Origin of the sequence: Kibdelosporangium philippinense (assembly GCF_021390435.2) — a bacterium.
In the GTDB taxonomy this organism is placed as follows: domain Bacteria; phylum Actinomycetota; class Actinomycetes; order Mycobacteriales; family Pseudonocardiaceae; genus Kibdelosporangium; species Kibdelosporangium philippinense.
In genome coordinates this window covers 1-112774 of record NZ_JAJVCN010000002.1, presented here as the reverse complement: position 1 = coordinate 112774, position 112774 = coordinate 1, and the positions used below count along the sequence as shown (strand labels likewise).

Here is a 112774-nt window from a genome sequence, read left to right as displayed (position 1 = left end):
TCAGTTAGCCAGTTCGGCGCTATCCAGTCACTCTCCCCTTCTCGTAACGTGCTGACGCGGTTGCGGAACGTATCGGCGGGCGCATCCGTCGAAGTAGTTCGCCCAGGGGAGAGGGGAACTCATGTCGAACGAAGGCTTCAAGATCGACCTTGACGAAGCCGAAATAACCGCTACCAGGACATTGCCAAGCGCGGTCGGACATCTGCGCCAACCGGTGCTGACATTGGCAGCCGACGAAAGCCTGAAAGGGGCAGGCAGTTTCGACGCCGCCGACCGTCTTGAACCGGCATATCACCATTGGGGTGACATACAGGCACGACGGTTGCGAGTCGCCTGCGATGTGCTGGAAGCCAATGCTTCGGCATTGCGTGAGATCATCAATCTCTACCGGCGTGCCGACGGGCGGCTCTGACCATGGGCGCTTGGAGATCGGACGACACGATTGTGCAGGTGACGGATCACCTGCAAGCAACATTCGTCTGGCTGAAGGAAGACGACGGCTGGTTCGGTACCGCCGAATTTCCGCGTGAGCACTACTACGCGGTCGATGTCGACACAAAGATCGTCCTGAGCCTCGACCCGGAGAAACTGGCGGACGAGTACGACCGACTGAGCGAAGTCGCATTGTCCATCGGCGCGAACTATCCGGCGGACGCCGATCTGAAGGAGAGCATCCGGCATCTCGCTGACTGGAAAGGCGAAGCCGCCGAAGCGTTCAAGCGACAGATCGACATGATGGAGACGTTCTGCCACGAACAGCAGCAGAGCGTGCTCCAAGGCATGCAGTGCCTCGCAGCGGCGTATGCGGTCGCCATCGAGACCAGGAACGTCTACTACAACCTTGTGATGGCCACCGAAGCGGCGGCCCGAAACGCGAAAGCCGAGGAGCAGAAGGAAGACACCAAGTTCCTTTGGGCGACCGTGTTCAACGTTGCCAGTGGTGTGCTTGACGCAAGCGCTGGCAACCTGCGGGGAACGACGATCGACACAGCGGTGCAGATCGGGAAGGACTACTCCCAGCGGGTCATCGAAGGCGACGATTCCGACCAGGTCATGGAGACCTATCGGCGCCAGGCGGATGAGCTGTTCCAGTCGTTCGGGATGTCGCTCGACCGGATTACGAAGACCCTTGGTGATCGGGCAGCTGATGCGGAGGCGCCATCTCCGATGCACGCACCGCTCCCACCGATCTGTGATGTCCGTGGGGATGCGTTCAAATACGAGTACTTCACGCACGACGTGCTGCGTAGCGGGCCTGTAGCGGAAATCGTGGCTGATGAACACCGGAAATATCTTGAGGAGAAGCGGGCCGAACGCGACAGCGAGATCGGCCGACGACTCGGCGGGAGACCAGTGTGAAGCAGATACTGATGGGAATCACGACACTGCTCCTGCTCGCTGCGTGTTCCGAACCGCCGCAAGCTGATCGCACAACTGCGACTCCCACGCCGACGAGAATCAGGCCTGGGATTCCTACGATCCCGCCGCCGATTCCGCGCCCACTGGACGCGAGCAAGTTCCGGGACCGGCCCTGTGACTTGTTCACCGATGAACAGGCGGCCGCTCTTGGCTATCCGTTGGAGAAACGGCCTGGCGTCGTGCCTGAGGAGTCCTACTGTGTGCGCGACTCATTGGCGGACGTGACCGTGGATTACTCCATCTGGTACCGCCACGACGGCACGGACCTGTTCGCGCTGGCTCACCGCAGGGAGACGGGAGAGTGGATCGGCGACGCCTCGGTCTCGATCACAGTGGAGGGACAGCCCGCGATCAAGCGGCCAGGAGCAGAGCACTGTGCTGTCCTCATTGGACTGTCCACGACCGAAAGTATCAAGATCTACTTCCAGGACAAGAAGGTGGATTTTTGTGACCGGGCCGTCCGCATCGCCGAGGACGTGGTCCGCAACGTGCGGGGATGACCCGGTCACGCAAGCCGCTTAGAGCGCGCCGCCTGCCGCGCGCGGGGCGCCGGAGTCGCTGCCGCCGTCGCCGACGGACTCACGGGCCATGAAGGTCTCGACGTCGAACAGGTTGCCGTTGCTCCGCTTGACCACGTTGAGCAGGGTCGACATCTGGGCGACCTCCTCAACCTGCTCCTTGAGGAACCACTGCATGAACTGCTCGCCCTTGTAGTCGTCCTCGTCGCGGGCGGCCTTGGCCAGTGCGATCACCTCGTCGGTGACCTGGCGCTCCTGCTTGAGGGCCAGCTCGACCAGCTCGGCCGCCTCGGCGAAGTCGTTGCGCACCTCGTCGAGACCGGGGATCGCCACCTTGACGTCGTTGTCCAGCAGGTACTGCACGATCATCATGGCGTGGTTACGCTCTTCCAGCGCCTGGTGGTAGAAGTGCTTGGCCAGCTGCGGGAGGTCCTGGTCGTCGAACCACACCGCCACCGCGATGTACTGCTGGGAAGCCGTGAACTCGTTTCGGATCTGCTGCTGCAGCAGCTTGTGGAACTTGCTGGTCATATTTCCACGGTAGCTCGGTCACCCATTAGGTATCAAATTATGTGGCGAAAACCAACCGATTGTGACGCTTTTTAGGAAAGCCTAACTAAAATTAAGACGCCCTATTTCAGGTTAGGCATTCCTAATTTCTCTACAGCGAGTCCCGGTTGATCGGGCACGACATGCAGCGCGGCCCACCCCGGCCCGATCCCAGCTCAGACCCACTGATGGCAAGCACCTCGATGCCCGCCTCCGCCAGTCTGGCATTGGTTTCGACGTTCCGCTCGTAAGCCACAACAACACCCGGAGCAAGCGCCAAGGTGTTGTTGCCGTCGTCCCATTGCTCACGTTCGGCGGTGACGGAGTCAAGGCCAGTATCGATGACCCGAAGACGCTCGATTCCCATTGCTTCAGCCGCGGCCGACAAGAAAGGCACAGGACCGGATGCAACAACTCCGCCAGACCCGTCGGACTGCATCGGATACGCGAGCAACGTGTCCCGCACAGCCGGGTACATGACGACCGCGTCCCGATCGACCATCGTGCACACAGTGTCGAGGTGCATGGTCGCGCGGTCCTGTGCAATCGGCACAGCGAGCACGGTGTGCGCGAGACCGTCGTTGAAAGCGGACCGTGCAAGGGATTCCGCGCCCGCGGGCGTCGTACGCTCGCCAACGCCAATAGCTAGCACGCCAGGCGCGAGCAGAAGAACGTCGCCGCCCTCGACCGGAGCCGAATGCGCGCCATAAGCGCGGCCAGACAACCGGAAACGCGGGTGGTACGCGTAAACCAGGTCCAGTACAGAGGTTTCCCTTACACGCGCAGGCATCGCGAGCGAGGCGATGGCGACCCGGTCGCCAATCCACACCGAAGAGTCGCGGCTGAACAGCAGGTTCGGCAGCGGATCGATGGCGAAGTCATAAGGCGAATGCATCCGCCGCACCAAGGAAGCCCCCTCGGCAACGGGCAATTCCTCGAAGGTCATCCCCGCGGTAAGCACATGCGCGAGAGTCTTAGCGTCCACACTGGACAGATGTGACCGCAGTGAATCCGCAAGCTCATAGCCAAGCCGCCGCTCGTCAACAGCGGTCAGCACGCCGGTCGTGCGAGCCCGACTGTCCTCCAACGCCTTGCCAAGGACATCGGCCAGCAACATCACTTCAACACCACGGCCCGCAAGAACTTCCGCGAACGCGTCGTGCTCCTCCTGCGCCCGGTCCACCCACGGGATACCGTCGAAGAGCAGTTTGTCGTTGTTGCGTGGGGTGAGCCGCTTGAGCTCGGCGCCCGGCCGGTGCAGCAGCACCGAACGAAGCGTGCCTACCTCGCTGTCAACGCGGGGCTGTGCCTGGACTTGCACGTCTGTGGTCACGAGAACCCAGCTTAGCGGCTGGATATGTAAATCGTCGTGCTCAGGCAGCATTTATGATCGAAACATGCGGTGAAGGAGGCATACAACAACGAATCGTTTCGTCTGTGGAGTGAACCATGCATCATTCGTTGCGCGCGAACGATGTCAACCCGTCCGACATAATTGGTCCGAGTCGGAACCGTGCGCCCGCCTCGCTCGTTGCCGAGATCGGAAGGCGTGCGGGGGCGACACAGCAGGTGAGTACGGCCGCACTGGAGTTCAGGTCGCGCTGTAAGTTCAGGTACGGTCGGGTTGGACTTCAGCGACGCCAATGTGGCCGGTCGGACTTCAGCCAAGCAGCCAAGCCGGTGCGGTAGCCACGCAAGCGAGCCGGTGCGGTCCGTCGGACTTCAGCCACGTCGGTGCGGTCCGTCAGCAAAGCCGGGTCGCTGAGCCCAGGAGTCGGTCGCTGAGTCCAGGGGTGTCGGGGAGCTGAGTCCATGCGCGGTGCCATGCTGGCGGTGACAGTGCTGCTGGTGGTCACAGGATGCGGCGGCGGTGACGAGCCACCAGCTGGCCCGAAGCTCACCGTCGGCATCCGGTTCGACCAGCCGGGGCTGGGCACCCGGGATCCAGACGGCGGCTACGCTGGGTTCGACGTCGACGTGGCCGAGTACGTGGCCGAGCGCCTGGGCGCGGACAAGCGCAACGTCACGTTCGTCGAGGCGCGCCCCACCGAGCGGGAAAACATGCTCGAGCAACAGAAAGCCGATATGGTCGTGGCGACGTACTCGATCACCGCGGACCGCAAGCAGCGCGTCGACTTCGCCGGGCCGTACTTCGTGGCTGGGCAGAGTCTGTTGGTACGTAAGACCAACTCGGACATCGACGGTCCGGAGTCCTTGAACGACAGCGATTGGCGGCTGTGCTCGGTGGCAGGTTCGACGCCCGCGCGACAGGTGCAAGCGTCCTACGCGCAAAGCGTCACCCTCGACCAGCGCGACTCCTACCCCGAGTGCATCGCCGCGTTGCTCAACGGCGACATCGACGCGGTCACCACCGACGACGTGATCCTGGCAGGCTATGCCGCGCAGTACCCGGACAAGCTCAAGGTCGTGGGTAAGCCGTTTTCCACCGAGCGGTACGGAATCGGGTTGCGGAAGGGCGACGGTCGCCGTGCCAAGGTGACCGACGCCCTGCGGGCCATGCTGGCTGACGGCAGCTGGGACCGGTTCGTCCGCGAAAACCTTGGCGGCTACCAAGCGGCAATCCGGCCGGAGATTGTGGACAGTCCGTAGCCTGGTCGTATGGGCATTCTCGACGGCAGAGTGGTCATCGTCACGGGTGCGGGCCGCGGTATCGGTCGTGCGGAAGCGCTGGAATGCGCCCGCCAAGGTGCCGCGGTCGTGCTGGCGGAATTCGATCCATCTCCCGCCTACGACGTGGCTGACGAGATCATCGCCGCTGGTGGGCGCGCGATCGTGGCGTCCGGTGATGTGGCGGAGACCGATTTCGTCGACCGGGTGGTCGCGTCCACTGTCGAGGAGTTCGGGCGCCTTGACGCGTTGGTGAACAACGCGGGCATTCTGCGGACCAACGAACTGGCCAACATGACCGACGAAGAGTGGGACTCGGTGATCCGGGTGCATCTGCGCGGCCATTTCGTACCGACGCGTGCGGTGTGCCGCTATTGGCGCGCAAGCGGGCGACCGGGCCGGATCGTGCACACGACATCGGTCGCCGGTCTGTTCGGGTTCTACGGTCAGGCGAACTACAGTGCCGCGAAAGCCGGAATCGCCGTGCTTACCGCGACTGTCGCGAGTGAAATGGCGCAGTACGGTGTCACGTCGAACGCGATCGCACCCATGGCGCTGACCCGGATGACCACGGACATCGTCGACGATGAACACCAGGCCAAGAACGGCGAATTCCTGTTCCTCGACGCCGACAACGTCGCGCCAATGGTGACCTACCTGTGTTCGGCGGACTCCGGGCACATCAGCGGCAAGGTGTTCGGCGTCCAAGGCGACAGCATCGAGATCTTCCAGCCGTTCACCTCCGCCGCCGAGATCAAGGCGGGCGGGCGTCGCTGGGACCCGGCCGAGTTGACCGACCGGGTCGGCGAGTTGTTCGAGGCGTCCGGAATTCCGGCGGGCCCGGAGAACGGCGTCGACAAAATGCGCTACAAAGCCTTGGGCTGAACGCACACCGTCCCGTCAGCCGGTGCCTCGCCGGTCAAGAAGAACCGGTCAACCGCCTGCCGCACACAAGGATCCGACCAATACGCCGCATGCCCCTCGCCCCGCGTGGTCACCAGCCGCGCATTGCCCAAAGTCCTGGATAGGGACACCGCCTGCTGATAGGGCGTCGCCGTGTCGCCGGTCGTGCCGACAACCACGATCGGCGTGGCGGTCCGTGCCGTGAACGGGCTGGTGAACCGGTCGTTCGGCTTGAGCGGCCATTGTGCGCACACCGGAGCGTTCGAGATCTCCATCGTGGCGGGCGGGGCGTAGGCCAGCATGCGCCCGACCGTGGGCGCCTGCCGCGCGGTCCGTTCGGCCACGATTCTTTCCGCATTCACGGCACGTTGGCGATGCATGGTCGAAACGGCATGCCCAGTGCGAAAAAAGACACGTTTTCCGGCACTTGTTCCCCTACGGCAGCCAGGAAACGCCGCGTAGCAGCGAATAGCCGACGAACGCGACCACGTCCAAAAGCGTGTGCGCGATGACCATCGGCCACAGCCGGTTCGTCTTCTGCCAGATCCGGCCGAACACCAGGCCCATCACGACATTTCCGACGAACCCGCCGAAGCCCTGATACAGGTGGTACGAACCGCGAAGAACCGACGACACAATCAATGACTTGTTCTCACCGAACCCGAGCTGGCGCAGCCGGGTGATCAGATAGCCGATCACCAGGACCTCCTCGGCCCATGCGTTGCCTGCCGCGGAGATCGTCAACGAGATCGGCCGCCACCATGTGTCGGTCAGTGTGGTCGGCACGACCTCAAGGCTGGCGCCGATCGCGTACGCCACCAGGTAAAGCCCGAGGCCAGGGATGCCGATCAGCGCGGCAAGACCGATGCCGCGCAGCGTGTCACCACCGATGAAGCGGCGGTCAAGGCCGACGTCGGCGAGCCTGCTTCCCGTGCGCCACAACAGAAACAGCCCCAGCACGCCCCACGCGAACAATTGGCCGGCGCTGAGCAACTGCTTGAGCAGGTCCAGCAGATCCAAGGTGGCCTGCGGGACGTTCAACGCCACGCTCTGGTTCGCCAGCGGTTCCGGGCGCAGCAGCGAGTCGATCAAACTCACCAGCGAGCGCAGACCGGACATGCCGAGCGTGACCGAGAAAACGATGATCAGCTCGATCACGATGGCCCGGCGCTCGGCCGGGTCGGTCATCAGCGCTTGGTCCCGGTGGGGCGCCAGCCAGGCACGGAGTCGATTCGCCACGTTCGCACGTTACCGTTAGGCCATGGCTCGACGGATCGCGACGAAAGACAAAGTGGACCGTGCGGCACTCATCGAGTTCCTCAGCACCAGGCATCACACGGTCCTGGTGACCAGGCGGGCCGACGGCAGCCCGCAGATGTCCCCGGTGTCCTGCGGGATCGACTCCGAGGGGCGCGTGGTGATCTCCACGTACCCGCGGCGGGCGAAAGCGGTCAACGCGCGCCGGGACCCGCGGGTGTCGCTATGCACGTTGTCCGACGACTGGGACGGCCCGTACGTCCAGCTCGACGGGCAGGCCGAGGTGCTCGACATGCCCGACGCGCTGGAACCGTTGGTCGAGTACTTCCGGTGCATTTCGGGCGAACACCCGGACTGGGACGAATACCGCGACGCCATGCGTAAGCAGGACAAGAGCCTGATCCGGGTGACGATCGAGCGCTGGGGCCCGATCTCGACCGGCGGCTTCCCGCCAGAACTGGCCGACTGACTTAGCTGAAGGCGGCGAGGCCGAAACTCGCCGCCTTCGCCAGCGCGGTCTCACCCGCCGCGCATTTCCCCTGCGGTCATCGGTCCAGCTGGGCCCGGATCTCCCCGGCTGGGAACGCTGAAGTGTGCACGTTGGCGTACGTCACGCCAGTGCGGAAAGCCGTCGCGAACTCGGCGAACTCACCTGCCGCGATTCCCTGAGCCGTCGGTCCGATCACGTCGGCGGCCCGCAGTGTGCCGCTGACGGTCGCTGGCGCGGCCGGGCACAGCTGCGTGCCGGGCGGGCCGTTGCCCGCGTTCGTGCAGAGGAAGGCCTGATCCCGCCTGCCTGGAACGCGTGGCCGAAGTGGATATGAGCTTGGGTGATGGTGCCTGACAGGTCGGCGTAGCTGAGCTGCCAGGAGATTTCCTGCGTCCGCTCGTTCAGCGTCGCCCGGAAGTGCCCGCTTCCGGTGGTGGACAACGCGAGCGGATGCTCGTTATGGCTGGATAGGTGTTCCCGTACGGAATGTCGTCCGCCGAATCCTTCGGCGTCTTGTGGCGCCGCTGCACTTGCCGTCGCTGACAACGCGACAACGGCTCCCACTGCGGCGGCGACTGCCAACAGACGCATTGGTCGATGCCTCCTCACCGTTGAAAGGGCCACGCCAGTCGGTAGCTACGCCCCGGGAGGGAGACTCGGTTCAGCTAATAGGACTTTCTCGTCTCTGCGAGGAACGGGCAGCCGACCAGGCGGCGTAGTTCGTTCGCCAGTTCGGTCGTGTTGGTGACCGGCTGCTCGAAAGCAAGTCGCACATCGTGGTCAGCGTCGATGGCCTCGACCCGCAGCCGCAGCCCGAACCGGTCAAGCCCAAGCGGCCGGATGTGCCCACCGCGCAAGTTGTCCGGCAGATGACGGCCGAGCAGGGCGACCACGTCAGTGTGCGCGACTTCCAAGTGCCGCAACCAATCGGCCTCATACGCGCAGAACGGATCCGGCGTCGCGGACGTGAAATCGTCCAGCCGCAACGAATGCGTGCCCTCGGCGTCGGCAAGGACGAGCGATGCGGGGATGAGCTGAAGCATCGTGGCGCCATGCCCGACATCGAGCAGACGCGGATCCGGGCGTTCCTCGGCGACCAGCATCGCCGCGCGCCTGGCCTCGTCATCCGACAGAGCCCGCACCCACCCGGTGAACCACAGCAGCCCACGCACCGGCTCACGCAACGGAACCGGAGCCGTGTCGGCCAGTTCGAGCATCGCCGCGAGCTCACCACGCGGCGCCGCCCATGCGGCCGCCACGAACGGATTGCTCTGCGCGATGAGCACACTGGCCACGCCATCAGCGTGAACATGGTGTGTCAGTGGCACGACTTTCCCTGCGCCTTCGGCGGACGGCATCAACGTGGCTTTGCCGCCGCGCGTCGCGATAGTGCGCGCACGCTCGGCCGGTGTGGGCGTCTCGGTCACTGTCACCTCCAACTTAGGGCAGCCTAACTTGGACGGCGGTTCTTGGGAAGTGGCCATCACCCGAACCGGGGGCGATCGCTGGTCAGTGACCTGAACTGCCCAGAATGAGCGGCACGATCGTCGTTCGCGCGGTCTCGGCGAGCCGGTCGGGATCATCAAGCGGCAGCACGCTGTTGGGTGTCAGCACGAACGACAGGGCCAATCGCGCCAGCAGTTCGGCAAGCTCGTCGACGTCAGCGATGATCGTCGCGCCGTCGGCACGCGCTCGTCTGATTTGTTCGGCGATGAATTGTCGGCCCATCGCCATCGGTGCGTCACCGTCGATGGTGAGTTTGGGAAGCACCTCGTCGGAGTCAGTGACCAACAGCCGGGCGAGCGGGTGTGCACGAAGGTGCCGGACAAATGTGAGGAAACCCGTGACAATCCGATCTTCAGGATCGGTGCGGGTGGCTACCTCACTGTCCACAGTGGCGATCAGCCGCCGAGCCTCTCGGGCGATCAGTGCGCTGAACAGCACATCACGGTTGCCGAACCGGCGAAACACAGTCGCCCGGCCGACACCGGCCCGTCGTGCGATGGCATCGATGGACGTACGCCGCAGCCCATGCTCGGTGATCTCGGCGCGTGTGCCGTCAAGGATCTGCTCGGCGACGTGGTCGAACTCCTCGTACTGGTCGATCAACCCGGCGAGGGGAGGTGTGTCGTTCACGGGCTTTCGGTCTTCTCCCATGCCTTGCGTGCGGTCGGCGTGTACCGAGCTGATCGTGGCAGCACCCGGAACGCCAGCCGGACGATCCGGGCGAGACGGCACAGTTTGCGCTCGTCCGCGGGTGACCAGGACAGGCCGAGGCGTTCGCGGACCTCGACCGGCAATGTGCCCACCGTGGCCAGCAGCAGCGTGCGGCTCGACAGGCACCGGAACACCGGACTGGTCAACGATTTGAGCGGCCACCACGGCGGTGGCGTCACGCGTCGCATCACCTCCAGCACGTCGTGTGCTGTGGAGTGGTCCACTAGGCGTTCGTCGAGGATGCGCTGGTAGTCCGAGCTGAACTTGGCCCACGTCGACGGCATGTCCCGGTCGCGTAGGCCCGTCCGGCGGCCGACTTCGCGGATCTCTGCCAGCAGCCGTTCGTGGTCGGCGGCCGGGATCGGCCGGTCGAAGTACCGCTCGGACATGACCACCACGGAGTCCAAAGTAGTGGCAAGCACCCACCAATAGGCCTCCGGCTCGAACGCGTGGTACTGACGACCCTCGTGATCGACCCCGCCGATGCCCTTGTGTGCTTGACGAATCCGCGCGCCGACTGCTGGACCGTCGGATGCGTACACCGTCTCGACGATCGGCGTGAGATCCGCAGCCGCCGCCACGGATCGCGCTGGAAGATCGAATGGTCCGCCACGCCCGCGCCGATGGTCGGGTGGCATACCTGAAGCAGCAGACCTCGGCCGATGACCAGGTAGAGCCGTTGGTCACCCAGGTAACGCCAGAGGACGCTGCTGCTGTCGAGCAGCGTCTCAGCACGATCACCTCGTGAGACTGTCATACTGAAACAGTATCAAAGTCTCTTCGGATGGCTGGCCTCCGCCGGCCCGGAAAACCGGTCGCGAACTGCGGATATGCTCGTCCCATGGTCTCCGGTGTGCAGATGCTTGCGTTCATGGGAGTCGTCCTGCTCGCCGCGATGGCGCCGGGGCCGGACTTCATCCTTGTCACCCGCCACGGCGCGGTGTCCGGCAGGCGCGCAGGCGTGGCAGCGGGTCTGGGGATCGCCAGCGGCGTGTTCGTCTGGGCGGTGGTCGCCGCGTTCGGCGTGGCAAGCCTGCTGGCCGCATCCGCGATCGCGTTCACCATCGTGAAACTGATCGGCGCGGTCTACCTGGCCTACCTCGGCATCAAGGCACTGATCGGCGTGTGGCGGCACGGCAAGCAGGCCACGGCCGAGGTCAAACTCGCGACGGTCCGCCCGCTCGTGGCATTCCGGCAGGGCCTGGTCACGAACCTGCTGAACCCCAAGTGCGCGGCCCTGTTCGTGGCCTTGATGCCCCAGTTCCTCTCCAACCACCCACACACTGGTGAAACCTTGCTGCTGTCGGGCCTCGCCGTGCTGGTCACGGGCGTGTGGTTCAGCGTGCTGGCGAACCTCGTCGGCCTGCTGAAGCGCTTCTTCACCTCGCCTAGGGTCCGTCGGGTACTCGACACGGTCACTGGCACGATCCTGGTCGCCTTCGGCATCAAGATCGCCCTGGATTGAGGTCGTGAGTGTTTTCGCCGGTCTGGTGTTTTAACGTTGTGAGGGCATGGTGGGCAGGGCCGTCGCGGAGCGGCGGCCCTGCTTTCGTTGCTGGGTTTAGGTTTTTGTCACTGGACGGACGATGCGATGCCGCGTCGCGGGGATGGATGTACGCCCTGTCGGGCGGCCCGGACCGGGCCGTGAAGGTTTTCGCGGTTTCGCCGGAGATCCCAGGCGCGGGTGAAGCCCACGAAACCCGCGTTTGACCCGTAGCGGGCTGAGCGGTCCCCGGCGTCGTTCCCAGGACAGTCGCTGATCGGCGATGAGCCCACGCGCCAGGACCAGGTGAACATAAGCCACAGCCACCAGCCAACTCCACCGCTCGGCTTGCTCGGGGCCACGCACTCGAGGGCGGGTCCAAGCCAGGTATTGCTTGAGGAACCGGAAGAGGTGCTCGATGCCGTAACGGCGCAGATACGCCCGCCACACCCGGTCAAGATCGAACGAGCCCTCAGGCCCGGTCCAGAACAACCACATCGGCGGGTACGCCGGGTCGGCCGAACACACCCAGACCACACTGCCCCGGGTCACCGGGCGGGAGTACCCGGGCCGGTAGCCAGGTTCCCGCAGTGCCGCCGATTCCGAGGCACGCGGGTGCATCCCATGCCACACCGACACACTCACCGCGGCCCGCCCAGGCTCGGCGGGCACCGCGAGGTATTCGTCCGGGTCACGCCAGCTACGGCGATCGGACAGTTTCATCTTTGGCCCGTGCACTCGCGGCCGCCCGATCGTGCCTGGTTCCCGCGGCGGCGGATCGGCCATCACCACCGCGTCCTTACGCAACCGGACCACGATCTGCACCCGCTCGCCGGTCAACCGGCCACCCAGATACACCGGGCTGTAGTCCCCGTCAGCACACACAATCGGAACCAGACCACCACCATCATCACCACCGTCCGGGTCCCGGTCGGCAGCCACCTGCTTCAGCAACGCCTCGATCTGCCCGACAGCAACCACATTGTGGTTCTCACCCACCGCGATACGCGCCACCGCCACCGGCGACGCCCACGACGAACCGCTCGTCCCGGTCGCGGCCAGCCACTGAAACCACCAGCCCGGAGTCACCACCCCGCTGCCACCGCCAACATCCTTGCCCGCGTCGTAGTTCAACGTCCGGTCCGGGCTGGTCGGCGCATCCGGACGCGGCCACTGCGAACAATCCAACGCGAACACCAGCCCCGAGGACCGATCCACCACACCCGCCAACACACCCGCCAACACCGCGGCGTCGATCCGGCCCCGATCCAACGCGGCATACACACTGCCATGCCCACGCCGCAACACCGGCTCCAAGCTTAGATACGGCAACGACTCCAACCGGCCCGGATGACACAACAACGCGTCCACCATCTCGAACAACACATCCGGCCACCTCGTGAACGACTCATACACCGCCCGGCGGAACCGCCGCAGCCGCCGGAGTTGGCCTACAAGGGATCCATCAGGCACACTGCCAGACACGGCCACCGCTTTCGTGATCAAAGTTCTGTGGAAGGAACCAAGATCATCGAGCGGTGGCCGCCTCCATGTCAAAGATCAACCACCCGGAACGTTAAAACACCAGGCCGGTTAGAACCGGCGAAAACACTCACGAGGTTGGTTCAGCGCCTTCTTGTTCGGCCCAGGTGGCGACGTCTTCGTTGCGGAGTGCGGTGGCTAGGAGGTCGGGGAAGGCGTCCGGGGTGCAGGCGAAGGAGGGGGCGCCGAGGGCGGAGAGGCGGGCGGCTAGTTCGTGGTCGTAGGAGGGTTTGCCGCTGTCGGACAGGGCGAGCAGGACTACGACTGTCACCCCGCTGGCGACCATTTCGCGGACGCGGCGTTGGAGTTCGGCTGCGACGCCGCCTTCGTAGAGGTCGCTGATCAGCACTACGACGGTGTCGGCGGGGCGGCGGATGTGTTGTTGGGCGTAGGCCACAGCACGGTTTATGTCTGTACCGCCGCCTAGTTGGGTGGAGAACAGGAGGTCGACGGGGTCGTCGAGGGTTTCTGTCATGTCGACGACTTCGGTGTCGAACACGATCAGGCGGGTGGTGACTGATCGCAGCGAGGCCAGGGTGGCGCCGAAAACGGCGGAGTAGACGACGGATTCGGCCATTGATCCGGATTGGTCGACGAGCAGGATCACGTCTTTCAACGCCGCGCTGCGGGATCTGCGGTGTGAGCCGAGCAGGCTTTCCACCACCAGTGTGCGTTGGGCTGGTTGGTAGTGGCGGAGGTTCGCGCGGATCGTGGCTGGCCAGTCCACATCGGACATTCGGGGGCGCCTGGTGCGCTTGGCGCGGTCGACGGCGCCGTTCACTGCCGCGACCAGGCGGTCGGCGAGTTTGCGTTCGATCTCCTCGACCACCTGGCGGACCACGGCCCGCGCGGTTTCCCTTGTGCGGGCGGGGATTGCGCTGGACAGCGAGACCAGGATGCCGACGAGGTTCACGTCCGGCTCGACTGAGGAGAGCAGCTCGGGTTCGAGCAAGAGTTTGGTCAAGCCGAGGCGCTCTACCGCGTCACGTTGCATGACTTGGACGACTGACTTGGGGAAGTACGTCCGGACGTCGCCGAGCCAGCGGTGCAGTTTGGGTGAACTGGCACCGAGACCGGCACCGCGTTTGCCGTCGCCTTCGCCGCCATACAGCGCGGTCAGGGCGCTGTCGCGGCGTGAGTCGTCGTCACCGAGGCCGGTCAACTGGTCAGCCTCGGGGCCGAGCAACAGACGCCACCGGCGCAGTCGTTCGTCGGTCATACTCCTGCCCTCTCATAAAGCGCGCGTACGAACGAGACGAGGCGTTCGGTGCGGTCCGGGTCGCCGTCATCGGCGACGAGTACGACGGGACCGCCGCCTTGGGCGACGCGTTCGGCAAGTGTGCGGCGTTCGGGTGCGGAGAAGCTGGAGATCGCGCGGCGCAACAGCGGCAACGCGTCTTCGAACGCTTCGTTGGGGAGCGCGGTCAGCCATTCGTCTACCAGGCCGAGCAGGCGTGGGTCGGCGGCGAGGCGGACTGCTGAGCCGCGTAAGAACCCGGCGACGAACGGTGTGCCTGTGCCGACGGCTGACACGGCTCGTTGCATTCGGATTGCGACGGCGTCGGTGTCTAGACGGTCGTCCTCCCACAGCAACCGTGTTGCTCGGCCGGTTGGCAGGGCGTGGGCTGGTGGGTCGGCGCGGACGAGTCGCTGCAGTGCTTCCCACCAGCCTGTGGTGTGTTCTTCGTCTGCTGCCAGGACAACGGCTTCATGGGCTTTGTCCATTGTCGACAAAGCGACTTCCGCTGTCTGGTCGTCGATTCCATGACAGGCCAGCGGGAGACCGGCCGAGCCACGCGCGAGCAAGCCGTGCATGGCGGCACGCAGCAACTCTGGGTCTGTGCCGCGTACGGATCCATATCGGACGGTCCCTGCCAACGCGGGCAACGCCTGCAACAACTCCAGGGCATCCGTGGCCGCCGCAGCGCAGCGGTCAAGCGCAACGCGCGCGGCTGTGACGGCGTTGACGAGCTCGCAAGCGACAGACTCGCGTAGCACCTCGGCGGCATCGGCGACCGTCTCGGCGGACTTTGCTTGTTCAAGCAGGACATGCTCGGCCGCGCCGGAAACTGTGGCGCCGTGGCGCGCGGCCGCGGCCACCGCGACCGAAAGGCCTGGATCCCAGCGGACTGTCCACGCTTCCGCGAACGTGCCGAGCGTGGTCGTCTCGTCGGGCTCGCCCCATCGAACATCGAGCACATGCAGTTGCCGAAGAAGCTGTGACCTGCCACGGTCGATGTCGCGCCGCAGGTCAAGCCGCATGTTCTTCTCGGCCGCACTCGCGGGCATTCTTAGCTTGCGCTGCAACCGTTCCAGGTCGGTGGCCAGCGGGGAGCGGGGAACGCCAGCGCCGACCTGACCAAGCTCCTCGCCGACCACGAGCTTTTCGTGCACGATCCGTAGCCCGACATCGTCACCGCCGCACAGCACGGCCAAAGCGGCCTCGCTGACCTCGGACAACCCCGGCGACGGACGCCCACGCAACGCGGCCAACGTGTCCGCGAGACGTACGGCCTCGACAGCGCTCGCGGTGGATGCGGGCAGACCCTCCTCGCGCAACACGTGCGACGTGCGCGCCATCCAACGCGGGATGGTGTCCTTTGTGTGCTCCCACAAGTGCGCGTACCACCCTGGTGACGCGACACCGGCGCCATAACCGGAAGTTGCGGCGAGACGGCCGTGGCTCCACGGCACCCAGCTGCCCGCGATCTTGCGTTTCGGCAGGCCTTTGAGCAGTTCCGCATCGGCCTTGGCCGCGGGCAACTGCTGCAAAGCTGGGACGTGCCAAGCACCGCACACCACGACTATCGGGCCGTCGTACTCGGTCAACGCCTTGCGCAGGACCTGGCGCATCCACGCTTCACGCTGCAGAGTCCGCTGGTCGACGGTGTCGGCGAACTCCTCACGCATCGCGGTCATCGCCTCGGCGACAGCCGCCGCGAGCTGCGTCGGCTCCGCGCTGGAGTGCTCGACGACGTCCTCCCACCAGCGTTCCGGGTCGTCGAACCCGGCCGCCTCGGCAAGCACGCCCAACGGGTCGACCACCACTCGGTCGGCGTCAGCGGGCGTTTTCTCGCGGGCAAGCGAGATCCCGGCGGGCAGGTCGGCGAACCGGACGTCGATGTTGTGCCGGGCACCCCACGTCAACGCCTGCCATTCCGGCGAGAAGCGGGCGAACGGCCAGAACGCCGCGTCCGACGGATCGGCCGCGTCGTGCAGCAGCAACGCCACGGGCGGGATCAGCTCGCCGACGTGCTCGATCAGCCCGTCCGCGTCGGGCGGACCTTCGACCAGCACGAGCTGCGGCCGCACGACGTCCAGCGCCGCACGGACCATGCGGGCTGAGCCCGGGCCGTGGTGCCGGATGCCCAGCAGGGTCACCCGGTCGGGGATCGGCTTCGTCACGCCGGGTCCAGCTCCCGGCATGCCCGGTAGAGGTCGCGCCATTCCTTGCGCTCCTTGACCACTGCTTCGAGGTATTCCTGCCAGGCCGCGGTGTCCGACACCCGGTCCTTGATCACCGCGCCGAGCAGGCCTGCCGCCAGCTCGTCGGCACCCAGACTGCCGTCGCCGAAGTGCGCAGCCAGCGCCATTCCACTGGTCACCACCGAGATCGCCTCGGCGGTCGACAGGCTGCCGCTCGGCTTCTTGAGCTGCGTACGGCCGTCGACCGTGGTTCCGCCACGCAGTTCCCGGAAGATCCGCACGACCCTGCGGACCTCGTCCAACGCGGGCGGCTCGGACGGAAGCTCCAGCGCACGGCCCAACTGCGCGGCCCGCTGACTGACGATCTCGACCTCAGCGTCCTCAGTGGCCGGTGGCGGCAGGACAACGGTGTTGAACCGCCGGGCAAGCGCGGAAGACATCTGGTTCACGCCACGGTCCCGGTCATTGGCCGTGCCGATCAACGTGAACCCGGGTACGGCCTGGAACTGCGTGTTCAGCTCCGGCACCGGAAGCGCCTTCTCGGACAGGATCGTGATCAACGAGTCCTGCACCTCGGCCGGCATCCGCGTCAGCTCTTCGACACGAGCGACAGCACCGGTCTGCATCGCGCGCAGTACCGGGCTCGGCACCAGCGCGGCCTCGCTCGGGCCTTCGGAGATCAGCCGCGCGTAGTTCCAGCCGTACCGGACTGCTTCCTCGCTAGTGCCAGCCGTGCCTTGCACGATGAGCGTCGAGTTACCACTGATCGCGGCAGCCAGGTGCTCGGACAACCACGACTTCGCGGTGCCTGGGACGCCCACAAGCAACAGCGCGCGGTCGGTCACGAGCGTGCCAACAGCGACTTCGACGAGGCGACGGTCGCCGACGTACTTGGGCGTGATGACAGTGCCGTCGGACAGCGTGCCGCCAAGGACGTAGCGCACGACCGCCTGCGGCGAGAGTTTCCACTGCGGCGGGCGTGGTTTTTCGTCATTCGCAGCGAGTGCGACGAGCTCGTCGGCGTACTGCGTTTCCGCGCTCGGACGCAGCACAGTCGGTGTACTCACGGGTTTTCGCTCCGTTCGATTTCTACATGAAGTTCGGTTCGCAGCCGCAGGACGAGTTCTTCGGCGCCGTGCACCGGCCAGCGGTTTGCGATCCGCGGCCAATGGTTGTGCAGCACGCGAAGATCGCCGCGGCGTAACAAGGCTTCGGGCGGGCGGCCGACGCGCCAGCCACGGTCGGCCAGTTCAGCGAAGCGCTCCAGCACGACCCTGGTCACGTCCGGGTGCCACGGCGAGGGGAGCAGGCCGCAGAAGTAGTCGAGTTCGTTGGCGTCCCAGGAACCCGCGAGCCTGATCAGCACCCGGCCGAGCATCTCCGACGGGAGTTTGTCCAACGTGTCCAGAAGCGCGGTCGAGCTGATGGTTGAGGCGAGGTCGGTCAGCCACGGCACGGGGTCATCTGCCGCCGCGAGGTTTTCCGCCACGCCTTGCAAAAGCGCGGTACCCCACGTGCTCAGCCGCAGCTTGCGTGGCGCCTTCGGGCCGAGCCAGTCGATCCAGAAATCCGGTGACACGCTCGCCGCGTCGGCTTTCAGCCGGGCGGCTCCGGTCCGGCGGACCGGCGAGTCACGCAGCTCCTCACGAGTCGGCTCCTGCTCATAGGGACCGTCCGGGTGCAGGTCGACGGTCTCTTCGAGCAAACCGGCCCGCAGCCGTTCTTCGGCCCGTTTGGACAGTGCGGAGCCCGGGATCTTCCTGAGCAGTGCGACAGCTTCCTCACGGACATTCGCCGACCGGTCGTCGAGCGCCCGTTCGAGGATCGGCTCATCCGCCGGGGAAAGGCTTTCCGACAACGCGGCGATGAGCAGCTTGCGGTCCTCGACCCGGCGCAGCTCGGCCCACTGCGCGCCGATGTACGCCCGGAACCGGTCGGGATCCTGCTTGCGCGCAAGAAGAAGACGTGTCTTGCGTTGGACCGGCGAGAGGTCGAGGGCCTCCTCGATGTCGATGGGCGAGTCCGTCCCGTCCTCGCCAGCGGCCCACGCCCAGCCGACGCGGCGACTTGCGAGCCAACGGCCACGCGAGCCGAGAGCAGGCAGAACCGCGTCGCGCACAACGGATCGAGCCGTCGCGGCCGCGAGAATGTCCGGCAGCTGGCGATACGGGACGACAAGGTTGCCCCGATCGAGCGCGAGGCAGCATTCCCGCAGCATCTCGTTGTCCTCGGTCGCCATGACCTGGCTGAAGATCGCCCCGACCCGGGCAGAGGCCTCCCGGCGGTTGTCCTTGGGCGCGGGCGCGATCGGTTCGGCCTCGCTCACGGGCGCGATCCGTCCACCCCGCCTGGCCAGGCCATAGGCCGCGCAATCGGCCAGCGCCCGCTCGGGATCCGTCGAGCCGATGATGATTTTCTGGGTGACTTCGGACCAGTTCACGCGACCACCTCCGGGGCGCCGCCGGGTTCGGCGACTGCGCCCAGGCGGAATGACCAGCCGTCCCACAAGCCGATGGCGTCAAAGGCCTGGCCGCCGTGGATGGCAAGGGCGCGATCGGCAGCGAGGTCGTCGACGACGGGCAAAGCGCGGCCGTCGACGTCGACGGCATACAGACCTTCGGCCAGTCGGATCTGCTTGCATGTCAGTGGATGCAGTCGTTGCCATGGATCTTGGCGGAGCAGAGGTTCCAGGCTTGCCAAGGCATCCGTCCATGTTGCGGACACGTCGATCGGCTGCGCGGCCGTCGAAGGATCGCGGTCGCCGACCGCCATCCGGCGAGGGGCGCCCGCTGGATAGGGGTGGAGATCGCCGGTGAATTCGCCCATGGGCAGTGCTGGGCCTGGGATCGCGCCACCTGCTGCGTGACGGACGACGGTTACCCATTCCCGCCGCGAGCGGCCCCACACCCATTGCCGGGTTGTGCGTACGCGGCCGTCGTCCTCGTCTTTGCGCAGCAGGACAACCCATGAGTCATGCCACCCGGGTTTGTCACGTACCTCTTGTTCGGTAACGGTGTAGCCGAGGCGCATTCTTATGACGTCGTTCAGTTCGGGTGGCGGGTTGGCCGCGAGGGTGGCGAGCAGGTGCAGGCTGCCTAGGCGGTCAGCTGCGCGTTCGGCCCAGTGTTGACCGCCGGAGAAGACCACGGATGCCAAGCCTTCCAACGCATTCGCCAGGCCAGGGGCTTGTGCGTCGACCATTCGCCGCATGATCGACTCCCACCAGGCACGATCCCTCCCGGCGAGTTCAGCGACTCCGCGTCGCGCGACGTCGGCCAGCCATTCGCGCAGCCCGGCCACGCCGCCCTGGACTGCGAGGTCACGTGCTTCAACGGTTTTGGCTCGTTGGGCGGCCCGCCGCTCGACCGCTTCCGGTGAATCGTCCAGCGGTTTCGGTGTTTTGCGCACTTCACGGCGGTGCTGCCATTCGCTGACCCACTCTGGCGGCGTCGCCGACGGCGCGCCGCCACGAGCGTGCATGACTTGGACCGCGACCGCGTGTTTGCAGGGGAACTTCCTTGATGGGCAGGAACATGTGGTCGCTCGGTCGCTGAGGTCGACGCACACCTGGTACGGCTTTTTGCCGCTTCCTTTGCACAGGCCCCACAGAGCGTGCTCGTCATGCCCGAGCTCGCTCCAGTTGCCAGGCGCGGCCAGCCGGGCCGCGCTGCCCGCGACCTGCTTGTCCGGCGCCATGGCAAGGACCGCGTCGACGTCCATCCCGCACGAACCCCCAAAGTCTTCTTCGATCTCGGGATGAGACTTTAGGGGCACCTACCGACAGTTTTGGTCCGCGCTGGTCAGCCTGTGATCATGCTGCCGGTCAGTGCGCGGATCAGCGCCACCGAGTCGTCCGGATCCAGCGCGACCGACTCCAGTTGCGTGAAGACCGTCCGTGCCTCGGTGACGTCTTCTTCCTCCTCACAGTGCAGTGTGCCGGTGACGTGCTCGACATAGAGGTATTCGGGGTCCTCCGGGTCCGGGAACGACAACAGGCAGAAAGGTCCTGGTAGAGCGTCGTGTGCGCCCAGATCGAGCGGGAGCACGCGAAGAGTGACGGTCGGCAGGTTCGCGACCTCCAAGAGGTGGTGCAGTTGTTCCCGCATGGCGCTGGGGCCGCCGACTTGGCGGAGCAAAGCGGCCTCGTCGACGATGGCGGTGTACGTGAGCGGATCGGATTCGGAGATGAGCCGCCGTTGCCGGAACAATCGGATGAGGGCGGCCTGTTCGAGATTCGTGTTGCCGCGAGTCGTGAATAGCGCGCGGATGTATCCGTCGGTCTGCAGCAGCCCCGGAATGACCTGCGCGGAGAACTCGTCGACATGGCTGGCCTCGGTTTCCACCCCGAGGTAACCACCGTTGTCCTGGACGCCGTACGCGGCGAACCACGGTTTTTGGGTGGATTTGCGGACGGCGTCGATGAGAGCGGGATCGAAGTGGTCGTACAGATCCATCATTGTGCGAATGAGGTGGACGTTGGCCTTGGTCTCACCGGTCTCGATGCGATGCAACGCGCTACGCGTCTTGTCCAAAGCCGCCGCAGCGGTGTCAAGCGTATGGCCGGACGCTTCCCGCATACGCTTGAGCTTTGCGCCGAGCCTCCTACGCACATATGGTGGGCGTTCTGGTTTTGCCATGTTTGGCATTTTTCAACATTGGCATCCAGTTTTGCTTTTCCCGGGCGCGTGTCTACCGGAAATGTGTGTCTCATGTGGACTTTGGCAACCAAGTATTTGCTTGGTAATTGCCGGAATCCGGATTTCATTAGCTCCAGTCAGGTCCGCGCTTTGACCAACTCCACGCGTAGCGCGGGTCTTCGCACGCTTCGGCGCCTTCGCCAAGTTCCAACGGCCGGAACGTGTCCACCATGACGGCCGTCTCGTCGAAGTAGTCAGCTCCTAGGGACGCCTCGACCGCGCCAGGTTGCGGACCGTGCGTGCATCCGGACGGGTGCAACGACAACGAGCCCAACCCGATTCCGGAACCCTTACGCGCCTCATAGTTCCCGCCGACGTAGAACATCAGCTCATCGGAGTCCACGTTGGCGTGGTTGTACGGAACCGGCACGGACAACGGGTGATAGTCCACTTTGCGCGGGCAGAAGGAACATACGACGAAGTTCGGGCCCTCGAAGGTCTGGTGCACGGGCGGAGGCTGGTGCAAGCGGCCGGTGATCGGCTCGAAGTCACGGATGTTGAACACCCACGGGTACAACGCGCCGTCCCAGCCGACCACGTCGAACGGGTGGTGCGCATAGGTAAACCGGGTCACGCCGGCGCGGTGCCGGACGAAAACGTCTACATCCTCACCGTCGACCAGCAACGGTTCGGTCGGGCCGCGCAGGTCGCGCTCGCAGTACGGCGAGTGCTCAAGGAACTGGCCCTTCGCGGAGAGATAACGCTTGGGCGGCCCGATGTGCCCGGTCGCCTCGAGGGCCAGCATCCGCAAGTCGTCACCAGGAACCACCCGATAGGTGCACGAAGTCGGGATGACCACGTAGTCACCGTCGCCCACGGTCAACGCGCCGTAGATCGTCTCGATCACGGCCGTCCCGGTCTGCACGTACAGCAGCTCGTCACCGGCGGCGTTGCGGTACAGCGGGGAGGCCTGGGTGGCCGCGACAAAACAGATCTTCACGTCCGCGTTGCCGAACAGCAGGCGCCGCCCGGTCACCGCGTCCACTTCCGCGGCGGAGTCCCATTTCAGGTCCTGTGAACGGAAGTGCCGGGGCTTGAGCGGCAGGTTGGGAGTGGTCGCCCGCTCATCGGGCACCTGGACCGCGTCGACGATCGCGGTGGGCAGATGCCGGTGGTAGAGCAGCGCCGAATCGCTGGAGAACCCTTCGACGCCCATCAGCTCTTCGGCGTAAAGCGAACCGTCCGGTGCGCGGAACTGGGTGTGCCTCTTTCGGGGTATCTCGCCCACGCTTCGGTAGTAAGGCATGTCCTCTCCCGTGTCCGAATAGCGGACATTTTTGTTCAGTTGCCGGTACGCTACTAGCGTGTCAGCCGTGTCAAGCGCAGTCGAACTCCCGCCGCCCGGCCCTCGAGGTGTTCCGCCCCTGCTCGCGAGGCTTGTCGACGACGCCGCCCTGTTCCCGCCAGGCAACGCGGCGATGCCCGACGCGATCGCCGCGCACCTGGCGATGCGGTCGTCGAACCGGGCCGCGGTCATGGGCCTTTTCCTGTGCCCGGCGTCCCGGTTGCCCGAGCTGATCACCGAGCTGATCAAGGCACGGCCGGTCAAGCCGGTCGCGTTGTCGCTGGTGATCGATACCGGCCTCGGTGGCGTGCCCAAGGCGCTGTCCATCGTCGAGTCGCGCACCGAGCTGCTCGCCCTGCGGATGGTCGAGATGCCGGCGCCCAACGACGTGGACGACCAGTGGCTCGAGCGGGTCTCCGAGTTCGTGCCGGAGGACGTCATCCGGGTGATCGAGCCGCGCCGCGGCGGCCCGGACTGGCTGGAGAGCATCCGCAAGGTCGCCGAGCACGGCAGCTGGCCCAAGCTGCGCTGCGGCGGGCTGAGCCAGCAGGCGTTCCCGACGGTCGACGAGATCTCCGACTTCCTGACCGTGGTCAGCACCGGCGGCGTGTCGTTCAAAGCAACGGCTGGTCTGCACAACGCCGTCCGGCACACTGATGAGGAGACCGGATTCACCCACCACGGCTTCCTCAACCTGCTGGTCGCCACGGCGCGGTCGCTGTCCGGCGGAGACGTCCGTGAGGCGCTGAACAGCACCGACTCGGACGCACTCGCCAAGGAGGCGGGCGAGCTGTCCGAGGCGGCTGCGCACGCGGTGCGCGGTGTCTTCGCGTCTTACGGTTCGTGCTCGCTGGCCGAGCCGGTCGCCGACTTGGAACAACTGGGGTTGCTGTGACGTGGGTGGAAGACGAGGCCTTCAGCGCCGACCAGCCGTTCGGTCCGCAGACGTTGCCATACGGCGTCGTCGACGGCCAGATCGCCGTGCGGGTGGGCGATCAGGCGCTGCCGCTGAGGCCTATCGCGTCTTCCTTCGGTGAGCACGCCGACCTGGTCGCCGCCGACACGTTGAACCCGCTGCTCGCGGCGGGCAGGCAGGCGTGGACGGACGTCCGGGCGCGGCTCGTCGAGCTCACCCAGGCATCGGCGGCGCCGCGTGGCGCGGCGCTGATACCTATAGATAACGCCGTTCTGCCGTTCCAGGTCGCCGACTACGTGGACTTCTTCTCCTCGAAGTACCACGCCGAGAACGCGGGCCGGATCTTCCGGCCGAACGACCCGCCGCTGCAGCCCAACTGGACTCATTTGCCGGTCGGGTACCACGGCCGCGCGGGCACCGTCGTCGTGTCCGGCACGCCTGTCATACGGCCACACGGTCAGCAGCGAGGGCCCGTGTTCGGACCGTCGGAGCGTCTGGACATCGAGGCCGAGGTCGGGTTCGTCTGCGGCGGTCCGGTGACCAGTCGCGTGTCCACGTCTGCCGCCGCGGACCACGTGTTCGGCGTCGTGCTGGTGAACGACTGGTCCGCGCGCGACATCCAGGGCTGGGAGTACGTGCCGCTCGGCCCGTTCCTTGGCAAGTCGTTCGCCACGTCGGTCTCGGCGTGGGTCACTCCGCTCGACGCGTTCTCGGCCGCGCGCGTGCACACGCCGCCGCGTACGCATGCAGTGCAGGAATACCTGGTCGAGGACCAGCCTTGGGGGCTTGACCTGCTGCTGCGGATCGACTGGAACGGCACGATCGTGTCCCGGCCGAAGTTCTCGGACATGTTCTATTCGTTCGCCCAGCAGCTGGCGCACATGACGGTGAACGGCGCGACCGTGCGGCCCGGCGACCTGTTCGCCTCGGGCACGGTGTCCGGGCCCGAACGCAACCAACTGGGCTGTTTCCTGGAGATGAGCTGGGGCGGGCGGGACAAGATCACGCTGGCAGGCGGCGAGCAGCGAACCTTCCTGGAGGATCACGACACCGTGCGGATCACCGCGAGCGCGCCGGGCCCGAACGGCTCGGTCGTTGGGCTCGCGGAGGTCGTCGGCACTGTGTTGCCCGCGTCATGACTTCGCCGGGCGTGCACGGCAAAGAGAGCTCCCTGACGCTGGATCGGGGGCTGGCGCTACTGCAGGCGGTCGCGGATTCGGAGTCCGAGGCGCCGACGATCAGCGACCTGGCGGCGGCGATCGGCGCCAGCCGGGCCGCTGTGTACCGCCTTTTGGTGCCGTTGCAGGCCCGTGGGCTCGTCCGGCGTGAAGGATCGCGGGTTCGGTTGGGTCTGGGGCTGTTGCGGCTCTCAGCGCGCGTTCTGCCCCAATTGCGGCACGCCGCGTTGCCCGCGTTGCGTGAGCTCGCTGAGTCAATCGGCGCGACCGCGCACCTGACGGTCGCCGACGGCGATGAGGCGCAGGCCGTCGCTGTGGTCGAGCCGTCGTGGACCGCGTATCACGTGGCCTACCGCGTGGGGACGCGGCATTCGTTGCGCAAGGGCGCTTCGGGCAAGGCCATCCTGTTGCCGTTCGACGGTCCGGAATGGGTTGCGACGGCAGGGGAGTTGCAAGCGGGCGCGTATGGCATCGCGGCTCCCGTACGCGGTGTGTCAGGGCTACGGGCCAGCGTTGGCGTGGTTACTTTTGAGCGTCTGCACGCGGAGGTCGTGGGACCTCAGGTTGTACGGACTGCCGCTGAGGTTGCCGCTGCGTTGCGATGACGGCAGGTATGGCCGCCGCTGAGATGACGGCCAGGGCCAGCCACAGCGGCACGGTCCCGAGCGCAAGCAGGCCGGTCAGCAGGCCAGGGCCGACTGCGACCGCTGAGCCCCACGTGAGCTGGAACAGGGCGCTGGCACGGCCTTGGGCCTCCTTGGGCGCCGCGTCGGCGGCAGCCGCCGTGGCCAGTGGGCTGAAGAGGGCTTCGGCCACGGACATCACCGAACTGGTGACGAGGAACATCGGCGTGGTCGGGAAGAACGCCAGTGCCGCGTAACTCGCCGCGAACAAGCCACCCGCGATGATCATGCCGCTGCGTCGCGAGAACCTTTCCGCGAGGCGCAGCACAGGTTCCTGGACCACGATGTACACGACCATGCCGGTCAGCATCGCCGCGCCCGCGACCCACGAAGGTTTGCCCAGCACGTTGATGATCACCACCGGCAAGACCGTGTATTTGCCGATACTGGCGATACAGAACAGGATCTGCGTCCCGCAGATCCCGAGATACCGGCGATCCCGCAGGACTGTGCGCCATCCAGAGCTCGCGGTTGCCTGCGGCACAGGGACTTTGATGCCGACCAAGAGCCCCGCGGCCAGCGCGAGCAGCGCCGCCGATGCGTAGTTCACGACGTTGTAGATGGTCGGATCGCTGACGTCAGGCATGATCCCGATCAGTGCGGCGCCGAGGCCCGACCCGGCGAAGCGGCCGATCGACTGCCTGCCAAGCAACCGTTCGACATCCCTCGGGGCCTTGCTGACGGCTTTCGCGAACGGCGCGTTGGCTGTCCAAAAGAGACGGTCACCCACGCTGACCACCGCGGCGACCGTGATGGCGGCCCATGCCGTGTCCGCGAACGGGTAGCAGGCGAACCCGAGTGGCCGGACCACATTGGAAGCGATCACCAGCTTGACCGGCCCGATCCGGTCGGTCAGCATGCCCGCGGGCGGGCCGACGCTCAACCCGATCAGCCCGCCGACCGTGAGGCTCATTCCCGCCGTGGTCGCGCTCAGATCCTGGGCGTTCACCAGGAACAGCAAGGCGAACGGCGGCCAGATGCCGGTCGCTGCCGCGTCGATGACGGACGCGATCGCGAACCGCGTGCGCACGGCGAACCTCCGCTCACGAAAAGCTCTGGACTGTCATGCGATGCGCGTCCAAACCAGATTGCTTCGAGAACGCCCGTCCAGCAGAATAGTCCAATCCACCAGGTGGGAGATCACATGAACGCGGGAGCCGTCGGACTGGACACACAGCCCAGCGCGACGACATACGACCTCGATGACCTTATTGCGAACGCGTGGCGTGGAAGAATTCGTGTCCCACACTTTCAGCGCGACTTTCGGTGGAGTACCCAAGATGTGATCAGGCTGTTCGACAGCATAGTGAAGGGTTATCCGATAGGAAGCTTGCTGCTGTGGGTTCGGAAATCTCCCGCCACTCGTCTCACACTGGGGCGACTTTCAATGGATGCGCCAGCTTTCGAAGAAAGTCTATGGGTGGTGGACGGTCAGCAGCGAATTACCAGTCTAGCGAATGCGTTGCACCCAGAAGGGCATTTGTATACTCCGTTTTCGATCTACTATGACTTCGCTGCGCGGAGTTTTGTGGCAAAGTCGAAGGCGCGCGAACCGCACCACATCGCACTTCCAATTCTGTTCGATCTCGAAAGATTGATCGAGTGGTTCGCGAACGAGGGTCGATCTAGTGCAGAGCACTTCAAGGAGGCGCAAAGGGTCGCCAAGGTCCTGCGAACCTACAAGGTTCCCGCCTACTTGGTCCGTCAGGACGACGAACAGGTTCTCACTGACATCTTTGATCGGATGAACAACTATGGAAAGCGGTTGAGTAGGGCGGAGATATTCACTGCTCTATTTGCGGGTCCTGAGGAAGGGGCTAAGGATCGTCTGTCATTGGACAGGATCGCCGACCGTATCGCGGAGAGAACTGGATTCGGCACTGTTGACACGGACACGATTCTGTCGGCGATACTCGCTCGCCGGGGCCCTGATCCAGCCCGAGATATTCGCAATGAGTTCGACAGCGTTGGGCGGCGGACAGCTCCCGAGTTCGAAGAGGACCGAGACACGGCTTACGAAAAGGGAGAAGAAGCGCTGGTTCGAGCGGTCGATTTTCTCCAGCGATACGTTGGTGTTCCGCATCTATCGCTACTTGTGTACCGGCCACTTCTGGTTGTGATGACTCGGTTTTTCGCACATTTCTCTGAACCGGAAGAAAACACACTGCGGCTCCTGCGTAGGCTCTATTGGCGTGTGGCGGCCTCCGGGCCAACGATATTCGGGGGCAGCTTCACTCAGTTCGATCGCATTCTCTCTGCCAGGATCAAGAAAGGCGATGAGTCTACGTCGATAGCAGGCATGATTGGGACTACGGCGGGGGTGCAACCAGTTCTGCCGAACGCGGATCGTTTTCGTACAAACGAAGCTGCGGCAAAGGTGGTTCTCAGCTCTTGGTGGTCGCGGCGACCACGGTCCTTCGTAACCGGTCAGCCGTTCGATGAACAAGATCTATCGACCCTGCTAGCTGATCAAACAACCGCGGCGACTGTTGCTTATCGAATTTTCCCGCGTGGCCTGACATCGCAACAGCGACTTCTGGCCGCCAATCGCCTATTCTTGCCTACGACGACGGATCCGGTCGATGAAATTCCCACGCTGCTGACTCGTCCGCCGCTCAGCCTTGACGAGGAAGTCTGGAATGCCGTTCTGGAGTCACACTGTCTCGACCATGCTACAGTTCAAAGGCTAGCGGAAGGAGATCGCGATGGCTTCCTCGCGATGCGTCAGGAGGTAGTTTCCGGGCAGCTGAGCAACTTTCTCAGTCGAATGGCCGAATGGAATTACGAGGACACGCCGTCCCTGGACTCGCTTGATCTCGATGAATTGGATGATCTGCCCGAATGACTAATCTCGCAGAAGTCTTTCACGCAGTACTCCTATATGGCAGGCGGATTGGGACCCTGTGCCAGCGTGGCGATTATACGCGCTTCGTGTTGAACGAATCGTATCTTGACGACCCAACCCGCCCAGTTCTCGGACTGCGGTTTGAAGAAAACTTGTACAAGCCGTATGCTGCGGCGCTTCGGTTGCCGACCTGGTTTTCCAACCTGCTACCAGAAGGTCCATTGAGGGTATGGGTCGCTGAAGCACGAAATGTATCACTCGATCGCGAGATGGAGCTGCTTGCCCAGGTGGGGCACGATCTCCCAGGTGCTGTACAGGTATTCAGCGCTGCCGGCCCCGACGAGTCGTGGGAATGGCCTGACAGTGCGAGTTGGAGTGACCGTGACGAGGGGAATGTTGATGTAGAGCCGACATCTCCGTGGAGATTTTCCCTGGCCGGTGTTGCGCTAAAATTTTCCATGCTTGCCAAGGGCGACAGACTGACAGTCCCAGCGGCGGGACAATTCGGTGACTGGTTGGTTAAGTTTCCAGATTATCGTTTCGCCAACGTTCCACGCAACGAGTATACGATGATGCGTCTGGCTGGGAAACTAGGCATTGAAGTCCCAGAGGTGCGGCTGCTTCATAGAGATGAACTCGATGGTCTGCCGTCTCAGATGTGGCCCAATTCCGAAGAGTGGGCGTACGCTGTCCGGCGATTCGACCGTCTGTACGACGATACTCGGACACATGTTCATATCGAAGACTTCGCGCAGGTTCGTGACAAGTATCCGCAGGAAAAGTATGAAGGAACATTTGAGACCGTGGCTGCCCTCGCCTATCGAGGGCGTGACCTGGCCTCCCTGCGGGAAATGGCCAGACGAGTCGCATTCAACGTATTGACTGGCAACGGTGACGCGCACCTCAAGAACTGGTCCTTGATCTATCCCGATCGTCGAATACCTCGATTGTCCCCTGCCTATGATCTCGTGTCGACGGTTGTTTACCGTGACCAGGCTGACGGTCCTGAAGACCTGGGGATGAAACTATCCGGATCCATGTCTTTTGACAAGGTCAGTGTGGCGTCTTTTCGTCGCCTGGAATCGCGTATTGACTCTCGTTTTGGTCGAACAGGCGCCAATTTGGCTGACGTTGCCGCCGATGTCGCGCAAAGAATAAATGGCGAGTGGTCTGGTGTTCGTGACGAGCTGGCGCATGACTCCTTTTTGAGTTCTCAGATTGGCGACTGGATTGTGTCAAGGATTCCGCACCTTCTTCGAAGGTAGCCCAAACTTGGGCAGTTGAGTACTATCTGCGGCTGTCGTACTAATCCTCGATGGCTGCTCCTGCCAGCGTAATCAGCGTGTCGCGGGAGATTCGCGATCCGTCCCACATGGTCGTCAGCCTGCTGATCCGGCCATGTTTGTCCAGCTCAAGCGCGGTGATGCCGCGTCTGACCGGTCCTTCGCCAGTCCACTCGTAACCGCCGTTGAGCACGTGTCGCACGCGCGCGTCATAATAAGGCAGATTCGCCTTGGCGAGGAACCGGAGCACGCTGATCTTGCCGACGAGCACGACGTGCGACGGCAGGTCCTCGAACACGATGTCCTCGGCGAGGTAGCCCGCGACGGCCCGGAGATCCCTGGCCCGCAACGCGTCGGTCAGGCCGCGGACCGCCCATTTGACCAGTGGTGACGCGTCGCCCGCCCGTGACTCCCCGAAGTCCGCGGGGAAGCTCTCCTCCGGCACCTTCAGTTTCTCGAATTGCGCGGTTCCGTAGTTCCGGCCGTTCCAGTAATCGACCCAGCGGACAATTTTCCCGTTTCGGACGTTGACCGCGCCCGCTGCCCTGATCTCACCGGGACCGAACATTCCAGGAGTGTCGGTGAAGAACACGATCGCGCCGCGTTCATCGCCGACGATCCGGGTCGCATACGACCGGGCGCCCGTCGGCCAACCGGGCATGAACTGGGTGAACCCGTCGTGCAGCTGCTGCCATGAGGTGAATCCCCAGCCGAGCGCGGCGTCGATGTAGGTGACGTTCGAGCGGGAGAAATAGCTCATCGTCCGCTCGACATCACGATTCGTTTTATCCCGGAAATAGGCGTTCAACAACGTGTCCCCGCTGGATGCTTGTGCCGTTCCGGCGGGCACGAGCGACGCAGCGGCCGCAGCCGCGCACAGGACATTTCGTCTGGTAGCCATAGCGCCATGGTCACCTGATCATGGCGAGGTCGCGCCGGTCCTATGGACGGGCCGTACCTAGCCGAAAGTACAGTGGCGGAGTGTTCGGAGCAGCGCTGCGGATCGTGCGGACCTCGCCAGACGACCTGCTGGAACGGCTGTCCGCGGAACTGGCTGAGGCCGTCCCACATCGTGCCGCTGTCTAGTTCGGCACACACTGCCCCACCACGCCGATCACGGCCGTCGGCGCGACGCCGACCGGTGCCGAGTTGATCGCCTTGCGCAGCTATGTCACCGCAGGTCAGCCGTGGCTGGGCATGGCCAGGGTGGCGGGCGCGTATCACCCGGTCCTCGCCTGTGCCAGTGACTACGTGCCCAGTGGTGCACTGCTTGTGTTGATACGACCGGATTCCGGGCCACTGGACGCGGACGCGATCATGCTCGCCCAGCAGCTGTGGGATCTGGCCGTGAGCTACCACTACCGAGCCGTCCAGAACACCGAGGCTGCCGTGCTGACCAGGTCGCGTGCTGTTGTGCGCGAACGCGAAGCGGCGGTCGGCGAGATGAGCGAGGCACGCTCGTCTGTCCTCACTGGACTGCTGGGTGTGTTGCGCAGCAAGTACATCGACGATGCCGCGGCGCGGTCGACGGCCACCGAGGTGGTGTTGAACGCGCTGCAGGAGTTGCGCACGGACGCCACGAGTCGCCGGATCGGTGGGGATGAGGAGCCGTTCGGACAAGCGTTCCAACGGCTCGCGGACTCGCTGCGGCCGCTGCTCAAACACAGTCAGGTGAAGCTCGAGCTCGATCCGCCCAAGGACGACGTGCTGCTCCGGTTCGATGTGGCGAACTCCGCCCGGGTCGCGGTTCGCGCGGTTGTGCTCGCGGTTCTTGGCCAGGACGACGTAAGCCGCGTTCGTGTGCGGTGGCGCGTGTCGGAGAACAAGCTCGTCGCGACCGTTCGGGACGATGGGCCTGGTGTGCTCGACGAGGACATCGACATCGGCGACATCGCGGGCCGCGTCCGCGCGCAGGGCGGGACTGTCGAGGTGGACCCGGTACCCGGGTGGGGGCTGACCGCCAAGGTGACCATGCCGCTCGCGGCTTCCTCGGCTGGGCCACTCACCGGGCTCAGCACGCGCGAGCAGGACGTGCTGGAACACCTGGCGATGGGGCAGCGCAACCGGGCGATCGCGCGGGCGCTGGCGATCAGCGAGTCCACGGTCAAGTTCCACGTGGCCAACATCCTGACCAAACTGTCGGTCGGGTCACGTACCGAGGCCGCGGCTGTGTTCCACGCCTCAGCCGGATAGGACTTTGGTCCCCCCAATAGGGGACAACCGAACCCAGCGAAAAATCTTCACCGCAAGCAAGATCATGGTGTGGACGTTCTGGACCTGGCTCGGTGGCAGTTCGGCATCACCACCGTGTACCACTTCTTGATGGTCCCGCTGACGATCGGACTCGCGGTCCTCGTCGCCGGGATGCAGACGGCGTGGGTGCGTACCGGTGACGTGAAGTACCTGAAGATGACCAAGTTCTGGGGCAAGTTGATGCTGGTCAACTTCGCCATGGGGGTGGTCACCGGGATCGTGCAGGAGTTCCAGTTCGGCATGACCTGGAGCGCGTACTCGCGGTTCGTCGGCGACGCGTTCGGCGCGCCGCTGGCGATGGAGGGGCTGCTCGCGTTCTTCGTCGAGTCCACGTTCCTCGGCCTGTGGATCTTCGGCTGGGACAAGCTGTCCAAAAAGGTCCATCTGGCGTGCGCCTGGGCGTTCTCGCTTGCCACGATCGCGTCGGCATACTTCATCCTCGCCGCCAACTCGTGGATGCAGCACCCGGTCGGGGTTGAACTGGTCGACGGGCGGCCGCGGTTGACGTCGATCTGGGCGCTGCTGACCAACAACACCGCACTGGCCGCGATCCCGCACACGATCGCTGGATGTTTCGCGGTGGCGGGTGCCTTCCTCGTCGGTGTCGCGATCTGGCACCTGACCCGGCGCAAGGAAGAACGCGCGGTGTGGCGGGCTTCGCTGAAGCTCGGCGGTGTTGTCGGGCTGGTCGCGTTCGCCGCGCTCGCGGTGACCGGCGACATCCAGGGCAAGCTGATGTTCCAGCAGCAGCCAATGAAGATGGCCGCCGCGGAAGCGTTGTGCCACACCGAACAGCCCGCCAGTTTCTCGATCTTCGCGTACGGCGACGTGGCCCGGCCGGACTGTGAGAACGTCAAGTCGATCACCGTGCCCGCGTTGCTGTCCTTCTTGGCGCACAACGACTTCACCAGCGAGGTCAAGGGCATCGAGGACCTGGCGAAGGAGTACAAGGCGAAGTACGGCGAGTTCTACCCGGTGGATCCCCAGTTGAGTGAACTGTCGGGTAAGCCGATCGACTACGTGCCGAACCTGCCGGTCACGTACTGGGGATTCCGCTTCATGATCGGCTTCGGCGCGCTGGCTGCTTTCGCGGCTGCCGCGGCATTGTGGCTGACGCGTGGTGGGCGGATGCCTGCGACACCGTGGTTCCGGCGGGCGGCATTGGCGGGAATCGCGACGCCGTTCATCGCCAACAGTTTCGGCTGGATCTTCACGGAAATGGGCCGTCAGCCGTTCGTGGTCGTACCGAATCCGACCGGGGTGGACGGAGTCTGGATGTTCACCGCGCGCGGTGTTTCCGGGCTGACCGTCGGAGAAGTGCTGACGTCATTGATCGTGTTGACTGTGGTTTACGCGGGACTGGCCGTGCTTGAGGTGTTCCTGCTGCGCCGATACGCGCGCGCCGGAATCGCCGGGGTGATGCCGCCAGACAAACCCACTGAGAAGAAGTCCGACGAACTCGCGTTCGCGTACTAGGAGTCTGCAATGGACCTGGCTCTCGTCTGGTTTCTGATCATCGCCTTCTTCTGGCTCGGCTATCTGTTCCTCGAAGGCTTCGACTTCGGTGTCGGAATGCTGCTGCCGGTGTTGTCGCGTGACGAAACCGAACGGCGCGTGATGGTGAACACCATCGGCCCGGTGTGGGACGGAAACGAGGTATGGCTGATTGTCGCGGTGGCGTCGACCTTCGCGGCATTCCCGGGCTGGTACGCGACTTTGCTGAGTTCGGCGTACCTGCCTTTGCTCGCGGTACTCGTTGGTTTGATCGGACGGGGTGTGGCCTTCGAGTACCGCGGCAAAGTGGATTCGGTGCGTTGGCGACGAAACTTCGACCGGGTGATCGTCGTCGGGTCCTGGCTGCCCGCGCTCGGTGTCGGCCTGTTGCTGTCGTGGAACGTGCTTGGGTTGCCCATTGACGCGGCCGGAAACCGGGTGGGGTCCGCGTTCGCGGCCTTCCAATGGGAAACCCTGCTCGGCGCGCTCGCGATCGTAGGTTTCTCGCTCGTGCATGGTGCTGTGTTCGTAGCGTTGAAAACCGATGGGGATATACGATCGCGAGCGCGCCGCCTCGCCCTGCGTATCGGCCCAGTGGCCCTGTTGCCGCTGCTCGGCCTGCTCCTGCTTGTGCAAATGCGCACCGGTTCCTCGTGGACCTGGCTGGTGGTTGGAATCGTGGTAATGGCTGCGATTCTTGCGCTGGTGTTCCTGTCCGCCGGGCGGGAAGGGCGCGCGTTCTCACTGATGGCTTTGGTGATCGTTGGTGCTGTGGTCGCGTTGTTCGGAGCGTTGTATCCGAACGTCATCCCGTCCACTGTGGACCCAGCATTCTCGTTGACGATCGAGGAAACGGCATCAAGCCCGTACACCCTGCAGGTGATGACCTGGATCGCCGGATTCGGCGCGCCAGCGGTACTGGTTTACCAGGGCTGGACGTATTGGGTGTTCCGTAAGCGCATAGGTACCGGGCACATCCCGCCGGTGCGTGTGCCATGAGCTCTCCCAGCCGGCGTAATCCCGCCCAGGACCGGTTGGGGAGGGGCCCGCTCGGCGCGTTGCCAGCATCAGCGCGCCGAGCTTTGGCCCTGTGTTTTGTCCTCGCTTTCCTGTCGGCATTGGCTTTGATCGCTCAGGCCTGGTCGCTTGCTTCTGTAGTGACTGGGCATGGTTTGCTCGCGGTGCTTCTTGGCTCTGTTGTCGCGCGGGCTTTGTTGAACTGGGCGACGCAGGTCGTCGCCGCCCGTGCGGCCGCTGGGGCGAAGGAGGAATTGCGGGCGCAGGTCCTGGATGGGTCTTTGGCGCGCGGTCCGGAGTGGATTTCCGGCCAGGGCGCGGCGTCTTTGACCGTCCTGGTGACCAAGGGTTTGGACGCGCTCGACGCTTATTTCACGGTGTACTTGCCTGCCTTGGTGACTGCGGCCGTTGTGCCGGTTTCGGTCGGCGCGGCGATTCTGTTCATCGACTGGCCAGCGGCTGTCGTGATCGCGGTGACGGTTCCGTTGGTGCCGGTGTTCGCGATTCTGATTGGCAAGCACACAGCCGTGAAGGTGGCCGAATCGGCGGACGCCACGGCTCGGTTGTCGGCGCATTTGCTTGAAATGATCCGGGCTTTGCCTGTGCTGACGGCATTCCGCCGGGCCTCGACTCAGGCTGAAGCTGTGCGACGGGTTTCCGAACAGCATCGCCAGGCCACCCTGGCGACTTTGCGGACCGCGTTCGCTTCTTCGTTGGCCCTTGAGCTGATCGCGACTTTGTCGGTCGCGGTGGTCGCGGTGATCATCGGAGTCCGGCTGGTTTCCGGCGACATGACGTTGCTCGTCGGGCTGTTCGTGCTGATCCTGGCGCCGGAGTGCTACTTCCCGCTGCGTGCGGCCGGTGCCGCGCACCACGCCAGCGAGGACGGCATCGAAGCTATTCGCCGGGTACAGGCGCTTTCCGGTGCCGAGCCCTCTTCATTGCAGTTCTCTTCTGGGCCGCTGGCGTCCGTGTCGGATTTGCGGGTGGTTCGGCGGGACGGGTTCGCGCCGGACGGACTGTCGTTCACGTTGCGCCCGGGCGAGATCGTCCGGCTTTCGCAGCCCAGTGGCGGCGGAAAGTCTACGACCATCGCCGCACTGCTCGGTTTTGTTCCGGCGTATTCCGGTTCTATCGAGGTCGGCGCTGCTGACCTGTCGTCGTGGCGCAGAATTGTTGCCTGGGTTCCGCAGCGTCCAGCTTTCGCGGGTGTCACGGTGCTTGAGGAACTTCGGCTCGCGGTGAGCGATCGCAATGTCCCGCCCACTGTGAACGAAATGCGCGCCGTCGCCGCTGCCGTGGCTGCTTCGCACCTGCTGGACCGCAAGATCATCGAACTGTCCACAGGGGAGCGTCAACGCGTCGCCGTCGCCCGGGCTTTGTTGCGCGTCAAGCGAGGCGCCCGGGTGCTGCTCTTGGACGAGCCAACCGCGCACCTCGATGCCGCGACCGCCAGCCAGGTGATGCGTGCCGTGTACGACGCCGCTAATGATGGTGTCGCTGTGCTGCTGGCGACCCACCGCGAGGTCAAGCTGACTGACGAGGCTGTGCCGGTCGCGGGCGTCCAGGTTTCGGAGTCAGGGACAACCAGCCGAGTCGGGCGCGTACGGATCACCCGGCGAGAACTGCTTGGCGCGTTGATCGGCGCTCTGGCTTTGGCCAGCGGGGTTGCCTTGACTGCGGTGTCAGCCTGGCTGATCGCACGCGCCGCTGAACAACCGCCAATCCTCACACTGACCGTTGCGATCGTGGGCGTACGGACTTTCGGATTGGCGCGTGCTGGGTTGCGTTACCTCGAACGCCTCGTGACTCACGATGCCGCCTTCCGTCGCGCGGCGGAGATGCGCGTGTCGCTATGGCAACGGTTGGTCTCGCTCGGCCCCGCACGCACCGCCGGTTTGGCGCGCGGCGAAGGTTTGCAACGACTCGTGGACGACGTGGACACCGTCCGCGACCTGACGCCGCGGGTGTTGGTGCCGCCGATCATCGCCGCGGTCGTGTGCACTGTGGCCGTTGGGGTTCAAGCCTTTCTGTCTCCCGTCGCAGGCCTTGTCCTTGCAGGCGCGGTGGTTCTCGGCGGTGTCGTCGCGCCGTTGCTCGCGCTTTTCTTGGAACGCCGCGCCACGACCGCGCTCGCCGAAGGCCGCCGCAGTGTCGCGTCCGGCGTCCTGGGCTTGCTGGAGGCAGCGCCAGAACTCATCGTTTTCGGTGCACAGCACCAAAAGCGCGCCGACCTGGCCCGAATCGACGCAGAGTTGGTCCGGCGAGCCCGGCGGCAAGCGTTCGGCGCAGGCGCGGCGCTCGCATTGATCACACTGGGAACCGGCTTGGCAGCAGCGTTCGGCGCCACCACAGGAAACCCGGTACTGGCCTTGCTCCCACTGGCATTGGCCGAAGTACTAGCCCTGCTCCCACCGGCACTCCAGAACAGAGACGCCCTCAGAGCCGCCTACACCCGCATCCAGACATCCCCCACCGACAAACAGGTATCCCCCACCACTCCCGGGGGGACGACCCCGAGGCCAGTCTATCCGGGTGGGGGGCCGGGGGAAGGGGTTTCGGCGGCCTGTGGACAACTTGTTCGAGGCAATGGTCCTTTCGCGCGGGAACCCGGGGCTGTTTCCCTCGACCGGGACGCCGCGGCTGTTTCCCTCGATGGTGTCGATGTCCGGTGGCCTGGGGCTGCCGAACCCAGCCTCAAAGACGTCACGCTCACGATCCCGGCGGGCAGTCACGTGGCTGTCGTCGGCCCCTCGGGCGCGGGCAAGTCGACCCTGCTCGCCGTCATGCTCGGCTTCCTCCAAGCCGAAAAAGGCACGGCCCAGGTGCCGAGCAACGTGGCCTGGTGCCCCCAAGAGCCACAGCTCGTCTCCACAACCATCCGCGAGAACCTCCGCGTAGCGGCCCCCGAAGCCAGCGACGAACTGCTCGAACAAGCCATGAAAGACGCGGGCCTCGGACACTGGGCAGGCCGCCTGGACAGCCTGGTGGGCATGGTCTCGGGCGGCGAAGCGGACCGCCTGGCCCTCGCCCGAGCCCTGCTCGCCGCGCCGCAAGCGGACTTGGTCATCCTCGACGAGCCGACGGCCCACCTTGACGTGCCCACGGCGAAAACCGTGCTCAGTGGCCTGGCCGAAAAGCTGAAAGGCCGCACGTTCGTGCACGTCACCCATCGGCCCGAAGAGGCGGCCGAAGCGGACATGGTGATCCGGGTCGACGCAGGCCGGGTGGCATAGCCTTGTTGACGATTATGGATCCGACATTGGCCGCGCGGGCCCTGACCGCGTCCACCGAGATCGCCACGGCTGTTCTGTCCGGCGAGGAGCCCGAGGCGGTGCTTGCCATGGTCGTCGAGGTCGCGGCCGAGCTGGCCGAGGCGGACCTTGGGCTGGTGATGGCGCGCGGGGAGGACGGGCGGCTCACGGTCGAGGCCGCGCACGGCAACTCCATCGTCGAAGACCCGGTTGGCCTGGTGCTGTCCACGCGGTCATCGGCGGCGAGGGTCGCGCGCAGCGGCATCCCGATGGTGGTCGACGACGTGACCACGGACCCGCGGACTTCACCCTTCGTACCCAAGGAGCTGTGGGGGTTCGGGCCGTTCGCGGCCGCGCCCTTCGGCACGAGGGAACGCAGGCTCGGCGCGCTGACGGTCTACCGCAAGAAGGGCGCGCAACCGTTTACGCCCCCGACGGTCGAAGTCCTGACGGCGTTCGCGGCCCAAGCGGGCCTAGTACTTGTGCTCGCTGAGGGATCGAACGCTCGGCAGCGAGTGGCGGTTCTCGAGGAGCGCGAGAAGATCGCGCGCAACCTGCACGACGTGATCGTGCAGCGGCTTTACGGCGCTGGGATGCAGCTGGACCTGCTCGTGCGCAGGCCGACCAAGCGGTTGGCCAAGGCGGATGCGGCGCGGCTAGCCGATGCCGTCGACCAGCTGGACGCGACCATCGCGGAGATCCGCGGCACGGTCCGAGCCCTGCTCAACCCCGACCCGACCGAGCCGATGGACCTCGCCGAGTCGGTCCGCTCCGAGGTCGCGACCGCCGGTGAGCTGCTCGGGTTCACGCCAAGGCTGGACATCATCGGCGAGCTCAAATCCGTCCCGGGCGAGGTGGCTGACCACACCAGAGCCGCGTTGCGGGAAGCGCTCTCCAATGTCGTACGGCACTCCGGTGCGAGCAGTGTCCGGGTCCAGCTCAAGGTCACTCCGTACGACCTGGAGCTGCACGTGATCGACAACGGCTGCGGCATCCCGCCGGGCGTGACCCAGCGCGGCCTCAACCACCTGCGGGAACGTGCCGAGCAAGCTGGCGGCGAATGTGACCTGAGGTCGAGCGCACGAACGGGCACGACCGTGACATGGAAGGTGCCGCTAGTGGCCCGTTGACCGGCGGGCGACCCAGGCCGCTGCCTGCGTGCGGCGTTCCATGCCGAGCTTGGCCAGTACCGAGGTCACGTAGTTCTTGACCGTCTTCTCGGCCAGGAACAGCCGCTCGGCGATCTGCCGGTTGGTCAGGCCTTCGCCGATCAGCTCAAGGACCTTGCGTTCACGGTCGGTCAACGTGTTCAGCTCGTCCGAATCCGCGGCCCGGCGCATACGGTCGAGCACACGCGCGGTCGTGACGGGATCGAGCAACGACCGTCCCGCAGCGACCTCATGCACCGCGTTCACCAAGTCATGCCCACGGACCTGCTTGAGCAAGTAACCCGAGGCGCCAGCCATGATCGCGCCAACCAGGGCCTCTTCGTCGTCGAACGCCGTGAGCACGAGACAACGCGGGCCCTCAGGCAACGAGCGAAGCGTCCGGCACAACTCGACGCCGTTGCCGTCAGGCAGACGCACGTCCACGATCGCCACGTCAGGCTTGCTGGCGGTGGCGCGTACGAGCGCTTCGCCGACCGTGCCCGCTTCGGCGACGACCTCGATGTCCTTTTCACCGTTGAGCAGGTCGCGCAGCCCTCGCCGGACGACTTCGTGGTCGTCGACGAGCAGCAACCGGACGGTCATACCTAGAGCTTACGGAGCCGAACCCGGCATACGTTGTGATCCGGTCCTTTTCGCAGCACCAAGGTCGCGCGCGGGCGCGTCGGCAGGATGTTCTGGGTCAGGTTCGGCTCGTTGATCCCGTTCCACAGCTGCATCGCCTCGCGCCGCGCCTCGTCGTCGCTCAGCGAGGCGTAGTGGTGGAAGTGCGACTCCGGGTTGGCGAACGCGGTGTGCCGCAGGGTCAGGAACCGCTCGACGTACCAGCGCGCCACGTCCTCGGTGTGCGCGTCGACGAAGATCGAGAAGTCGAACAGGTCCGCCACGGTCAGCCGTGGCCCCGGCTGCAGCACGTTCAGGCCTTCGACGATGAGGATGTCGGGCCGCCGGACTACCTGCTCCTCACCAGGCACGATGTCGTAGAGCAGGTGTGAGTAGACCGGCGCGCGAGCTTCGGGAGCGCCCGATTTGATCTCCGAGACGAACCGCAGCAGCGCTCTGCGGTCGTAGCTCTCCGGGAAACCCTTGCGGTGCATGATGCCGCGCCGGAGCAGCTCAGCACGCGGCCACAGAAACCCGTCTGTGGTGATGAGTTCGACCTTCGGGTGGTCCGGCCAACGTGCCAGCAGCGCTCGCAGCACACGGGCTGTGGTCGATTTGCCGACCGCGACACTGCCCGCGACGCCGATGATGAACGGCACCTTCTCGGATTCGCCGAGGAAGGTCGCGGTCGCGTCGGACAGCCGCTGGCGGGCCTGGACCTGCAGGTTGATCAGCCGGGACAACGGCAGGTAGACCTCGGCGACCTCGCTGAGGTCCACCGGATCGTTCAGACCGCGCAGCCGGGTCAGGTCCCCTGCCGACAGTGGCAGCGGCGTTGATTTGCGTAGCTCTCGCCACTGCTCCCGATGCAACTCCACATACGGGGTCAGGTCACGAACGCGCGCCATCGCGCCACTCCTCGCCGAAGCAGGGAAAACTCGTAGTTAACGGTAGGTGCTCACTGGCAAGCTCGCGCTGTGACGAAGTACACGCTCAGGCCACTGGCAGCCGCTGACCAGCCAAGGATCGTGCAACTGCTGACCGAAAGCTGGGGTGCGCCAAAGGTTGTGATTGGACACGGCCGGGTCGTCGACGCTTCGGCGCTGCCGGGGTTAGTCGCCTCACAGGACGGCGAGATCGTCGGTTTGCTCACATACCGCGTCGAAGGCAGGACCGCTGAGCTGGTCACCCTCAACGCCTATGTGGCCGAGGGCGGGATTGGGACCGCGATGCTCGAGGCGATGAAACCGATCGTCAAAGAGCTGGGTTGCGAGCGGATCATCCTGATGACGACCAACGACAACACCGACGCGATTCGCTTCTACCAACGACGTGGATTCCATATGCACGAGTTGCGTGCCGGGGCGATCGAGGCCGCGCGGGCGATCAAGCCGGAGATCCCGTTGACGGGCAACCACGGCATCCCGATCAGGGACGAACTCGAATTCGAACTACTGCTGTGAAAAGACTTCATCCCACGCCGCCAGCACCTGACGCGCGCATGTCTCCGGTGAGACGCCGCCCGTGCCGGTCCCCAGCCCCGGCAGCGCGACGGTGCGAATGACGTCGCGGATAAGCACACCTTCGTCGAGGAAACCGTCCCGCCATAACCGGAACGCGCCTCGCGCGGCGAGGTATGGATGGACCGTGTCCTCGGGCAGTAACTCACCAGGCTCACGCATGGTTGGCGCGCTGATCAGCCACGCGGGCATGGGCGCGCCCGTCGAGACGATCAACGCCTCACCCACAGGCAGTTCGCCACCGTGGTACGCCAGCACAGCGCTGCGCACTGTCTGTTCGATATTGGGGAACGCGTCCGCGTAGACCGCGTCGATCCCGCCACGCATCCAGCCGAACGAGTTCGCTGGGCTCACGACAGCCTGCACGGGCACGTCGAGTACGGAACCGTGGTGCACGCGTATGCCGTGGCGCTGGCGCGCCGCCTCCTGCCACGTGTGCGCGAGAGGCTCGTCAACCGCGCACAACACCAATTCCGGCGAATGCAGACCTGACAGGTGCTTGGTGCTTGCGTCGGACTCGGCGGTCACGACCAACAGCATGTCAGGCCCGGGACGGCACGGGAACCGCCATCAAGTGCCCTATGGTTGAGCCGTGTCACGTATCGCCTACTTCGGCCCGCGGGGGACCTTCACCGAACAAGCGGCCCGTACGTTCGGGGACGCCGAGTTCGTAGCTGTGGAGACGGTCCCGTTGGTGCTCGCCGCGGTGCGCGCGGGCGACGTCGACGCCGGGTGTGTGCCGGTGGAGAACTCGGTCGAGGGCGCCGTGACCGCGACCATGGACTCCTTGGCCGAAGACGAGCCGCTGTACGCGGTTGGCGAAGCCATCCTGTCCGTACGGTTCTCGATCCTGACGCGTCCCGGTGTGAAGCCAGAAGACGTCAAGACCGTCGCCTCGCATCCGCACGCGCTCGCCCAGGTTCGTTACTGGGTTGCCGACAACTTGCCTAACGCGGTGCCTGTCGCGACCACGTCGACGGCGTCCGCGGCGGTGCGTGTCAACGAAGGCGAGTTCGACGCTGCCGTGTCTGCGCCTGTTGCCGTCATGCACTACCCGCTGCAGGAGCTCGCGACCGGCATCGCCGACGTCGACACCGCGGTCACCCGGTTCCTGCTGCTGCGCAGGCCGGGCAACTTGCCGGAGCCGACGGGTCGTGACCGCACGTCGCTGGCCGTGATCATCGCGCACGACGAGCCGGGGTCGTTGGCCAATACGCTGTCCGAGCTGGCGCTGCGCGGGATCAACCTGACCAGGATCGAGTCCCGCCCGCTGCGCGGGCAGTTCGGCGAATACCGCTTCTACCTGGACCTCGACGGGCACGTCGCGGAAAAGCGCGTCGGCGACGCGCTGGCCGCGCTGCACCGCAACAGCCGTCAGGTCCGCTTCCTGGGGTCGTATCCGAAAGCCGATGAATCACCGTCAGAGGCGCCACCACGCGCCACCGACTCCGACTATGAGGCCGCCGCGCAGTGGCTGGCCAAGGTTCGGGAGGGCCTCTGATGCGGTTGTTGCTCGTCCGTCACGGCCAGACCGCGTCCAATCTGCAGCGCGCTCTCGACACCAGCCTCCCCGGTGCACCGTTGACCGAGGAAGGCCACCAGCAAGCCGCGGACTTCGCCGCGCGCTTGTCCGACGCGCCTGTCGCGGTCTACGCGAGCCTGGCCACCCGTGCTCAGGAGACCGCCGCGCCGATCGCGGCAACGCACGGTCTTGAGGTCCAGGTCATCGAAGGCGTGCACGAGGTGTTCGTCGGTGACCTGGAAGGCCGCACCGACGAAGGCGCGATCAAGGAGTTCTTCGAGGTCTATCAGCGCTGGACCAACGACGACCTCGACGCCAGGATGCCCGGTGGCGAGAGCGGCGCGGAGATCCGCACCCGCTTCCTCGAAGCGGTCCGGCTGATCCAGGACAAGCATGCCGACGGCACGGTCGTCCTGGTCAGCCACGGCGGCACGATCCGGCTCGGCGCGGAATGGCTGGCCGAGAACGTGACCGGTCAGCTCGCCAACGTCGGCGTGCTGCCGAACACCGGTCACGTCCTGCTCGAAGCCAACGGCGACGGCTGGAACTGCCTGGAATGGACCGGCTTGGAGCTACCGCACTCCTGAGCTGAACGTCCGCTTGAACCCGCCTGGGCCGTGCACCTCGAGGTGATAGTCCTTGCTGGGCAACGGAATCCGGACGATCTGCAGGCCGAGCACGTCCACGTGCTTCGGCGCCGCGAACTCCTTGTTGAACGGGTAGATCGCGAAGTGCGCGCTGCGCGTGCCGAAGTTGCGCAGGGTCACCAGGAGTGTCTTGCCTTCCAGCCGTGCCCAGGCTTCCGGGCGATAGGGCAGTGGCCGTGACGGACGCTTTCCGGGCTCCTGCTGGGGAATCTCCTGCTCGGCCGGTGGCGTCGGCTTCCAGCGCGGCACCGGAGCGGGGACCGGCCGTGGTGTTTCGAGCTGAGGCCTGCGGCCGCCGTGACGGAAGTCGAAAGCCGAGGTCAGGTCGCCTGCGACGGTCCGGCGCCATGCGCTGATGTTCGGCTCCTGCACGCCTGTCCACCGCTCAAGGAACTGCACGACCGAGGTGTGGTCGAAGGTTTCCGAGCAGACGTAACCGCCGACGGTCCACGGCGACACGATCGTTGTGGGCACGCGGAAGCCGAAGCCGATCGGCTTGCCGTCATAGAACTCCTCGGTCCGCGCGGCGGGCGGGACCGGCGGCGGCACGTGGTCGAAGTAGCCGTCGAACTCGTCGAAGGTCAGGATCAGCGCGGTCTTTGCCCAGACCTTGGGGTTCGAGGCGATCGCGTCGAGCACGTCGTAGGTCAGCTTGGCGCTGGCCGCGGGCGAGGACGCCGACGGGTGCTCGGAGTCCGCGGCCGAGGGCACCAGGTAGGAGACCTTGGGCAGCTTGCCGGCCTCGATGTCCGCTCGGAACGATTTGGCCAGCTCACCAGGCCGGACGCGTGCCAAGGCACGGTCGTAGAGGGACCGCTCGGCCTTGTCGAGGGTCTGCACACCGGCGGCGAGCTGCTTGAGCATTTCCGAACGGTCCGCTTCTGAGGCCTTGAAAAGGTTGGCATAGAAGCGATCCATGCTACGCAGGCCGAGTTTCCGCAGTGCCTTGCGGGCGATTTCCTTGAAGCGGACGAAGAATTCGAGCGCGTTGTCCTGGTAGTTGTCCCACTCCTGGTATGTTTTCCACGATATACCACGGGATTCGAGGCGCTCGGCGTACGTCTTCCACGTGTAGCCGGGGTGGGTGTCCTCGTCGTAGGCATCGTTGTCCACCACGCGGCGCTGCGTGCCGGGCTCGTAGCCGACGTTGCCGGTCCACATGTACAGCCGGTTCGGGTTGGTAGGCCCGAAAACCGAGCAGTGGTAGGCGTCGCACAAGGTGAACGTCTCGGCCAGTTCGTACTGTAAGGGGATGTCCTCGCGGTCGTAGTAGGCCATTGTGGACTTCGACTTGGCCGGCACCCAGCCGTTGTTCCAGCCGTTCGCCCACGCGGCCTGGCCGCCGTCCCAGCTGTGGTCGAGCGAACCCAAGTAGTGGATGTCGCTACCCGGCCGGTTCGCCCGCTCGGCGGCTGCACGTGCGGAGAACGGCATCACCCCGGACTGCTCGAAGATCCCCGGCAACGCCGCCGGGTCGCTGAAGCCGCGAACTCCACGCAGGGTGCCGAAGTAGTTGTCAAAGGACCGGTTCTCCTGCATCAGGATCACCACGTGCTCAATCGCGTGCAGTCCACCCGGTTTCGCGGGCTCGGCCAACGCGGCGTGCACGGACGGCGGTAACAAGGAGCCTGCGGCGACACCACCGGACAGGGCTAACAGACGGCGGCGGGAGAGGTCAGTCATGGTTCAGGAGCCTCCGTTGCCTCGACGAACGGGACGTGAACTGCTGTACGCGACCCAATGAATACACCCGTCGAGTGGCGGGAATGGCTCCGGCGAGAGCACCGATGATTTTTCCGTGCCGTGCTGGTCTGTACGCCGAGTACCGACTCACGGGAGGCTGACGCCATGCGGAAACTGACCTTCGGCATGAACCTGAGCCTGGACGGCTACATCGCCGCGCCCGGCGACGACCTCGGCTGGGGTGTCCCGAGCGACGAGCTGTTCCAGTGGTGGTCCGACCGGGTGGCGGCGACGGGCCTGGCGCTGTACGGGCGCAAACTGTGGCAGGCGATGAGCTCCCACTGGCCGACCGCCGACCAGCAGCCTGGTGCCACACCGGCGCAGATCGAGTTCGCCCGCCGCTGGCGGGACATGCCGAAGGTGGTGTTCTCCTCGACGACCAGCACGGTCGACTGGAACACCCGCCTGGTCACCGGCGACGCGGTCACCGAGATCACCAAGCTCAAGGCCGAGGACGGCGGCCCCATGGACATCGTCGGCGCCACACTCGCCGCACAGGCCATGCGGGCCGGGCTGATCGACGAGTACGTGCTGGTCACCGCACCGGTCTTGGTGGGCGGCGGCACGCCGTTCTTCACGGCCCTGGACAACTGGGTGAACCTGACCCTGGTGGAGACCAGGACGTTCCCTGGCGGCGTGGTCCTGACCAGGTACGAGACCAGGCGCTGAGTACCCCAACCTCGGATCGGCCCGGGCTTCGGGCCGCCCAAGGATCTCGTGCGCTGTGTTTCGCACGCCATATTGGTGAAACTCTGACGCAACCAACCTAGGTTTCGGTACGTCCTCACAGTGGGCATCCAGGAGATGACACGCTGGAGGCGAACCGCCATGAACGTCTCGAAGATCGGCATCCTGGCCGCGAGCAGCCTTTTCGTACTGACCGCGTGTACCGGCCAGCCCGCGCCCGTGGCCAACCCACAGATTCCGACGATCGGCTCAAGCCAGCCGACCACGACCACCACCACCACCACACCGACGACCACCTCGGAGACGCCACCACCGGCGTCATCCGACACGCCACAGCCCAAGCCGGACAACGGATTGTGCCGGTCGTCCATCCTGAAGCTCAGCATCCGCGACGGGGACGCCGCCGCGGGCACGGTCTACCGCAATCTGGTTTTCACCAACGTGAGTTCGGCGCCGTGCACGATCCAGGGCTTCCCCGGAGTGTCCTATGTGACCGGTGACAACGGCCAGCAGGTTGGCGAGCCCGCGGTACGGGTCGGCAGCAAGGGCACGGCGATCAAGCTCGGATCTGGCCAGAGCGCGGTCGCTCCGGTCGGGTTCGCGCAGGTCGGCAACTTCGACCCGGCGGCGTGCAAACCGACCGAGGTTCGGGGGCTGCGGGTGTATCCGCCGCAGGAGACCGCGTCGATGTTCGTCCCGTTGGCGGGCACCGGGTGTGCCGGTAACCCGCCGGGACAGCAGTTGAGCGTGAAGACGATTCAGAGCACCTGATCCGTCGGGCGGAGCAGGATCTCGTTGACGGCAACGTAGTCGGGCTGCGTCACGGCGTAGACGACCGCGTTGGCGATGTCCGATGCCTGCAACTGCCTGACTTTGCTGGCCCGTTCCATGATCGTCGCCTTGGCGGCCTGGTCGGTGATGTGGTCACGCAGTTCTGTCGCGACCATGCCGGGCTCGATCAGCACCACTCGCACGCCACGCGCGGTGACCTCTTGGCGCAACGACTCGCTGAAGGCACCGACGGCCCACTTCGAGGCGTTGTACACGCCGCCGCCCGCGCGTGCGGTGCGTCCGGCGACCGACGAGATCTGGATGACGGATCCCTTGCTGGCCAACAGATGTGGTAGTGCCGCGTCGGTCATGAACATCAGGCCGAGGACGTTGGTGTTGATCATCCGTGTCCAGTCGGTCGTGTCCGCGCCGACGATGGTGCCCAATAGCATCACACCCGCGTTGTTCACCAGGATGTCCAGCTGACCGAACTGGTCGACCGCGGCCTGGACCGCTGCTTTGCACGCGTCCTGATCCGTCACGTCGAGCACGACGCTGAGCACCTTCGTGCCTTTCGCGGTGAGACGCTCCTCCAACGCCTTGAGCCGGTCCGTCCGGCGTGCTCCGATGACCACCGATGCGCCCTGCTCGGCGAGCGCTTCCGCAGTCGCCTCGCCGATCCCCGACGACGCCCCCGTGACCAGTGCGACTTTTCCGTTCAGTGTCATGTGCCCATACCACACCCTTGAGTGCGCTCCAGGTCAAATCGGGCATCCTGTGAGTCGCGAGATACGGCTGAACTTTTCGCCGTCATAGACGTCGTGTTAAGTGGAACGAGTAATGGTTGGCAAGAATGGCGGGGAAATGTCAAGCACAGGCAAAGCAATAGTAACCGGGGCGATTCTGGTGACCGCTCTCGTCGTCGGCGCCTGCAGTACGTCATCGGGTGAGACGCCCGGCCTTTCCGGCTCCTCGTCAACGGCCGCGGCGCTGAGACTCGACATCACCCCAGGTGGCGACGCTAGTCTGCCGACCGCGCCGATCGTCGTGCACGCGAACAACGGCACGATCGACTCGGTCACCGCGACCAACTCGGCCAAGGGGACAAAGGTAAAGGGTTCCCTTTCCGATGATAAAATGACGTGGACTTCCAGTGAGCCGCTTGCCTATGGCGCGACCTATGACGTGGTCGCCGACGGCACTTCTTCGGACGGTAAAAAATCCGAGCAGAAGTCGGTCGTGAAAACCATCACGCCCAAGGCGACGGCCTACCCCTCGTTCATTCCGGCGCCAAACGTGACCGAGGCCGGCGTAGGCCAGCCGATCGTGGTGAAGTTCGACAAGGACATCGCCGACAAGGCCGCGGCCGAGAAGGCGCTGACCGTGACGTCCTCGCCCGAGCAGCCCGGCGGCTGGTACTGGCTGAACAAGCGGGAAGTGCACTACCGGCCGCAGAACTACTGGCAGGCGGGCACAACGATCAAGGTGCACGCCGGGATCTACGGCGTCGACCTCGGCGGCGGCACGTACGGCCAGACCGACCGCGACCTGACGCTGAAGGTGCACGACTCATGGGTGGCCAAGGCGGACGGCAACACCGAGCAGATGCAGATCTTCCAGAACGGCAACCTGGTCAAGACCATGCCGATCAGCATGGGCAAGGACGCGACGCCAACGCACGTCGGAATCCACGTCATCTCCGACAAGCAGCGCGAATACACGATGGATTCGTGCACGTACGGCGTTTGCTCCGGCCCGCAGGCCTACCGGTCGCTCGAACACTTCGCCGAGCGCATCTCCAACGACGGCGAGTTCGTCCACGAGAACCCGAACAGTGTTGGCGCACAGGGAAGTTCCAACGTCTCACACGGCTGCATCAACCTCAACGCGGCGAACGCGCAGTGGTTCTTCGACCACTTCGGCCTCGGTGACGTCGTCGAGGTGGCGAATTCCGGCGGACCTACCCTCCCGGTCTGGGACACTTACGGAGACTGGGCGGTCAGCTGGCTTGATTGGGTCAAGGGGTCAGCCGTGAAGTAAGAGGGGGCCTGGATGCGGAAAGCGCTGCTGGCAGGGCTTTTGCTACTCGCTGCGTGCTCTTCGCCGCCACCCCAGGCGCCACCGCCGCCACCGCCGCCCGCGGAAGCGGTCCTCGGCCAGACCGTGGTGCCCGGATCGAAGTCACCGAGCGGGCACCTCGTGCCGGACGTGGTCGGCAAGAACCACCAGCAGGCGCAGGACACGTTGCAGGCAGCGGGTTTCTACCGGCTCGAAGAGGAAGACGCGACCGGCAAGAACCGGATGCTGATCGTGGACCGCAACTGGGTCGTGGTGGAGCAGATCCCGAAGGGTGGGACCGTGCTCGACCCCAAGGAAACGGTGAAGCTGCGGTCGAAGAAGCTCGACGACTAATCGAGGTCGGCGAGCTTTCGCTGCAGCACAGCGCGTTCCCGTTCGTTGCCGCACAGTTTGATGGCGTGCTCAAGCTCGGTCCGGGCCTCGTCGGTCCGGCCGAGCCGAATGAGCAACTCGCCGCGAACACTGGGCAGCAGGTGCGAGTTCGCGAGCGTCTCGGCTTTGCCGAGTTCGTCGACGATCAGCAGCGCCGCCGCAGGTCCTTGGGCCATTGAGACCGCGACAGCCCGGTTGAGATCGATCACCGGGGACGGCGCCAGCTGGCTGAGCGCCTGGTAGATGAGCACGACGCGGTCCCAGTCCGTCTCCTCGACCGACGGCGCGACGGCATGGCATTCGGCGATCGCCGCTTGCAGACCGTAGTACCCCAGTCCGCGACCGATCTGTTCGGCGCGGGCGAGCGCGGCTCGGCCACGCCGGATCGCGGCGAGATCCCAGCGGCGCCGGTCCTGCTGCTCCAGCAGCACCGGCTCGCCGTCCGGCCCGGTGCGAGCCGGAAACCGCGCCGCGGTCAGCTCGAGCAGCGCCAGCAGACCGTGGACCTCGTTCTCGTCGGGCATCAACCTGGCCAGCACGCGGGCAAGGCGCTGTGCCTCGCTTGCCAGGTCGAGCCGGATCAGATCCGAGCCCGAGCTGGCCGAAGAGCCTTCCGTGAAGATCAGATAGACGACGCTGAGCACCGAGCCGAGCCGCTCGGCCCGCTCCTTGCCCGACGGCACCTCGAACGGAACCCCTGCCGCACCAAGGGTTTTCTTCGCCCGCGTGATCCGCGCCTGCACGGTGGCGGTCGGAATGAGGAACGCCTTGGCGATCTCGTCGCTCGTCAGACCACCGACCACCCGCAGCGTCAGCGGCACCCGTGCCTCACGCGACAGCACCGGGTGACAGGAGATGAAGATCAACGACAGCACGTCGTCGTCGATCTGCTCCGGATCCCACAGCTCGTCCTCCGCGCCCTCGTCCATCTCGTGTGCGAGGGCGGCGTACTTCTCGTCGAGGGCGGATCGCCGGCGGAACGCGTCGATCGCGCGCCGCCGGCCGACCGTGAGCAACCACCCCGCGGGGTTGCGGGGCACGCCTTCGCGCGGCCAGTTCACGAGCGCCTCGGCCAGGGCTTCCTGAGCCAAGTCCTCGGCCAGCGCGAAATCGTTGGTGTAGCGCGCGAGCGCGCCGACGATTCGCGCCGACTCGATTCGCCAGACCGCCGCGACGGCCTCACGGCCAGTGGGATCAGTCATCGATAACTACTGGCAATCGCTCAGAGCTGTCCCGTGGCCTCGCGCCACTCCCGCTCCTTGCGGATCCACTCGTTGTCCTGCGGGAACTCGTCGATCTGGGTGACTCGGCGGATCTCGCACTTGCTGCCGGGGCCAGCCATCGGTGCCCGCTTCGCCCACTCGATGGCTTCCTCCTGGGACGCCACGTTGAGAATCCAGTAGCCGCCGAACAGCTCCTTGGTCTCGCCGTACGGGCCGTCGGTGACCACTGGCGTCTCGGTCGAGTAGTCGACGACGACACCCTTGGCCGCGTCGTCGAGGCCCTCGGCCGCGACCAGCACGCCAGCCCGGATCATCTCGTCGTTGAACTTGCCCATCGCCTCGATGATCTCGCTGAAGTCGACGTTCTCGAACGACGCCCAGGTCTCGTCGGTGGCGCGCATGATCAGCATGTACTTCATGGTCTGTCTCCCTCAGGTGTTCCGGGTGGTCTCTCCGCCCCGTTCGCCCCTAGGTCGAACGGGCCCCTGCGCGGATCGACACGGCCCCGAAAACTTTTCTGGAGACTAGTTCATCAATCCTGTCCGCCACGCCCAAGCCGCGACTCCGACCCGGTTACGCGCGTCGATCTTGGCCTGCGCGGCGGCCAGGTGCGTCTTCACGGTCGACAAGGACATGAAGAGTTCATTGCCGATTTCGGTGTTGGTCAGGCCACGCGCGACCGCCCGCACGACGTCCTGCTCGCGCTCGGTCAACGTGACATCGGTGGTCACCGAGGACTTCTTGGGCGCGGCGAAATGCTGCAACAGCCGGACGGTGATCGACGGCGAGATCAACGCGTCCCCACGGTCCGCCGAGCGGACGGCTTCAAGCAGAAGTGCAGGCCCCGCGTCCTTCAGCAGGAACCCGCTCGCGCCGTTGGCAAGCGCGGTGTGCACGTACTCGTCGAGGTCGAACGTGGTCACCACGACGACCTTCAAGGGATCCGGTACCCCAGGCCCAGCGAGGATCCTGGTCACTTCAAGGCCGTCGATGCCGGGCATGCGGATGTCCAGCAGGCAGACGTCCGGGCGCAGCTCGCGGGCCTTGGCCACGGCTTCGCGACCGTCCGGCACGTCCGCGACGACCTCGATGTCGTCCTGGGTTTCCAGGATCATCCGGAACCCGGCCCTGACCATCTCCTGGTCGTCAGCGATCAGTACGCGGATCGTCACGTGGCCCCTCTTCCTCTACCGGCAGCCAAGCGTCGACCTGCCAGCCGACAGGGTCGGCCGGTCCGGCGGCGAACCGGCCACCGAGCAACTCGACGCGTTCACGCATTCCGACCAGACCGTATCCGCCCGACCCACCGACCGGATCTTGGCGTCGGCCTGTCCCGTTGTCGGCTACCCGAACGTGCAGATCGGTGGTGGACCTGGTGACCGCGACCTGCACAACGGTCGCCCCAAGCGCGTGCTTGCCGACATTGGTCAACGACTCCTGGGCGAGCCGGAGAATCGACCGCCCAACCTCCTGCGGCACGGCGTCGGGAACATCGAGAGTGAGTTGCACGGGCGGGCCACTGAAGTTCTCGACCACGGCGTGCAAGTCGGCCGCGAGGTTGGTGGTGGCTTGTTCGGTCGCCTCGGACGTGCCAGCGGGTTTGGCGCCACGCATGCTCGCGACCAGGAACCGCATGGCTTTCAAGGCCTCGACGCCGCTGGTCTCGATCTTGGCCAGAGCTTGCACGGCGATCTGCGGGTCCCTGTCCGACACGAGTTTGGCGGCCTGCGCCTGCACGACAATGCCCGTCACATGGTGGGCGACGACATCGTGGAGCTCGCGTGCCAAGGCCAGCCGCTCACTTTGCTGCGCTCCCGTGACGGCTGAGCGGACGGACTGGGTTCGCTCCCGGTCGCGGGACCGGAAGTACATGCCTGTGGCCACCGCGACGACAAGCAGGACTGACAGGATGAGCCCGAACTGGTCGCCTCGGTCGGTTGAGCTTCCGTAGAGGAAGGTGCGGATCTTCAGCGCCAGGAAGGTGGCCAGCGCGAGGGCGGCACTGCTGAATATCGCGGGCGTCCGTGCCGCCCATCTGATGTTGTACGCGATCAACGCCATGGCTGCCGCGACCTCGGTCACCACGAGGGCTTCGTTGCCCGACCTGGCCGACAACAGACTGCTGCTCAGGTAGACCGCGAAGGGCGACAGCGCGATTCCGGTCGTGGCTATCAAGGTCATCGTGACCGGCGCCCGTGGCGCGAAGAAGGCACACACCGAGGCGATCAACGCGCCACCCAGCGCGAAGATCTGGTTGGTCGCGCCGCCCAGCCTCAGATCGATGAAGAACAGCAGCGCGAGGGCCGCCGCCAGTGGCCACTGCCTGCGGATCAGCGTGCCGAGCTCGGTTTCCGTGCGTCGACTGCTGACTCCACGCAGGTACACCCCGATGACGATCGAGCCGACGAGGATGAGAAGCCCGAGCTGGAGCGTCCGCAGTTCGGAGAGTGATGACCAGTGCCCGGTCCGGTAGAAGGTGGCCAGAAGGGCCGAGCCCACCAAGGCTGCCGTGCTGACCGCGGCGATCAACGGCCGCGTCCGCCAGACCACAAGGACGACGAGTGCGACGCCTGAGGCGACCTCGGTCAGCAGGATGTCGTTCAGGCTGATCGACTCGGGTTCCGTACCGGTGAGACCGATGAAGACGGTCGACATGCCAAGGACTGCTGCCCCTGCCAGCGCCCCTTGCAGCGGTTTTTGCGCCCCCAGCAGGGCACAGAGGCCCATCAAGGCTGCTCCTGGGAGCGCTCCCAGAGCGATGCGGCCGGAGTAGACGGACAGCAGGACGTCGGCAAGGAAGGCCGCGGCGAGCAGGGTCAGCAGCCACCGGCTGGTCCGGGGCTGGACAGGGGGCACCGTCACGGAACGAAAGCTTCGCATCCGGGTGGCGGTTTCGCCTCGGTCAACCGGTACGGCGCGCCTCGGCCAAACGGCCATCCGGGACAACCCTGACCCGGCCGCGTTAAGGCTTTGGCCCGTGGCCGACCTCTTAAGTGCTGCCGTGAAGGTCACCTTCGCGGCGTTAGACGCGCGAGGGCCTCCCTTGGCGCGTTGGATGCCAATGCCAGGAATTTAAGGTTCGGAGTTCGATCGAGACTGTAGGCGGGCGCGGGCGGTTGACCTGCGATGATCTGTGGCTGGCGTGGGTGGGACTGGCCGCTCGGGCGAGGGGTGTGGGCATTGCGTGATGTTCAGGGGTGTGAGGGCCGAGTTGGGTGCGTTGAACGCCGTGAAGGTGGCCTTCACGGCAGTGTGTTCCGTGGTAGGTGGGGCTGGTGTGGCATGTGTGACTGATGAGGCGATTTTTTTGTCCTTAATGGACCCCTCGCGATGACCACCAGAGCATCGAATGGCACAAAGCCAGGGGCCGTTCATCGGGCGGAAGGGCCAGGTCTTGGTCGGGTCTCCATCGCACGAAAGCCCAGGCCTTCATCGACCAGAGCCCAGCCTGCACGGCTCACATCCCGGTCCAGAATCGTCCGCGGCCCAGGCTCAGCTCGAATCGCCCGCAGTCTCAGCCCAAACGCCATCGCCCGCAGGCCTGGCCGATCGCCTGTGACCAGGCCTTTGTCAACCAGAGCCCGGCCTTCCTCACAACAGCAATTCCCCAGGGGACCCCCTGAATCCCGTGGGTTCAACGAGAGTGAAGGTTCCTCATGGGGAACCCGAAGGTCTGTCACCGCCAGGAACAGGGCTCGTGCCGTGGGTTCGTGCTCAACCGGAAGTCTCGCATTCGGCGGCGGTGGTCAGAAGTTGCCGCGCGGAGTTGGCGTAGCGGATCGCGGTTTTCTCGTCGATGCCGAAGACGAGGGCCAGGTGCAGCGGGTCGGCTCGGTGGGTGAGGGCTTCCTCGAGCTGACGGTCCATGCGCAGCCTGTCGAGTGTGGCCTCGTGGCCGCCAGTACCCGGCTACAGGCAGGACTGAGCCGATGCGATTCGGCTACGCCCGCGTCTCCACCCGCGAGCAGAACCCCGACCACCAGATCGACGCGCTGCTCGGCAAGCTCCGCTCTGGCGACCGGGTCGTGGTCACCCGGCTCCGCCGCATCGGCCGATCCCACCACCACCTGCTGGAGCTGGTGGCCTGGTTCGGCAAGCAGGAGATCGACTTCATCGTGCTGGAACAGGGCATCGACACCTCCACCCCCGGCGGCCGGCTGATCTTCCACTTCCTCGCCGCGCTGGCCGAGTACGACCGAGAGATGATCGTCGAGGGCACCTGGACGGCCTGGCCGCCGCCCGCGCCCGCGGCCGGGTCGGCGGGCGCAAGTCGAAGCTGACCGCGCTCCAGGTGGCCAAGGCCCACGAGATGTACGAGGAGAACGGCCCCGACGGCAAACGCAAGCACACCGTCGCTGAGATCGCCGAAGTCCTCGGGGTGTCCCGCAAGACGATCTACCGCCACCCCGAACCCGAACAGGAGCGGCGGCAACCCGACAAGTCCGTCCGGCTCGCGTCGGTTGCGACCCCCGCGAGGAACAACGGAACGAAAAGTAGCGGTAACGAGGACGACCTCGCGGGGCTGCGGCCGGTGCGGGCCCGGGTCCGACGGCCCGGCGAGCCGCTTTCCCCGCAGGAGCACGATCTCCACGAGCGTCTGGTGCACCAGCGGGACCGGATGCGGGTCTCGCGCTGCCCGACGTGCGGCAACGAACCGGCCGAAGCACGGGCCCGCTGGCAGCAGCGCCAGGACCTTGCCATCGTCTGGCTGTATGCCGACCCCGACCGTCCCGGCGAGATCACTGAGTGGCGGCACTGCGCGGAATGTCAACCACACCAACGGTTTCAGACCATCGTCTGTCCACTGTGCGGAGACGGCCCGATCGTCGCCGGCGACCTCGCCGACGCTGTACCCGACGAACACACCCCGCCCGAACCCGTGCGCAACTGGCTCGATCAGCAAGGCTGGCACGACGACCCCGACGGCGGCCTGGTCTGCGCCCAGCACCCGGCCACCCGTACCGACCAGTAGGCGAGGAACCCCCGATGCCCGACGACGAGCCCCGCAGGCTCTTGCGCCCGGTCTTGGTCATGATCACGTTGGCGGACATGTTGGCCTCGCCGAGGTGGGTGGCTGAGCTGTGCCGGAGTTGGTGCAGTTGCAGGCCGTCGCCGTAGTGGCCGAGCAGGATGTGGGCGCGGTCGTATCCGAGCCGGACGCGGCCGGTCGCCGGGCAGATGTCCTTTGGTTCGGTGGTCGCGCGCCGGTGTGGGCCGGGCCGGTGGTTGGACAGGAACAGCGGTCCGCGCTCACGGCTGGCGATGAGCCGGGGCAACAGGTGGGCGGTATCGGTGCCCCAGGTGATCCACATGACATGGCCGCCCTTGGCGGTGATCTTGGCCTGTTTGTTGGGCAGGTCCAGGTCCTCGACGTTCAGCGCGAGCACCGCCGAGTCCCTGCTTGCGGACTCGTACAGCATCCGCCACAGCGTCTTCTCCCGCAGCGGCACGTCCCGGCGCCGGCACAGCCGGTCGATTCGGGTCCGTGACACGGCCTTGGTGGTGGTCCTCGGGTTCCCGCTGCCGCTCGACCGAGCCGGACAGCACTGGCGCGGCGGTGCCCCACAGTTCGGTGAGCGCGTCGCGGATCTCCTCGTCGGCGACGTCTACCAGCGCCCGGTTCGCGCCGAGCAGCGCGGCGGTGCGGTCGAGGACGCTGGTGTAGGCGCGCAGGGTGTTGGGGTTGCCCGGATCTTCGGCGAGTCGAGGAAGGCGTCGACCGAGGAGCGCACGGTCGGCCCGCTTGCTTTGCCAGTACGGCGCCGCCGGGTTCCCAGCTTCGTCACGGTCGCTGCCACGCCCCAGCCCTCCCCGGGTGACCGACCGGATAACGTGCGGGAGTCGCGCACCGTCCACCGGAGCGTTCTGACTGGTCACCGTCTCCCGATGTGGATGTGACGTTTTCGTAATGCCAGCCTTTCAAGATCTGCAACTACATTACCGGATGGTAGGGAAAAGCGTGCAATGTTCCGTGCATTTTCACGCACTCCTGCTGGGTGCGAAACGACAAGTCTGCACAACGTTGGTAGGGTGAAACGTGTTCGGGTGACGGTACATCCTATATGTAGTACTTTTGATCCGTGAAGTACTGCACAATGTCGTGAAGGGTTATTGCGTGAAGCTTGCTACACAAAAGCGGTCAAGGCGTATTGGTGTCATCGCTACCACACTTCTACTCACTGGGGTTGCCGTTGTAAGTCCCGAAGCTCAGGCCGGCGGCTTCGGAGGCTGGGATTCATGCCCGGAGGGCTGGGTGTGTGCTTGGGAGGATGCAGAATACAGCGGTTACCGTGCTGACTTTAATGGCGATTTCGACAACTTCAAAAATGTTAAGGTCTCTGGCACTGCTTGTGATAGATATGGTGACATGATTCGTGACCATTTCAATGATTGTGCCACATCTGTCAGGAGTCGAGTAAATCACGACGTGTGCTTCTATTGGGACGCTGGCATGAAAGGTGAGCGATACGTCGTCAAAGCAAACTCCTACGCTACACATGTAGGAGCACACTGGAACGACAAGTGGTCATCTTTTCAGGCATCGTGCTGAACTGATTCGTTTTCGGCAAGGAGTCTGGGACACCAGCTGATCCCTCTTACCGTGGGCGGCGCTGGCGAAACGCCTGGTCCGAGGGGGTGGAGCTCTAACCTGATCCCCCGTGTGAACCCCCAGAATCCCGTGGGTTCAACGAGAGTGAAGGTTCCTCATGGGGAACCCGAGGGTCTGTCACCGCCAGGAACAGGGCTCGTGCCGTGGGTTCGTGCTCAACCGGAAGTCTCGCATTCGGCGGCGGTGGTCAGAAGTTGCCGCGCGGAGTTGGCGTAGCGGATCGCGGTTTTCTCGTCGATGCCGAAGACGAGGGCCAGGTGCAGCGGGTCGGCTCGGTGGGTGAGGGCTTCCTCGAGCTGACGGTCCATGCGCAGCCTGTCGAGTGTGGCCTCGTGGCCGCGGAAGGTGGTGTTGAGCCAGTAGCTGCTGACCGGACCGGTGGTGAGGGCGGTGCGCATGTTGACCAGCAGATGCGGGTTGACGGTCGTGGGCCAGCGGGTGCGGCGGTAGTCGAGCCAGTGCAGCAGGGCACGGCGGGTCATCTCGTCGAGAGGGCGTGTGCGCCCGGCGATGGTGAGTCGCCGGTTGCCGAGGTCGATGTCGTCGAGCAGCAGGTCACAGATGCCGCCTGGCCGGGCAGCGTGGATGCTGGCCAGCGCGAGGATGAGCGGGTCCGCCGGACGTGCCGCTGCGGTGATGGTGCGTTGAACGTGGTCGGGAGCCAGCGGCTGGAGGACGCGGCCGGCGCGTTGTCCGACGCGGATGCGGCTGGTGGGGTTGCGGAAGACCGCGCCGTTCTTCTTCGCGGCGGCGAACAGGGAACGCAGGGCGATCAGGACGGTGCGTCGCCTGTCTCCGTGGAAGGGCTCCAGCACAGCCAGGACGTCGTCTCGGGTGACCTCGCGCAGGTGGTCGTAGCGCTCGGCCCAGGTGGTCAGGAGCGGGCGGACGGCGTTGAGGTAGTGCGCGGTGGTGCTGCGGGTTCGGGCAGTGTGCCTGGGCCCGCCGTGGTGCAGTGCTCGTATCCACCGCTCGGTCTCTCCGGCGAAACCGGCGGGCAGGTCGCGGAGCTTGTTCTCCAGCCATGACTCGAAGGCCGGACGACGGTCATCGACCAGGATGCCCATCTCCTGGAGGACTTCGGCGGCGCGTTCGACGCTGAAGCGAGGGCGCAGGGCGGTGAACAGGGCCGAGTAGGCGACCTGGTGTCGCCCTCGACGTGGTTGGCCAGCACGAGTGTGAGCGCCCGTTCGGCGTCGAGGACGGTCGAGCGGGTCCAGCCGCGGGCCTCGCCGATGCGGTGCACCAGGTGGTGCGCCCAGCTGACCCAAGGGTTGTGCAGGGGCTGGTCGGCGGCGCCGAAGGCCAGGTAGGTGCCGCGCCGCTGGGTGAACAGCACCAACTGAACATGCTCTGCCGAGGGGCGTGCCGCCGGTGACGGCGCTGGTTTGCGTGGCCGGCCACGGCGTTCGTAGCGGCAGGGCGGGGTGACGGTGGATCCTCGCTGGGACACCATGTTCGCGAAGAACAGCTGGTGGTGGTCGACAACGGCGGTGATGAAGTCGACCGCGGTCAGCTTCCACTGCCCGCTGGCATGGGCCGAGGTCCGGGCCTGGTCCCAGCACAGGCGGCAGTAGTGCTTGCGCGGTGGCTGGCGGCGGGCGCAGCCTCGGCAGCGGCCGGGCCGGTGCTTGCGGCAGAACATGTAGCAGGCCGCGCAGAATCCGCGGGCGAACGTGTGTCCCCAGGCCAGGCAACTGGTGCAGCTGGTGACGGTGCGGCCCTCGTCCCACTTGCTCATGCCGGCGGCAGGGAGCGCCCGTCGCGGCGCTTGGGCGTGACCATAGTGGCGGCGCCCGCGGCCGCGGTCTTCGGCGCCTGTTCCGTGCCGGGGCGGGTGACCTTCTCCGGCTCGGGGATGAGCAGCTCGCCGACCTCGCAGCCCAAGACCGCGCAGACGACGTCGAGATCGTCGAGCTTGATGCTGGCCGGTTCACCGGACCACAGCCCGGACATCTTCCCGACCGAGATCACCAGGCCGTGCTCGGCGAGCCGGCGTTGCAGCTCGCTGGCCTTCCAGATGCCGCGGTTGGCGGCGGCCAGGCGCAGGTTCCACTTCATGGCAGCAGTCCTTCCAGCCGCCTCGCGGCTCGTTCCTGTCCCGCGATCCAGGCGTCCTCAACGCGGGTCTTGTGGACGTGGACGTACTTCATCGTCGTAGCCACCCAGGAGTGGCCAAGTGTCTCCTGGATAGAGATCAAGTCCATTCCGGACAGATAGAGCTCGCTGGCGCAGAAGTGCCGCAATACATGCGGCGTCAGGGTTTCCGCCCAGCCGGGCAGGTGCGCGGCGGTGGCCTCGGCCAGACCGGTGCGCAGCGCGTCAGCGCCGACCCGTCGGCTGGAACCGTCGGCGTTGCGGCGCTCCGAGGGGAACAGCGGAGCGCCGAACCGGGTGTGGTCGTCGTCGAACAGACCCCAGACGTCCTCGATGAACCAGCGCAGTGTCCGACCCGCGTCGTTGATCAGGGGCACCATGCGTTCACGCGGACTGCTGCCCCGGCTGCCCTTGCCGAGACGGACGTGGAGCTTGCCGAATCTGCCGAGGTCCCACTTGACGTCGTTGAAGTCCAGGCTGCGGACCTCGTTAATCCGCAGCCCCACCTCCGACATCAGACGCGCGGCGGCGTAGTTGCGCGCGGTCGGCGCGAACTTCCGGCAGGTCGCCAGATCACCACGCCACCCAGCGAACAGGCCGGCCATCTCGGCCGCAGTCGGCGGGATCCGCAGCGCGGCGGCCTTGTCGCCCCGCGGCCGGTTCATCTCGTCGATCGGACACTCGACGACCCGGCCGGTCAGCTGGTGGATCTCGACCTTGTGCCGCAGCTCCAGGAACCGGAAATAGGTCGTCAGCGCCTGCGCACGGGCATGACGGGTGCCTTTGGCTGCACCGCGCAGCACCTTGCTGTCGAAGTAGACGTCGGCGTCCGCGGGTTCCATGTCCCACAACGGCCGCTCGAACCACGCCCGGACCTGCTCGAGCTGCCCGATGTCGTTGCGGATTGTGCTGTCCGCCAGACCCGTTGACGCCCGCGCGAGCACGAACCCGGCCAGTACGTCGGTCTCGAAGTCCGCCAACTCCTCCGGCCCGACCGGCGCACGCCGCTCACGGAGATCCCGCACCACCGCCAGCGCCAACCCGAGCCTCCTCGCCTTCACCCAAGCCCTCGAAAGCTCGGCTTAGGCGAGATCATTTCAGAAATTCTGAAGACTCATCACACTGGGGCCACCTGGGCAGGAACCTGACTGACGCCCTGTTTCTGACGGTGACAGACCCTCGGCCTCCCTACGAGGAACCCACGAACTCAAGACATGTCGGTTAATTTCACGTTACTCCGGGGGTACGACAAAACCGGGTGCCGTTGACCCTGAGGTGCTGCCCTGAGCTGCGTTGTCGCTGGTCATGGCCATTTGGCGGTGGGGGATGGCTGTTCGGCCGATTCGAAACCGCCCTGCCGCGAGCCACTCTGGTACCAGGTTCGAGACGACAGGAGAAAACAATGGTCACGCTGGTGCTCACGTGGAATCGGGGCCGTTCTCGGCATCACCATCGTTCTGGTCATGGCGCTGGGCCCGGTGATCGTCGAACTCGACGGCTGGCTCACCGAACGCCGCCAGAACAAGGCCGAGCGCAAGGCCGAACGCAAGGCCGCCGCCAAGGTGACCGCGCGCCCGGTGTTCCATTGAGCCTATGAGCCTCGCCGAACTGACTACGCGTCTGCGTGATTTCGCCAAGGCACGGGACTGGGAGCAGTTCCACACTCCCAAGAACCTGGCGATGGCGCTGTCCGGCGAGGCTGGTGAGCTGCTCAGCCTTTTCCAGTGGCTCACGCCCGAGCAGGCCATGCGAGCCATGAGCGATCCCGACCTCGCCGCCTCCATCGAGGACGAGATCGCCGACGTCTTCATCTATCTGACAAGGCTTGCCGACGTCCTGGATGTCGACCTCGTCAAGGTCGCCAATGCCAAGGTCGACCGGAACGAAACTCGGTTTCCACCTAAACCTGAGGGCGCTTGACGACCTTGCGCAGCCGGGTCAACGCCCGGTGTTGCGCCACTCTGATCGCGCCGGGTGTCGAGCCCATCGCGTCCGCCACTTCTTCCGCGGACAGGCCGACTACCAGGCGCAGCACCAGGATTTCGTGCTGGCGCGGTGACAACACCTGACGCAGCAACTGTTCCATTCGGCTTGTCAGCTCGAACTGCAGTGCGTGCTGTTCCGGCGTCGCCTCCTGGCTGGCGACGTCCGGGATCTCCGGCACGGAAAGTGCCGTGGCAACTCGTGCCGCGTTTCGCCTGGCATCCGCCACTTTGTGGCCGGCGATGCCGTAGACGAACGCCAAGAACGGCCTCCCCTGGTTGCGGTATCCCGGCAGTGCCCGGAACAGCGCCAACAGCACCTCCTGTGCGACGTCGTCGACCGATATCGCCGTTCGGTGCCCCCCGATCCTTGCCTGGCAGTAGCGCAGAACCAATGGCCGCACATAGGTCAACAGCCATTCCGTGGCGGCCGCGTCCCCCGACACGGCCGCCTCGACCACGGCGTTGAGCACTATCTCGTCCACGGGCTCCCCAGACCGTGACCTTCGAGTGTCCTCGCGTTCCGCCAACGCACTTACGGACATGTGTGCCTCCTCGCCGCGGGCCTCCCCGGTTAGAAAGGAGTCACTTGATGCTCGCCAGATACGGGTCGTTAGGGGCGAATTCCTACTGTGACCAAGCTGTCACCAAACGAGAAAACCCGTTGGCCCGCTGACCTAGCCTGATATGCGTGAACGCAACCGTGATCCGCGGCAAGAACGTGGACATCCGACTCTGGACTCGGCCCGAGGAGGTCGAGGAGCAGGCCATGCGCCAGCTGCGCAACATCTCCGCGCTGCCGTGGGCTTTCAAGCACGTCGCGGTGATGCCGGACGTGCACTACGGCAAGGGCGCGACAGTCGGGTCCGTGATCGCCATGCGAGACGCGGTATCGCCAGCGGCAGTCGGTGTGGACATCGGGTGCGGCATGGCTGCCGTACGGACCTCGCTGCGCGCGTCGGACCTGCCTGACGACCTGAGCAAGATCCGTTCGGAGATCGAGAAGGCCGTGCCGGTCGGGTTCGCCATGCACCGTGCGACCGCGTTCGACGGACGGGACGCGCAGGACTGGGGTGCCTTCTGGACCGGGTTCGACTCGCTGGCCGGTGGGTTCGACCGGGCTCGTGCGCTGCACCAGATGGGCACGCTTGGCGGCGGGAACCACTTCATCGAGGTCTGCCTGGACACCACCCAGCAGGTCTGGGTGATGCTGCACTCCGGCTCGCGTGGCGTCGGCAACATCCTCGCGCAGCACCACATCTCGATCGCCAAGGGTCTGACGCACAACGCCGAACTGCCGGACCCTGACCTTGCGGTGTTCCTGGCCAAGACGCCTGAGATGGAGGCGTACCGCCGGGACCTGTACTGGGCGCAGGACTACGCGCGCCGCAACCGTGCGGTGATGCTGCGTCTGGTCTGCTCGGTGCTGCGTGACCAGTTCCCGCAGGTGAACTTCGAGGAGCCGATCTCCTGCCATCACAACTACGTGGCGGAGGAGACGCACTTCGACACCGAGGTGATGGTCACCCGCAAGGGCGCGATCCGCGCTGGTCGTGGCGATATGGGCATCATCCCCGGCTCGATGGGGACGGGGTCCTACATCGTGCGCGGGCTGGGTAACCCGGAGTCCTTCGAGTCGGCGTCGCATGGTGCTGGCCGTCGCATGTCGCGGACGAAGGCGCGCAAGAAGTTCAGCGCGCGTGACCTCGCGGCGCAGACGGCGGGCGTCGAGTGCCGGAAGGACTCGGGCGTCGTCGACGAGATCCCGGCCGCGTACAAGGACATCGACGAGGTCATCGCGAACCAGTCCGACCTTGTCGAGATCGTCGCGAAGCTCAAGCAGGTCATCTGCGTCAAGGGCTGACTTGTCCCCCGAACGGACCTAGGGCTGTTCTGGACTAGACCAGTAAAGTCGACCTCACGGTCGGAGGTGGGCGAAACAGGGGGGACCTGTGGGATGAGCCGGCGTTGCGGCAGGACCTGGCCATGAGCCAAGTGCACCTGCGGATCGACGACCGGCTCATCCACGGCCAGGTGACGGTCGTGTGGACTGCTCAGCTGGGCGTCGAGCACCTCGTGGTGGCCAACGACGAAGTGGCTGGCGACGAATTTCAACGCATGCTGCTTCCCCAGGCCGCCCGTGGGCTGCCGACGTCGGTGCTGAAGGTCGCGGACGTGCGGTCGTGGTGCGAACAGCACCGCGACGTGCGGGTGATGGTGATCGCCAAACACCCGGAGGACGCGTTCGAGCTCCTGAGGGGTGGGCTCGACGCAGCCGAAGTGGTGGTGGGCAACGCCGCGGCGCGACCAGGTGAACAGGCCACGCGCCTGACCAGGTGGGTGACGGTCACACCAGGTCAGGCGCAGGGCTATCGCGAGTTATCGGAGTCCGGCACGCGGTTCGTGTGCCGGTTGATGCCCACGGACAAGGGCGCTGACCTGATGTCACTGCTAGGAAAGAAGGGCATGTGACAACAGCGCTTCTGCTGACGTTGCTGAGCATCTTCTGCATTTACGATTCACTGGGTCCGTATCTCTTCCACGCGGGACGGCCGCTCATCGCGGGAACTCTCGCTGGCTTGATCATCGGGCAACCGCTGCTGGGTATGGCGGTCGGCGCGACGCTGGAGCTGACGGCGTTGGGCGTCTACCAGTACGGCGGCGCGACGATCCCGGACTACCAGACGGGCGCGATCGTCGGGACGGCCTTGGCCAGCGCGGTCGCGGCGCCGTTCGACCAGCAGGTCGCGGTGGCGTTGGGGATCGGTTTGCCTGCCGCGTTGTTGCTGGCCGCGCTTGATCCGTTAGGCCGGTTCCTGCCGGTGTTCTGGTTACATCGGGCTGATCGTTATGCGCAGCAAGGCAATGGGCGAGGCATCGCGCTCATGCACTGGACGGCGTTCATCCCTTGGGCGGCGGTACGCGCGATTCCGACGTTCCTCGCGGCGCTGGCCGCGACGAGCGGGGGCGTGCAGGACATCGCCGACGCGATCCCGGCCGGTATGGTCGACGGGATGAAACTGGCCGGTTCGCTGCTGCCTGCCGTGGGTTTCGCGTTGCTGCTCAACGTGATGCCGGTCCGCAGGTACTGGTATCTGCTGATCGCCGGGTTCGTGTTGTTCGCGTACCTGGAGATGCCGCTGATCGGGATCGCGCTGTGCGGCCTGGTCGCCGCGGCGGCCTTTGTCGCTTTCCAAGGCAAACCGGTCCAGCAAGTTCAAGAAGAACTGGCGCCGGACACCGAGTCCAGGCTGACCAAGCGCGATCTGCGTAAGTCGTTCTGGCGATACTTCTGGACCTACCAGATCTCGTGGAACTACGAGCGAATGCAAGCCATGGGGTTCGCGTACTCGATCGAGCCCGCGTTACAGCGGCTGTATCCGGAGCAAGGCGCGTATTCCGAGGCGCTGCAACGGCATCTGCAGTTCTTCAACACCTCGCCGATCATCGGCGGCCCGCTGGTCCTTGGCTCCGCGATCGCCATGGAAGAGGCGAACGAGCGTACGTCGGCCGCCAGTGTGAAGGTGGCGCTGATGGGGCCGCTCGCTGGCATCGGCGACACGCTGACCTGGGCGGTGTACAACAGCATCATCTTCACCATCGGCGCGTCGTGGGCGTTGCAGGGCAACGCGATCGGCCCGATTTTCACCATGGTGATGGTGCTTGTCCCGTACTTCCTGATCCGTCGCTGGCAGTTCTTCTTCGCCTACCAGCAAGGAAAGCGCCTTGCCGCGCGGCTGGCCTCCGGTGCGCTCGCCCGGTTGAGTGACGGCGCGACCATCCTTGGGCTGGTGGTGCTCGGCGGATTCATCCCGTCGATCGTCAAGATCGTCACCACGTTGACCTATCAGCAGACGATCACGGTCCAGGAAACTCCGTCGACGCAAACCGTGCACATTCAGGAGCAACTCGACGCGCTGCTGCCATATCTGTTGCCGGTTGCTGTCACCGCGGTGACCTACCTCTTGCTGCGGAAGTTCCGAATCCGGACCATGTGGCTCATCGCCGGTGTCGGCCTGGTCGGCCTGGCGCTCGGCTGGCTCGGCTGGTTCGCCCCCACGCTCCCCGATCCGCCGAAGTAGACACCACAAGGAGGGCCCTGGGGGATGACCGAGATACTGTTAGCAAGTTCCACAGTAGACATTACGCCACCACCAGGTCACCCGATGGGCGGTTACCTGGCACGCGGCGAAGCGCCTGCGGTGGGCACGCTGGACCCGTTGCAGGCAACGGTGTTCTGGCTCAGCACCGACGACGATCCAGGCGTGTTGTGGCTCAGCCTGGACGCGCTGGCGGTGGACACCGCGTTGGCGCGCACGCTGTCACAAGCCGTCGGACGTGCCACCGGAATACCGTCGGATCGTGTGCTGGTTTGCGCAAGCCACACGCACGCGGCGCCGCTCGGATGGACCGGGAGCCTGCATCCCGCGATGCCCGGCGAGCGTGACCCAACGTTGATCGAGAGCCTGACCGCCGCTGTGGCCGAAAGTGCGGCGGGGCTATCCGACCAGCGTGTACCGGTCGATCTGTCCTGGTGCGTCGCGAACGTCAAAGGCTTGGGCTCCAACAGAAACCGTCAAGATGGCCTGCACGACACCACGGCTGGGGTGGTGACCGCGAGGCCACGTGACATGGAATCTCCGGCAAGGACAGCGGCTTTGCTGGTGGACTACGCGTGCCATCCGACCGTTCTCGGGCCACGAAGTCAGGTGTGGTCAGCGGACTGGCCGGGATCCGCGCGCCGGTCACTGGCCGCCGCGTTGGCTGCCGTCGACGATCCTCGTACGAACGAATCCGTGCCGCCAGTGGTCGCGTTCCTGCAGGGTGCGGCTGGTGACAGCAGTCCCCGGTTCGTGCGCCGCAGCCGTGACTACGCGGAAGTGGCCAGGCTCGGGGCATTGCTGGGCGGCGCTGTCCTGCAAGCGATCCAGATGGACGCGGTGACCGTGCCCCCGGCGCGGCCGGAGATCCACAAGACGGTCGTCCGGATACCCACGCGTGAGCGGCCGATGCTCGAGACGAGTCGGCAACTGCTGGCCGAAGCGACGGAAAAGCTTGCGGGCACCGAAGAAAGCCCGCAGGAGCGGCTGCGCAGGACACGGCTGGAAGGCGCCTTTGCCTTGCGTAGCCTTGGCTCTGCGGAGTTGCCTGAGCAGCTTGACCTGCCGCTGACGGTCGTCACACTCGGCGACATCGCCTGGGTGCACCTGCCGGTCGAACTGTTCGCCTCGTTCGGCCTCAGGATCAAGGACGCGAGCCCGTTCCCGGTCACCAGGGTGATTGGCTACACCGACGGCTACGCGGGTTACGTGTCCGACGCGGGCGGATACCAGGAAGGCTGCTATGAAGCGCTGATGAGCCTGCTCGACGAGGGCGCAGGAGACATGCTGGTCAGGGAAAGCGTTGCGTTGCTTGAGGAAGCACGTCAGGGCGCGGCCACGAACGCCACGACCACGTCGTAACGGTCGCCGCGGTACACCGACCGGCCTGCTTCGATCACCCTGCCGTCGGCGTCCCGCGGCGTCGCCTCGATGGAGAAGCACGGCTGACCTGCGTCGATCTGCAGCAGTTTGGCGTCTTCGAGGTCCGGCAACACCGCCCAGATGTGCGCCTTGGACGTGCGCGGCTGCGAACCCCACCGGTCACGCAACGCCTCGTGCAGCGAACGGTCGTTCCAGTCGATCTGTTCGATGCCGGGAAACCGGTCGACCGAAAGGTTGGTGCGCTCGATCGCCATCGGGATGTCGTCGGCGGTACGCAGCCGCACCAACCGGAAAATCGGATCACCGGGGTTGAGCTCGAGCCGGTCGGCCAGCCGCGCGGACACCGGCTCAACCCCGGCGGACAACACCTTCGCGCCAGGCGTGAGCCCTTTGGAACGAACGAAATCGCTGTAGGACGTCAGGAAATCGACGTGTGAGACAGGCGGTTCCGCCACGTACGTCCCGCCCCGCGGCCGACGAACCACGAGTCCGTCGGCCGAGAGCCGGTGCAGTTCTTGGCGGACCGTCATTCTGGCGATGCCGAACCGTTCGGCCAGCACACGCTCGGACGGGAGCATGTCGCCCGGCTGCATCGCCGCGACGAGCCGTTCAAGGATGCCCCGCAGCTCGTCACCTTTCGGCGCCGTCCGGCTCAGGTGCTCCGGGAGGGGCACAGAGGGATCGGGCTGGTGCTTGTTGCGCGGCACTGGTCCATTATTGCTTGGGTTCGAGGACTTCGATCCCGCCGAGGCCCGGCCGCAACGCTTCCGGGACCACGACCGAACCGTCGGCCTGCTGGTGGTTCTCCACGATCGCCACGATCCACCGCGTGGTCGCCAGCGTTCCGTTCAAGGTCGCGGCGGTCTGCGGCTTGCCGTTCTCGTCCCGGTAGCGCACACCGAGCCTGCGGGCCTGGAACGTGGTGCAGTTCGAGGTGGACGTCAGCTCGCGGTACGCCTGCTGCGACGGGAACCAGGCCTCGCAGTCGAACTTGCGCGAGGCGCTCGTGCCAAGGTCACCGGCCGCGGTGTCGATCACCCGGTACGGCACGTCGATCTTGGCGAGCATCTGCTCTTCCCACGCCAGCAACCGGCCGTGTTCCGCCTCGGCGTCTTCCGGCTTGCAGTAGGAGAACATCTCGACCTTGTCGAACTGGTGCACCCGGATGATGCCGCGGGTGTCCTTGCCGTACGAGCCCGCTTCCCTGCGGTAACACGACGACCAGCCCGCGTACCGGCGAGTGCCCTTCGACAGGTCCAGGATCTCGTCGGCGTGGTAGCCCGCGAGCGGCACCTCCGACGTGCCGACCAGGAACAGGTCATCCTCGGCAAGGCGGTAGACCTCGGTCGAGTGCGCGCCGAGGAAACCCGTGCCTTCCATGATCTCCGGCCGCACCAACGACGGCGTGATCATCACCTGGAAGCCGTTGGCCACGGCCTGCTGGACGGCCAGGTTCAGCAGCGAGAGCTGCAGCAGCGCGCCAACACCGGTGAGGAAGTAGAACCGCGAGCCCGACACCTTCGCGCCGCGCTCCATGTCCACCCCGCCCAGCTTCGCGAGCAGGTCGAGGTGGTCAGCGGGCTCGAAGTCGAACTTCTTCGGCTCGCCGACGTGCTTGAGCACGACGTAGTCGTCCTCGCCGCCTTCCGGCGCGGCCGGATGGACCACGTTGGGAATGGCGCGGTGCAGTTTGGCGAAGGCCTCCTCGGCCTCGCCCTGCTCGGCCTCGGCGGCCTTGACCTCTGCGGCCATTTCCTTGCCCTTGGCCAGCAGCGCCTCGCGCTCCTCGCCCTTGGCCTTACCGACCTGGCGGCCGAACTGCTTCTGCTCCGCGCGCAACGAATCGGCCCTGGACACCGCACTGCGTCGACGCTCGTCGGCAGACAGCAGCTGGTCAACCAGTTGCTCGTCCTCACCACGGGCACGCTGCGAAGCGCGCACCGCCTCCGGGTCTTCGCGCAGTGTCTTCAGGTCGATCACGGTATCTATTGTCCTCGCTCCGCTCGGACGGACTCAGTCGCCCCAAGCCGACCATTTCCACCCCGCCCCACGCAACCGACATCTTCGCTCTGAGCTGGCCGTCGCCGTGGCTGGGGCGATGTCGGGCGTGTTGCGTCGCGTAAATGATCGGCGGCGACTGAGTCCGTCCGCTCGTTAGCAAGCAACGCGATCTTTATGCAATCTGTGTACGTCTGACCGTTAGGCTCCGCGACTTCCCGTTGCCTAGTAGTGGAGTCGACGTGCGGAAGTTAATGGGGGTCACGGCAGCACTGCTGTTGTTCGGCGCTGTGCCTGCCGCGGCAGCGCCCGAACCGATCGGTGAGGTGCTGACCTGGGGTTCGAGCGGGGTGAGCGCACGCGTGCCCGTCCCCGACGAGGCAAGGTCCGGCGTCACCGCCATCTCCGCTGGGTGGAGCCAGAACCTCGCCCTGAAGGACGGCCAGGTCATCCAGTGGAACGTCCCGGAGATCGAGCCCGAGCTCGCGCGGGTCCCGGTCGAAGTCTGGGACGGCGTCTCGGCCATCGCCGCGGGCACGTACCACAACCTCGCGCTCAAGAACGGCAAAGTGGTCTGCTGGGGCCGCTGGATCGAGTGCAAGGTTCCCGAGGACGCCCGCTCTGGGGTCACGGCCATCGCCGTCAACCAGGAGTACAGCCTCGCCTTGAAGAACGGCGGTGTGCTCGCCTGGGGATGGGATCACCCGAACGTCAACCTTGGCCAGTTGAACGTCCCTGAGGAGGCGAAGTCCGGCGTCTCGGCGATCGCGCCAGGTCTACGGCACGCGCTCGCCTTGAAAGACGGCAAGGTCATCGCCTGGGGATCGAACAAACACGGCCAGCTCAACGTGCCTGAGGAGGCGCAGTCCGGTGTCACGGCGATCGCCGCGGGCGCCCAGCACAGCGTGGCGTTGAAGAACGGCAAGGTGATCGCGTGGGGCTGGAACCTGTATGAGCAGTCCTCGGTCCCCACGATCGCTCAGTCGGGCGTGACGGCGATCGCCGCGGGCTCACAGCACAACACCGTCCTCAAGGACGGCAAGGTCATCGTCTGGAACTACAACGCCCAAGGCCAGATGAACATCCCGGCCACAGTGAAAGAAGGCGGGATCACCCACATCTCATCCGGCCCGTACCACAACCTCGTGCTGAGGTAACTCACGTGAGTGGTTTGTCCCGGTAACGGAACTGACCACTCACGACACGCGTCCCAGCCCGGCTGGTTAGCGTCTGACGTGAGTGGTCAGTTCGGAACGCGCTATGCCTTGAATGGGACAAACCACTCACGAGATGGCGACGGCGACTACCAGGCCGAGTGCTACGTGCGCGGCCGCGACGACCACGCTGGCCGGGGTGAACTTCTCCGACTGGATGACCTCGCCGATGTTGATCCGGGTCGCCCACTCCAGGATCCGGACCGCCGCCACCTGCACGATGATGCCGAGCAGGCCATACACCAGTGAGGTGATCAACCCGGCGGTCAGGTCACTTGCCGACGAGGTGATCGCGAGCACGATGATGAAGGCCATGCTGACCAGGCCAGCCGACGTGATCAGTACCGCGTTCGGCTTGCCCGTGCGGACCAGCTCGGACAGCTTGCCCGGCGTGGTCCAGTCGATGGCGTAGAAGCCCGCGAGGATCAGTACGAGGCCGACGATCGCGTACAACGCGATGGCGCCGATGCCCCTGCCGAGCTGTGCCCCGAAGTCTGGATCCAGGGCGAGTTGGATCTGGGTGGTGTACACGGGGTCCCTCCGGCCTAAGTGGACGTCTGTCGTGGGTGGATTATCACGATTCCGGGATCCGATGGGGGACAAACGCCGCACCATCGTCGGTGACCAGGCCCGCCGTCTCACGGATGCCAAGTCCGGCCGCCGAGTCGCCGACGATCCACGCGCCCAAAGCGGGCCGGTAACCGTCGAACTCCGGCAGCGGGTCGAACGCCTGGTAGACGAAGCCTTCATGGCCGTAGACACCACCGGTCGTGGTCTCGTAGCCAGGGGCGACGATCTGGATGTTCGCGCCTTCCCGCCCCAGCCGCGGTTTGCGCACGTACTCAGTCAGCAGGCCCGGCTGGTCGAGGAACGCGGGCAGCAGGTTCGGGTGCCCCGGGTACATCTCCCAGAGAATCGCCAGCAGCGCCTTGTTGGACAGCAGCATCTTCCACAGCGGCTCGATCCACAGCGTCTGCGGCAGGCTCTCCACCGCGCGCTTGCCGAACTCCTCGTCGACCACCCATTCCCACGGGTAGAGCTTGACGATGGCGTTCATCGGCGCTTCTTCCAGATCCACGAACCGCTTGAGCAGCGAGTGCCAGCCGATCTCCTCGATCGCCAGGCCGACCGTGTCCAGCCCGCCCTCGGCCGCGGTTTCCTGCAGATAGGCCGTGGTCACGTGGTCCTCGCCGGACGGGTCCGCGGTCGACCAGGTGAAATGCACCTCGTTGGACGGGAGCTTGTCGCCGATCTCCCGCCAGCGGTCGACCAGCTTCTCGTGGATCGAGTTCCACTGGTCGTCCTCGGGGAAGACGTCGGTCTTCCAGAACCACTGCACGACCGCCGCCTCCAGCAAGGACGTCGGCGTGTCGGCGTTGTACTCCAGCATCTTCGCCGGGCCTGAGCCGTCGTAGCGCAGGTCGAACCGGCCGTAAACATGTGGGTCGTGCCGTCGCCACGACTCGGCGATGTGCGGCCACGTCCACTCGGGGATCCCGAAGTCCTTGTACCGCTCGGTCGTCACGACGTTGTCGACGGCTTCCAGGCACATCGAGTGCAGCAGTTCGACGTCCGCCTCGATCGACAGGACCTCGTCGATGTCGAAGACGTAGTGCACCGACTCGTCCCAGTAGGGACGGCGGTTCCCGGCTTCGTCGCGTGCGGGCGTGCCGAAGACCAAGCCCTGTTCCGCGATCTTGCTCTGCCAGTCCCGCCGGGGTTGCGAGGCCTCCCGGTGCAACTCAGCTTCCTCCGCTTCCGCTGCTGCCACCACTCTTGCCGCCGCCGCTGACACCGAAGCCACCGCGCTGGACTGTCCGACCTGAACCGCTCTTGACGGTCGTTCCGCTGCTTGGCGCGACCGTTGTACCACCCGTCACGCGACGGTTGGGGCCTGTGCCGCTGACCGTGCCGCCGTAGTTGTAGTGGTAGCTCCGGTACTGACCGCCGCCGATCGGGATGAACCAGAAGCCGCCAACTCCGGGGTAACCGCCCTGGCTGCGGACGCCTTCCTCCGTGCAGGTGTTCTCGTCCGCGGCCACCGTGCCGTTGTCGTCGACGCAGTAGGCGGTGACCTCGTCCGGCGTCGCCGCGGCGTACCAGACAGCCACCGTCGCCACGATGCCGACGGTCACGCCCGCGCCGATCATCACTCTGCGTCGGCGCAGTGACTTCCGTTCGGCCTCCGCGACCACGGTCCGTTCGTGGTTCTGCTGCTCCTCAAGCGCCCGGCGCATAGCCCGTTGCTCGGCCAGTGTCGGCGGCCGCGGGGTCGTGGTCTCCGGGTCCTGGAACCGCATGCCGCCGCGTTTGGGCTCAGCCGGTGGCTGCGGCTGGCCCTGCTCACCGCCGGGCTGGGCGCCCTCGTCCCTGTTGTCTGTCATCCGGCCCTCCCACTCGCGGACAGTACATTCGCCGACCTGAGAGGTGGGGCGTGGCGTGGCGATGAGTGTCCTGATCGCAACACACAACCGCCCCCTCGGGCAGGTACGGCATTATGGAGTAGATGTCGACGAACGCCGAACGGTTGCACTCAGGTACCCGGACCTTGAGCACACGGCTGGTCATGGCCGGAGCGTTCGTCGGCGCGCTCGGCATCCTCACGCTGAGCATGGTGTTCTCCTGGCCGGTCGCGTCCGGCAAGCAAAGCCCGGCCGACGTGGCTGCCGAGAATCTGGCGGCCGCGTTCGAGGCACCAGCGGGCAGCTGCCTGAACTGGAGACCGGACGGCTCGGACATGAAAACGGTCGGCTGTGACCAGCCCCACCTTTTCGAAGTGTCCGGTGACGTGGACATCGCCGCGGAGTACCCGGAGAGCGCGCCGTCCCCGACCAACGAGGCCTGGCGCGAGATCGCCAAGCAGAAGTGCACAACGGGCGCGGCCACCTATCTCGGCGGCAAGCTCGACCCGTACGGCAAGTACAGCGTCGGGGCGTTGAAGCCGAGCGACGAGCAGTGGCGTGACGGCGACCGGAAACTGCGTTGTGGTTTGCAGCGCGCTGTCCCGTCGGGCAACACGTTGGTCGCGACCACCGGATCGGCCAAGAACCAGGACCAGTCCGACATCTACGACCCGGGCACGTGCCTCGCGCTGGTCAACAAGAACGTCGGCGACCCAGTTGGCTGTGAGGCCGAGCACGCGTACGAGATCACCGGCGTGGTCGACCTCGCGCAGATCTTCAAGGACTCGGTGCCGGAAGAAGCACAGCAGCAGGCCGCGATGCTCGAACAGTGCACCAAGCTGACCAACGAGTACTCCGGCGGCCTCGACCTGCAGAGCAAGGGGCTGTCGCTGACGTGGGACACCCGTAAGGCGGAAAGCTGGGACGCCGGATCGCACCGCGCTGTCTGCAAGGTCGGCGCGCCACTTTCGGACAACTCCGGCCTCGCTCCGATCAACGGCAGCGTGAAGGACGCGGGCAAGTCGTCGGCGCCGTCTTCCGGCTCGTCGGCGCCGACGCCGTCGTCCACCGGCGGCGGGTGATCTCGTGCCAGTGGAGATGCCGCGAGCCCGGTTCGAGGAGCTCGTCAGCGAAGCGCTGGACCTTGTGCCCCGCGAGTTCGCCAAAGCCATGGACAACGTCGTGGTGCTCGTTGAGGAATACAACGCCGAGGAACCATCGATTCTCGGGCTGTACCACGGCATCGCGTTGACCGAGCGGACATCGCAGTACGGCGGCGTTCTGCCGGACCGGATCAGCATCTATCGTGAGCCGATCCTGCAGATCTGCGAAACCGAAGACGACGTCGTCGACGAGGTCGTCACGACCGTGGTGCACGAGATCGCGCATCACTTCGGCATCGACGACCACCGCCTGCACGAACTGGGCTGGGGCTAGACCACCTGGTCGGCGACGTACTTCGCGATCTCCAAAGCGCTTGTGGCAGCAGGGGAAGGCGCGTTCAGCACGTGCACCTGATGTGGTGCGGTCTCGATCAGGAAATCGTCGACCAACTTCCCGTCCGGCAGCAGCGCCTGCGCCCGCACGCCCGCATTGGCTGGAACGAGGTCTTCAGCCTGCACCGCGGGCACGAGCCGGGCAAGGCTCGCCGCGAACCGCTTGCGGGACAACGACCGCAGTACTTCGTCAACACCGGTCCGGCCGTATTTCCTTGCCAGGCGCCAAGAACCAGGGAACCTTGCGGTCTCAAGCAGGTCTGCGACGGACACGTCACGCCAGCGGTAACCCTCACGCCGCAAGGCAAGCACGGCGTTCGGTCCAGCGTGGACACTGCCGTCGAGCATTCGGGTGAGGTGCACGCCAAGGAACGGCAAAGCAGCGTCCGGCACCGGGTAGATCAAGCCTTTGACCAGGTGCCGACGTTCCGGCTTGAGCTCGTAGTACTCGCCCCGGAACGGCACGATCGTGGCCCGTGGCGTCAATCCGGCCAGCCGCGCGACGCGATCGCTTTGCAGCCCAGCGCAATTCACCAAGGCATCGGCCTTGATCACTTCACGGCCGGTGGCGATCTCGACGCCGCCGTTGCGCCCGGCCCGAATTCCCAAGGCCGGAGTGGACAGTCGTAGATCCGCGTTGTTCAACAGCTTGACGAGAGCTTGGCAGACACCGGGAAAATCGATGATTCCGGTGCTGTGTACGCGAAGCGCGGCAACGCAGGAAACCTCGGGCTCGTATTCCCGCGCCTCATCCGACGAGATCAGATTGGCCGGAACACCATTGGCCTTCGCGCGCGATTCGAGCGTGTACAGCGCAGGCAGTTCGTCCTCGGAGGTCGCGACAACGAGTTTCCCGCACACCTCAACACCGACGCCGTGCTCACGCGCGAAGTTGATGATGGACTTGTTGCCAGCAACGGACATCCGCGCTTTGAACGAGCCAGGTTTGTAGTACAGCCCGGCGTGCACGACGTTGCTGTTGTTGCCCGTCTGGTGGGCAGCCCAATGATCTTCCTTTTCCAGGACCGTCACCTGGTTGCCGCGCATGGTCAACTCCCGCGCGACCGACAGACCGACGATCCCGCCCCCGATGACGACTACGTGCGGCGCCACTAGGCGACGTGCGCGACCGGGCGAACGCCCTTGCGGTGGTGCTTGCGGACCGTGATGAGCCCGAGGCCCATTTTCCAGACGTCGCTGACCCGGATCCGGCTGCCGTGGGCGGCGTGCGATTCACGCAGGCGCACAGGAACCTCGATCGTCCTGATGCCACTGCGTTCAGCCAAGTAGGTCAACTCGGTCGTGAGCAGGAAACCCTCTTCGGACAGCTGCGGCCCGACCTCGCGCGCCCAGTCGCCGTTGATCACGAACGTGCCCTGTGGGTCACGGGTGCGCATCCCGAGCACGATGAAGCGGAGGGTTAGGAAACCCCAGGTCAGGACGGCTCGGAGGAGGCCACGGCCAACCTCGGACTCCGGGTGCGCCTTCGAGCCGATCACGACCTTGTGCTTCCTGTGGTCGATTTTTTCGGCCTTGTCCAGGTCGTCGAAGCCGAACGGGAGGTCGTCGGCGCCGAAGAAGACCCGCTCACCACGGCTTTCGGCGATGCCTTTGCGCAGCGCGTTACCGAGGCCTTTTTTGCTGCTCATCACGCGGAGTTCGAGGCCGGGCGTCTGCCAGTCGGCTTCGATCTTGTGCAGGAGCTCGAGGGTGTTGTCGCTCGAACCGTTCTCCACCACGACGATCTCGGAGTTCGTCCCGGCCAGGCGGTCTTGCAGCTCCTTGAGGGCACCCTCGATCGTGGCCGTGCTGTTGTGCGCGGGGATGATGTAGGTGAGTGACACCGCGTGGTCGCCTGCCATCGGAACTCCCTGACGAACTGCATGATTGAGGGCGACACGCACAGTACCGTGCAATTGGACAAGCCCCCCGCAAGGGTAGCCGCCCGCACCGCCAGATTTATGCCGTGAAGGCCACCTTCGCGGCGTTGAACGCACCAAACTCGGCCCTCACAGCCCTGAACGGCGAGCAATGCCCGCACCCCTGGCCACGGCGGTCGGTTCCAGCACCGACCCGCCCCGTCAGCCACAAGTATTCACAGGTCAACGACCCACGCCCGCCGCCAGCCTCGGCCAAACTCCGAACCCTGAGTTCCTGGCAATTGGCATCTGACGCCCTAAAAGTTCCTTCACGGCAAATGGCAAAGGCGCCCGGGAGGACATCCCCGGGCGCCTTTGAGGAGAGAACCTCAGTGGCCGTTGTTGGCCGACAGTGACGCCTGTTCGATCGCCAGGTGCGCGGGCAGGATCGCTTCGCGCTCCTTGGCCACCTCGTCCGACCCCGCGCCCTTTTCGAGCAGGTTCAGGAAGTGGTCCAGCTGAGCCGCGAGTGGCTCTCCGCCGGGCATCAAGGTCGGGATCTCGATGATCGTTTGCTGCTTGTAGCCGACGCCGTCGCGTGCTGGTTCGTGCTCGACGTGGCGGTAGACCGTGATGTCTCGGCGGAGCAGGTCGATTTCCGTCAACCTGTCGATCTCCAGGACGTGCAGTTGGCGGATCTTTCGCTGGCTGATCCGGCTCGCCGAGATTGTTGCCAGGGCTCCGTTCGGGAACGACATTGTCGCGTCCGCGCTGTCTTCCGAGTTGTTCGTCCGGGACTCCTCGTGGAAGTAGCCGAACGAACCCTTCACCGCGCTCGGCACTTCGCCGAGGAAGCTGATTGCCAGGTCGACGTCGTGGATCAGCAGGTCTGTCGCCACCCCTGTCTTGATCCTGGGTACGAAAGGCGAGTGCCGGACCGCGTGGATTTGCGCGATGTCGCTGACGAACTGCCGTGCTGTCATCACCGCTGGGTTGAAGCGCTCAAGGAATCCGCACACGAGTGGCAAACCGCGTGCTTCGGATTCCTTCACAAGCTCTTCCGACAGGGCGTACGACGGCGTCAGTGGCTTCTCGACCAGCAGGGGCTTGCCGAGTTCCATCACTCGCTTGGCGATGCCGTAGTGGGCTTCGGTTGCCGCCGCGATCACTACCGCGTCGATTCCGTCGAGCGTGTCGAAGTCGGGGACCCACTCGACGCCCCACTTTTCCGCGACCGCTCGGCCGGTTTCTTCTTTCTTCTCGATCAGGGTTGTGAAGTTCGTCCGAGGCGACTGGGCCAGCACACGTGCGTGCAGTGAGCCCATTCGGCCCGATCCGACCAGCGCTATCCGAGGCTGTGCGGCACTCATGCGCCCAGCACCTCCCTGACCGTTTCGACGACCTTGTCTACATCGGACTCGGTTAGCTTCGGGTGCACTGGCAGGGAAAGGACTTCCCGCGCGACGCGCGCCGCGACCGGGAAGTCTGCCAACGATGCGGTGATCCTCGGGTTGGTGCGGTAGCAGTCGTAGTCGAATGCCAGCTTCGGGTAGTAGACGCCGTTCCCGACGCCTTTCTCGATCAGCTTCGCCGAGAACTCGTCGCGGCTCATCGGCGCGTCTTCGGTGATTCGCACCGTGTACTGGTGCCAGACGTGCGTCCGTCCCTGAAGGACTGTTGGCAGTTCGAGGCCGCTGATCCCGGTGAGGCCTTTGGACAGTGCTTCCGCGTTGCGCTGGCGGGCATCTGTGATCTGCGTCAGCTTTTCCATCTGCGGGATGCCTACTGCCGCGTGCAGGTCTGTCAGCCGGTAGTTGTGTCCGGCCATTTCGTACTGATACCTCGCGCGCATGCCCTGGTTGCGCAGCACGCGCAGGCGATCGGCCAGTACCGCGTCGTTCGTGGTGATCACGCCGCCTTCGGCGGTGGTGATGTTCTTGGTCGCGTACAGCGAGAAGCAGCCGAGGCCGTAGCTACCGGCTGGGTTGCCGTCCAGTGTCGCGCCGACTGCCTGCGCCGAGTCTTCGACGACTGCCAGGCCGTGCTCTTGGGCCAGGGGCATGAGCTTGGTCATGTCCGCCATCTGCCCGTACAGGTGGACTGGCATCAGGACCTTCGTGCGCGGGGTCACAGCTTTCGCCACCACGTCCGGGTCGATGTTGAAGTCCTCCGTGCGGATGTCGGCGAACCTGACCGATGCTCCGGCTTCGAGGATCGCGTTGAGCGTCGCGACGAAGGTGAACGGCGAGGTGATCACCTCGTCACCCGGCTGCAAGTCCAGTACCTCGATCGAGGCGACCAGCGCGGTCGTGCCACTGTTCACCGCGACCGCGTGCTCGACGCCCGCGACCTTGGCGAACGCGTCCTCGAAACGCTTGACCATCGGGCCTTGCGCGATGACGCCGGAACGAAGGACTTCCAGTACGTATGGTTCGGCGTCGGCGACGTCGACCACGGTGATAGGGATCATTCTCCATCTTCCGATTGCTGCTGGTCGTCCCCGGTCTGGCGGACGTGCCTGAGGCGTACTTCGAGGGCAGGCTACCCGGGGCCCCTTCGGTGGCCCTCTGTACCCTGAAGCCGCCGACGGTCGCAAGACAACCTTCCCGGCCGTGCGAGCGTCTTCACCAAAGTCCACACAGGCGCGTTCTTCCAGGCCCCGACGCCGTCTACGAGCAAGGCGCCAACCGAGCACGGAGACCACATGACCAGCATCGAGGACGATGCCAAGCAGCAGGAAGACGCTCCGGCGGCTCAACCGGCCAAGTCCACCAAGCAGATCGTCATCGCGTGGGCGCGGCGGCTGCTGGTCGTGGTGGTCATCGGTTTCGCCGGCTGGCAGGTCGCCAAGAGCTGGAACGAGGTCTGGGCGACGCTCAAGACCCTGTCGTGGAGCGCGGTCCTGATCAGCGAGCTGTTCGTGCTGCTCGGCATCTTCCTCGGCGCGTACGCCTGGCAGATCATGGTCGACGACCTCGGCAAGCCGGTTGGTTTCCTGCGTGGCTCGCAGTTCTATCTGGTCGGTTCGCTCGGTAAGTACGTTCCCGGCTCGGTGTGGGCGTACCTGCTGCAGATGGAACTCGGCCGCAAGGCAGGCGTGCCGCGCGCCCGCATCTTCGTCGCCACGCTGATCTCGCTTGGTGTCTCGGTTGTGGCCATGTCACTGCTCGGTTTGCTGTCGCTGCCCAGCGTTCTGGACCATGCACCGAATGCCGTGTGGCTGTTCGCGCTGTTGCCGATCGGGCTCGTCGCTTTGCACCCGAAAGTGTTGACTTGGGGCACTTCGCTGGTGCTGAAACTGCTTCGCAAGGCACCGCTCGACCACGACCTGCGCTACGGGATCGTCGGCAAGGTCCTCGCCTTCCAGGTCGCCTCGTATGTCTGTTACGGCACGCACCTGTGGGTACTTGCCGAATCGGCCGGTTCGCCGACGTTCCGTGACTGGCTGCTGGCCATTGGCGCGATCTCGGTCGGCCTGCTCGGCGGCATCTTCGTGTTCATCCTGCCCTCCGGCGCCGGTGTGCGGGACGCGATCCTGGTCGGCGTGCTCGCGAGCACCCTGCCCGCCTCCCAGGCGCTGGCGTTCGCGCTGGTCAGCCGCTTGATGTTCATCGTCGGCGAGGTGTTGTCGGCCGGGATCGGCTGGCTGCTGCCGAAGTTCAAGCGCGAGCAAGCTGAGGTCGCCGCGGCGGCCTGAGTACCCCCGTGTGCAGGTACTTTCCGTAAACCCGGCAGACTCGCTGCCGGGTTTCGAGCTTTCCGGGGGTGTGCGATGGCTACCGTGGTAGCGGGCGACGACGTGCACGTCGGTGGCCCGTCGTCGGGTACCGCTGACGGGCACGCGCGACGCGACATGCGCACCCGGATCCTGCAAACCCTGCTCAGCACGGTCCTGCTCGGTTTCCTGCTGAACTGGCGCTACGGCTATTGGGTCGGCAAGGTCGACCACTGGGTCCTGTCGCCGCAAGGGATCAACTGGGCGGATCCGGACAAGTTCCGTGGCGACTGGATCCTGCAGAACGCGCCGCAGCCGCACTGGTTCTTCGACGTCGTGACCTGGTTCGGCGCGTCGATCGACGCGCTCGGCGGCGTGTATCTCGTCTACTGGCTGATCAGCCTGGCCATTTTCGGCGCGGCGACCGTGCTGCTGGCGCACAGGTGGGCGCCTGAGCATCCGTGGGTCGCCACGGTCCTGGTCACGGTGCTCGGCGCGGTCACGCCGTGGTGGTTGCTCGGCACCGGTTCGCCGATGCTGGCGATCGCGCTGCCCGGCGTGATGGCGGGCTTCCTGATCTATCTGGTCATCGCGGCGCTGCTGACCGGCAGCTACCGGATGGCCGGGATCGTGTCCGTTGTCACCGCGATCGTGCATGTCCAGCAGGGCGGTGTGGCTGCGGTTCTGCTGATCGCGGTCGCGATTGTCCTTTTCGTACGGGAGCGCCGGATCAACTGGTGGCTGGTCGGTTCGGCCGTCGCCAGCCTCGCGATCATGTTCGCCGGGCTGAAAGCTCGGCCGGTCGCCGGCGATCTGAACGACTTCGTGCAGGCCTGCCAGAAGCTCATCCCGTATCACTGCGAGGCCACGAGCTGGCCAGGTTTCGTGCTGTGGCAAGGACTTGCGCTGGTCGGCCTGGCCATCCTGTCCGTTTTGTACATGACAAGGCAGTCATGGCCGGTGTGGGCGGCGACGCTTGGTTTGTCCGCGTTCGGGCTGCTCGTCGGTGTCACTGTGGACCGTTGGGACGTGCCGACGCTTGGCACGCTGGCGCAGGGCCTGAACATCTACCGCCTTGGCGTGCTGCTGATGCCGTTCGCGGTGTGGGCCGTGGTGCTGCCGATCTTCGGGCGGTTCAAGGAATGGCAGCGCTGGGTTCTGCTCGCCGTGGTGCTGTTCCTCGGCTATCACGTGATCAGCATGGACTTCTACGAGCCCGCGTACCCCTTGGAGAAGCCCGCGGGCGGCGCGTGGATGGTGGCCTTCGCGTTCGCGTTGACGGTCGCGACCGCGTGGGTCGGCCGGAGCAAGAACACCGTGCGGGCGGCCGGGGTTGTGATGGCCCTGTCGGTCGCGTTGTCGATGGCCGCGAACCCCAGCATCACCCTCAAAGCGCTCGACCCGACGTTCATCCAGGACGCTGACCTGCGCGAATGGGGCGAGGCCGTGCAGCGCGTGGTTCCGCCGGGCGAACAGCTGATCGCTCCGCCGCTCGCGATGCACATGCGGCTCGTGACTGCCCGTGGCGTGTTCGCGGACTGCAAGGGCGGCCCGTACGGCGGCCCGGCCTGGCGTGACTACCAAGATCGGATCGAAGCCCTCGGCGGCTTCACCCAGTGCACCCACGCCATCGCGGACGTGTACAAGAAGGTCACGGCCGCGCAGATCCAGCAGGTCGCCAGCCGCTACGGCATGCGGTTCGTGGTGTTCGAGGGCGACGACAACGCGGCGATGGCTGGGTTGAAGGCGGCGGGCTGGCGCGAGGTCCTCGGCCCGTACAAGAGCATCAAGAACTACGTCCTGCAAGCTCCATGACCAGACAAGAGGGATTAGACACCGTGGTGGACCTGGACACCCTGGCGTATCACGCGCCTGTGGGAGCTCCCCGGCGAACAGCCGCCGACCGCCGTTCCACCCTGATCCGGGTACTCGTGCACGTCACCTGGGTACTCGGCCTGGCAGCCGCGGTCGTCGCGCGAGTCGCCAGATTCGGCTTCACGCCAGCTGACCAGGGATTCATCCTGGCTGGCAGCTGGCGGCTGCTGCACGGCGAGATCCCGCATGCGGACGTCATCTCGGGCCGTCCGCTCGGCTCGGCCGTGCTGCACATGATCGACTTCCTGAGCCCGGCGCCGCTGTTCATCTCGTCGGTGTACATCGCGATGGTCCAGATCATCGTGTTCACGATCGCGTGCGCCGCGCTGCTGACCGGAACCTCGCCGCTGCGGTGGGGTCCATTGCGGACACTGCTGGTCGCCGCGGCCTCGCTGATCAACCTGCACCTGTTCACCTTGATGGCCTGGCACACCATCGACGGCCTGATGCTGACCGCGCTCGGCTGGTGGCTGCTGGACGCTGGACTGCGGTCAGAATCCACGTGGCAGCGCCGGATCGGCCTGTTCCTGCTCGGGTTCGCGGTGATGACCAAGCAGAGCTTCGCCCTCGCCGTCCCCATCGGAATGCTGCTGCTGTTCCTGCACCCCGCGGCGCGCAAGCAAAGCAAGTCGTGGGGCCGGATCGTGGTCGACCTGCTGTGCCTCGGCGCGTTCCCGCTGCTGTACGTGGCCGTCGTGTCGATCGCCGGTGGCTTCGGCGACATGATCAAACAGCTGACCGGCGGTGCGCCGGTCTATGGCAGGTCGCTGTTCACGTTCTGGGGCAGCGATCTCAGTCTGCTGTGGAGCCCAGGGCACGACTGGCGCAGGCAGATCCTGCTGATCTTCGCGGCCGCCGTGGTCATCGCGGTGCTGTGGGTGTTGCGCGACCGGCTCGGCAAAACCGGGGTGTGGCTGCGGATCTTGCTGGCCGGTGGGGCCGCGCTGCTCACCGCGTACGCGATCGCGCAGACGAAACTGACTTATCCGCCATTCTGGTCGATCAAGATCGCGTGGCTGTTCGTCGCGGTCATCCTGCTCGACGCGGTGATCAACAAACGTTTCCCGTGGCGGGCGTTGTTGCTGGCAGTACTGGCTTTCTCGGCGAGTTTATCGTGGGGTTACGACTATCCGGCCCTGCTCGCGGGCACGTTCGTGATCGCCACGCTTGAGTTGCTGGTTGCCGCTGTGCCCGAGGTGAAGGTCGTGCCGACAGTGGTGACCGCGCTCGTCGGCGTGCTCGCACTGGGCGTCGCCGGTTACGGGCTCGTCCGTGCGCATGACCGGACCGTGGCCGCAGACCTGACGCACGACAAACTCACCGTGAACCTCGGTTCCGTGACACCCGAGATGAACGGGATCCGCACGAGCCCAGGTGTCGCCACGTACGTCCAGCAAATCAAGGACTGTGTGCAGCGTTACCCCGCTGACAAGGTCGCTGTGCTGCCGGACAACAACTTCGCCTATCCGGTGATGAAGCTGAACAACCCGTTCCCGCTGGACTGGCCGCTGCACCTGGAAATGATCGGGGACGCCCGTCAGCGAATGCTCGACACGGCCGAGAAGCTCAACCGCGACGGCGACTACCTGGTGATGTTCCAGACCGTCACCGTCACGGACCTGCGCAAGGGCCTGCCTGTGCCCACGTCGGTGCCGCCCGACGCGCCGGTCGCCGTCGACACCACCGGCGACCCGGTCGTCTTCCAGGTCAGGGACAGGCTGACCGGTCAGCGGACCACGTGCGGCAGCTTCACGGCGGTGTACGCACCAGCCCGCTGAAACCGGCTCTACCAGGCAGCTTGACCGGAGCAGTCGCAGTCGTGGCGCTCCGGTACAGTGGCTTTCCGGTCCCGCCTGTGTGCGGGTCCACACGGTTTTTTCGCCGCGCCACGGACACGTTCTGGGGTCGCGCGGCGGGACCGTGCGTGACGACCAATACACGGGTAGGACTGACAGCCAGTGGCGAATCGAATCCATCCCACCGCGATCATCGGCGAGGGCGTCGAGCTCGGCGATGACAACGTGGTCGGCCCGTACACGGTCATCGTCGGCCGAACCGTGATCGGCAACGGCAACTGGATCGGCCCGCACGTGACCATCGGCACGCCCGCCGAGGACAAGGGCGGCCCGCACCCGGTCGCGTGGGACGGCGAGCTCGCCGGCGAGGGCGTGCGGATCGGCGACAACAACAAGATCCGCGAGTACGTGTCCATCCACCAGGGCACCAAGGTCGTCACCTCGGTCGGCAACGACTGCTACCTGCTGGCCCGCAGCCACGTCGGGCACGACGTGATCCTGGACGACAACATCGTGCTGGCCTGCTCCGCGCAGCTGGGCGGGCACACGCACGTCTGGTCGCACGCCAACATCGGCATGAGCACGGTCGTGCACCAGCACGGCCGGATCGGCCCTGGCGCGATGGTCGGCATGGGCTCGGCCGTGCGCAAGGAGGTGCCTGCGTTCACCATCACGCTGGGCAACCCGGCGCGCGTGTCCGGCATCAACGTGGTCGGCCTGCAGCGCCGTGGCTGCGACGAGGCAACCATCGAGAAGCTGCAGCCGTTCATCACAGGTAAGGGCGAACTGGCTGCCGACGGTGTGCCGGAGGAGCTGTCCACGCTGCTCAAGGCCTGGGCGAGCCGCACACCGCAGGCCTGAACCAACCGACTAGGAAGACTGGGACACCATCCATGGAGCTGAAAGACCGGCTGCGCGCCACCTTCGTCGAGGCCCTCGCGCTCGACGGCGACGTCGACGTGGAGAACCTGAAGTACCGCGACATCGACGAGTGGGACTCGGTCGGGCACATGGGACTGGTCGCCGCGATCGAGGACGAGTTCGACGTCCAGTTCGACACCGACCAGGTGATCGACATGAGCAGCTTCAAGGTGGCCGAGGACATGCTCTCCGACATGGTCGGCAAGTGACTCTCGACGGCAAGGTCGCACTGGTCACGGGCGGCACCAAGGGCATCGGCAAGGCAACCGTGCGTGCGTTGGCCGAGGCTGGTGCCACGGTCGTGCTCACCGGGCGGGACGAGGCCACGGCCAAGGAGGTCGCCGGTGAGATCGCGGGCGAGCTCAACGCCCAAGTCTCCGGGCTCTCGCTGGACGTGACCGACGCCGCGGCGATCGGCACGCTCGTGCGTGGCGTGGCCAAGGAGCACGGCAAGCTCGACATCTGCGTGGCAAACGCGGGTGTTCTCGAGGACGCGCTGGTCGGCATGATCAGCGCGGACGTGGTCGACCGGATGCTGTCGACGAACGTCGCGGGCACGATCCACACCGTGCAGGCCGCGGCGCGCGCGATGATGCGCAAGCGGACCGGTGCCATCGTGGTGCTGGCATCGATCGTGGGCGAGAAGGGCAGCGCGGGGCAGACGGCGTACGCCGCGTCCAAGGCCGCTGTCGGCAACGTCGCCCGGTCGACCGCCAAGGAGCTTGGCCGCTACGGCATCCGCGTCAACGGCGTGGCGCCTGGCGTGATCGAGACCGCGATGACCGCGCACCTGGCTGAGGACGTCCTCGCCAAGCGCACCGCGGACACCCCGCTCGGCCGCCTTGGCAAGCCGGAAGAGGTGGCCCGCGCGATCCGGTTCCTGGTCAGTGACGATGCTTCGTTCATCAGCGGCCAGATCCTTGGCGTCGACGGCGGACTTGTGCTGTGACCTCGCTCATCCACTCCCAGGCGCGTGTCATCGACGCGCTGGACGGCTCGGTGCTCGCTGGCGCCGAGCTGACCGCGCGAGTGGCGGCTGCCGCGGCCGAGCTGTCCGCGCTGCCGGACGGTGTGCTGTTCGCGCGGATGTCCCAGGACATTCCGAGCGTGCTGCGTTACCTGGGCGCTTTCGAGTCCGGCCGGGCGATCGCGATGATCGACCCCGCGTTGGACGCGGACGTGCTGGCCGGTCTGGTCGCCCGGTATCGCCCGGCCGCGGTGCTCGGCGCCGAAGGCCCGGCGCCTCAGGGCTATCGCCTTCGTGGCGCGTCATGGGAGCGGATATCCGCGGAAGGGGTGCGGCCGCATCCGGATCTGGCGGTGTTGCTGCCGACGAGTGGATCGACCGGAAACCCGAAACTGGTGCGGCTGAGCCGGTCCGCGATCCTGCACAACGCCGACTCGATCGCGCAGGTGCTCGGGATCGACGCGAACGAGGTCACCGCGACCAACCTGCCATTGCATTACAGCTACGGGCTTTCCGTGCTGAACAGCCATTTGCTGCGCGGTGCGACCGTTGTGGTGGAAAGCAACGGCGTGATGGCTCGTCCATTTTGGACAGCCGTGGAGAAGTACCACATCACGTCGATTCCCGGTGTGCCGTACCACTACGAGATGTTGCGGCGGCTGCGGTTCGACCCGGTGAAGTACCCGAGCCTGCGTACTTTGACGCAGGCGGGCGGAAAGCTGCGCGTCGACCTGGTCACCGAGTTCAACGACAAGATGCGTGCCGTCGGCGGGCGGATGTTCGTGATGTACGGCCAGACCGAGGCCGCGCCCCGAATGTCCACAGTGCCCGCGGACAAGCTTGCCTCGAAACTTGGTTCCGCTGGACCCGCGTTGCCCGGTGGCACGTTCAGTATCCGTGCCGAGGACGGCTCCGAGATCAGCACGCCTGGCGTGGATGGCGAGGTCGTGTACCGCGGCCCGAACGTGATGATGGGCTACGCCTCCGACGAGGCCGAGTTGGCCAACGGTGACGACGTCGGCGGCATGCTGGTCACCGGTGACCTCGGGCATCTCGACGAGGACGGGTACCTCTACATCACCGGCCGGTTGAAGCGGATCGGCAAGGTGTTCGGGAATAGGGTCAATCTCGATGACCTTGAACAGGTCGTGAAGGGATACGGCCCGGCCGCCGCGGTACCCGCCGGCGACAAGGTGGTCGTCTGGCTGCAGGAAGCCGACGCCGAAGCCTGCAAGGCCGCGGCGAAGACGCTGGCCGAGCGGCTGCACCTGCACGTGACCGGTTTCGACGTCCGACCGGCCGACGACTTCCCCCTGCTGCCGAGCGGCAAGATCGACTATCGGTCTCTGGAGGCCCGGATATGACGGCCCTGTTCGAGCTCACCCAGGCCCAGCGCGAAGCCACCCTGCTGCCGCAGCTGACCGAACTGACCGAACACCACCGCGCCAACTGCGAGCCGTACAACCGGATCCTCGGTGCCCTGGGTCTGCCGCGTGGCCGTGAGTTCGACTCGATCGCGGACCTGCCGTGGCTGCCGGTCCGGATGTTCAAGAACCACGACCTGAAGAGCGTGCCGGATTCCGAGGTTTTCAAGACTTTGACTTCGTCCGGTACGACCGGGACGGGTGCGTCGCGGATCTACCTTGACAAGGAAGCCGCGGGCCAGCAGACCCGCCAGCTCGGCGCGACGCTGCAGACTGTGTTGGGCGGCAAGCGGTTGCCGATGCTCATGGTGGACACGGTCTCGATCATCAAGAACCGCCGGTCGTTCTCCGCTCGTGGCGCCGGAGTGCTTGGGATGGCGACGTTCGGGCGTAACCACGTGTACGCGTTGGACGAGAATGACCAGCCGGATGTCGAGGCGGTCAAGGGATTCCTGGCCAAGCACGGCAACGAGCCGTTCCTGATCTTCGGTTTCACGTTCATGGTCTGGCTGTACCTCTACGAGGTCGCCCGTGAGCACAACTTGGACCTGTCCAACGGAATCCTGATCCACTCCGGCGGTTGGAAGAAGCTGATCGACCGCTCGGTGGACAACGCGGAGTTCCGCCGCCGGTTCGCCGAGGACACCGGGCTGACGAAGATTCACAACTACTACGGCATGATCGAGCAGATCGGGACCGTGTTCTTGGAAGGTCCGTCCGGGAACTCCTTGTATTGCCCCGATTTCGCCGACATCGTGATCCGCGACCCGGAAACGTGGGAAGAGCAGCCGGTCGGCAAGCCGGGCGTGATCGAGGTGGTCAGCACGCTGCCGCGCTCGTATCCCGGACACGTTCTGCTGACCGAGGATCTCGGTGTGCTCAACGGCATTGACGACGGCGACTGGCCTGGCAAGCGGTTCTCGGTGCTCGGGCGGCTGCCACGGGCCGAGGCGCGCGGGTGTTCGGACACGTTCTCCGGAGGGCAGGCGGCGTGAAGCAGCGTTTCCCGGTAGGCGCGGACATCGAGGCCGACGCGTTGTTGGCGGAGCTTTCGGTCGAGCCGGAGGGCGGCCCGCTGAAGGTCGGCGACGAGCGGATCATCAGCTTCCTGACCACGTTTGCCCGCAAGCTCCTCGCGCCTGCTGTGGCGCGGCGTTTTCCGGAGCTCGCGTCGCTCGGTTTCTTCTTGCGTAAGGCCGAGATCGCGAAGGCCTTGGCGCGGTTGAGTGACGGTGACGCGTCCACTTTGCGCTTCGCGCGCGGGCTCGTCTTCCACATCCCACCGGCCAATGTGGACACGATCTTCGTGTACTCGTGGGCCCTGTCGGCGTTGGCGGGCAACCGGAACGTCGTGCGGATCTCGCCGCGTTCGGCCGGAGCCGCCGAGGCCGTTGTGGACGCTCTGAACGAGGCTCTGGCGGACGCGCACCCCGCCGTCGCGCAGACGCAGCGAATGGTCACCTACGACCGCAATGACGTTGTCACAGCGGCGTTTTCGGCCGCGTCGGACCTCAGGGTGATCTGGGGCGGCGATCGTTCGGTCAACGAGGTCCGCAAGTTGCCCTTGGCGCCGCACGCGCGTGACCTGACTTTCCCGGACCGTGCATCGTTCGCGGTGATCTCTGTGGACGGTTGGGAAGCGGCTTCGCCTGAGGCGCGCAAGGAAGCTGCTGTCGGTTTCTACAACGACTCCTACTGGTTCGACCAGGCCGCGTGCTCGTCACCCCGGGTTTTGTTCTGGGTCGGCGATTCCGCGAAAGCCGAGGCGGGCCGCGAGGAGTTCCGCCAGCTGCTCAGCGAGGTCCTGACCGCGCGTGGCGAGGTCGTCGAGCCCGCGATGGCCGTGCAGAAGCGTGTTTCGACCTATGGCGCCGCGGCTGACGGCGTGGCGACCTCGATTCGCTTCGACGGCAACGCGTTGGCGACCTTGGAGCTCGCCGAGCCGACCGTGCTGGTGCGGGAATGGCTGGGTACCGGCACTTTCCCCCAGGTGACCGTGGACCGGTTGGCCGATTTGGTGCCCGCGATCCAGCGCAAGGACCAGACGCTCAGCGTCTTCGGGTTTACCAAGGACGAGCTGATCGGCCTGGTGAACACGTTGGCAGGCCGGGGAATCGACCGCGTCGTACCGTTCGGCTCAGCGCTGACGTTCTCGGCGATCTGGGACGGCTTCGACCTGCTGCACGAGTTCACCCGCCTCACCACAGTCTCAGTGCCGTGAAGGCCACCCTCGCGGAGTTAGACGCGTGAGGGCCTCCCTTGGCGCGTTAGATGCCGCGAGGGTGGCCTTCACGGCTCTAGACGCGGCAAACTCGGCCCTCGCGAGGGGTTAGAACCAGCGTTCCAGGACCTGCGCGACCCCATCCTCCGAGTTCGCCGCGGTGACCTCGTCGGCCACGGCAAGTGCATCCGGGTGCGCGTTGCTCATCGCGACACCGTGGCCTGCCCACTCCAGCATCGGGATGTCGTTGGGCATGTCACCGAACGCGACAATGTCGGCCCGGCCGATGCCGAACATCTCAGCGGCCTTGGCCAACCCGGTCGCCTTGGTCACGTCCTTCTTGGAAAACTCAAGCAGGCCCTGGTTGGTCGAGTACGTGATGGTCGCGTGGTCCCGCAGGACCGGAACCACCGTACGGGCCATCTCGTCGCTGGTCATGTTCCGGTGCCGGATGAGGATCTTCACGGCAGGCTGCCCAACAGCCTCGGCGAGCGAACGGACAGGGATCTTCGTGTCGCCCCAAGGGCTTGCGTAGTCCGGCTCGCAGACGAACGTCTCGTCGATCCCGTTGTGCGGGTGACGTTCCACCGCGACAACCGATCCCGGCAGCAGTTCCTTGACCGTGTCGGCGATGTTGCGCGACAGCGCGGGATCGAGGGTTTCCGCTGACACCACAGTGTCTTTGCCGATGTCGTACAGCACGGCACCGTTCGCGCAGACCGAAAGGCCGTTGACGTCCGCCATTTCCGCGATCGGCCGGATCCACCGCGGCGGACGGCCGCTGACGAGCAGGAATGGCGTCCCCGATGCGACCACCCGGTCGAGGACGTCCTTGGTACGGGCAGTGATCGTTTCGGTCACATCGAGCAAGGTTCCGTCGACATCAGAGGCGATCAGCAGGGGCTTCTCCACGTATTCCATCCTGCCCGATGGCCACAAACAGGCCGAACGTTGTGATTGACGTCAACTTGAGCGTCCAAATGGCCGTAAGCTGGGCGACAGATAGGCGAAGGCGCTACGGTCGATCATCGTGCGAGTTGGTATCGAAATCCTCCCGGAACATCGTTGGTGGGCAGCCGAGCCCAAGTGGCGTGCCGCGGAGGAATATGGCTTCGACCACGCGTGGACCTACGACCACCTTGGCTGGCGCAGCCTGGTGGACGGGCCTTGGTTCGGTGCCATCCCGACGCTGACCGCGGCGGCCATGGTGACCTCCAAGATCCGCCTCGGCGCCTGGGTCGCGTCACCCAACTTCCGCCACCCGGTCCCGTTCGCCCGCGAGCTGACGGCCGTCGACGACGTGTCCGACGGTCGCTTCATCCTGGGCGTCGGCGCAGGTGGCGCAGGCTATGACACGATGGTCATGGGCTCGAACCCGCCGCGTAGCCGCGCTGCGCGCTTCGCTGAGTTCGTCGAGCTCCTCGACCTTCTGCTGCGCCAGGACAAGACCACGTGGCGCGGGGAGTACTACGAGGCCGTCGAGGCGCGCAACGCCCCGGGATGCGTACAGAAGCCACGGCTGCCGTTCGTCGTGGCCGCCAACGGCCCCAAGGCCATGCGCGTGGCCGCCCGCTACGGCACCGGCTGGGTAACCACAGGCGCCGAACCTGTCGAGGACATGGACGCTTGGTGGGCCTCGGTGGCCGAGGTGTCCAACCGTTTCGCATCGGTTCTGGAGGGCGAGGGACGTAACCAGGCGACCATCGACCGGTACCTGAACCTGGATGGCGCGCCCGAGTACGTGCTGACGAGCGTCGAGCATTTCCGGGACGTCCTTGGCCGCGCGGATGAGCTCGGTTTCACGGACGTGACCGTGCCGTGGCCGCGGCACGACGGCATCTTCGCGGGCTCCGAGCAGCTCGTGGAGGACATCGCCGCCGAGGTCCTACCGGCCTTGCGTTGACCCGAGAAGGAGGGCGAGCCCCCGGCCCGCCCTCTCACTAGCTGCCTGCTCAGCCGCCGATAGACCAGATCATGAGGTCCCACTCGGCGTGGCCGCGGTCGTAGTAGCACTTGGCGCCGACGTCGCTGCTGCGGTACTTGACAGCCTCGGCTTCGCACCGTTCCTCACTCGGGTAGCTGCCGATGTAGATCCAGTCAGCCCAGGCGGTGCCAGCAGCACCGAACATGATTCCCACCGCCGCGACACCGGCGGCGATACGTCCCATTGTCTTGATCATGTCGGTTATCTTCCCACCGGATTAGTCCGTTCGCAGGGCAACTGACCACCCTTCAGCGTGGGCTGAAAGGCGCAGGTCAAGCGACCTTTCGGTCTAGCGTTACGCCATTCGTGTGACCCTGTGGAACCGCTTCCCCAGCATGGACGTCTCTTTTGACGTGCCAGTGAGCACACCGGAGGGGCGGGGGCAACCGCTCCCGACGATCAGCCGACGCGATGGGCGGGGGAGCCCGCGCACCAGGTTGGCCGTCGGGAGCGCACCCTGGTTAACAAACCGCAAACGACACGCCTGTTGATAATGCTTGCGCAGGCGTTCTTCCTCCGTTAAAGGGGCTGGTCGAACGTGACCGCAGCCGAGTCGGTACCCTCAGCGCCCGTGAACTTCGATGGCTATGACCTGGTAATCGTCGGTGCCGGATTCTTCGGTCTCACCGTCGCGGAGCAGACCGCGACGAAGCTGAACAAGCGGGTTCTGGTGCTCGAGCGCCGGTCGCACATCGGGGGCAACGCCTACTCGGAAGCCGAACCGGAAACCGGGATCGAGGTGCACAAGTACGGCGCGCACCTGTTCCACACGTCCAACAAGCGGGTATGGGACTACGTCAACCAGTTCACCGAGTTCACTGACTACAAGCACCGGGTCTACACCAACCACCAGGGCCAGGTGTACCCGCTGCCGATGAACCTCGCGATGATCAACCAGTTCTTCGGCCGGGCGTTCACGCCGGACGAGGCCCGCCAACTGGTCGCCGAGCAGGCATCGGAGTTCGAGACCAAGAACGCGCAGAACCTCGAGGAGAAGGCGATCTCGCTGATCGGCCGCAAGCTCTACGAGGCGTTCATCAAGAACTACACCGCCAAGCAGTGGCAGACGGACCCGAAGGAGCTCTCGGAGAGCATCATCACCCGGCTCCCGGTCCGCTACAACTACGACAACCGGTACTTCAACGACACCTACGAGGGTCTGCCGAAAAACGGCTACACCGCGTGGCTGGAGAAGATGGCCGAGCACGAGAACATCGAGGTCCGGCTGAACGTCGACTACTTCGAGGTCCGTGACCAGATCCCGGCTGGCACGCCGACGATCTACACCGGCCCGGTCGACCGCTACTTCGACTACTCCGAGGGCCGCCTCGGCTGGCGCACGGTCGACCTCGAGCAGGAGGTCGTGTCCACCACGGGTGACTTCCAGGGCACCTCGGTGATGAACTACGCCGACGAGGACGTGCCGTTCACCCGGATCCTGGAGTTCCGCCACTTCCACCCGGAGCGCGACTACCCGGCCGACAAGACGGTCATCGTGCGGGAGTACTCGCGGTTCGCCAAGGAAGACGACGAGCCGTACTACCCGATCAACACGCCGGAAGACCGCGCCAAGCTGGAGCGCTACCGCGAGCTCATCAAGGGCGAAGCCAAGGAGCGCAACATCATCTTCGGCGGACGGCTCGGCACCTACAAGTACCTCGACATGCACATGGCGATCGGCTCCGCGCTGAGCACGTTCGACAACAAGGTCGCGCCGCACCTGACCACGGGCGCGCCGCTCGACGGGTCGTTCGATGCCTGATTCCAAGGAGATCGCGGTCCTCGCCTCGGTGCAGGACGCCATCGCGAAACCCGCGGTGATCAAGGTCGCCCGCGGCATGTCGCACTTCGGTGAGCACAGCCTCGGCTGGCTGGCGATCGGCGCGGTCGGCGCCGCCGTCGACCGTGAGCGCCGCAAGGACTGGCTCGTGGCCGCTGGCGCCGTGTTCGCGGCACACGCTGCGTCTGTCGTGGTCAAGCGTGTGGTCAAGCGCACGAGGCCGGACCATGAGACTGTGCAGGTGCACGTCGGCACGCCGTCGAAGCTGAGCTTCCCGTCGGCACACGCGACGTCGACAACGGCCGCGGCCGTTGTTTATGGAGCGCTTACCGGCAAGCGGCTATCACCGATGTTGGTTCCGCCGATGCTCCTGTCGAGGATGGTGCTCGGCGTGCACTACCCCAGTGACGTGGTGGCCGGTTCCGTTCTCGGTGCCGCCATCGGTGGGATAGCGCGCCGCAAGCTGAAGGGTCGGAAGGGACGTCATGGGCAACACAGTGGACGAAGCAACTGAAGCCACCCAGGTGCCCAAGGCATCCACCAACGTGGTCGCCGGTCTGATCAGGACCGCGCGGCCACGTCAGTGGATCAAGAACATCCTGGTGCTGGCCGCGCCGTTCACCGCGTCGCGGCTGACCGACACCGCGGTCCTTGCTGACGCCGGGATCGCGTTCGTCGCCTTCTGCCTCGCCGCGTCGGCCGTGTACTTCGTCAACGACACGTTGGACGTCGAAGCGGACCGCGCGCACCCGACCAAGCGCAACCGGCCGATCGCGGCCGGAATCGTGCCAACCCAGCTCGCCTGGGTCATCGCGGTTGTGCTGTTCCTCGGCGCGCTCGGCATCTCGTTCGTGGCCAGCTGGGAGCTGGCCGTGGTGATCGGCGTCTACGAGATCGTCCAGCTCGCGTACTGCTTCGGTCTCAAGCACCAGACCGTGATCGACCTGTGCATCGTGGCCTCCGGCTTCCTGATGCGTGCGATCGCCGGTGGTGCGGCCGCCGGTATCCCGCTGTCGCCATGGTTCCTGCTGGTGACCGCGTTCGGCTCGTTGTTCATGGTGTCCGGCAAGCGGTATGCCGAGATCACTCTTTTTGAGAAGACCGGCGCGAAGATCAGGGCCTCGCTGGCCAAGTATTCGTCCAGCTACCTGCGGTTCGTCTGGGCAACGTCAGCGGCCGTGGTGATCATGACCTACGGCCTGTGGGCGTTCGAGATCCGCCAGGACCACCACAACTCGGTCTGGTCCTCGGTCTCGATGATCCCGTTCGTCATCGCTGTGCTGCGCTACGCCGTGGACGTTGACGGTGGTACCGCCGGAGCACCCGAGGACATCGCGCTGAAGGATCGCGTCCTGCAGATCCTCGGTATCACGTGGGTCGCTTCGCTGGCGCTGGCCGTCTACCTCTGAGCCTTCATGCTGGGGTGCCCGCTCGGACACCCCAGCATTCTGGCTAGAACGGCAGCTTGCGGAAGATCGGCCGCGGCACGTGCCGCAGGATCGACATCACGCCACGCATCGCCGCAGGCGCCCATACCTGCTCACGACGGTTGCGCACGGCGCTGACCACGGTGTCGGCGACCTGGTCGGCCGTCTGGGACAGCGGAGCCGCTTTCAGGCCCTCGGTCATCTTCGTGCGCACGAAGCCCGGGCGGACGACCGTGACGGTCACGCCGTGCGGCTTGAGGGCGTACGTCAGGCCCGTGTAGAACGCGTCGAAACCGGCTTTGGTCGAGCCGTACACGAAGTTCGACCTACGGGCCCGCTCACCGGCCGCGGATGACAACGCGACGATCGAGCCGTGGCCCTGCTTGCGCAGGCGCTCGGCGAGCGGCACGCCGATGGTCAACGCGGCGACGTAGTTGATTTCCGCCAGCTCGCGCGCGACGTCGACGTTCGTCCACGCCTCTTCCTGGTCACCGAGCACACCGAACGCGACGATGGTCACATCGATGTCGCCGTCCGCAAACGCTTTCTCGATCACCTCGGTGTGGGTGTCGGGCATACGCGCGTCGAACGCCAACGTGGAGACCGTCGCGCCCGCCTCACGCAACCGAGCTGCGGCCGCGTCGAGACGGTCGGACAAGCGGCCCGCGAGCATGACCCGCAATGCTGGTCGCTGACGTGCGTAGCGCTCGGCGACCGCGAGGCCGATCTCGGAGGTGCCGCCGAGCAACAACAGGGACTGTGGGCTGCCAACCGCGTCGATCACGTGAGCCTCATCCTTTACGGGCATATCGGAGACAAAGAGTCCGGTCAGGGGCGACGTCGGCGCGCACCTTTCGCCGCGTCGCTCCACCCGGCTGAGCGTACCGACGGCCGACTTTTAGACTGCTTGGGGCGCCGAGCAGTGAGGAATCATGGTGACGACATTGGACGCTGCGGACGCTGGCTCCTCTCCCACCGGTTCGCAGAGTGTGGGTTTGCTGACCCAGATCTTTCGGTTCGTCGTGGTCGGAGTGCTGGCCGCGGGCGTGGATTACGGCAGCTACCAGGCATTGGTCGCGGTGGGTACGTGGGTGCACGCGGCGAAGGCGATAAGCTTCATCCTCGGTACCACCACCGCCTACCTGATCAACCGGCGTTGGACGTTCAACGCCTCGGGCGGTGCCGCGCCGGTAGCGAAGTTCATGCTGCTCTACACCACGACGTTCTTTGTGAACGTTGGTGTGAACGCGCTGATGCTGCACCTACTCGGCGACTTCCGGTGGCACCTCACCGTGGCGTGGGTGATCGCCCAGGGCACGGCAACCTTGATCAACTTCGTGATGTTGCGGACCGTGGTGTTCCGCGACTGAGAGAGGCGCGATGCCCGGCAAAACCGCCCCGGCCCGGACCAGCACCCGCACACCGCGGAGCAACGGCCGCGCCCCGCAGAAGCCCGCAAGCCTTGTCGCACAGCGCGCCCTGTTCACCGGCCCATCCCCGCTGGTCAGCGAAGACCTCTACGCGCAAGTAACGGCCGGAACAGCCCGGCGAACCCGCGACGGCATCTCGGTCGAACCCTCATCGGCCGTGTCGATGAACACGTACTTCGGCCGTTTCCCCGCAAGCTACTGGCAGCGCTGGACGGTCGTGCGCGAAGTAAGCGTCGAACTGGTCGCCACCGGCACCGGCCGCGTGACGGTCCAGGCGTCGGACTTCGAAGGCGTACCCCGGACCATCACCTCGTCAGTTGTGTCAACTGACGGCCCCGTCACGCTGTCCGCGAAGCTCGACCGCTTCATCGACGGCGGAGCGTTGTGGCTCGACATCGAAACCGGCGTGGGCGAGACGCTCGCTGTGTCACAGGTGCGTTGGACCGTCGCCCCGCCCGACACGCTCCGGCCAACGGCAGTGGTGATCTGCACGTGCAACCGTGCCGACGACTGCCTGAACACCCTCGAAGCTCTGGCAGCGGACCCTGACGCGCTGGCGGTCGTAGACACGATCTACGTGGCAGACCAAGGCACGGACACCGTGGACTCCCGCCCGAAGTTCGCGTCGGTCGCGAAGAAACTGGGCAAGAAGCTCGCGTACATCCAGCAGCCCAACCTCGGCGGAGCAGCGGGCTTCACCCGCGGATTGTTTGAAGCCGCGAAGGAATCCGACCACGCGAACGTCCTGTTCATGGACGACGACGTGTTGCTCGAGCCAGACATCGCAATCCGCCTGACAGCATTCGCCAACCGTACGACACACCCGGTGATAGTCGGCGGCCAAATGCTGAACCTGTTGCACCCCAACAACTTGCACGTAGGAGCGGAATACGCGGACCTGGAAGGCCTAGCGGCCGGAAGGGTCTCGGCGGGGGCACTGTCCAACGCGGACCTACTCGGTGTCGATGCGGAAACCGGCAAGCCAAACCGCCAGGAAAGAAGGGTCGAAGCAGGCTACAACGGCTGGTGGTCCTGCCTGATCCCAACGGAGATAGTGAAAGCGGTCGGCTACCCCCTGCCGGTGTTCTTCCAATGGGACGACGCGGAATACGGCTACCGAGCGAAGGCAGCGGGCTTCGCAACGGTAACCCTGCCAGGCGCGGGAGTCTGGCACGCGGACTTCAACTGGAAAGACTGGGACGACTGGCACAGGTACTTCAACCTGCGCAACTCGATGATCACGGCAGCCCTGCACAGCCCGTTCAACACAAAGCGAGTGGCAAGGGTGATCGCCGCCCAGCTGACCCGCTACCTGCTCTCGATGCAGTACGGCCTGGCAGCAACGATGCTGAAAGCAGTCGAAGACTTCCTCGTGGGCCCGTCGATCCTGCACGACGGCGGCGCGGCGGTGGTGGCCGAGATCCGAGCCCTGCGCGCCCAGTACCCGGACACATTCAGGCACAGCCCGGCAGACGTACCAGAACTGCAGAACGGTGAACTGCCCCTGATCCCGGCAGGCCCATCCCCCAAGAACAAGCCAGTCCGACTGCTGCAGCAAATCACGAACCAACTGCTAGGCAAGCACTCGGTGGATCGTGGAGCGGTCAGCCTGGAAGACGCAACGTGGTGGCACGTCTCGCGTTTCGCGAACGTAGCCGTGACAGACGCATCGCAAGAAGGCGTGCGCCTGCGCAAATACGACCGCGACCAAATGATGAAGCTGGCCAAGCGAACAGCAACGATCCTGAAGCGCTTCATGGCCGAAGGAAACGCGGTCCAGCAGCAATACAAGCAAGCGATGCCGGAGCTGACCAGCCGCGAAAACTGGGCCCGTCTCTACCAGCTCTGAATTCCTCGTGAGTGGTTAGGCGGGTTCTAACACGGCTAACCACTCACGAGGGTTTTTCAGCCTCGGAACCCGCGGCCGCTCTTGGCCGCGCTGCCATAGACCTGGGACAAGGGCGGCAGCTCGTCGAAATGCGCGGTGGCGACGTGCGCGAAGTTGACGGTCACCCGGGAGCCGTCCTCAAGCTCAGGAGCGTCCACCCCACCCGAGTTCATCAAGGTCTGCAGCCGACCAGCCAGATCCTTCGCAGCCGCCACGGACAGGGCGTACACCAGAGGCTCCCCGCCGCTGACGAGGTGCAGCACGAGGGCGTTCTTCTTGGGCTCGGTCATGATTCCACTCCAGCACCGCGGCGCGGCCCCGGCAACGCGGGTTCACCCTGAGCAGATCCGCTCTCGGCGGAATAGTTCACGACCAGCGCGACCCCGAGCAGCAAGCCGCCAAGAGCACCAACCAACCTCAGTGACTCGTCGAAGAACAACACCGACAAGACAGTCGCGGTCAGGGGTTCAAGCACAGCCGAGAGTGCCGCGGCCACCGCACTCGCCCCACGCAAAGCCCGCAAATACAAGCCATAAGCCAGGGCGGTAGGCACCAAAGCCAGGAACAACACTGTCATCAAAACATCGGCCCGCCAAGGCAAAGCCATTCCCAGCGACAAGCCGAAGGGCAGCAACACGACTCCGCCGACCAACAGACCCAACGAGATCGTCGGACCGGCGGCGAGCACCGGAACCCGGTTGATCACGGTAAAAGCCGCGAATCCCGAAGCCGCCACGAGGCACAACAAGATCCCTGACGCCGTCTGCCAAGTGTCCCGGGTGGACGGCATCCCGGCCAGCAGCGCCAGTCCAGCCAACGCCAACCCAATGCACACCATCGTCCTGGCACTCGGTAGCCGCCGGGATCGAACTGCTCCGATCACCGCGATGATCACCGGCGAGCTGCCGATCGTGACCAATGTGGCGAGACTGACCGAAGTCATAGCCACACCACCGAAGTAACTGGCCTGGAAGATCGCCAACAACACACCGACGCTCAGCAGCCTTCGGATCACCACTCTGGTGAACCGGATTCGTCGGATCTGTGTGGGCAAAAATGCCGTCGCGACAACGCCTCCGATGAGCAAGCGGTACGCGGCGACGGCGAGGGGGTGCAGGCCGGTGAGGTTGTGCAGCAACGCGCCGCTCAAGCCGCCGGTTCCCCACAGGACACCGGCAAAGATCAGAAACACCTTTGTGGACAAGGTAAAACGCTCCAACGCAGAAGGAACAGATGCTGTTCGTCTGCGGGGCGATCAGGCATGTTTCACCGCGCGCGGAATCCATCCGCGCGTGATTCAGCTCGGCCCCGCTAGCTCGTGTTTCGACTGCCCGGGTCGCGATAGCCGGGCCGGATACGGCCCCTGACGCCACCGCGGCAACGCCCAAAGACAACCAGTATTCGCGGCGTCGCCGCGGCGACGCCAGGAACCGCCCCGCTGTATCCCCTATTCCGGCCTCCGGCCGGGGCAGGCTCTCATCGACCGGGACAGTCGAAACACGACCTAAGCGGCGGGTGGCGGGGTGATCGGGAACATGCGATGCACGTCAAGGACACTAATGCCGGTGTCAAGCTTCATTAGGGTGAACCTCTCATCAGGCGACACACTCTCGGTAGATCCGCTACTCTAGGTAACCAGTGATAGTCCGTGATGGACTGTGCGGCAATGCTGCATACGGCGGAGCGGGGCGCGGCGATCGGGTGTTTTCCGTCATTTTTTGACGGAACGCTCTCGGATACTCGGCGGTAACCAATGCGGGCAGTCGTCTAATTGGCAGTGTGAACCCTCGAACGGCGGATCGACCTCTCGTTGGTTTCGTGCGGAAATTATTTCCTACTCGGGCGCGAATGGCGGAATGGGATTTGGGGAGGCGCTTGCCGGCATGGATCTGCGTTATGAGGCGTTCTGTTTCGCGGATCGTTACTTCTACGACGCCGATGGTTACGGAATCGAGACGCTGGAAAGCTGGGTCAGTTCACTTTCCGGTTGCGCGTCCGGCTGGCGCCGATTCGATCGAGGCGATTGGCACGTCTGTCTGCATGACGGCGTCAACCTGCCGATGCAGGGGTGGAAGGTGCACGTGTCCGCGACCGGCGCGGATGCCGCGAGAGTGCTCGAAGTGGTCCGTCCGTACTGTGTCGCCGCCCGGCTGCCGTTCAAATTCCTGCGCTCGCCCCGAATTTACGCAAATCGTAACGCGAAGTACGCTGATCGGTCCGTCAGTGGAAAATTGATCACGATTTACCCGACCGGCGAGCACGATCTGAAAAGCGTTCTCGAAGACCTGAACGGCCAACTGGACGGCGTCCGAGGACCGCATATCCCTGGCGACTTGCGCTATGCCGACGGTCCGCTTTACGTGCGCTATGGCGGATTTGTCGAACGTATGATCACCAATTCAAGGGGTGCGCTGATACCGGCCATCGAGCGGCCGGACGGTGAAGTTGTACCTGAGCCAGTTGGCCTGCCTGGTTGGCTCGAATTGCCCGAATTTCTCAAGCCGCACGTCAACGCACAGCAACCAGGCGAGGTCGGCCGGTACCAGGTGTTGAAGGTCCTGCAGCAGACCAACGCGGGCGGCGTGTACCTCGCGAGCCGCCGATCCGACGGCCGCCAGTACGTACTCAAGGAAGCACGTCCGCACACCGGCCTCGACCCGGACGGCACCGATGCGGTGACCAGGCTCGACCGTGAAGCCAGGACACTGATCCGGCTCGCAGGCGTGCCCGGTACCCCAGATCTGCAAGGCCGGATCTCGGTGTCAGGCAACGAAGTCCTGCTGATCAGCCCGATGCCCGGCGTGCCGCTCAGCCGCTGGCTCGCCCGCAACTACCCGCTGACACAACGGGATCTGACCAAGACCGACCTCAACCGATACGTCGAACGAGTGCTCGTGCTACTGGCCAGAGTGGAACGGGTCCTCGCCGGCATCCATCGCCGCGGCCTGGTGTACGGCGATCTCAACGACCGCAACATCATCGTCGACGACGACGATTCAGTGTCCCTTGTGGACTTCGAGCTGTCCTTCGCCGCGGTGGACCGGCGCAGGCCAAGCGGCGGCACACCAGGATTCCGCGCGCCCGCCGACCGCAGCGGATACGAAGTCGACCGTTACGCCTTCGCGGTGTTGCGGTTGTGGATGTTCCTGCCGATGACGATGGCGCTCGACCTCGAACCGGACAAGCTCGCCGACTTCGTCCGCCAGGTTCGCAAGCGGTTCGACCTGCCGCTGGGCTACCTCGAAGAAGTCCTCGCCGAGCTGCGCCCGCGATCGGCACGCTCAGCCCGCAGGCGCACCCCGTTGGACCAGCCCGACATCAACTGGACGTCGGTCCGCAGGTCCATTGCCGACGGTGTGCTCGCCAGCGCGACACCACACCGCACGGATCGCCTTTTCCCCGGCGATATCCAGCAATTCGCCAACGGCGGCACCGGGTTCGGTTACGGCGCAGCAGGTGTGCTGCACGTGTTGGACGTCAGTGGCTTCGGCCGGTTCCCAGCACACGAGAAGTGGCTCATCGACGCCGTACGCAAGCAACCCCCTGCGACAGCAGGGTTCTGGGACGGCGCGCACGGCGCCATCCACGTACTGGACAACTTCGGCTACCACGACGACGCCGACCGGCTGATCGAGAAGGTCGAACCACAACTGGCGTCCATCACGTGCCACAGCTTGCGCGCGGGACTGGCCGGGGTCGGGCTCAACCTGCTGCATCTCGCGACCAGCAGGCAGGACGCCGGGCACCTGTGGCACGCGATCGAGATCGGCGGCAAGCTCACCGCGATGCTGGAGAACGCGGCCCTGCCGAAACGCGGGCGCGCCGGCCTGATGCACGGCTGGTCCGGCCCGGCGCTGCTGTTCCTGCGGCTCTTCGAACGCACCAGGGACCGCGGCTGGCTCGACCACGCTGACCTGGCAATACGTCGCGACCTGATGGAATGCGCACGGACACCGGACGGCTCATTGCAGGTTCGCGACCGGCAGAACACGTTGCCATACCTGGAGGTCGGCAGCGCGGGCATCGCGATCGCGATGGAGGAACTGCTGACCGCGTGGCCTGGCGCGTCCGTGGCCAGTGAGCTACCGAAGTTGCGGCGCGCGCTGCTGGCCGAGTTCGTGATCCAGCCAGGGCTGATGCTCGGCCGTGCGGGCCTGATCGGCGCGCTGGCCGCCGGTTTGCGGCGCGATCCGGACCCACACGCCTCACGGGCCCTTGATCAGCATCTGGAGTGGCTGGCGCTGCACGCGGTGCCGTACCAGGGTCATGTGGCATTCCCTGGTACGCACCTGTTCCGGCTGTCGATGGACGTCGCAACCGGCAGCGCCGGGGTGCTGCTCGCGCTCGCGTCCGCTTTGGACGGAGTGCAGCTGTTGCCTTTTCTGAGTGACAACACCGCACTCGCCGTGTTCGGCCTGGAAAGCGTCAGTAGCGGAAGAAGTGTTCGCGTTGGCCCTGGCGGACGAGCTTGAGCCACTGCAGGAACGCCTTGGGGTCCTTGCGCACGGTCAGGAAGTACAGGCCGAACCGCAGGACCTCAAGGGCGCCGATCTTGCGCATTCCCGGGCGGGACAAGATGTATCCACGGTTGCGGTACGTGTAGTACCGCTTGATCTCGTTGTCCGGGTCCTGCGCGTGGAACCGGCCGCCGAGCATCGGCTTGAACTCGTCCGACCCGTCCGGGTGCAGGTACGACACGCGCAACGACGTGCCGAACGGCAAACCGGAACGCACCAGCCTGCGGTGCACCTCGACCTCGTCGCCACGCACGAACAAGCGGTAGTCCGGCACGCCAATGACGTCCAAAGTGGACGCACGGAACAAGGCGCCGTTGAACAGCGAAGCGATGCCTGGCAGGAAATCCGTGCCAAGCTCGGAGGTGTGCCGCTTCCAGGTCAGGCCGCGGCGCAGCGGGAACGCCAGCGTGTCCGGGGTGTTGATGTTCGTGACCATCGGCGAGATCTCCGCGAGCCCACGCCGTTTGGCCTCGCTCAGCAGGACCTCGAGCACGTTCTCGTCCGCGGGCCTGCCGTCGTCGTCAGCCAGCCACACCCACTCGGCGCCCATCGCGAGCGCGTGCAGGATGCCCAGCGCGAAACCACCGGCGCCACCGAGGTTGCGGTGCGACGCGAGATAGGTCGACGGCACCGCGGCCGCGTTGACCAGGTCTTCGACCGGCTGGTCCGGCCCGTTGTCGACCACGATCAGGTGGTCCGGCGGGCGCGTCTGCGCACCGAGGATCTTCAGCGAGTCGACGAGCAGTTCACGCCGGTGCCGCGTGACGACGACAGCGACAACGGAGTCCGGCCCCAGAGCTTTCGTCATCGTGAATCGCCACCAGCGGTCACACCGAGCCGCTCGAGCATCTCCGGGCTCATGTACTCGTATGGATCTCGGCCCTTGTAGGCCGTCAGCACCTCACGCAGGCTGCCTTGCATCTTCATCCGGCCGCCGTCCATCCAGATCGCCGACGTGCACAGCTCCATCAGCAGATCGTCCGAGTGCGACGCGAACACCAGCAGACCGGAGCGCTTCACCAGGTCGGTCAGCCGTTCGCGGGCCTTGTCCATGAACGCCGCGTCCACCGCGCCGATGCCCTCGTCCAGGATCAGGATCTCCGGGTCGATCGAGGTCACGATGCCAAGCGCGAGCCGCACGCGCATACCGGTCGAGTACGCCCGCAGCGGCATCTGCAGGAAGTCGCCCAGCTCGCTGAACTCCGCGATGTCGTCGATCTTCGACTCCATCTGCTTGCGGCTCATGCCGAGGAACAGTCCGCGGATCATGATGTTCTCGATCCCGGAGATCTCCGGGTCCATCCCGACGCCGAGGTCGAAGACCGGTGCGATCTTGCCGACGATCTTCGACCCACCGGTGACCGGCTCGTAGATCCCGGAAAGCAACCGCAGCAGCGTGGACTTGCCCGCGCCGTTGTGGCCGACGAGCGCGACGCGGTCGCCGTCCTTGAGCGAGAGGTTGATGTCCTTGAGGGCCTCGATCACCGGGATCCGGCTGTCGGACGCGATCGTGCCGCCGACCTTGCCGAGTACGGCCTTCTTCAGCGAACGGGTTTTCGCGTCGAAGATCGGGAAGTCGACCGAGGCGTTCCAGACGTCGATGCTGACCATGTGCTGTCCTGCCTCACTCAGACCCAGTAGGGGACGCGTGCGCGGTAGTTGCGCATCGCCACCAGTGCCAACAACCAACCGATGATCGTGATCCCGCCGACCACTGCCCAGTGGTGCCAGCTCTGCGTGTTGCCGATCAGTGGCGCGCGCATGATCTGGAGGAAGTGGTAGATGGGGTTGAGCTCGGCGATCAGCACGCGCCAGTCACCGCCGCCGAAGCGCGACAGCAGGTCCGGCGTCCACACGATCGGCGTGCCGAAGAACGCCAGGTTGATCAGCGCGCCGATGACCTGCGGGATGTCGCGGTAGCGGGTGGAGATGACACCGAACAGCAGCGCCACCCACACGCCGTTGATCGCGAGCACGAAGAACGCGGGGATGGCCATCAGGACCGACCAGTCAAGGCCGGGCTGCGGCTGGCCTGGCGTGCTGATGATGTAGCCAGGCGTGGTCAGGTCCCCGAAGAAGATCGCCAGCACGATCACGTAGACCAGCAGGTTGTGCGCCATCATCAAGGTCAGGCGCCACACCGTGCGCAGCGCGTACACCGACAGCGGCGCGGGCAGGTGCTTGATCAGGCCTTCGTTGGCGATGAAGGTCTCGGTGCCTTCGGTCACGCAGCCGAGAATGAACTGCCAGACGATGAAACCGACCGTCAGATACGGCAGGAACGTCCCGATCGGCGCGCCGAGCAGCTGCGAGTACAGCAGACCGAGACCGGTCGCGGTGACCGCCATGCTCAGCGTGATCCACAGCGGGCCGATCACCGAGCGGCGATAGCGCTGCTTGATGTCCTGCCAGCCGAGATGGCCCCACAGGTCGCGTTGGCGGAAGCCGTTGCGGATGTCCTCCCACGCCCGGCCGAAGGTCCGGCTGGGGTTGTCGAGAGGAGTTTCTGCCGCCGTCATCGGACGGTCGATCGTGCTCGTCGCATGCACGGTTCCCGAGAGTACCGGCGGCCATTCACCCCTTCGGTGACCGGTCGGTCACTGGGCTCACCCACACCTGTGCTGCGCATGAAAAGGCATGGTAAGTGCGCTAGGCATGCGGCAGCATCGTCGGGCATCCATTGCGGTAATTCGGGTCGTATTCGAAATGCCACGGCTCGTTCTCATAACGCCTGCACCAGCCGTACGAACCCGCGGTGCGTTCGAGCCAGCTCGCCGCCGACAAGGGCTGGACGTCGATCGCCGTGCCCAGTTCGTGCATCGAACGACCGGCAGGAAGGACGTGTTTGCTGGCTTCCTCGACGCTGCCGTAGCGCCGGACGTAGTCCTCGAATTGGGCCTGTTGCTGGCGGCTGCTGCGTTTGCCGTCGTTGAGGCACAGCGTGACGTTCTGTTCGCGCGCCTCGGCCTTGATCTTCTCGAATTCGGCGACCACGTCGTCGCGCAGCCCGGTGGGTTGTTCGTCCATATAGCGTCGGTCGGCGGGGCACGGCGGACCTTTGTCCGGCCCGATGACGCCCCTGATATCGAATGTGGCCTGGCCGCTGACCGTGTCGTAGCCGATCACCTTGAAGCTCCACAGCCCGAAAAGTGACCCAGCGAACACCACGACGACCCCAGCGACCAGGACGGCTCTGATCGTTCCCGGCACGTTTGGTGGACGCCTAGCGTGCCCGGAAAGTTGCCTTTAGAGGTATTGCCCACGTGTCGCGTCGTGCGGCTGCTGCTCACCCAAGCCGGGCGGCAACGCGCCGCGGCGCATCTGCTCCAGCTGCACCCGTGCGGACATCTGCTGCGCGAACAACGCGGTCTGGATGCCCGCGAAAAGGCCCTCCAGCCAGCCGACAAGCTGCGCCTGCGCGATCCGCAGCTCCGCGTCCGACGGCACGCTCTCCTCGGTGAACGGCAGCGTGAGCCGGTTCAGCTCGTCCCGCAGCTCCGGCGCGAGGCCCTCCTCGAGTTCCTTGATCGAGGAAGCGTGGATCTCCTTGAGCCTCGTGCGGCTGGCCTCGTCGAGCGGAGCGGCCCTGACCTCCTCGAGCAGCTGCTTGATCATGGTCCCGATCCGCATCACCTTGGCTGGCTGCTCGACCATGTCGCCGATGGTCTCGGCGTGGTTGTCGCCTGCCTCCGAGCCGTCCGGAATGCGCGCGGCGCCAAGTGGAGACCCGTCCGGGCCCACCACGACCACGTGGTGTGCGTCGTCCTTGCCGTTCTGTTCTGGCTGGCTCATCTGTCCCATCCTGACCCGCTCATGGAAGCTGTCGTGTCCCCCGAAAGACCACATACCCGAGGGTAGCGGTCGCGACACTTGGACCGGTCCGTACGGTGTGACCATGGCGTTCGACGTCGCTCGGATCCGTGGGCTGTTCCCCGCGTTGGGTGACGGCTGGATTCATCTGGACGCATCGGCCGGTATGCAGGTGCCAGAGCAGGTCGCCATGGCAGTGGCCACGGCGATGCGCGCACCCGTGTCCGGACCAGGTGGCGCCTTCCCGGCGTCACAACGAGCCGAGGCCATCGCCGACGCAGCCCGCCGGGCGGTCGCCGACCTCGTCGGGGGTGACCCCGCTGGAGTGGTTCTTGGCCCGAACGTACCCGTGTTGCTGCAACGGCTGGCCGAGGCGATGGGCAGCGGCTGGCTGATCGGTGACGAGCTCGCGGTGTCGAGACTGGACCACCAGGCCAACATCGCACCATGGCTGCGCGCGGCCCAACGGCCAGGCGCGGCGATCAGATGGGGCGAAATCGACATAGAGACCTGCGAGCTGCCAGCGTGGCAGTACGAAAGCCTGATGTCCCGCCGAACGAAGGTCGTCGCGGTGACGGCGGCCTCCGGAGCGGTCGGCACAAGAACAGACGTCCGCAAGATCGCCGACATTGCCCACAGCGTCGGAGCGTTGATGGTGGTCGACGCCTCAGCGGCGGCCCCGTACATGCCAATCGACATGAAGGCCATGGGCGCGGACATCGTCGCCGTATCGGCCTCAGCCTGGGGCGGCCCCGCGGTCGGTGCGCTGGTGTTCGCCGACCCGGATCTGCTCGACCGGCTGCCGACCAGCGCTTTGGACCCAGGCACGCGTGGCCCCGACCGGCTGGAGCTCGGGGCGCACGCGTATCCGCTGCTGGCTGGGCTGGTCGCCTCGGTGGACTACCTGGCGATGCTGGACGACGCGGCGACTGGGACGCGCCGTGAACGGCTGTTGACCTCGATGTCCTCGGCGAAGTCATACCTGGCTGGGCTGCTGGCGAAGCTGATCTCGGAGCTGCGGGCGATCCGCAACGTGATGGTGATCGGCGACGCGATGCGAAAAATCCCGGTCCTGGCATTCACCATCGGCGACATGAAGGCCGCCGACGCGATCGTGGCTCTGGCGGACCGGGGGATCTGTGTATTCGCCGACGACGTGCCCAGCGGTGTCTTCACCGCGCTGGGCGTGAGCGAAGTCGGCGGCGCGGTCCGGGTCGGGCTGGCCCACTACACAACGTCGAGCGAGGTCGACCAATTGGTCGACGCGGTCGCTGACCTACGCCACTGAAAACCCCTCGTGAGTGGTTAGCCGAGTTCTAACTCAGCTAACCACTCACGAGGGTGACCGGGCTGGAACTAAGCCTTGAGGATGATCTTGCCGAAGACCTCGCCACCGCTTTCCAGCGCCGCGTGAGCCCCAGCGGCGTCCTGCATTGGCCGCACCTCATGCACGATCGGCTTCACCTTGCCCGACGCGATCAGCGGCCACAGTCCTTCCCGGACACCAGCCACGACCTCAGCCTTGCTGCCCCGGCCACTCACCGGACGGCCACGAAGTCCAAGCGAGGCCACAGTTCCGCGCTTCGGCAGCAGTTTCGAGAAGTCCAGCTCGGCCTTCCGTCCACCTTGGAATCCGATCACCATCAACCTGCCGTCGCTGGCAAGCGCCTTGATGTTCCTGTCCAAATAGGATGCGCCCATGTTGTCGAGGATCACGTCGGCGCCGCGTTTTCCCAGTACCTCAACGAAATCCTGGGTCTTGTAGTTGATCGTGATGTCCGCGCCAAGCGAAGCGCAACGAGCCAACCGGTCGTCAGACCCGGCAGTCACCGCCACAGTCGCGCCAAGCGCCTTGCCGACCTGGATCCCATGTGTGCCGATGCCGCCGGCGCCGCCGTGGATGAGCAGGATCTCGCCCGACTGCAGCCCCGCGTGCTGAACGATGTTCGACCACACCGTGCACGCCACCTCCGGCAATGATGCCGCCGTGACCAGGTCGACGCCGTCAGGCAGTGGGAGGACCTGCCCCGCCGGGACCGCGACCAGTTGTCCGTAGCCGCCGCCTGCGAGCAGTGCGCAGACTTCGTCGCCGACCTTCCAGTCCGTCACGCCTTCGCCCAATGCCGCGATCGTGCCGGAGCATTCGAGTCCGATGATGTTCGGCGCGCCCGGTGGTGGCGGGTAGAAGCCTTGGCGCTGCAGCAGGTCCGCGCGGTTCACCGCGCTCGCCGCGACCTCGATCAGCACCTCGCCCGGCCCTGCCTTGGGGTCTGGCACCTCGGTCCATTCCAGTACGTCAGGTCCACCCGGCTCGCGGGCCACGATTGCATACACATCACCACGGTAAACCTCTCGCGTGGGTGAATACGCTCGGGGGATGGATCCTTGGCCGCTGCGAAACCTCGTTATCCGCACTCCACGCCTCGAACTGCGGCCGGACGACGACGCGGGCCTGTTCGAGCTCGTCGAAGTCGCCAACGCCGGGGTGCACGCGCCGGACAAGATGCCGTTCACGGTCCCGTGGACCGATCGGCCGCCCATCGAGTGGGTCAAGTTCTACTGGCTGCAGCGGGCTTCGTTCACGCCCGACGACTGGAGCTTGAACTTTCTGACCAGAGTGGACGGCCGGGTCATCGGCATGCAGGGCGCGGCCGCCACGGATTTCGCTGTCACACGTGAGATGCACACGGGTTCCTGGCTCGGCCAGGCGCATCAGGGCAATGGGTACGGCACCGAAATGCGTGCCGCCATTCTGATGTTCGCGTTCGACTATCTCGGTGCTGAGCGTATGGCTTCCGGCGCGCACAGTGACAATGTCGCTTCGCAGAACGTAAGCCGGAAACTCGGTTACCGTCCCGATGGCGTGGAAAGACGATCTGTCAAGGGAAAAATGGTTTTCAACGAGCGACTGGCGGTCACCCCTGAGCAGTTCGTCCGTCCGGAATGGTCAATCGAGGTCGATGGGCTGGACGGCTGCCGGAGCTTGCTCGTTTCGGAGCCTTCGCACCACTAAAGAATGGCCATATTCGCATCTGACACTTGACCTCCAGTCCTGTGCGGGGAGAGGGTGACGAACCACCCATGCAGGAAGGGATGTCCATGCCCGTCAAGGCAACGAAACGGTTAGTGACGGTCATCGCCGCGGCGACCGTCGGGCTTTCGCTCGCCACTGTGCCGGCCACCGCCGCTCCACAGGGTGACGCGCTGGCCAAGAAAGTTTCACGCAACGTCACTGTGGACGGTGTGTACCGCCATCTGATCGCGTTCCAGCGCCTTGCCGACCGCAACGGCCGCACACGCGTCGCGAGCAGCCCTGGCCACAAGCAGTCGGCTGACTACATCGCGGGCAAGCTGCGTGCCGCGGGCTACGACGTGTCGTTGCACGAGTTCCCGTTCATCTACTTCGTGCCACAGGTCGAGACGCTGACCGCCGACGGCCGCTCAGTGCCGACGCACATGATGACCTACAGCAAGTCGACTCCGGCCGCTGGTCTCACCGCGCCGCTCGTTCCGGTTCCGGTTGACGCCACTCCTGGCTGTGAAGCCTCCGACTACGCAGGGCTCAACGTCACCGGCAAGATCGCGCTGATCAAGCGTGGCGCCTGCCCCTTCGCGCAGAAGCAGCAGGTTGCCGGAGCCGCAGGCGCGATCGCCGCGGTCATCTACAACAACGTCCCAGACCCGCTTCCGTTCGCGGGCACCCTGAGCGACCCTGCGAACGCCGTGATTCCGACCGTCGGCATCACGCTGGCTGACGGCGAGGCCCTGGCCGCGACCCCGCCCGCGTCGGTGACTCTCAACGCGCAGGCGACCTCGGAAGCGCGAACCAGCTTCAACGTCATCGCCCAGACCAAGACCGGGCGCAAGGACAACGTCGTGATGGCCGGTGCGCACCTGGACAGCGTCGAGGCTGGCCCTGGCATCAACGACAACGGCAGCGGTTCGGCCGTGTTGCTGGAAACCGCGTTGCAGCTTGGTGGAAAGCCCAAGGTGAACAACGCGATCCGGTTTGGCTGGTGGAGTGCCGAGGAGTTCGGTCTCGTCGGTTCCACGCAGTACGTGCGCTCGCTGTCGTTCGAGCAGCAGCTGGACATCGCGCTGTACTTGAACTTCGACATGGTCGGTTCGCCCAACGCCGGGCATTTCATCTACGACGGTGACAACTCCGACAACGTCGGCGCGGGCCCCGGCCCCACCGGCTCGGGTCCGATCGAGGCTGCGCTGCAGGCCCGGTTCGCCGCTGGTGGCGTGCCGACCGAAGGCAAGGACTTCGACGGCCGTTCGGACTACGGCGAGTTCATCGCGCAGGGCATCCCGGCCGGTGGCACGTTCACCGGCGCCGAGGTGATCAAGACTGCCGCGCAGGCCGCGAAGTGGGGCGGCCAGGCCGGGGTGGCCTTTGACAAGTGCTACCACCAAGCCTGCGACAATCTGTTCAACATCAACCGTTCGGCGCTGGCCAAAGAAGCCACCGCGATCTCGTACGTGATCGCCGCGTACGGCATCAGCACCGAAGATGTGAACGGCGTGCCGCCACGTCCGAAGCGGGCTCAGGCCCGCGCCGCTGCCAAGACCTTCTCGGTTTCGGCAACGAACGATCACGACGCGGCGAGCTAGCCGAGTCGGCACAACCGGAATGGGGCGCCCAGCCGAGGCGCCCCATTTCGCTGCCCGCGTCTGAAAGATGCCGACATTCGCAGGTAACTCTTGACTCCGGCATTCGGTCCGGAGACGTTGACTGCCCATCAGCAGGAGGGAATGTTCATGTCCGTCAAGGCAACGACTCGGTTCACGACGGTACTCGCCGTCGCGGCCGTCGGTTGCGCGCTCGCTACGGTGCCGGCAACCGCCGCGCCGCAAGGTGAATCGCTGGCCGAGAAGATCTCACGCAGTGTCACTGTGGACGGTGTGTACCGCCATCTGATCGCCTTCCAGCGCCTCGCTGACCGCAACGGTGGTAACAGAGCCGCGGGCACTGCTGGCCACGCGCAGTCGGCGAACTACATCGCGGACAAGCTGAAGGCGGTCGGATACGACGTCACGCTGCACAACTTCTCGTTCACCAGCTTCGAAATCGAGAACCAGACGCTGACCGCGGACGGCCGCTCGATCCCGACGCAGATGATGACCTACAGCAAGTCGACCCCGGTCGGCGGCGTGACCGCACCGCTCGTTCCGGTTCCGGTCGACGCCACTCCTGGTTGTGAAGCGACCGACTACGCTGGCGTGAACGTCACCGGCAAGGTCGCGCTGATCAAGCGCGGCGCCTGTTCCTTCGCACAGAAGCAGCAGGTCGCCGCAGACGCGGGCGCGATCGCAGCCGTCGTCTACAACAACGTCCCGGGCGGGCTGCTTGGCACGGTGGGTGACCCGGCGGCCGCTCGGATCCCAACCGTCGGCATCGCGCAGGCCGACGGCGAGGCCCTGGCCGCGACGCCGCCCGCCTCGGTGACTGTCGACGTGCGCGGCGAGGAGCAAACGCGCCAGACGTTCAACGTGCTCGCGGAGACCAAGACCGGGCGCAAGGACAACGTCGTGATGGCCGGTGCGCATCTCGATGGAGTCGAAGAGGGCCCCGGCATCAACGACAACGGCAGCGGCTCGGCCGTCCTGCTGGAAACCGCGCTGAAGCTCGGCGGCTCGCCGAAGGTCAACAACGCGATCCGCTTCGGCTGGTGGAGTGCGGAAGAGCTCGGCCTGATCGGCTCGACGGAGTACGTGCGGTCGCTGTCGTTCGAGCAGCAGTTGGACATCGCGCTGTACCTGAACTTCGACATGGTCGGCTCGCCGAACGCCGCGCACTTCCTCTACGACGGTGACGACTCCGACCAGGAAGGCGCCGGTCCGGGCCCGCTTGGGTCCGGACCGATCGAGGAAGCACTCAAGGCCAGGTTCGACGCGGCGGGCGTGCCAACGGAGGGTACGGACTTCAGCGGCCGCTCGGACTACGGCGAGTTCATCGCCCAGGGCATCCCGGCCGGTGGCACGTTCACCGGCGCCGAAGGCATCATGACCGCCGAGCAGGCGGCCAAGTGGGGCGGCCAGGCTGGCGTGGCGTACGACAAGTGCTACCACTCCGCCTGCGACAACCTGTTCAACATCAACCGCAAGGCCCTGGGTACGCAGGCCACCGCGATCTCCTACGTGGTCACCGCGTACGGCCACAGCACGGAGGATGTGAACGGCGTACCTCCGCGTTCGGAGCGCGCTGAGGCCCGGACCATGGCCAAGGCCCGTGGCCTGTCGGCCACCGCGCCGCACGGTCACGGCGTGGCGAGCTAAGCCAGCCGGTACCTTGTTGACGGGGCGTTCCATGCTTGGGGCGCCCCGTCAAGCATTGTCAACCCATTCGTGTAGATCTGTCAGGGTTGGAACTGGACGGCCGCCGTGTTCGTTGCCGAATTCTGAAGGCACGCGGGGGCAGCGGTCAGCTCAGGTTGCCGGTGCGGGCGGTAACAGCGAGACCGCGGGCCACCGTCAGCCCAGGTTGCTGGCGCGGAACGTGTCACACTGCGTGGGATTGCCCGACTGAATGCCCGTGGTGAACCACTTCTCCCGCTGCTGGGACGTGCCGTGGGTGAACTGGCTTTCGTCAACCCGGCCGCCGCCCAGCTCACGCTGGATGAAGTCGTCGCCGATCCGGCCTGCCGCGTCCAGCGCGCGCCGGATGTCGTCGTCGCTGATGGACCTGATCAGCGGCTGGCCTCCGTTGCGGCTCGGGGTGGTCGTGGCGTGGTTCGCCCAGACGCCCGCGTAGCAGTCGGCCTGCAGCTCGAGCCGTACCGCATCGGACGTGGGCCCGCGCCTGGTCCGTACCCGATCGGATGTGCCCAGCAGGTTCTGCACGTGGTGGCCATATTCGTGGGCCAGGACGTAGGCCTCGACGAACGTGCCGCCCTGCGCGCCGAACTGCGACTGCAGCTGGTCGAAGAACGCCAGGTCGATGTACACCTCGGAGTCGGCGGGGCAGTAGAACGGCCCGACGTCCGCGGTCGCGCTGCCGCAGCCGGTGCGCACGCTGCCCTTGAAGAAGTTGGTCGGCGCCTGCTGGTACGTCTGGCCTGAGCGGGCGAACTGGTCGCGCCAGTAGCCCTGGACCGAGTTGATCACCGCGACCAGTGCGCAGTCGTGGTTGGTGTTGGCGTCCCGGCCGGTCTGGCACTGCTCGGAGATGCGAGCGTTGTCGACCCGCTGGCCGTTGGGGACGTCGCCGAGTCCGGTCGCGGAATTGCCGCCGTCCAGCCCGGCGACCCCGCCGAACTGGGACATCACGAAGTAGATGATCAGGCCGACGATGCCGAGCCCGCCGCCGCCGAGCAGAACGCGGCCGCCAGTACCGCCGCCGCCGGATGACCGCAGGTCCTCGACTTGAGAGGTGTCCAAACCCGCGTCGTCGTTGAATTCCACGTCGCCTCCGTGGGTGGGTGGAAGCCAACGATACAAAGGCCGGGTGCGGCGTGCTCTGACCGCCGCACCCGGATCGGATGGACTTGTCTGGTCGCAACCGCCCTCGCCCGACTGGCGCGGAGTCCAGAGCGGGACTCAACGCGTCGACGCGCGATGCACAGTTCGATCAGGCTGGACCCGCCGCTCACAATCGCGACCGCGCCGATGTTTCTCAGCTCAGCCGCGGGGATGCGGCAGGGAGCGCGCGACCATTCGCCTTAAGCGCATTGCCACGGCACCACCTGCCTTTCACGTTCGGAGTAACGACTGCCTTCGAGCATGCACCTTTGTGTCCCGTGTCACAAGGGACCTGAATTGGTGAAGATGCGGTAACTGTCCGAACAGGACGTTTTATCCCGCCGACTGGCAGAATTTCCGGTGTCGGCGACAGCGTTGGCAAGATCATTCAGCAGTGGCGGCACGAGAGAACCGGCTCTGGACCTCGCACCGACGACAGTGACTGTCCGCATTGCTCGAACGCGGCATCGACGACACCTTGGCGGCCAACGGACTCGCGGGCTGGGAGTTCGAAGTGCTTGCGTCCTTGCGCCGCAACGGATCCCCGTACGTCCTAGCGGTAGGCCGCCTGCAGGCACCCATGATGATCAGCTCAGGAACGATGACGCACCGCCTGTAGTAAGAGATAACCCGTGAGTTCGGAGGTTCCTCGTCGGGAACGCAAGGGTCCACTCCGCCCAGGACCAGGGCGGTCTCACTCCTTTGGGTGACAGCCTGCCGTTTTGACTCAACTTCAGCTTTCGT

General features: G+C 65.5%; 113 protein-coding genes and 2 pseudogenes (1 of these 115 cut by a window edge). 60 read left to right on the top strand and 55 right to left on the bottom strand.

Annotated features, from left to right (window positions below; all coding sequences use genetic code 11):
• From LWC34_RS19320 to LWC34_RS19305, 4 genes are all read left to right on the top strand, one after another.
• Window positions 1-8: the 3' portion of a hypothetical protein gene (locus LWC34_RS19320; RefSeq protein ID WP_233726577.1), read on the top strand. It extends 781 nt beyond the left edge of the window; the window shows 8 of its 789 coding nt (coding positions 782-789); its start codon lies beyond the left edge, outside the window; the stop codon is at window positions 6-8.
• 113 nt (window positions 9-121) lie between these two features.
• Complete coding sequence (locus LWC34_RS19315; RefSeq protein WP_233726576.1) at window positions 122-412, top strand: hypothetical protein; 291 nt, start codon at window positions 122-124, stop codon at window positions 410-412.
• 38 nt (window positions 413-450) lie between these two features.
• Complete coding sequence (locus tag LWC34_RS19310) at window positions 451-1359, top strand: hypothetical protein (RefSeq protein ID WP_233726575.1); 909 nt, start codon at window positions 451-453, stop codon at window positions 1357-1359.
• Entirely contained in the window at window positions 1356-1919 is a 564-nt protein-coding gene (locus LWC34_RS19305) for a DUF3558 family protein (RefSeq protein ID WP_233726574.1), read from the top strand. Before LWC34_RS19310 ends, LWC34_RS19305 begins: the two co-directional genes overlap by 4 nt.
• Before the next feature lie 18 nt (window positions 1920-1937).
• Here LWC34_RS19305 and LWC34_RS19300 read toward each other — a convergent pair whose 3' ends face one another.
• A complete protein-coding gene (locus tag LWC34_RS19300) occupies window positions 1938-2468 on the bottom strand; it encodes a ferritin (RefSeq protein ID WP_233726573.1) in 531 nt (176 codons plus the stop codon).
• A 130-nt stretch (window positions 2469-2598) separates the two neighbouring features.
• Window positions 2599-3819 carry an arginine deiminase gene (locus LWC34_RS19295; protein WP_233726572.1) on the bottom strand — a complete coding sequence of 407 codons (1221 nt, stop codon included), beginning with the start codon at window positions 3817-3819 and terminating at the stop codon, window positions 2599-2601.
• 479 nt (window positions 3820-4298) lie between these two features.
• Between LWC34_RS19295 and LWC34_RS19290 the strand changes: the two genes are divergently transcribed.
• A complete protein-coding gene (locus LWC34_RS19290) occupies window positions 4299-5096 on the top strand; it encodes a glutamate ABC transporter substrate-binding protein (RefSeq protein ID WP_233726571.1) in 798 nt (265 codons plus the stop codon).
• A 9-nt stretch (window positions 5097-5105) separates the two neighbouring features.
• Window positions 5106-5999 carry an SDR family NAD(P)-dependent oxidoreductase gene (locus LWC34_RS19285; protein ID WP_233726570.1) on the top strand — a complete coding sequence of 298 codons (894 nt, stop codon included), beginning with the start codon at window positions 5106-5108 and terminating at the stop codon, window positions 5997-5999.
• Here LWC34_RS19285 and LWC34_RS19280 read toward each other — a convergent pair.
• Both LWC34_RS19280 and LWC34_RS19275 read right to left on the bottom strand, forming a co-directional pair.
• On the bottom strand, window positions 5981-6397 hold the full coding sequence (locus tag LWC34_RS19280) for an alpha/beta hydrolase (protein WP_233726569.1): 417 nt from the start codon (window positions 6395-6397) through the stop codon (window positions 5981-5983). The genes LWC34_RS19285 and LWC34_RS19280 overlap by 19 nt on opposite strands.
• A gap of 55 nt (window positions 6398-6452) precedes the next feature.
• On the bottom strand, window positions 6453-7205 hold the full coding sequence (locus tag LWC34_RS19275) for a CPBP family intramembrane glutamic endopeptidase (protein WP_233728754.1): 753 nt from the start codon (window positions 7203-7205) through the stop codon (window positions 6453-6455).
• A 73-nt stretch (window positions 7206-7278) separates the two neighbouring features.
• On the opposite strand from LWC34_RS19275, the gene LWC34_RS19270 reads away from it, so the two are divergent.
• Entirely contained in the window at window positions 7279-7743 is a 465-nt protein-coding gene (locus tag LWC34_RS19270; protein ID WP_233726568.1) for a PPOX class F420-dependent oxidoreductase, read from the top strand.
• A gap of 76 nt (window positions 7744-7819) precedes the next feature.
• On the opposite strand, the gene LWC34_RS57015 is transcribed toward LWC34_RS19270, so the two are convergent.
• The 5 genes and pseudogenes from LWC34_RS57015 to LWC34_RS19250 form a co-directional block, all read right to left on the bottom strand.
• Entirely contained in the window at window positions 7820-7975 is a 156-nt protein-coding gene (locus LWC34_RS57015) for a CHRD domain-containing protein (RefSeq protein ID WP_284051684.1), read from the bottom strand.
• Complete coding sequence (locus LWC34_RS19265; protein WP_284051629.1) at window positions 7957-8355, bottom strand: CHRD domain-containing protein; 399 nt, start codon at window positions 8353-8355, stop codon at window positions 7957-7959. Before LWC34_RS19265 ends, LWC34_RS57015 begins: the two co-directional genes overlap by 19 nt.
• 74 nt (window positions 8356-8429) lie before the next feature.
• Window positions 8430-9191: a DUF2470 domain-containing protein gene (locus tag LWC34_RS19260; protein ID WP_233726567.1), complete on the bottom strand. Its 762-nt coding sequence runs from the start codon at window positions 9189-9191 to the stop codon at window positions 8430-8432.
• Window positions 9192-9273: 82 nt separating this feature from the next.
• Entirely contained in the window at window positions 9274-9900 is a 627-nt protein-coding gene (locus LWC34_RS19255) for a TetR/AcrR family transcriptional regulator (RefSeq protein ID WP_233726566.1), read from the bottom strand.
• Window positions 9897-10630 (bottom strand): annotated as a pseudogene (locus tag LWC34_RS19250) (oxygenase MpaB family protein). Before LWC34_RS19250 ends, LWC34_RS19255 begins: the two are co-directional and overlap by 4 nt.
• Between LWC34_RS19250 and LWC34_RS19245 the strand changes: the two are divergent.
• The gene (locus tag LWC34_RS19245; RefSeq protein ID WP_233726564.1) at window positions 10583-10729 is read left to right on the top strand and encodes a hypothetical protein; all 147 of its coding nucleotides are present in this window, start codon (window positions 10583-10585) and stop codon (window positions 10727-10729) included. The pseudogene LWC34_RS19250 and the gene LWC34_RS19245 sit on opposite strands and share 48 nt — an antisense overlap.
• A gap of 93 nt (window positions 10730-10822) precedes the next feature.
• Window positions 10823-11446 (top strand): LysE family translocator, encoded by a 624-nt coding sequence (locus LWC34_RS19240; protein WP_233726563.1) that lies wholly within the window; start codon window positions 10823-10825, stop codon window positions 11444-11446.
• 96 nt (window positions 11447-11542) lie between these two features.
• Here LWC34_RS19240 and LWC34_RS19235 read toward each other — a convergent pair whose 3' ends face one another.
• From LWC34_RS19235 to LWC34_RS19200, 8 genes are all read right to left on the bottom strand, one after another.
• Window positions 11543-12880: a transposase gene (locus LWC34_RS19235; protein ID WP_372496514.1), complete on the bottom strand. Its 1338-nt coding sequence runs from the start codon at window positions 12878-12880 to the stop codon at window positions 11543-11545.
• A 196-nt stretch (window positions 12881-13076) separates the two neighbouring features.
• Complete coding sequence (locus LWC34_RS19230) at window positions 13077-14225, bottom strand: VWA domain-containing protein (RefSeq protein WP_233726562.1); 1149 nt, start codon at window positions 14223-14225, stop codon at window positions 13077-13079.
• Window positions 14222-16411: a DUF5682 family protein gene (locus LWC34_RS19225; protein WP_250109448.1), complete on the bottom strand. Its 2190-nt coding sequence runs from the start codon at window positions 16409-16411 to the stop codon at window positions 14222-14224. The genes LWC34_RS19230 and LWC34_RS19225 overlap by 4 nt, the downstream gene beginning before the upstream one ends.
• The gene (locus tag LWC34_RS19220) at window positions 16408-17499 is read right to left on the bottom strand and encodes an ATP-binding protein (protein ID WP_233726560.1); all 1092 of its coding nucleotides are present in this window, start codon (window positions 17497-17499) and stop codon (window positions 16408-16410) included. The genes LWC34_RS19225 and LWC34_RS19220 overlap by 4 nt, the downstream gene beginning before the upstream one ends.
• Window positions 17496-18872 (bottom strand): DUF5691 domain-containing protein, encoded by a 1377-nt coding sequence (locus tag LWC34_RS19215; protein WP_233726559.1) that lies wholly within the window; start codon window positions 18870-18872, stop codon window positions 17496-17498. The genes LWC34_RS19220 and LWC34_RS19215 overlap by 4 nt, the downstream gene beginning before the upstream one ends.
• On the bottom strand, window positions 18869-20206 hold the full coding sequence (locus LWC34_RS19210) for an SWIM zinc finger family protein (RefSeq protein WP_233726558.1): 1338 nt from the start codon (window positions 20204-20206) through the stop codon (window positions 18869-18871). Before LWC34_RS19210 ends, LWC34_RS19215 begins: the two co-directional genes overlap by 4 nt.
• Before the next feature lie 26 nt (window positions 20207-20232).
• Window positions 20233-21069: a helix-turn-helix domain-containing protein gene (locus LWC34_RS19205; protein ID WP_284051628.1), complete on the bottom strand. Its 837-nt coding sequence runs from the start codon at window positions 21067-21069 to the stop codon at window positions 20233-20235.
• A gap of 127 nt (window positions 21070-21196) precedes the next feature.
• On the bottom strand, window positions 21197-22375 hold the full coding sequence (locus tag LWC34_RS19200) for a homogentisate 1,2-dioxygenase (protein ID WP_233726556.1): 1179 nt from the start codon (window positions 22373-22375) through the stop codon (window positions 21197-21199).
• 67 nt (window positions 22376-22442) lie between these two features.
• On the opposite strand from LWC34_RS19200, the gene LWC34_RS19195 reads away from it, so the two are divergent.
• Genes LWC34_RS19195 through LWC34_RS19185 form a run of 3 tightly spaced genes read left to right on the top strand, consistent with a single transcriptional unit; the run spans window position 22443 to window position 25113 of the window.
• On the top strand, window positions 22443-23309 hold the full coding sequence (locus tag LWC34_RS19195; RefSeq protein WP_308200101.1) for a hypothetical protein: 867 nt from the start codon (window positions 22443-22445) through the stop codon (window positions 23307-23309).
• Window positions 23306-24469, top strand: coding sequence for a fumarylacetoacetate hydrolase family protein (locus LWC34_RS19190; protein WP_233726555.1), 1164 nt, complete (start codon window positions 23306-23308; stop codon window positions 24467-24469). Before LWC34_RS19195 ends, LWC34_RS19190 begins: the two co-directional genes overlap by 4 nt.
• On the top strand, window positions 24466-25113 hold the full coding sequence (locus tag LWC34_RS19185; protein ID WP_233726554.1) for a helix-turn-helix domain-containing protein: 648 nt from the start codon (window positions 24466-24468) through the stop codon (window positions 25111-25113). The genes LWC34_RS19190 and LWC34_RS19185 overlap by 4 nt, the downstream gene beginning before the upstream one ends.
• On the opposite strand, the gene LWC34_RS19180 is transcribed toward LWC34_RS19185, so the two are convergent.
• On the bottom strand, window positions 25031-26221 hold the full coding sequence (locus LWC34_RS19180) for an MFS transporter (RefSeq protein WP_233726553.1): 1191 nt from the start codon (window positions 26219-26221) through the stop codon (window positions 25031-25033). The genes LWC34_RS19185 and LWC34_RS19180 overlap by 83 nt on opposite strands.
• Window positions 26222-26335: 114 nt before the next feature.
• Between LWC34_RS19180 and LWC34_RS19175 the strand changes: the two genes are divergently transcribed.
• Both LWC34_RS19175 and LWC34_RS19170 read left to right on the top strand, forming a co-directional pair.
• The gene (locus tag LWC34_RS19175) at window positions 26336-28036 is read left to right on the top strand and encodes a DUF262 domain-containing protein (RefSeq protein ID WP_233726552.1); all 1701 of its coding nucleotides are present in this window, start codon (window positions 26336-26338) and stop codon (window positions 28034-28036) included.
• Window positions 28033-29301: a type II toxin-antitoxin system HipA family toxin gene (locus LWC34_RS19170; RefSeq protein ID WP_233726551.1), complete on the top strand. Its 1269-nt coding sequence runs from the start codon at window positions 28033-28035 to the stop codon at window positions 29299-29301. Before LWC34_RS19175 ends, LWC34_RS19170 begins: the two co-directional genes overlap by 4 nt.
• 40 nt (window positions 29302-29341) lie before the next feature.
• On the opposite strand, the gene LWC34_RS19165 is transcribed toward LWC34_RS19170, so the two are convergent.
• Window positions 29342-30220 carry a nuclear transport factor 2-like protein gene (locus LWC34_RS19165; protein ID WP_233726550.1) on the bottom strand — a complete coding sequence of 293 codons (879 nt, stop codon included), beginning with the start codon at window positions 30218-30220 and terminating at the stop codon, window positions 29342-29344.
• 257 nt (window positions 30221-30477) lie between these two features.
• Here LWC34_RS19165 and LWC34_RS19160 point away from each other — a divergent pair, with 257 nt between their 5' ends.
• The 5 genes from LWC34_RS19160 to LWC34_RS19140 all read left to right on the top strand — a co-directional run bounded on the left by LWC34_RS19160 (window position 30478) and on the right by LWC34_RS19140 (window position 38467).
• The gene (locus LWC34_RS19160) at window positions 30478-31512 is read left to right on the top strand and encodes a LuxR C-terminal-related transcriptional regulator (protein ID WP_233726549.1); all 1035 of its coding nucleotides are present in this window, start codon (window positions 30478-30480) and stop codon (window positions 31510-31512) included.
• Between the two features lie 69 nt (window positions 31513-31581).
• Window positions 31582-33048 carry a cytochrome ubiquinol oxidase subunit I gene (locus tag LWC34_RS19155; RefSeq protein WP_233726548.1) on the top strand — a complete coding sequence of 489 codons (1467 nt, stop codon included), beginning with the start codon at window positions 31582-31584 and terminating at the stop codon, window positions 33046-33048.
• 9 nt (window positions 33049-33057) lie between these two features.
• Window positions 33058-34065: a cytochrome d ubiquinol oxidase subunit II gene (gene cydB, locus LWC34_RS19150; RefSeq protein WP_233726547.1), complete on the top strand. Its 1008-nt coding sequence runs from the start codon at window positions 33058-33060 to the stop codon at window positions 34063-34065.
• The gene (cydD, locus tag LWC34_RS19145; protein ID WP_233726546.1) at window positions 34062-37319 is read left to right on the top strand and encodes a thiol reductant ABC exporter subunit CydD; all 3258 of its coding nucleotides are present in this window, start codon (window positions 34062-34064) and stop codon (window positions 37317-37319) included. Before cydB ends, cydD begins: the two co-directional genes overlap by 4 nt.
• A 14-nt stretch (window positions 37320-37333) precedes the next feature.
• Window positions 37334-38467, top strand: a complete 1134-nt coding sequence (locus LWC34_RS19140; protein ID WP_233728751.1) for a GAF domain-containing sensor histidine kinase — start codon at window positions 37334-37336, stop codon at window positions 38465-38467.
• Here LWC34_RS19140 and LWC34_RS19135 read toward each other — a convergent pair.
• Both LWC34_RS19135 and coaA read right to left on the bottom strand, forming a co-directional pair.
• Window positions 38453-39088, bottom strand: a complete 636-nt coding sequence (locus LWC34_RS19135) for a response regulator (RefSeq protein ID WP_233726545.1) — start codon at window positions 39086-39088, stop codon at window positions 38453-38455. The two genes, LWC34_RS19140 and LWC34_RS19135, sit on opposite strands and share 15 nt — an antisense overlap.
• Before the next feature lie 2 nt (window positions 39089-39090).
• The gene (coaA, locus tag LWC34_RS19130) at window positions 39091-40014 is read right to left on the bottom strand and encodes a type I pantothenate kinase (protein WP_233726544.1); all 924 of its coding nucleotides are present in this window, start codon (window positions 40012-40014) and stop codon (window positions 39091-39093) included.
• A gap of 69 nt (window positions 40015-40083) precedes the next feature.
• On the opposite strand from coaA, the gene LWC34_RS19125 reads away from it, so the two are divergent.
• Window positions 40084-40569 (top strand): GNAT family N-acetyltransferase, encoded by a 486-nt coding sequence (locus LWC34_RS19125; RefSeq protein ID WP_233726543.1) that lies wholly within the window; start codon window positions 40084-40086, stop codon window positions 40567-40569.
• Here the strand turns inward: LWC34_RS19125 and LWC34_RS19120 are convergent.
• Complete coding sequence (locus tag LWC34_RS19120; protein ID WP_233726542.1) at window positions 40558-41166, bottom strand: macro domain-containing protein; 609 nt, start codon at window positions 41164-41166, stop codon at window positions 40558-40560. The genes LWC34_RS19125 and LWC34_RS19120 overlap by 12 nt on opposite strands.
• 52 nt (window positions 41167-41218) lie before the next feature.
• Here LWC34_RS19120 and pheA point away from each other — a divergent pair, with 52 nt between their 5' ends.
• Complete coding sequence (pheA, locus tag LWC34_RS19115; RefSeq protein ID WP_233726541.1) at window positions 41219-42127, top strand: prephenate dehydratase; 909 nt, start codon at window positions 41219-41221, stop codon at window positions 42125-42127.
• A complete protein-coding gene (locus LWC34_RS19110; RefSeq protein WP_233726540.1) occupies window positions 42127-42735 on the top strand; it encodes a histidine phosphatase family protein in 609 nt (202 codons plus the stop codon). Before pheA ends, LWC34_RS19110 begins: the two co-directional genes overlap by 1 nt.
• Here LWC34_RS19110 and LWC34_RS19105 read toward each other — a convergent pair.
• Window positions 42721-44478: a phosphocholine-specific phospholipase C gene (locus LWC34_RS19105; RefSeq protein ID WP_233726539.1), complete on the bottom strand. Its 1758-nt coding sequence runs from the start codon at window positions 44476-44478 to the stop codon at window positions 42721-42723. The genes LWC34_RS19110 and LWC34_RS19105 overlap by 15 nt on opposite strands.
• Window positions 44479-44643: 165 nt before the next feature.
• Between LWC34_RS19105 and LWC34_RS19100 the strand changes: the two genes are divergently transcribed.
• Both LWC34_RS19100 and LWC34_RS19095 read left to right on the top strand, forming a co-directional pair.
• Window positions 44644-45207, top strand: coding sequence for a dihydrofolate reductase family protein (locus LWC34_RS19100; protein ID WP_233726538.1), 564 nt, complete (start codon window positions 44644-44646; stop codon window positions 45205-45207).
• Window positions 45208-45366: 159 nt separating this feature from the next.
• Window positions 45367-45996 (top strand): DUF4232 domain-containing protein, encoded by a 630-nt coding sequence (locus tag LWC34_RS19095; RefSeq protein ID WP_233726537.1) that lies wholly within the window; start codon window positions 45367-45369, stop codon window positions 45994-45996.
• Here the strand turns inward: LWC34_RS19095 and LWC34_RS19090 are convergent.
• Window positions 45984-46724: an SDR family NAD(P)-dependent oxidoreductase gene (locus tag LWC34_RS19090; RefSeq protein WP_233726536.1), complete on the bottom strand. Its 741-nt coding sequence runs from the start codon at window positions 46722-46724 to the stop codon at window positions 45984-45986. The genes LWC34_RS19095 and LWC34_RS19090 overlap by 13 nt on opposite strands.
• Before the next feature lie 178 nt (window positions 46725-46902).
• Between LWC34_RS19090 and LWC34_RS19085 the strand changes: the two genes are divergently transcribed.
• The gene (locus tag LWC34_RS19085) at window positions 46903-48036 is read left to right on the top strand and encodes a L,D-transpeptidase (RefSeq protein WP_443667753.1); all 1134 of its coding nucleotides are present in this window, start codon (window positions 46903-46905) and stop codon (window positions 48034-48036) included.
• Window positions 48037-48048: 12 nt separating this feature from the next.
• On the top strand, window positions 48049-48408 hold the full coding sequence (locus LWC34_RS19080) for a PASTA domain-containing protein (protein ID WP_233726534.1): 360 nt from the start codon (window positions 48049-48051) through the stop codon (window positions 48406-48408).
• Here the strand turns inward: LWC34_RS19080 and LWC34_RS19075 are convergent.
• From LWC34_RS19075 to LWC34_RS19055, 5 genes are all read right to left on the bottom strand, one after another.
• On the bottom strand, window positions 48405-49649 hold the full coding sequence (locus tag LWC34_RS19075) for an RNA polymerase sigma factor (protein WP_233726533.1): 1245 nt from the start codon (window positions 49647-49649) through the stop codon (window positions 48405-48407). The genes LWC34_RS19080 and LWC34_RS19075 overlap by 4 nt on opposite strands.
• A gap of 20 nt (window positions 49650-49669) precedes the next feature.
• Window positions 49670-50089, bottom strand: coding sequence for a YciI family protein (locus LWC34_RS19070; RefSeq protein ID WP_233726532.1), 420 nt, complete (start codon window positions 50087-50089; stop codon window positions 49670-49672).
• Between the two features lie 105 nt (window positions 50090-50194).
• Entirely contained in the window at window positions 50195-50806 is a 612-nt protein-coding gene (locus LWC34_RS19065; RefSeq protein ID WP_233728750.1) for a response regulator, read from the bottom strand.
• Window positions 50807-50816: 10 nt separating this feature from the next.
• Window positions 50817-52532, bottom strand: a complete 1716-nt coding sequence (locus LWC34_RS58110; RefSeq protein ID WP_233726531.1) for a sensor histidine kinase — start codon at window positions 52530-52532, stop codon at window positions 50817-50819.
• An 852-nt stretch (window positions 52533-53384) separates the two neighbouring features.
• The gene (locus LWC34_RS19055) at window positions 53385-53537 is read right to left on the bottom strand and encodes a hypothetical protein (RefSeq protein ID WP_233726530.1); all 153 of its coding nucleotides are present in this window, start codon (window positions 53535-53537) and stop codon (window positions 53385-53387) included.
• Window positions 53538-53599: 62 nt separating this feature from the next.
• Between LWC34_RS19055 and LWC34_RS19050 the strand changes: the two genes are divergently transcribed.
• Both LWC34_RS19050 and LWC34_RS19045 read left to right on the top strand, forming a co-directional pair.
• Window positions 53600-53950, top strand: a complete 351-nt coding sequence (locus LWC34_RS19050) for a recombinase family protein (protein WP_233726529.1) — start codon at window positions 53600-53602, stop codon at window positions 53948-53950.
• An 11-nt stretch (window positions 53951-53961) separates the two neighbouring features.
• The gene (locus tag LWC34_RS19045; protein ID WP_233726528.1) at window positions 53962-54642 is read left to right on the top strand and encodes a helix-turn-helix domain-containing protein; all 681 of its coding nucleotides are present in this window, start codon (window positions 53962-53964) and stop codon (window positions 54640-54642) included.
• A 97-nt stretch (window positions 54643-54739) separates the two neighbouring features.
• Here the strand turns inward: LWC34_RS19045 and LWC34_RS58845 are convergent.
• Window positions 54740-55090 (bottom strand): annotated as a pseudogene (locus LWC34_RS58845) (site-specific integrase); the annotation flags it as partial.
• On the opposite strand from LWC34_RS58845, the gene LWC34_RS19040 reads away from it, so the two are divergent.
• A complete protein-coding gene (locus tag LWC34_RS19040) occupies window positions 54981-55568 on the top strand; it encodes a hypothetical protein (RefSeq protein ID WP_233726527.1) in 588 nt (195 codons plus the stop codon). The pseudogene LWC34_RS58845 and the gene LWC34_RS19040 overlap by 110 nt on opposite strands.
• Window positions 55569-55770: 202 nt before the next feature.
• A complete protein-coding gene (locus LWC34_RS58840; RefSeq protein ID WP_372496654.1) occupies window positions 55771-56220 on the top strand; it encodes a peptidase inhibitor family I36 protein in 450 nt (149 codons plus the stop codon).
• Between the two features lie 215 nt (window positions 56221-56435).
• On the opposite strand, the gene LWC34_RS19035 is transcribed toward LWC34_RS58840, so the two are convergent.
• The 3 genes from LWC34_RS19035 to LWC34_RS19025 form a co-directional block, all read right to left on the bottom strand.
• A complete protein-coding gene (locus tag LWC34_RS19035) occupies window positions 56436-57347 on the bottom strand; it encodes a hypothetical protein (protein ID WP_233726526.1) in 912 nt (303 codons plus the stop codon).
• 670 nt (window positions 57348-58017) lie between these two features.
• A complete protein-coding gene (locus LWC34_RS19030; protein WP_233726525.1) occupies window positions 58018-58341 on the bottom strand; it encodes a helix-turn-helix domain-containing protein in 324 nt (107 codons plus the stop codon).
• Complete coding sequence (locus LWC34_RS19025; protein WP_233726524.1) at window positions 58338-59417, bottom strand: tyrosine-type recombinase/integrase; 1080 nt, start codon at window positions 59415-59417, stop codon at window positions 58338-58340. Before LWC34_RS19025 ends, LWC34_RS19030 begins: the two co-directional genes overlap by 4 nt.
• Window positions 59418-59840: 423 nt before the next feature.
• On the opposite strand from LWC34_RS19025, the gene LWC34_RS57005 reads away from it, so the two are divergent.
• Together LWC34_RS57005 and LWC34_RS19020 are read left to right on the top strand one after the other, a co-directional pair.
• A complete protein-coding gene (locus LWC34_RS57005; protein ID WP_284051627.1) occupies window positions 59841-59966 on the top strand; it encodes a hypothetical protein in 126 nt (41 codons plus the stop codon).
• A 4-nt stretch (window positions 59967-59970) separates the two neighbouring features.
• Window positions 59971-60297: a nucleotide pyrophosphohydrolase gene (locus tag LWC34_RS19020; RefSeq protein ID WP_233726523.1), complete on the top strand. Its 327-nt coding sequence runs from the start codon at window positions 59971-59973 to the stop codon at window positions 60295-60297.
• Here the strand turns inward: LWC34_RS19020 and shbA are convergent.
• Window positions 60278-60904 carry an RNA polymerase sigma factor ShbA gene (gene shbA, locus LWC34_RS19015; RefSeq protein WP_233726522.1) on the bottom strand — a complete coding sequence of 209 codons (627 nt, stop codon included), beginning with the start codon at window positions 60902-60904 and terminating at the stop codon, window positions 60278-60280. The genes LWC34_RS19020 and shbA overlap by 20 nt on opposite strands.
• A gap of 146 nt (window positions 60905-61050) precedes the next feature.
• Between shbA and LWC34_RS19010 the strand changes: the two genes are divergently transcribed.
• The 4 genes from LWC34_RS19010 (at window position 61051) to LWC34_RS18995 (ending at window position 65821) form a co-directional block, all read left to right on the top strand.
• A complete protein-coding gene (locus LWC34_RS19010) occupies window positions 61051-62223 on the top strand; it encodes an RtcB family protein (protein ID WP_233726521.1) in 1173 nt (390 codons plus the stop codon).
• Window positions 62224-62345: 122 nt separating this feature from the next.
• Window positions 62346-62831, top strand: coding sequence for a PTS sugar transporter subunit IIB (locus LWC34_RS19005; RefSeq protein ID WP_233726520.1), 486 nt, complete (start codon window positions 62346-62348; stop codon window positions 62829-62831).
• Window positions 62828-64441: a PTS system mannose/fructose/sorbose family transporter subunit IID gene (locus tag LWC34_RS19000; protein WP_233726519.1), complete on the top strand. Its 1614-nt coding sequence runs from the start codon at window positions 62828-62830 to the stop codon at window positions 64439-64441. Before LWC34_RS19005 ends, LWC34_RS19000 begins: the two co-directional genes overlap by 4 nt.
• Window positions 64442-64465: 24 nt before the next feature.
• A complete protein-coding gene (locus LWC34_RS18995; RefSeq protein WP_233726518.1) occupies window positions 64466-65821 on the top strand; it encodes a hypothetical protein in 1356 nt (451 codons plus the stop codon).
• On the opposite strand, the gene LWC34_RS18990 is transcribed toward LWC34_RS18995, so the two are convergent.
• Together LWC34_RS18990 and serS are read right to left on the bottom strand one after the other, a co-directional pair.
• Window positions 65785-66549 carry a GntR family transcriptional regulator gene (locus LWC34_RS18990; RefSeq protein ID WP_233726517.1) on the bottom strand — a complete coding sequence of 255 codons (765 nt, stop codon included), beginning with the start codon at window positions 66547-66549 and terminating at the stop codon, window positions 65785-65787. The genes LWC34_RS18995 and LWC34_RS18990 overlap by 37 nt on opposite strands.
• A 7-nt stretch (window positions 66550-66556) precedes the next feature.
• Window positions 66557-67822, bottom strand: coding sequence for a serine--tRNA ligase (gene serS, locus LWC34_RS18985; protein WP_233726516.1), 1266 nt, complete (start codon window positions 67820-67822; stop codon window positions 66557-66559).
• Window positions 67823-68082: 260 nt separating this feature from the next.
• Here serS and LWC34_RS18980 point away from each other — a divergent pair, with 260 nt between their 5' ends.
• Window positions 68083-68997 (top strand): RCC1 domain-containing protein, encoded by a 915-nt coding sequence (locus LWC34_RS18980; RefSeq protein WP_233726515.1) that lies wholly within the window; start codon window positions 68083-68085, stop codon window positions 68995-68997.
• A 126-nt stretch (window positions 68998-69123) separates the two neighbouring features.
• Here LWC34_RS18980 and LWC34_RS18975 read toward each other — a convergent pair whose 3' ends face one another.
• Genes LWC34_RS18975 through LWC34_RS18965 form a run of 3 tightly spaced genes read right to left on the bottom strand, consistent with a single transcriptional unit; the run spans window position 69124 to window position 71438 of the window.
• On the bottom strand, window positions 69124-69570 hold the full coding sequence (locus LWC34_RS18975; protein ID WP_233728749.1) for a DUF350 domain-containing protein: 447 nt from the start codon (window positions 69568-69570) through the stop codon (window positions 69124-69126).
• A gap of 58 nt (window positions 69571-69628) precedes the next feature.
• Window positions 69629-70795: a glutathionylspermidine synthase family protein gene (locus tag LWC34_RS18970; protein ID WP_233728748.1), complete on the bottom strand. Its 1167-nt coding sequence runs from the start codon at window positions 70793-70795 to the stop codon at window positions 69629-69631.
• Window position 70796: 1 nt separating this feature from the next.
• The gene (locus LWC34_RS18965; protein ID WP_233726514.1) at window positions 70797-71438 is read right to left on the bottom strand and encodes a hypothetical protein; all 642 of its coding nucleotides are present in this window, start codon (window positions 71436-71438) and stop codon (window positions 70797-70799) included.
• 122 nt (window positions 71439-71560) lie between these two features.
• On the opposite strand from LWC34_RS18965, the gene LWC34_RS18960 reads away from it, so the two are divergent.
• Together LWC34_RS18960 and LWC34_RS18955 are read left to right on the top strand one after the other, a co-directional pair.
• Window positions 71561-72538 carry a septum formation family protein gene (locus LWC34_RS18960; protein WP_233726513.1) on the top strand — a complete coding sequence of 326 codons (978 nt, stop codon included), beginning with the start codon at window positions 71561-71563 and terminating at the stop codon, window positions 72536-72538.
• A 4-nt stretch (window positions 72539-72542) separates the two neighbouring features.
• Window positions 72543-72893, top strand: a complete 351-nt coding sequence (locus LWC34_RS18955) for a metallopeptidase family protein (RefSeq protein ID WP_233726512.1) — start codon at window positions 72543-72545, stop codon at window positions 72891-72893.
• Here LWC34_RS18955 and lhgD read toward each other — a convergent pair.
• From lhgD to LWC34_RS18935, 4 genes are all read right to left on the bottom strand, one after another.
• Complete coding sequence (gene lhgD, locus LWC34_RS18950; RefSeq protein WP_233726511.1) at window positions 72890-74065, bottom strand: L-2-hydroxyglutarate dehydrogenase; 1176 nt, start codon at window positions 74063-74065, stop codon at window positions 72890-72892. The two genes, LWC34_RS18955 and lhgD, sit on opposite strands and share 4 nt — an antisense overlap.
• Entirely contained in the window at window positions 74065-74814 is a 750-nt protein-coding gene (locus LWC34_RS18945; RefSeq protein WP_233726510.1) for a glycosyltransferase, read from the bottom strand. The genes lhgD and LWC34_RS18945 overlap by 1 nt, the downstream gene beginning before the upstream one ends.
• 386 nt (window positions 74815-75200) lie before the next feature.
• Window positions 75201-76181, bottom strand: a complete 981-nt coding sequence (locus LWC34_RS18940; protein WP_233726509.1) for a Gfo/Idh/MocA family oxidoreductase — start codon at window positions 76179-76181, stop codon at window positions 75201-75203.
• On the bottom strand, window positions 76178-77281 hold the full coding sequence (locus LWC34_RS18935) for a DegT/DnrJ/EryC1/StrS family aminotransferase (RefSeq protein WP_233726508.1): 1104 nt from the start codon (window positions 77279-77281) through the stop codon (window positions 76178-76180). The genes LWC34_RS18940 and LWC34_RS18935 overlap by 4 nt, the downstream gene beginning before the upstream one ends.
• A 234-nt stretch (window positions 77282-77515) precedes the next feature.
• Between LWC34_RS18935 and LWC34_RS18930 the strand changes: the two genes are divergently transcribed.
• The 9 genes from LWC34_RS18930 (at window position 77516) to LWC34_RS18890 (ending at window position 87730) form a co-directional block, all read left to right on the top strand.
• Window positions 77516-78508, top strand: a complete 993-nt coding sequence (locus tag LWC34_RS18930) for a lysylphosphatidylglycerol synthase transmembrane domain-containing protein (RefSeq protein ID WP_233726507.1) — start codon at window positions 77516-77518, stop codon at window positions 78506-78508.
• Window positions 78509-78583: 75 nt separating this feature from the next.
• Entirely contained in the window at window positions 78584-80341 is a 1758-nt protein-coding gene (locus LWC34_RS18925; RefSeq protein ID WP_233726506.1) for a DUF2339 domain-containing protein, read from the top strand.
• Window positions 80338-82179 (top strand): glycosyltransferase family protein, encoded by a 1842-nt coding sequence (locus tag LWC34_RS18920; RefSeq protein ID WP_233726505.1) that lies wholly within the window; start codon window positions 80338-80340, stop codon window positions 82177-82179. The genes LWC34_RS18925 and LWC34_RS18920 overlap by 4 nt, the downstream gene beginning before the upstream one ends.
• A 180-nt stretch (window positions 82180-82359) precedes the next feature.
• Window positions 82360-83058, top strand: a complete 699-nt coding sequence (locus tag LWC34_RS18915) for an acyl-ACP--UDP-N-acetylglucosamine O-acyltransferase family protein (RefSeq protein ID WP_233726504.1) — start codon at window positions 82360-82362, stop codon at window positions 83056-83058.
• A 32-nt stretch (window positions 83059-83090) separates the two neighbouring features.
• Entirely contained in the window at window positions 83091-83327 is a 237-nt protein-coding gene (locus LWC34_RS18910) for an acyl carrier protein (protein ID WP_233726503.1), read from the top strand.
• Window positions 83324-84067, top strand: coding sequence for an SDR family NAD(P)-dependent oxidoreductase (locus tag LWC34_RS18905; protein ID WP_233726502.1), 744 nt, complete (start codon window positions 83324-83326; stop codon window positions 84065-84067). Before LWC34_RS18910 ends, LWC34_RS18905 begins: the two co-directional genes overlap by 4 nt.
• Window positions 84064-85449, top strand: a complete 1386-nt coding sequence (locus LWC34_RS18900) for an AMP-binding protein (RefSeq protein ID WP_233726501.1) — start codon at window positions 84064-84066, stop codon at window positions 85447-85449. The genes LWC34_RS18905 and LWC34_RS18900 overlap by 4 nt, the downstream gene beginning before the upstream one ends.
• On the top strand, window positions 85446-86504 hold the full coding sequence (locus tag LWC34_RS18895) for a LuxE/PaaK family acyltransferase (RefSeq protein WP_233726500.1): 1059 nt from the start codon (window positions 85446-85448) through the stop codon (window positions 86502-86504). Before LWC34_RS18900 ends, LWC34_RS18895 begins: the two co-directional genes overlap by 4 nt.
• Window positions 86501-87730, top strand: coding sequence for an acyl-CoA reductase (locus LWC34_RS18890; protein WP_233726499.1), 1230 nt, complete (start codon window positions 86501-86503; stop codon window positions 87728-87730). The genes LWC34_RS18895 and LWC34_RS18890 overlap by 4 nt, the downstream gene beginning before the upstream one ends.
• A gap of 108 nt (window positions 87731-87838) precedes the next feature.
• Here the strand turns inward: LWC34_RS18890 and LWC34_RS18885 are convergent, their stop codons facing one another.
• Entirely contained in the window at window positions 87839-88651 is an 813-nt protein-coding gene (locus tag LWC34_RS18885) for a Cof-type HAD-IIB family hydrolase (RefSeq protein WP_235729611.1), read from the bottom strand.
• 109 nt (window positions 88652-88760) lie between these two features.
• Between LWC34_RS18885 and LWC34_RS18880 the strand changes: the two genes are divergently transcribed.
• On the top strand, window positions 88761-89633 hold the full coding sequence (locus LWC34_RS18880) for an LLM class flavin-dependent oxidoreductase (RefSeq protein WP_233726497.1): 873 nt from the start codon (window positions 88761-88763) through the stop codon (window positions 89631-89633).
• 49 nt (window positions 89634-89682) lie between these two features.
• On the opposite strand, the gene LWC34_RS18875 is transcribed toward LWC34_RS18880, so the two are convergent.
• Window positions 89683-89910 carry a hypothetical protein gene (locus LWC34_RS18875; RefSeq protein ID WP_233726496.1) on the bottom strand — a complete coding sequence of 76 codons (228 nt, stop codon included), beginning with the start codon at window positions 89908-89910 and terminating at the stop codon, window positions 89683-89685.
• Between the two features lie 375 nt (window positions 89911-90285).
• Between LWC34_RS18875 and glf the strand changes: the two genes are divergently transcribed.
• Genes glf through LWC34_RS18860 form a run of 3 tightly spaced genes read left to right on the top strand, consistent with a single transcriptional unit; the run spans window position 90286 to window position 92903 of the window.
• Window positions 90286-91476 (top strand): UDP-galactopyranose mutase, encoded by a 1191-nt coding sequence (gene glf / locus LWC34_RS18870; protein WP_233726495.1) that lies wholly within the window; start codon window positions 90286-90288, stop codon window positions 91474-91476.
• Complete coding sequence (locus LWC34_RS18865) at window positions 91469-92008, top strand: phosphatase PAP2 family protein (protein WP_233726494.1); 540 nt, start codon at window positions 91469-91471, stop codon at window positions 92006-92008. The genes glf and LWC34_RS18865 overlap by 8 nt, the downstream gene beginning before the upstream one ends.
• Entirely contained in the window at window positions 91980-92903 is a 924-nt protein-coding gene (locus LWC34_RS18860; RefSeq protein WP_233726493.1) for a decaprenyl-phosphate phosphoribosyltransferase, read from the top strand. The genes LWC34_RS18865 and LWC34_RS18860 overlap by 29 nt, the downstream gene beginning before the upstream one ends.
• A gap of 43 nt (window positions 92904-92946) precedes the next feature.
• On the opposite strand, the gene dprE2 is transcribed toward LWC34_RS18860, so the two are convergent.
• Window positions 92947-93705: a decaprenylphospho-beta-D-erythro-pentofuranosid-2-ulose 2-reductase gene (gene dprE2 / locus LWC34_RS18855; protein WP_233726492.1), complete on the bottom strand. Its 759-nt coding sequence runs from the start codon at window positions 93703-93705 to the stop codon at window positions 92947-92949.
• 148 nt (window positions 93706-93853) lie between these two features.
• Between dprE2 and LWC34_RS18850 the strand changes: the two genes are divergently transcribed.
• A complete protein-coding gene (locus LWC34_RS18850) occupies window positions 93854-94291 on the top strand; it encodes a GtrA family protein (protein ID WP_372496549.1) in 438 nt (145 codons plus the stop codon).
• A gap of 10 nt (window positions 94292-94301) precedes the next feature.
• Complete coding sequence (locus LWC34_RS18845) at window positions 94302-96200, top strand: glycosyltransferase (protein WP_233726491.1); 1899 nt, start codon at window positions 94302-94304, stop codon at window positions 96198-96200.
• Between the two features lie 56 nt (window positions 96201-96256).
• On the opposite strand, the gene LWC34_RS18840 is transcribed toward LWC34_RS18845, so the two are convergent.
• On the bottom strand, window positions 96257-96529 hold the full coding sequence (locus LWC34_RS18840) for a hypothetical protein (protein WP_233726490.1): 273 nt from the start codon (window positions 96527-96529) through the stop codon (window positions 96257-96259).
• On the bottom strand, window positions 96526-97443 hold the full coding sequence (locus LWC34_RS18835; RefSeq protein WP_233726489.1) for a DMT family transporter: 918 nt from the start codon (window positions 97441-97443) through the stop codon (window positions 96526-96528). Before LWC34_RS18835 ends, LWC34_RS18840 begins: the two co-directional genes overlap by 4 nt.
• Before the next feature lie 679 nt (window positions 97444-98122).
• Between LWC34_RS18835 and lanKC the strand changes: the two genes are divergently transcribed.
• Window positions 98123-100711, top strand: a complete 2589-nt coding sequence (gene lanKC / locus LWC34_RS18830; protein WP_233726488.1) for a class III lanthionine synthetase LanKC — start codon at window positions 98123-98125, stop codon at window positions 100709-100711.
• Here lanKC and glfT1 read toward each other — a convergent pair.
• The 5 genes from glfT1 to LWC34_RS18805 form a co-directional block, all read right to left on the bottom strand.
• Window positions 100665-101564: a galactofuranosyltransferase GlfT1 gene (gene glfT1, locus LWC34_RS18825; protein WP_233726487.1), complete on the bottom strand. Its 900-nt coding sequence runs from the start codon at window positions 101562-101564 to the stop codon at window positions 100665-100667. The genes lanKC and glfT1 overlap by 47 nt on opposite strands.
• Complete coding sequence (gene wzt, locus LWC34_RS18820; protein WP_233726486.1) at window positions 101561-102367, bottom strand: galactan export ABC transporter ATP-binding subunit Wzt/RfbE; 807 nt, start codon at window positions 102365-102367, stop codon at window positions 101561-101563. Before wzt ends, glfT1 begins: the two co-directional genes overlap by 4 nt.
• Before the next feature lie 17 nt (window positions 102368-102384).
• Complete coding sequence (wzm, locus tag LWC34_RS18815; protein ID WP_233728744.1) at window positions 102385-103275, bottom strand: galactan export ABC transporter permease subunit Wzm/RfbD; 891 nt, start codon at window positions 103273-103275, stop codon at window positions 102385-102387.
• 130 nt (window positions 103276-103405) lie between these two features.
• Window positions 103406-103966 (bottom strand): D-alanyl-D-alanine carboxypeptidase family protein, encoded by a 561-nt coding sequence (locus LWC34_RS18810; protein ID WP_233726485.1) that lies wholly within the window; start codon window positions 103964-103966, stop codon window positions 103406-103408.
• Window positions 103967-104002: 36 nt separating this feature from the next.
• Window positions 104003-104548, bottom strand: coding sequence for a bacterial proteasome activator family protein (locus LWC34_RS18805; protein WP_233726484.1), 546 nt, complete (start codon window positions 104546-104548; stop codon window positions 104003-104005).
• 103 nt (window positions 104549-104651) lie between these two features.
• On the opposite strand from LWC34_RS18805, the gene LWC34_RS18800 reads away from it, so the two are divergent.
• On the top strand, window positions 104652-105854 hold the full coding sequence (locus tag LWC34_RS18800) for a cysteine desulfurase-like protein (protein ID WP_233726483.1): 1203 nt from the start codon (window positions 104652-104654) through the stop codon (window positions 105852-105854).
• A 68-nt stretch (window positions 105855-105922) separates the two neighbouring features.
• Here LWC34_RS18800 and LWC34_RS18795 read toward each other — a convergent pair whose 3' ends face one another.
• Window positions 105923-106900, bottom strand: coding sequence for an NAD(P)H-quinone oxidoreductase (locus LWC34_RS18795; protein WP_233726482.1), 978 nt, complete (start codon window positions 106898-106900; stop codon window positions 105923-105925).
• A gap of 43 nt (window positions 106901-106943) precedes the next feature.
• Between LWC34_RS18795 and LWC34_RS18790 the strand changes: the two genes are divergently transcribed.
• From LWC34_RS18790 to LWC34_RS18780, 3 genes are all read left to right on the top strand, one after another.
• The gene (locus tag LWC34_RS18790; protein WP_233726481.1) at window positions 106944-107579 is read left to right on the top strand and encodes a GNAT family N-acetyltransferase; all 636 of its coding nucleotides are present in this window, start codon (window positions 106944-106946) and stop codon (window positions 107577-107579) included.
• A gap of 68 nt (window positions 107580-107647) precedes the next feature.
• Complete coding sequence (locus LWC34_RS18785; protein ID WP_233726480.1) at window positions 107648-109183, top strand: M28 family metallopeptidase; 1536 nt, start codon at window positions 107648-107650, stop codon at window positions 109181-109183.
• A 147-nt stretch (window positions 109184-109330) separates the two neighbouring features.
• Entirely contained in the window at window positions 109331-110848 is a 1518-nt protein-coding gene (locus LWC34_RS18780; protein ID WP_233726479.1) for a M28 family metallopeptidase, read from the top strand.
• Window positions 110849-111043: 195 nt separating this feature from the next.
• Here the strand turns inward: LWC34_RS18780 and ypfJ are convergent, their stop codons facing one another.
• The gene (ypfJ, locus tag LWC34_RS18775; RefSeq protein WP_233726478.1) at window positions 111044-111973 is read right to left on the bottom strand and encodes a KPN_02809 family neutral zinc metallopeptidase; all 930 of its coding nucleotides are present in this window, start codon (window positions 111971-111973) and stop codon (window positions 111044-111046) included.
• A 508-nt stretch (window positions 111974-112481) separates the two neighbouring features.
• Between ypfJ and LWC34_RS18770 the strand changes: the two genes are divergently transcribed.
• Window positions 112482-112649, top strand: coding sequence for a hypothetical protein (locus LWC34_RS18770; RefSeq protein ID WP_233726477.1), 168 nt, complete (start codon window positions 112482-112484; stop codon window positions 112647-112649).
• Window positions 112650-112774: the final 125 nt, after the last annotated feature.

Coding starts and splice junctions, on each gene's coding strand:
- LWC34_RS19315 (WP_233726576.1), top strand. CDS start 122: ATGTCGAACGAAGGCTTCAAGATCGACCTTGACGAAGCCGAAATAACC.
- LWC34_RS19300 (WP_233726573.1), bottom strand. CDS start 2,468: ATGACCAGCAAGTTCCACAAGCTGCTGCAGCAGCAGATCCGAAACGAG.
- LWC34_RS19290 (WP_233726571.1), top strand. CDS start 4,299: ATGCGCGGTGCCATGCTGGCGGTGACAGTGCTGCTGGTGGTCACAGGA.
- LWC34_RS19285 (WP_233726570.1), top strand. CDS start 5,106: ATGGGCATTCTCGACGGCAGAGTGGTCATCGTCACGGGTGCGGGCCGC.
- LWC34_RS19280 (WP_233726569.1), bottom strand. CDS start 6,397: ATGCATCGCCAACGTGCCGTGAATGCGGAAAGAATCGTGGCCGAACGG.
- LWC34_RS19275 (WP_233728754.1), bottom strand. CDS start 7,205: ATGACCGACCCGGCCGAGCGCCGGGCCATCGTGATCGAGCTGATCATC.
- LWC34_RS19270 (WP_233726568.1), top strand. CDS start 7,279: ATGGCTCGACGGATCGCGACGAAAGACAAAGTGGACCGTGCGGCACTC.
- LWC34_RS19265 (WP_284051629.1), bottom strand. CDS start 8,355: ATGCGTCTGTTGGCAGTCGCCGCCGCAGTGGGAGCCGTTGTCGCGTTG.
- LWC34_RS19245 (WP_233726564.1), top strand. CDS start 10,583: ATGGTCCGCCACGCCCGCGCCGATGGTCGGGTGGCATACCTGAAGCAG.
- LWC34_RS19240 (WP_233726563.1), top strand. CDS start 10,823: ATGGTCTCCGGTGTGCAGATGCTTGCGTTCATGGGAGTCGTCCTGCTC.
- LWC34_RS19230 (WP_233726562.1), bottom strand. CDS start 14,225: ATGACCGACGAACGACTGCGCCGGTGGCGTCTGTTGCTCGGCCCCGAG.
- LWC34_RS19205 (WP_284051628.1), bottom strand. CDS start 21,069: ATGGCAAAACCAGAACGCCCACCATATGTGCGTAGGAGGCTCGGCGCA.
- LWC34_RS19200 (WP_233726556.1), bottom strand. CDS start 22,375: ATGCCTTACTACCGAAGCGTGGGCGAGATACCCCGAAAGAGGCACACC.
- LWC34_RS19185 (WP_233726554.1), top strand. CDS start 24,466: ATGACTTCGCCGGGCGTGCACGGCAAAGAGAGCTCCCTGACGCTGGAT.
- LWC34_RS19175 (WP_233726552.1), top strand. CDS start 26,336: ATGAACGCGGGAGCCGTCGGACTGGACACACAGCCCAGCGCGACGACA.
- LWC34_RS19170 (WP_233726551.1), top strand. CDS start 28,033: ATGACTAATCTCGCAGAAGTCTTTCACGCAGTACTCCTATATGGCAGG.
- LWC34_RS19165 (WP_233726550.1), bottom strand. CDS start 30,220: ATGGCTACCAGACGAAATGTCCTGTGCGCGGCTGCGGCCGCTGCGTCG.
- cydB (WP_233726547.1), top strand. CDS start 33,058: ATGGACCTGGCTCTCGTCTGGTTTCTGATCATCGCCTTCTTCTGGCTC.
- cydD (WP_233726546.1), top strand. CDS start 34,062: ATGAGCTCTCCCAGCCGGCGTAATCCCGCCCAGGACCGGTTGGGGAGG.
- LWC34_RS19140 (WP_233728751.1), top strand. CDS start 37,334: ATGGATCCGACATTGGCCGCGCGGGCCCTGACCGCGTCCACCGAGATC.
- LWC34_RS19135 (WP_233726545.1), bottom strand. CDS start 39,088: ATGACCGTCCGGTTGCTGCTCGTCGACGACCACGAAGTCGTCCGGCGA.
- coaA (WP_233726544.1), bottom strand. CDS start 40,014: ATGGCGCGCGTTCGTGACCTGACCCCGTATGTGGAGTTGCATCGGGAG.
- LWC34_RS19120 (WP_233726542.1), bottom strand. CDS start 41,166: ATGCTGTTGGTCGTGACCGCCGAGTCCGACGCAAGCACCAAGCACCTG.
- LWC34_RS19110 (WP_233726540.1), top strand. CDS start 42,127: ATGCGGTTGTTGCTCGTCCGTCACGGCCAGACCGCGTCCAATCTGCAG.
- LWC34_RS19105 (WP_233726539.1), bottom strand. CDS start 44,478: ATGACTGACCTCTCCCGCCGCCGTCTGTTAGCCCTGTCCGGTGGTGTC.
- LWC34_RS19100 (WP_233726538.1), top strand. CDS start 44,644: ATGCGGAAACTGACCTTCGGCATGAACCTGAGCCTGGACGGCTACATC.
- LWC34_RS19095 (WP_233726537.1), top strand. CDS start 45,367: ATGAACGTCTCGAAGATCGGCATCCTGGCCGCGAGCAGCCTTTTCGTA.
- LWC34_RS19090 (WP_233726536.1), bottom strand. CDS start 46,724: ATGACACTGAACGGAAAAGTCGCACTGGTCACGGGGGCGTCGTCGGGG.
- LWC34_RS19080 (WP_233726534.1), top strand. CDS start 48,049: ATGCGGAAAGCGCTGCTGGCAGGGCTTTTGCTACTCGCTGCGTGCTCT.
- LWC34_RS19075 (WP_233726533.1), bottom strand. CDS start 49,649: ATGACTGATCCCACTGGCCGTGAGGCCGTCGCGGCGGTCTGGCGAATC.
- LWC34_RS19070 (WP_233726532.1), bottom strand. CDS start 50,089: ATGAAGTACATGCTGATCATGCGCGCCACCGACGAGACCTGGGCGTCG.
- LWC34_RS19065 (WP_233728750.1), bottom strand. CDS start 50,806: ATGGTCAGGGCCGGGTTCCGGATGATCCTGGAAACCCAGGACGACATC.
- LWC34_RS19055 (WP_233726530.1), bottom strand. CDS start 53,537: ATGGACCGTCAGCTCGAGGAAGCCCTCACCCACCGAGCCGACCCGCTG.
- LWC34_RS19050 (WP_233726529.1), top strand. CDS start 53,600: ATGCGATTCGGCTACGCCCGCGTCTCCACCCGCGAGCAGAACCCCGAC.
- LWC34_RS19040 (WP_233726527.1), top strand. CDS start 54,981: ATGACATGGCCGCCCTTGGCGGTGATCTTGGCCTGTTTGTTGGGCAGG.
- LWC34_RS19035 (WP_233726526.1), bottom strand. CDS start 57,347: ATGGGCATCCTGGTCGATGACCGTCGTCCGGCCTTCGAGTCATGGCTG.
- LWC34_RS19030 (WP_233726525.1), bottom strand. CDS start 58,341: ATGAAGTGGAACCTGCGCCTGGCCGCCGCCAACCGCGGCATCTGGAAG.
- LWC34_RS57005 (WP_284051627.1), top strand. CDS start 59,841: ATGGCGCTGGGCCCGGTGATCGTCGAACTCGACGGCTGGCTCACCGAA.
- LWC34_RS19020 (WP_233726523.1), top strand. CDS start 59,971: ATGAGCCTCGCCGAACTGACTACGCGTCTGCGTGATTTCGCCAAGGCA.
- shbA (WP_233726522.1), bottom strand. CDS start 60,904: ATGTCCGTAAGTGCGTTGGCGGAACGCGAGGACACTCGAAGGTCACGG.
- LWC34_RS19005 (WP_233726520.1), top strand. CDS start 62,346: ATGAGCCAAGTGCACCTGCGGATCGACGACCGGCTCATCCACGGCCAG.
- LWC34_RS18995 (WP_233726518.1), top strand. CDS start 64,466: ATGACCGAGATACTGTTAGCAAGTTCCACAGTAGACATTACGCCACCA.
- LWC34_RS18965 (WP_233726514.1), bottom strand. CDS start 71,438: ATGACAGACAACAGGGACGAGGGCGCCCAGCCCGGCGGTGAGCAGGGC.
- LWC34_RS18960 (WP_233726513.1), top strand. CDS start 71,561: ATGTCGACGAACGCCGAACGGTTGCACTCAGGTACCCGGACCTTGAGC.
- LWC34_RS18945 (WP_233726510.1), bottom strand. CDS start 74,814: ATGGCAGGCGACCACGCGGTGTCACTCACCTACATCATCCCCGCGCAC.
- LWC34_RS18940 (WP_233726509.1), bottom strand. CDS start 76,181: ATGAGTGCCGCACAGCCTCGGATAGCGCTGGTCGGATCGGGCCGAATG.
- LWC34_RS18935 (WP_233726508.1), bottom strand. CDS start 77,281: ATGATCCCTATCACCGTGGTCGACGTCGCCGACGCCGAACCATACGTA.
- LWC34_RS18930 (WP_233726507.1), top strand. CDS start 77,516: ATGACCAGCATCGAGGACGATGCCAAGCAGCAGGAAGACGCTCCGGCG.
- LWC34_RS18925 (WP_233726506.1), top strand. CDS start 78,584: ATGGCTACCGTGGTAGCGGGCGACGACGTGCACGTCGGTGGCCCGTCG.
- LWC34_RS18920 (WP_233726505.1), top strand. CDS start 80,338: ATGACCAGACAAGAGGGATTAGACACCGTGGTGGACCTGGACACCCTG.
- LWC34_RS18910 (WP_233726503.1), top strand. CDS start 83,091: ATGGAGCTGAAAGACCGGCTGCGCGCCACCTTCGTCGAGGCCCTCGCG.
- LWC34_RS18895 (WP_233726500.1), top strand. CDS start 85,446: ATGACGGCCCTGTTCGAGCTCACCCAGGCCCAGCGCGAAGCCACCCTG.
- LWC34_RS18885 (WP_235729611.1), bottom strand. CDS start 88,651: ATGGAATACGTGGAGAAGCCCCTGCTGATCGCCTCTGATGTCGACGGA.
- LWC34_RS18875 (WP_233726496.1), bottom strand. CDS start 89,910: ATGATCAAGACAATGGGACGTATCGCCGCCGGTGTCGCGGCGGTGGGA.
- LWC34_RS18865 (WP_233726494.1), top strand. CDS start 91,469: ATGCCTGATTCCAAGGAGATCGCGGTCCTCGCCTCGGTGCAGGACGCC.
- LWC34_RS18860 (WP_233726493.1), top strand. CDS start 91,980: ATGGGCAACACAGTGGACGAAGCAACTGAAGCCACCCAGGTGCCCAAG.
- LWC34_RS18850 (WP_372496549.1), top strand. CDS start 93,854: ATGGTGACGACATTGGACGCTGCGGACGCTGGCTCCTCTCCCACCGGT.
- LWC34_RS18845 (WP_233726491.1), top strand. CDS start 94,302: ATGCCCGGCAAAACCGCCCCGGCCCGGACCAGCACCCGCACACCGCGG.
- LWC34_RS18840 (WP_233726490.1), bottom strand. CDS start 96,529: ATGACCGAGCCCAAGAAGAACGCCCTCGTGCTGCACCTCGTCAGCGGC.
- lanKC (WP_233726488.1), top strand. CDS start 98,123: ATGGATCTGCGTTATGAGGCGTTCTGTTTCGCGGATCGTTACTTCTAC.
- glfT1 (WP_233726487.1), bottom strand. CDS start 101,564: ATGACGAAAGCTCTGGGGCCGGACTCCGTTGTCGCTGTCGTCGTCACG.
- wzt (WP_233726486.1), bottom strand. CDS start 102,367: ATGGTCAGCATCGACGTCTGGAACGCCTCGGTCGACTTCCCGATCTTC.
- wzm (WP_233728744.1), bottom strand. CDS start 103,275: ATGACGGCGGCAGAAACTCCTCTCGACAACCCCAGCCGGACCTTCGGC.
- LWC34_RS18805 (WP_233726484.1), bottom strand. CDS start 104,548: ATGAGCCAGCCAGAACAGAACGGCAAGGACGACGCACACCACGTGGTC.
- LWC34_RS18800 (WP_233726483.1), top strand. CDS start 104,652: ATGGCGTTCGACGTCGCTCGGATCCGTGGGCTGTTCCCCGCGTTGGGT.
- LWC34_RS18790 (WP_233726481.1), top strand. CDS start 106,944: ATGGATCCTTGGCCGCTGCGAAACCTCGTTATCCGCACTCCACGCCTC.
- LWC34_RS18785 (WP_233726480.1), top strand. CDS start 107,648: ATGCAGGAAGGGATGTCCATGCCCGTCAAGGCAACGAAACGGTTAGTG.
- LWC34_RS18780 (WP_233726479.1), top strand. CDS start 109,331: ATGTCCGTCAAGGCAACGACTCGGTTCACGACGGTACTCGCCGTCGCG.